Raw genomic sequence first — 115343 nt, 5'->3', positions numbered from 1 at the left:
TAGGTGTTCTAACCCCTTCTGGTTCTCTAATGGTTACAATCTTCGCAATCTCTTTTTCTTTAAAAAGGATCTTTATCCGACTACTCACCGTTTGGTTCATATCGGTATAAACTTTCTTTTCATTCTGGTTGAAAAAGATGCTTTCTGCATTCCCGTCTACAAACATATTTTGCAGTTTTCCCTCTTTAAAAAAGGCGGTAATCAGTCTTCCCTTTATCTGGTTGTACCTGGCAGAATCGGCATTTACATTAACCAGAAAAGCGTTTCGTATGACCTGAACGGCATTTAGTTTCTTGTTTTTCAATTGCAGATAAATGGTATCTCCCGTTTGCTGTGAGCCTTCCGACCAAAGGATCGGATTGCTGTACCAGCGAAGGGTCGAATCGGCACTGGTGTAAAACAAGGAATCTGCCATTGCCTGCATATTAGCCTTATACACGCGCACATTGTGATAGGCTTTAATAACCCTGGTTCGCACCGTGTCTGAGGGATTAAAAGGGACCGAATCTTTAACTGATGTTATAGCCTTTGTTTTAGGTACAAGGACTTTTCCTTTTGCCGTATCAGCTTTGGCCTTTACCACTGGTATGGCAGTCTTTAATGCCTTTGAAAGGCTATCTTTCTTTAGGAGATTATCTTTCCCCTTTTTTACAAGGGAGTCGGCTTTTGAAATTAATAAGGAATCCTTGGGTATGGGGATAGCTTTGTTATCAATACGTATGCTATCTTTTAAAAGACTGTCCTTTGCCGCTGTTATCTTATCATTCAGGATAGGTTTTTTCGTATCATCTTTTCCGTTTCTAGCATTCCTTTTATCCTGTCTGGTTTGTTTTTTTGAAACAGCGGTCTCCTTGGGTGCAACAGCAGTAGGTTTTTCGGGACCTACTTTTTTCTCTTTCCCTTTCCCTTGCTCTTCGTCTTCTGCCTCACCAAGTTCATTGTCCTTTTTTATGACAGGAGAGGAGATAAGTGTCAGTGTTTTTTTTAGTACCATCTGAGTTTCCAACGTATCTGCACCCAGCCAAAGGCTATCCGGCTGTAGCTTATTGTTCACTTTTATAGAGTCAGCCGTGCCCATTCCTACATATGGGTTTTTGGTAACCAGGGTCCTCTCGTCTTGTTTATAATAAAATCCCAGTTGTCCATACATCACCGTCTTATCGGTAGTATCATTAAAAACAATGTTTCTTACGGCTTTTCCATAGCCTGCAATCCCATCATAATACAAACTATCACCTTTAAGTGATTTGGAACCCATGGTGTACAGGTTTTTCTTTCCAAAATAGGCCTTCTGCGTTTTGGTATTGTAAGCGCCATTTTCGGTGTATAGATTATCATCCTTGCCTTTTATATTGGTAGGGCCATAAAAATAGGTCCAGTTGGTCAGGGTGTTGTATCTTAAAGTGTCTGAATTGATAGTGGATTCTGGTGTAACAACCACAACATCGTAACGGAAATAGGCATCACGACTGTTGGAAAAATAATATCCGTTTTTACTGGTTAGTGTTACATCTTTACTCACAATTTTACCGCCATTTACATAGGTTCCAATTTTACTGCCCATGTTATAGTCCAGTATATTAGTGGTAAGTGTCGATTCCCGATCTATCATCCGCACATTGTTGGTTAAATGCGCAACCTTTGTGTTTCCATTATAATTTAAGCGATCAGAATAGATATTGATGGTGTCACCCTGGTTGATGTGCACATTTCTGAAGGCATCAAAAACATTCTCATTTGGATAAAAAACAGCACTGTCACAGGTTAGCGTAGCATTATCTTGTCTGAAAACTGGTTTTTTTAAATAGGATATGTTTTTTTTTGCATCCGTATAAGTACCAGTAAAACTTTCTACAACAATCTTTGTCTTCTGTTGCGCAAGCACAGCGACAGGGAATAATAATAGGATCAGGAAATAGCGTAGTTTCTGCACAATACAAAGTTAGTTTTATAATTTGTTTTTTTAAAGGTTATGAAGCCATCCTGAGTTTTTATTCATTATTTTTGAGACCATGTTACCGCTGCAAAATTTTAAGGCTTACATTGATCAGCATTCCCTTTTCAAGGCAAAAGACAAAATCCTTCTGGCGGTTAGCGGAGGGAAGGACTCCGTTTTAATGGCGCATTTATTTAAACTCTCCGGATTTGATTTTGGTATTGCCCATTGCAATTTTAATTTACGGGCCGACGAGTCGCAAAGAGATGAAGCTTTTGTGAAAATGCTGGCGGCCACATTGGATGTCCCTTTCTATGTGACTCATTTTAAAACTAAGCAGTACGCGGCAGCGCATAAGGTGTCGACCCAAATGGCTGCAAGAACGCTTCGCTATGATTGGTTTGAGGAAATCAGGGCTCGCGAAGATTATGAGGTGATTGCATTGGCTCAACACCAGAATGATGCCATCGAAACCGTTTTGTTAAATCTGACCAGAGGCACAGGTATTGCAGGTTTGCACGGCATTTCACCAAAAAGAGATCGTTTGATCAGGCCCTTATTGTTTCTTTCCGCCAGTGATATTGCCAGCTTAATCAGGGATCATGATATAGATTATGTTGAAGATAGTTCTAATCAAAGCACCAACTATGCCCGTAACAAAATCAGATTAAATGTAATTCCATACCTCAAAGAGATCAATCCTAACCTGGAGGAAACTTTTCAGCACAACATTCAACGTTTTACTGATACGGAACTCGTTTTGCAAAATGTAGTAGCTAAACTGAGGACAGATTTTGTTGAAGAAAAGGATGGGCGATTTTATTTACCCATAAAAGGGGTTAAGAGCTTAAGTCCACAACACCTGTTGCTGTTTGAATTGCTTAGGCCATTTGATTTTTCAGAATCAGTAGTTGAAGAATTGTTAGGTGCAATGAATAAGCAAAGTGGTACGGCCTTTTTCAGTATTTCGCATCGCCTTGTAATTGATAGGGAACAGTTGATCATTAATGCCCTTGCTGATGATGCTGTTGTGAGCAATCACCTGATGATTCATTCTCATGATGAAGTTGTCGATTTTTTAGGCAGCCAGCTTACCATTGCTTCATCCGAAGAGGTTTATTTTGAAAATAACTGCAATGCGGCTTACGTAGATACAGCCAGACTGCTTTTCCCTTTAGTACTGCGCAGCTGGCAGCATGGAGATAAATTCATGCCAATGGGGATGGACAACTATAAAAAACTCAGCGATTTCTTTATTGATGAGAAGGTGCCCCTGAGCGAAAAGGATCGTGTTCCAATACTGATTAACGGGAATGGCGAGATCATCTGGGTTGCCGGATTGCGATCGGATAACCGGTATAAACTTACTGAAGCGACGGAAAATGTAACAATTTTCAAATTGCAACATCTAGATATTACAATTCCTAAACAATCTTAAATTGGGAAAGGTATAATGCAATTAAAAAACCAGTAACTTTATTGGATTGAAAACATACACATATGGGAAACCGCTACGCTTATTTTGAAAAACAATACATTGGACGTGATTATATAAGGATTTGTATCAGGTTGGTGATGGCTGCATTTTGTTTTGCTGCCTATGTTTATGAACGTGATCGCGACAATACCCAGGATCTTTTTTTGGTCGTAGGTTTCGGCATCATTGGTGTTTCTATTATACTGCTATTTTTAATTCAATATAAAATAATAATTGATCAGAAGCGCATCACTATTGATGGGCTATGGTCTGCCCGAAAGGTTGAAATAGACCTAAATTCTATTGTTAAAGTTAGAAAGGATACTTATAGTAATTATTTATTCAATAATCCCGTTTACAATCTTCACCGAAAAGGAAGCATCAGGTTTTATTCTTCAGGTAAGGATGCCATCGTGCTTACTGATACTGATGGCCTTGAATATTACATCGGCACACAAAGACCAAATGAAATGTATCTGGTAATCCAGGAAGAAATGAGGAAATAATTGCAATTGGTTAACATAAAGATCAGTTTAAGTACTGTACTTTGCATTGTTAAATAATTTCAATGAAACCGTCGTGAGCATAGCGACCGCAAGAACATGCATATGCTCATGATAGCTTCATCATCTAAAAGAAAATATGTTCTAATGAAAATAGGTATTGTTTGTTACCCTACCTTCGGTGGGAGTGGTGTTGTAGCTACTGAACTTGGAAAGGCATTAGCCGATGAAGGTCATCAGGTACATTTTATCACATATAGTCAGCCTGCGCGCCTTGATTTCTTTTCTGCCAATCTGTTCTATCACGAAGTCTCCGTAAGAGACTATCCTTTATTTGATTATGCTCCCTATGAATCTGCTTTGGCCAGTAAACTGGTAGATGTGGTGCGTTTCGAAAAATTGGATATTCTGCATGTACATTACGCTATCCCACATGCCTCAGCTGCATTTATGGCTAAGCAAATCCTTGAAACCTACGGTATCTACATCCCCTTTGTAACTACATTGCATGGTACGGATATTACGTTAGTTGGGAAAGATCCGACCTATAAGCCTGTGGTTACGTTTTCGATCAATAAATCGGATGGTGTAACTGCAGTATCAGAGAGTTTAAAGAAAGACACTGAGGAACATTTTGAAATCACAAATGAGATAAAGGTAATTCCTAATTTCATCGATTTCACAAGATTCAGTTTAAAACCTAAAGATCATTTCAAGAAAGCCATTGCACCGAATCATGAAAGGATATTAATACATACCTCTAATTTTAGAAAAGTAAAACGTACATCGGATGTAATCCGAATCTTCCAGAAGATTCAGGAGAAGATTCCGTCTAAATTATTGATGGTTGGCGATGGACCTGAACGTGCTTCAGTTGAGCAATTGTGCAGAAGCCTTGGAATTTGCGAGCATGTTCGTTTCCTTGGTAAACAGGATGCTGTTGAAGAGATTCTTTCTGTTTCCGACTTGTTCCTTATGCCTTCAGAGTCTGAAAGCTTTGGCCTGGCCGCATTAGAAGCAATGGCTTGTAAGGTTCCGGCAATAACATCTAACTCTGGTGGCTTACCGGAATTGAATATCGATGGATTCTCGGGGTATATGAGTAATGTTGGTGATGTGGAAGATATGGCCAATAAAGCCATTAGTATTTTAGAAAACGACGAAGTGCTCAAGCAATTTAAAGAGAATGCATTTAAAAGGGCGCAGGATTTCGATTTAAAGAAAATTCTCCCTGAATATGTCAATTACTATAACAAGATTATAGCCGAATCACATAAATTAAACGAAGCGTAAAGCTTATTTAATTGGCGCAAAGACTAAACAAACCGGAGCGCCCAGTTCAATTCTTTTACCGGTATCCTTTAAGGTGCCGGTTTTTTTATTGCGTTCAAAAATTACGATGTCATTGGTGTATTGGTGGCCTATCAAAAGATACTTCCCATTAGGCGTAATGGTAAAATTCCTCGGGCCTTTGCCTAGTGTACTTGCATTTGATATGAAACTGAGTTTTCCATCTGCCTTTATTGCAAATGCAGAAATGGTATTTGCATCACCACGGTTGGTCTCATATAAGAATTTGCCATCAGGTGATATATGGATATCTGCACCATCAATTCTTCCTGTAAAATCTTTGTCAGTAGTGCCAATTTCCTGAAGCTTAGTCAGGCTGCCATCTTGGTACGCAAACGCGGTAACAATGCCGTTAAATTCATGCGCCAGATAAGCGAATTTGCCATTCGGACTGAAAGTAAGGTGTCGTGGGCCGCTACCAGGTGTAGTTTTAACGATTTGCTTAACGCTCAGTACTTCTTGTCTTGCTTCAGGATTATAGTTGTAAAGGTAGACCTGGTCTTCACCAAGGTCGGTACAAATTACATACTTTTTGTCTGGGCTAAACTGAATCTGGTGTGCATGCGCACTTTCCTGTCTTTTTTTAGGATCTATGCTTTTTCCTGTATGCTGTACTAACTGTTTGATTGGAGTTAAAAAGCCATTGGTCTCAATTCCAAAAACAGAAATACTGCCGCCGCCGTAATTGGCAGAGAAAACATTTTTCTCGTCGGCCAGTACAAAGCAGGGGCCCGGACTTCCGGTAGCCTGCTTATTTAAGAAGCTTAGCTCAGGTTTTAGGCCATCAAAGGCAAAAGACGCTACCGCACTGTTGTTTGGCGCTTCGGCTACTGCGTAAACCCGCTTATTGTTTTTGCTGACCGCTAGATAGCTGGGATTGGTTATGTCTTTGGCAACGCTCTTGAATTTGAAATCAGCGTTATCGACATCAAAGTTGTAAATATAGATCCCCTCACTTTTACCCGTATTTGTGTAAGTTCCAATAATTAAATTGTACTCTTTTTTTTGTGCAAATCCTTGCAGTGTGAAAAATGAAACGAGTAAAAGAGAGAAGATCTTATTCATATTTGTTGTTATTACTTGATCAGATGTTTAATCTGGATTAGCTCATGCTCTTCCAGGTAACGCCATCTTCCACGTGGAAGATCTTTCTTCGTTAAGTTACCATAAACAACACGGTCTAATTTTACCACATCATATCCTAAATGTTCGAATATACGGCGTACAATTCTGTTTTTACCACTATGGATTTGTATACCAACCTCACGTTTAGAACCTCCGGTTACGTAAGATACTGAATCAGGTTTAATAATTCCATCTTCCAATTCTAAACCGAATTGAATTTTATTCAGGTCACCCTGACTTAAACTCTTATTCAGTTCAACATTGTATATTTTAGTGATGCCATTTTTTGGATGAGAAAGCTTGTCTGCAAGATCACCATCGTTGGTCATCAATAATAAACCTGTGGTGTTACGGTCTAATCTACCTACCGGATAAATACGCTCTCTGCTTGCTTTATCAACCAATTGCATTACTGTACGACGCTCCTGAGGATCATCAGTAGTAGTGATGTAATCTTTAGGTTTGTTTAAAAGTACGTAAATTTTCTTTTCGCGTTTTAGCAATTCACCGTTGTAGCGAACCTGATCATTTGCAGGATCAATTTTGTGTCCCAATTCAGAAACCACTTCTCCGTTTACAGAAACTACACCTGCAGCAATCAGCTCATCAGCCTTACGACGAGAGCAAATACCTGCATTGGAAATGTATCTGTTTAAGCGGATTAGGCCGTCATCTTTTTGAACAACAGGATTTTTCCTGCCGCGCATAGTAGGCGCCTTTTCAGGACCCGACCAGGTATTGTTACGCTCCTGGCGTGAACCGCGTTCTCCATGTGGTGTTGGACGGTCTGAACGATCAAAAGAACGTTCGCCACGCTCCGGACGTTGGAAAGAACGTTCGTTACGCTCTCCGCCGGCTTTTGTACCTTCATCTTCTCTTTTTCTGAAAGGTCTGCTGTCAGTGCTTCTTGAAGACTGACTTTTTTTATCGTCAAATTTGCGGAAAGGTTTATCACCTCCTGCACTAAAATGATCTTTCTTTATATAACTACGTTTGCCTTCTCCAGGAGTTTCTCTTGAGCCAGCATCTCTTGAACCCGCATCTTTATTAAAAGAACGTGGTTTAAAGTCTCTGCTGTCGTTGTCCCTGTTTCCAGGTTTGAAATCTCTTGAACCAGTGCTTCTTGAACCGTAGCCTTTATTGTCACCATCTTTCGCGGCTCTTGGTTTGAAATCACCACCGGTACTTCTTGGTCTGAATTCTTTTGAATCGTTTTCTCCTCTTGGTTTAAAGCTTCTTGAATCTCCTTCCTTACCTGCTCTAGGTCTGAAGTCTTTTCTGTCTCCCTCTCTTGGCGCTCCGAATGTTCTTGGTTTAAATTCTTTATCGCCGCTAAATTTATTGTCTCTTCCTTCTTTATCGTCAAACTTGCCTTTTCCCTTATATGAAGACTCTGCTCCACCTGGTCTTTTGCCTGTTGTGCTTCGGTTTCCCGGTTTGGACTTGTCATCCCGACTGTTCCTGTTGTTGTTTTTTATCATGATACGCTTTTATTCGCATAATTTATGCGGCGACAAATTTACGAAAAAATGCGCTGATTCCTAATTATTAGTGTCGGAGAACTGCAATTAAGATGCTGATTAGTACCGCATATCGGTCAGCTTTTTGAATGAGGCTGTAATAAGTTGGGGATAACCAGCAGTAAAGTAGCCCTAAACTAGGGGGTTCCTTTACCCTTGGGTTACCCTTCCTTTACCCTTGCCTTACCCTTGGTTTACCCCTGGGGTAAAGCAACCCTAACCCAAGGGTAAAGGAAGGGTAAAGCAACCCGCAACTCATCCGCTACTTTCCCTCTACTTATTGCCTTGTCATTATAAAGGCTGCTATAGCTTGTCTTGTCCGGATATTACTTGTTGATTTAGGCTAACTCGAACTAGCTGTTGACTCGTTATTCCTGAGTTTGTTTGTTTACCAGAAAACTCTTCCTGAAATCGTTTGATGCTTGGAATTACTTTCCTGAAAATTGATTTTTTTGTGCCTAAAATACTCCCAAATTCTCCCATTGTTTATTGTTTTTTGAATTTGTAACCGATGCAAAAGAAACCCTAAAAAGCTCCGGAATTGGTCTTTTTATAATCGCGCTTTAAACTGCTTTAAAGCGCGATTATTGCAGTTAAATTCGTAATAGCTTGATAATTAACATCATATGTCGTACATTTGCAGACGTTTTAAAATTGTTAACCAAAAAAAGGAGGAAAATGATAAAGAAACACATAATAACATGTACGGTAATAATATCATTACTGGTTATGGCAAAAGTGTTTGCTTACAACATGCCCCGAGCAGCAAAAAGTATTTCAAAAGAATCAGAAATAACAAGTACAGATACACTAACATCAAACATCACGAAGCCATTGTCTTTAATGGCTCGATTAAACTTTGCAGATGAGACATTACCGGTTGGGGATGTCAAAGTAGAGCGTAAAATGAAGAAAACGCTGGCTGCACATTACTTTAGTAATTTACAAACGAATAAGCTGCACAGAAAAGCAGCAGAATGGTTCCCAATAATCGAACCGATCCTTGCCGCTTATGGCATTCCCGAAGATTTTAAATATATGCCTTTGGTGGAATCAGGATTACATAGTGGAGTTTCTCCTAAAGGTGCTGCCGGTTTTTGGCAGTTTATGCCCGGGACAGCTCGCACGTATGGGTTAAAAGTTAATTCGAAAGTAGATGAGCGTAATAATTTACGTAAATCAACTATCGCGGCAGCCAAATACATCAAAGATCTTTATAATACCTTTGATAGCTGGACTTTAGTCGCGGCAGCTTACAATGTTGGTGATGGCCATATGAAGCGCCAGATTAACAGACAAAACCAGGATAATTATTTCAAAATGAGACTAAACTCCGAAACTGGTGGTTATGTTTACAAATTGATCTCCATGAAACAGATTGTGGAAAATCCATCGCATTATGGTTATACAGCTCCAAGGACACTGTTAGCTTTTAATGCGGGAAAAGAAGAGCATAAAAACTCAGAATAAAATAAAAAAATATGCAATGAGGAAGGCCGTTCAGTATCTACTGAACGGCTTTTGTTTTTGTTTGGAATTTGCTAATTTAAGCCCCCTATGGAATTGATGATACAAGACATGAAATTTAGTGCTGGAGAAACCCTGGTGCTTAGTTTCGAAGTGTTAAATGGCCAAAAGCCGCAGTACCTGGCTGGGCAGTTTTTAACGCTTGTGTTTAATACTCATGGACGCGAGCTCCGCAGATCTTATTCCCTTTGCAGTTCCCCTGATGTAGATGAGCCTTTGGCTATAGCTATTAAGCGGGTAGAGAATGGCGAGATTTCCAGATTCCTTCATCACAAAACAGCGGTAGGAGATGTGCTGTATGCGCTGGCACCTAACGGACAGTTCATTTATCAACCGGATCCGCAAATTAAAAGGACTGTTTTTCTTTTTGGCGCTGGCGTGGGCATTACTCCACTTTTTTCTATATTGAAAACAGCACTGCATAAAGAAGAGAACTCTAAAATAATACTGATTTACAGTCGTAGGTCGGTAGAGGAAACCCTATTTTATGAAGAATTGAATGATTTGCAGACAAAGTATCGGGAGAGGTTTAAAATTATTTATGTCTCCAGTCAGAGTAAAAACCTGCTTACTGCAAGGTTAAATGTTTTCCTGATCGAGAAGATTGTGAATGAGGAAATGGTTTACAATGGGTCTGATGCGCTATTCTATACTTGTGGGCCAATAGACTACATGGTGACTTGTCGCATCAAATTGCTGGAAATGGGATTTGATATCACTCAGATTAAAAGAGAAACCTTTGTGCTGCCCGAAGATGAGGTGGATGAAGACGATTCAACAGAAAAGAAGGTGAAGCACACCAATACCTATGCTGTTGTATTGAATTTTAAGAACAATATTTACCATTTGGATGTTCCCTATAACAAAACCATACTTGATGTCGCATTGGAAAACAACATCAACCTGCCTTATAGTTGTCACGCAGGGATATGCAGCACCTGTACGGCTAATTGCATAAAAGGGGGGGTAGAGATGGATTATAACGAAGTTTTAATGGATGATGAAATCGCAGCGGGAAGAGTATTGGTGTGTACCGGACACCCTACTGAAGACGGTACCACACTGATCTGGTAGGCTGTAAATATGGCGAACATGAGGCTAATGTAATTTTTGGTTTCGCGCCGTTATTTTGATAAAATTTTTAGCAATTTTGCAGTGTAGAGAATTGCAATCTTAAACGTATAGATTCAGTATCTTTTTTTAATATATATGAGCAAAAATACCGTTGACCTAGGCGAGCAGAAAGATGTTGAAGTGTATGGAGCCCGGGTGCATAACCTTAAAAATATTGATGTTTCCTTCCCACGGAACAAACTTGTTGTTATTACAGGTTTAAGTGGGAGTGGTAAATCCTCTTTGGCTTTCGATACCATTTATGCAGAAGGGCAGCGTAGGTATATGGAAACCTTCAGCGCCTATTCGCGCCAGTTTATGGGAGGAATGGAAAGGCCTGATGTGGATAAAGTATCCGGTTTAAGTCCTGTTATTGCCATTGAGCAGAAAACAACCAGTAAAAACCCACGCTCAACTGTAGGTACAATTACCGAGATCTATGATTTTATGCGTTTGCTATATGCACGTACCGCTGATGCTTTTTCGTACAATACCGGCGAGAAAATGGAGCGGATGAGCGAAGATCAGATCCTTGAAAATATCTTTAATAAGTTTGGCAATATGCCTGCCAATATCCTTGCCCCGGTAGTAAAAGGTCGTAAAGGACATTACAGGGAATTGTTTGAACAGATCCGCAAGCAAGGTTATGTTAAGGTGCGTATAGATGGAGAGATACAGGATATCACCGCTAAAATGCAGGTTGATCGTTACAAAATCCATGATATTGAAATTGTTGTAGATCGTCTGATCATTGATCGTACAGATATAAAACGTCTGCAGGACTCCCTGCAAACGGCTATGCGCTTAGGTAAAGGCATTATTAAAATCAGCGATAAGGACAATAATGTTGCCCATTTTAGTCGCTTTTTGATGTGCCCTACAACAGGAATTTCTTACGATGAACCACAGCCTAACAACTTTTCTTTCAATTCACCTTATGGTGCCTGTGAGAATTGTGATGGCTTAGGCTATATTTTCGTGGTAGATAAGGAATCAGTGATGCCGAACCCTAAGTTGAGCATTATGAACGGTGGTCTTGCTCCATTAGGTGAGTACCGCGATATTTGGATGTTCCAGGTGTTAAAAGCCCTGGCCAAAAAATATAATTTCTCTTTGTCTACCCCAATTGAAAAGCTGGGCGACGACATCATCAGTATTATTTTAAATGGTTCTCATGAGTTGCTTTCTGTAGCAGTAGAGTATAATAAATGGAATGTACAAAACTATCAGATTACTTTCGACGGAATCATTAAACTCCTTGAAGAACAACAGGAGCGTAAAGGTGAAGCTGCAGTGGATGATATGGAGTCTTTCCGCAAGCTGAAAACCTGTCCGGTTTGTAACGGCGCCCGTCTGAAAAAGGAAAGTCTGCATTTTAAAATAGACGGTAAGAACATTTTTGAATTGGCAGAAATGGATATCAGCAGTATCAAAGCCTGGTATGAAGGACTGGAAGGCAGACTGAATGACAGACAAAATACCATTGCCAAAGAGATTTTAAAAGAAATCCGTTCAAGGTTGGGCTTTTTGAGTGATGTAGGTTTGAACTATTTGTCGCTCGACCGGACCGCACGGACCCTTTCGGGTGGTGAGGCGCAGCGGATCAGATTGGCTACGCAGATCGGATCTCAACTGATGAATGTGATGTACATTCTGGATGAGCCTAGTATAGGACTTCACCAGCGAGATAATGAACGCTTAATCGGAGCCTTAAAAAACCTGAGAGACCTGGGTAATACGGTTTTGGTAGTAGAGCATGATAAGGATATGATTCTGGAGGCTGATCACGTAATAGACGTTGGTCCGGCAGCGGGTGTGCACGGCGGACAAATCGTCGCGCAGGGGACGCCGGCAGAGATCCTGAAATCGGATACCTTAACTGCGGCCTACCTAAATGGTAAAAAGGGCATAGAGGTACCTAAAAAGCGCAGGAAAGGGACAGGGCATAAGCTTTCCATCATTAAGGCAAACGGTCATAATTTAAAAGATGTCTCAGTAGACTTCCCTTTGGGTAAATTTATCGCTGTAACCGGTGTATCTGGTAGTGGTAAATCAAGCTTAATAACTGAAACCTTATATCCGATATTAAATCATCATTTCTTTAGGGCTAAGAAACATCCTTTGCCTTACGAGAAGATCAATGGGATAAAAGAAATAGATAAAGTAATAGAGATTGATCAGGCGCCTATTGGCCGTACACCCCGATCTAATCCTTCTACTTATACAGGCGTTTTCTCCGACATCAGGAATTTGTATGTTCAGTTGCCGGAAGCCAAAATACGTGGCTATAAACCTGGTCGCTTCTCTTTCAATGTAAAGGGGGGGCGTTGCGAAACCTGCCAAGGTGGCGGTATGAAGGTAATTGAAATGAATTTCTTACCCGATGTGCAGGTGCCATGCGAAGAATGTCAGGGTAAAAGATACAACCGCGAAACACTGGAAGTGCGCTATAGAAGTAAATCTATTAGTGATGTGTTGGATATGAGTATTGAAGAGGCATGCGACTTTTTTGAGAATATGCCATCAATTTACAGGAAAATCAAAACATTGAAAGATGTGGGATTGGGATATATCACTTTAGGACAGTCCTCCACTACCTTGTCGGGCGGTGAAGCCCAGCGTGTTAAGCTGGCTACTGAGCTTTCAAAAAAAGACACAGGGCGGACATTTTATATATTAGATGAGCCTACAACTGGCCTGCATTTTGAGGATATAAATGTATTGCTAGGTGTGCTTAATGAGCTGGTAGAAAGAGGGAATACTGTATTGGTTATTGAACACAACCTGGATGTGGTAAAAGTTGCCGATTGGGTGATAGACCTTGGTGAAGAGGGTGGTGTTGGAGGTGGAAGGATCATCTTTGAGGGAACACCCGAAGGCTTGATCCAAAACCCGATAAGCTTAACCGGCAAGTTCCTTAAAAAGGAAATGGGCCTGTAAACAAACCGTTATGGCAGTGTTTTTAAACACCTTTCTGCCCGATTCTGATGCTTCCAGCAAATTGCAGGTTGTTGACGAAGGATTGGTCAAACTGAGCGCAGAAAGCGAAAGCTCTCCTTATAAGTTAATACAAAAGGCGGATATTAAGGCTATTCTGAAGATTAGAAAGCCTTTTGCCCATAAGGGTACTTATGGGCACGCACTGATTATCGCAGGCGCATTGAAGACAATGGGGGCTGCTTTGCTATGCGCAAAGGGCTGTTTGTATGGCGGTGCAGGTTTAACAACCGTGTCTGTCCCTGAAAGTGGACTAAATGCTTTAAATACAGTATTGCCCGAAGCGATGTATTTGGGGAGAAGTAACCTGATAAAAATAAAATCATTAAAAAAATATAACGCTTTTGCTATTGGGCCAGGCTTAGGGAAACTATTCGAGTCGGTTTGTATCATTGAAGAACTCGTAGTTTTAAAAGTTCCCGTTGTTGTAGATGCTGATGCGTTAAATATCCTTTCTACCCGGGAAGATCTATTGATGCACCTCGCAAAGGATTCCATATTCACGCCGCATTTAAAAGAATTCGACAATTTGTTTGGTAAACATAAGACCTGGTGGGAAAGGTTGCAAACTGCCAGGATAATGGCGAAAAAGCTAGGGTCAGTTATTGTATTGAAAAATCAATATACTTTTATTGTCGACCAACAGGGGGATGTAATGATCAATCCTACAGGTAATCCTGCTATGGCACAAGGTGGAATGGGGGATGTGCTGACGGGCTTAATTACGGCTTATATTGCCCAGGGGTACAGTGCAAAGGCAGCAGCTATACTGGGTTGTTATTTTCACGGAAAAGCGGGTGATGAGCTTGCTGAAAGTCATTATAATATAACTGCATCGCAACTGGCAGAGCAGATACCTAAAACCGTTAAAGGCTTTTTGAAATAGTGGCTGAGATAGATACCCCAGCCATTATAATTATTTATTGATTACTAAAAATCAAACAAGTGTTTTTCAGCATGATAAGATGAACGTACCAGTGGTCCACTCTCTACATATCTTAAACCTTTAGCCAAGCCGATTTCCTTGTATTTAGCAAACTGATCCGGGTGGATCCAGTCTACTACCGGATGATGGTTACGTGTAGGTTGCAGGTATTGTCCCAGCGTTAAAATGTGTACACCATTGGCCACAAGATCATCCATTGCTTCTAAAACATCTTCTTCAGTTTCTCCAAGTCCAAGCATAATGCCTGTTTTTGTTCTTAAACCAAATTCAGAAATACGTTTCAGGGCTTCAAGGCTCCTGTCGTATTTTGCCTGGATGCGTACTTGTTTAGTTAAACGTCTTACTGTTTCTACATTATGTGACATCACTTCAGGGCGTTCTTCTAAAACGCGGTATAAGTTATCCCACTGACCTTTAAAGTCGGGTATTAACGTTTCTAATGTTGTTTCAGGACTTTCTCTTCTGATGGCTTGTAAAGTTTCGGCCCATATAATCGAACCACCATCTTTCAGGTCATCTCTGTCAACCGACGTAATTACGCAGTGTTTTACCTGCATTAATTTTACCGAATTGGCAACACGGTTAGGTTCATCAGTATCCACTGCGAGTGGTCTGCCTGTAGCAACTGCACAGAAAGAGCATGATCTGGTACAGATGTTACCAAGAATCATGAAAGTCGCAGTACCTGCGCCCCAGCATTCGCCCATATTCGGACAATTGCCGCTTTCGCAGATGGTGTGTAGTTTATGGGTATCAACCAAACTACGCACTTGTGCATATTCTTTACCTACAGGAAGCTTAACTCTAAGCCAATCTGGTTTACGTTGTACTGGGTTTTCTGAAACAACCGGAAGTGCGATCATGGCACAAAGTTAAGAATTATTTCTTTGTGAATCTCATTACGGCGATGTCATCCTGAAGTAAGGTTAGTGTTTTATCATCTACGCTGTAGGCTGTAACTTTTTTCATCATTTCCATAAATCTCATTTCACCCTCGCCTTCGCAGTGTTTCATGGTCATGGCACCAGGTTGTGAAATGGTCATTTTATTTCCGTCTACAGTTAGTTTTGTACTGAATCCATTGCAGCTTGTATTACCGCTTACTTCAGTAAATGGCGCTTTAAAATTTAAGCCTGGTTTAGCGTCAGGATATAAGCCATTGAAGGCGATTCTTACTCCGGTAATGTAGTTTAACTCCCATTCACCAGTTAGTTTTTCAGAAGATTGATTTGGTTTCATCATTTTGCAAGCTGTTAAGGCGCTAATAGTGATGAGGATAACTGAGATGATTTTTTTCATGGTAATTGATTTTATTTGCTATTAAAGTTAAATATAATTGGTAATTTTTCGGGGAATAAAAATGCTTAATTTTACACAATGGCTACTTCAAAAATAACTTACAATGGTGGTTTAAGGACTACCTCTATACATGAGCGTTCGGGAAATGAAATCATTACCGATGCACCGGTTGACAACAAAGGAAAGGGTGAGGCTTTTTCGCCGACAGACCTACTGGCTACTTCATTAGGTAACTGTATGCTGACTATCGTTGGAATTGCAGCGAATGAACATGGTTTTAATATCGATGGTACAACTTGTGCAATTACAAAAATTATGGCTGAGGACCCAAGAAGGGTAGCCGAGATTGTAGTTGATTTCCAGTTTCCTGCAAATGATTATTCCGATAAGGACAAAAAGATTATTGAGCGTTCTGCCAATACCTGTCCGGTGATTTATAGTTTACATCCGGATATCAAGAAGACCGTTACTTTTAACTATTAATCATTTCGGCAACTTCATCAGCTGAAATTTCACTGTGTGAAGCATCCAATATACAATCGCCGTTTTTAATCAATAGGATTTGCGGCGATTCATGATACACCTGAAAAGTTTCAGCTATCTGCGCAGAAATGTCGCGATAGCTGATTAAATCTAAAAAGTATAAAGCAGTGTTTTCAGGAATTACAGCCCAATCCCGCTCAAAGCGTTTCTTCGCCATTAAGCTCACAGAACAGCGTGTACTGTGTTTAAAAATAAGACTATAGCCTTCTTGTTGTTGTATTTGACCGATCTCTTCAAGATCAGTAATGTTTTTCCACTGCATTGAAATGTTGTTGTAAAATATACTGAGCGCTTAGCCTCTTCTTCTTTTGCCTTCAGGATACGAGCTGTAGGCCGGACAAATTTTGTTGGAACAAGCTTCTAAAACCGTTATTGCAAAAAATACTCCGAGCAATAGTATTGCAATTTTCTTCATCTGTATTTGTTTTCTTTAATGAAATATTAATACTAATCTACAGTTTTTAACAAAAGAATCAAACTTCGTTATACAGTAGCGGCAAGTTCTGCCATTTTTAAAGCGGTAATCGCAGCCTCGTCACCTTTATTTCCATGCTTACCTCCGGCACGGTCGATAGCCTGTTGCTGATCGTTGGTGGTTAATACACCAAAAATTACTGGTTTTGCATGCTTAATCCCAACCTGAGTAATGCCATTGGCTACAGCATCACAAATGAAATCAAAGTGCTTTGTGTCGCCCTGAATTACACAGCCCAGGCAGATTACTCCATCCAGATCTTTGTGCTTTTGCAAAAGAATTTCAGCAGCAGCAGTCAATTCAAAACTTCCCGGTACGGCTACAGACAGAATATTATCTGCAGATACACCATGTTTAAGCAAAGTTTCTAATGCGCCATTGTATAGGCTGCCAGTGATTTCGGCATTCCATTCTGCAACAGCAATTGCAAATTTGAAAGCGCCGCCATTAGGTACAGTAGTATGCGAAAAATCGGATAGGTTTTTTAATTGTGTTGCCATGCTGCAAACTTAGGGAAAATTTCAGAAATGAACTGAGGAGAAAGCACAAAAAAGGCCATCCGTTTTCCGGATAGCCTTTTTCATGGGGTAGTGGAGGTTAATTTACCGTTGAGCCCATAGTTGTTTTACCTTTTCTATCCTGACCTCTCTGATCCTTAGTAATGATGCTGTCATCAAGCTGTTGCTTTATGGCCAATAATTGCAATTGGAGTAAGCTCATTCCGTACTGTGTTGCAGGATTGGTATTGTTTAATAACAATACCGTTTGTGTATTTCCGCCATTATTGGCAAGTGGTCCAAGTATAGCAGCATCAAATACCGCATTTGGAACAAGTGCCTCATTATTGTCGTATACCTGGTCACCTATCGCAACAGCTGATTTGGTGGTGATTGTTCCAACAATTTGGCCGAAAGCTCCTTTGTTTCCGGAAACTATACTGTTGTATAGGTTCAAAACATTGGTTCCTGTAGTCGTAACATTAATACCACTTCCACCGGCAGTTGTTGCATTCACTGCACCGGAATTATTGGTGATGGTTGAGTTGATCACATCCAACTTTGCTGAGCCATACAATACGATCCCACCTCCGGCAGCATTTCCGCCAGCGGCGTTTCCGGATACGGTACAGTTCAACATTAATCCTTCTGAACGTTCACGGCCATAATACCCTGCTGCTGCACTGTTAGCGCCATAGATACCAGTAACATTATTTGAAATCGTAACATTGAACATTTGCGTTACAGATGGTCTGGTGGTATGAATGGCGTAAACACCTGCACCAACACCACCAACCCTGTTGCCATTAACGCTGGTGTTATACATATAAATGGTTGATCCATCATTCCATATACCGCCACCATTTGAAGCCGCGATATTGCCTGTATTGCCGCTGATGTTGCAATTTTTTAGGGTTAGCACAGCTCGTTCAGTAACATATAAGCCCGGTGCATGGTTGTTGGTCGTGTTGTTGATGATATTACAGTTTTCAATTTCAGCAAGGGTATTCCCAATAATCATCCCTCCACCATGGGCCCTGCTAAAGCTGGCGCCGTTGATCACAACGGATCCTGTTCCGCCAGCTTCACCTTCTTTAATGGTTAGTCCTCGAAGAACTACTTTTTTTCCGTCTGCCAAAGGAGCAGTAATGGCAACTACATGCCGTGCTTTGCTGCTTCCTAAGTTGCCGCTCAGTATGGTTGGATATAGTTGTGGATTCGGTTGATCTCCAGTTTGTGCATTCTCAGCATAACCACCACTGATTTGAACATTGGTACGGATTTCGAAAGTGTTTTCTTTCGCATCAGTTACAGTACCATTGGATAGGGTAGTACCAGGTTTGTAGGTTCCGGCAGCTACGTATATGAAATCTCCATCGTTTGCCTGGTCTAAAGCATTGTCTAAAGTTGTGGCCTGCTGCCATGACAAACCATCGGCAATACTCGAACCATTTGCTCTTACGTAAAAATGTCTGGTGAAATCGGGTGGCGCATCTCCGGCAAGTTGTGTGATTTTAAGTACTTTTTTATAACCATCAGTAACCCATGCTGAAATTTCAGCAGTTCTTGCAATTGTAGTTTTGTTTTTTGCAACACTGATTTTAAAAGTTCCGTTGCCGGTTCCGTTAGCAGAAACGAATGACAACCAATCTGCGTCACTTTTTACACGCCAGGGAAGATTTGACTTTATTTCAATCTCCAGCTCTGTAGCCTCACTTCCAACCTCCATAGTTTCTGTTTTAAAAGACAGATCAGGATCGTCAGGTGAAAAACCTTCTGCATCAACTTTTCGGCATCCAGTGATGGCGATCATTGCCAGCAATAGCAGGAATGAACAAGTTCTATTTAAATATGCTTTCATGTTAACAGGTTATTCATTAGATATAATTAATAGACCATTTGCCACTGCCCGTTCTTTGCCGCCATTGTCTGTAGGCCAGTTTCTGATTTCAAAACGGTTGGGTTCGAAGCCCGGTGTATTGCGTATGAAAAAGGTAGTTGATCCCCCGCCATCTAAATTGATGGCATTGTGGGCACCTAAGGCTTTTAATATTTTAGCCAGATCCTCGTATTTCATTCCGTTTGAGTAATGGAATTTCCTGCCATCAACAGCCAGCATGTATACTTTAAGGCCATCCGCTGACGCGCCAATAGCGGTTCGCGGTTCAACTACTGCACTTGCCTGGGTTTCAATAACACCATCTTTAATTAACGTTACCCTGCCCGAAATGGCTTCCTTTAAGGTTGTTTTTACATTCGCGTATAAGGCCTGATCGCCAACAATCGCTTTGTTGTCGCTAGTTATCCCGAAGAAAGTATTTATTGCGTCCGTAACTGTGCTTTTAATGACCAAACCTTCTTTATGCACGATCCCTTGAGGCATCCCTGTCGTCATATTGTAGAAATCACCATTTATACCTGCCCATACTTTATGCTTTTCTGCATCTTCATAAGTGGCCTGGAGGGTCATCTCCTGCATATTATACTGCGGCTGGTTAAAAGGGGTAGAGGCTTCTATGGTTAAGTTTGGTTTGGAAAGGTCGACCTCAAAGATGAATATCTTCATGGCCAGGCCTTCTTTAGACAGGTACTTAATTTCTGTCGCAGTTAAACCGTTTTTTATGGTATAGCTTGTATCAGCATGAATGGTTGCAAACAGGTCTGTTTGATTTACCAGACGTTTTCCAACTTCGGTTTTAGGAATGGCAACATAGGTAGTAGTTTGCTGGGCTTTTGTACAACTCAGTATACCCAGACTGAAAATAATTGCTGTAAACCAGTAAAATGTATGTTTCATTAGATTATGTTTTTAATGTTAGTATCCAGGATTGGGTATAAGGTTTCCATTTAGCTGTAATTCCCTGCCTGGAATTGGTAATAAAGTTTGGTGGCTTAGGATGCCCAGGTTTTTTATCGCTTTTCCCAGTCTGATTAAATCATGGTACATGAAATTCTCAGCCAACAGTTCGCGTTTTCTTTCCAGAAGAATGGCATCTATGTAGCTGTCATCATTGCTTACTGTTAAATTAACGAGCCCGCGGAAGCTGCGAAGCTGATTCAATCTGCCTATGCCATTCAATCTGCCCTGTGCTTCGGCACTAATCAGATACATTTCTGCAATCCGTGAAATGATAACCGGATCTCTGCCGGTCTGTCCACTCGGATACTTGTTGATGCATTCAGTGCCGGCAATATTGACAATAGAAATATTCTTCCTGTTGTCGTTCGCAGCATATGAATCCACCACATCACGGGCAGGCTTATAAGTTCCCTGACCTTTGTTTGGGTGGGCGTAGGTATAGAACAAGTCACTGATATTGATGCTTGATTCTTCAGAGATGTTTTCAAAGGCAAAGATCACCTCCGTGTTCCCTAATTTTCTGAAGATTTTTTCAAAAGCATCCAGCTTATATTTACCTGAGGTAATCAGACTTTCAGCATAAGTTGTTGCTTCAGTCATTTTACCCTGACTTAACATTACCCTGGCCCGAAGAGCAGTAACTGCATCTGCCGACACATAATAATAACTTTCTGAGGTGCCTAAAAGGGCAGCAGCCTGATTTAAGTTCTCTTCTACGAAGGCCCAGACTTCAGTTACCGGTTTGCGGAAAGGCTTTTCCAGTGTGTTTTTTCTTAAAATCGGAACATCGCCCCAACGGGTTACCAGGTTAAAATAAATCAGGCCCCTAAAGTAATAGGCTTCACCTAGTGTTCTGTTTCTAACTTCAGATGCCGGCAGACTCTCGCAAATGCTGATGATGTTGTTTACCTGGAACAGGGCGCTGAAGTAACCATTCCAGCTGGCAGCAACAATGGAGTTTAATGGGCTTAAAGTTGAATTGATGATGTCTAATGGGTTTCCGGAACTGCCCGTTAAATTACCGCCCAGGATATCGAAGGTGATAAAGGAATGAACCTTAGGATCATTTTGCATATTGTTATACATCCCTAATCTCAATGCAGGTAAGTCATCAGCGGTAACTGCGTCAGGTGAAATACCAGAATGAGGGAATAGGTCCAGTTGCTTACCACATGAACTAAGCATGAGGATTGCACTTATGAATAGAATTAATCTTTGTTTCATTTGATCAAAATTTATAGCGTGATGTTTACACCTAAACTGAAAGTTCGCGGCTGAGGTACTGAGAATAAATCAACACCGGTATATCGTGGATCAAGATTGTTGTTTACTTCCGGATCCCATCCTGAATACTTGGTAAATAACAAAAGGTTGTCGCCCTGAGCATAGACTCTTAAGCCCTTCAGTCCTATTTTTTGCACCTTCCCTACAGGGAAATTATACCCTAGCGTAAGCGCTCTTAACCTGATGAATGAACCGTCTTCCAAAAATCTCGTTGAGTTTCTGGTGTTATGGGTTTCACCATCAATTGCCCTTGGGTATACATTTGTACTTCCGGGACCGGTCCAGCGATTTTCAACGTACTCTACCAAATTGTTAAACCTGTAACCAATACGTGCTGAGCCACTGGCTTTCCATTGCGCATACACGTCATTTCCGTACATGTAGGTGGTTAAAATATCTAATTGAAAGCCTTTGTAGTTAAAGGAGTTGTTCCAGCCACCTGAAAAATCCGGATTCGAAGATCCTACCAGCTGTCTGTCATTGTCATTGATGATGTTATTACCATCAACATCCAGCCATTTCACATCACCGGCTCTCACGCCTAAATTGTATAGCGCCTGTGGTACTTCACCATCATACTGGTACAGACCGTTTGCTACGAAAAGATAATATGCCCCGATCTCTTTACCTACCTGTAAAGCCCTGTTTTCGCCTACAGATACCGGTGCATCGTGACCGATTAAGGAAGTCAGTTTGTTTTTATTGTGTGCAATGTTAAACTGAGATTTCCAGTTTACAGCACCAATATTGAAATTGCTATTAAGAGCAAGTTCAACACCTTTGTTTTGCATGGAGCCAATATTGCTGATAATGCTGGTCATGCCTGTAGTGGCATGGATTGGCATGCTATACAGCAGATTTTTGGTATTCTTGATGTAACCATCTATGATTAGATTCAACCTCCCGTTCATTAAGCCGAGGTCGAAACCCATATCGTATTGGTCGGCCTTTTCCCAGGTTAACTGATCATTACCAAAAGACGACACGGATATACCACTTACATTTCCGTAGTTCTGGCCACCCAGCATGAGCGCCTGGTAAGCATAATTACCAATGCCTTCCTGGTTCCCGGTCTGGCCATAGCTTGCCCGTAATTTAAGGTCGATATCTTTATCACTTAAAAAATCTTCTTTTGATGCATTCCAGCCAATAGAGGCTGATGGGAACAATCCCCATCTGTGGTTGGGATTGAATTTTGAAGAACCATCGGCACGTAATGTCCCGGTGAAGATGTATTTATCCTTATAGGCAAAAGTTGACCTTCCAAAATAAGATTCCATTGCATACTCACTCGTATTTCCACTGGCTCCATAAATCTCAGATGCTACGGAAATTACATGTAATGATGGGGTAGGGAAGCCTCTGCCATCAATGTCAGAGCTTTTAACATTTTGCTTTTGAAAGGAATGACCTGCAATTGCGTTAATGCTGAAGTCTTTAAGTTTCTTGTTGTAAGTCAGGATGTTCTCCGTTAAAATGTTTTGAATAAGTCGGTTAGACTCAACCAACCTGCCTACACCTGTTCCATAGGGGTGTTTTGCATTGTAATATTTGTAATCGTAGGTGTACCCGATATCTGTACTTATTGAAGATTTGAATGTGAAATCCTGACCCAGGTTTAGTGTGCCATAAAAGGTGCCTAAATATCTATAGGTATCCAGATAGGTTTCTTGTTCATTGATAATTTGAACGGGGTTATGGCGGGTTAATTCATCCGTTCCACCAACATAGTAATCTCCATTCGGTTTGTAAGGCCTGTCAAAAGGTCTTTGTTCAATGGCCCTGGCGATAATGGTTGAACCCAGGTTTGCACCCGGAACCTGGTAGTTTTTGATGTAATTTGCAGTGTTCTGCATGCCAAACTCCAGCCACTTCTTAAACTGGTGACTTATCTTGGTGTTGACGTTATATTTTTTTAAGGAATTGTTTTTAATAATACCTTCCTGATCGGTATAGCCTAATCCAATATAATATTTTGTGGTTTTATTACCTCCGGCAAGATTTGCATCCACATTTTTAAAATAACCGGTTTGGGTAATTAATCCCAGCCAATCGGTATCAGGCAGGTCGCCAAACGGATTAGAAATCCTGATTTTATAGGCGGCATCACCTACTTTCAGGTTGTTCTGTTTATTATAGTTATCTACTCCCTCGTTATATTGCAGGAGGTAGGATTTAGAATCCGAGAATTTTAGTTTATTGCGATCCATAAATTGGGAAAAACCGCTGGAAAGGTTAACCTTCACATCAGAACGGCCTTCTTTTCCGGACCTGGTAGTAATCACTACCACACCATTACTGGCTCTCGACCCATAAATGGCTGCTGAGGCCGCATCTTTCAGTACTTCTATAGACTCAATATCAGCATGATTAAAGGCCGCTAAGGGACTGTAGTTTTCACCAAATGAGAATAGGGAAGGGCTGGAAGTGTTAATCGGAACACCATCTATAACATATAGCGGTTCATTACCCGCGCTTATAGAAGAAATTCCGCGAATGCTGATACGCTCTGCTGATCCCAGGTTTCCTGATCCAACATTGATGTTTACTCCTGCTATCCGACCTTCCAGCAAACGTGCAGGGTTGGCTACCTGGCGAACGTCTTCCGGCTTAGGTTTAAATGTACCAATAGCATTGGTCACCAATGAGCGCCTTATTGATCCATATCCAACAACAACAGTTTCCTCCAAAATTTTATTTTGACGTACCAGGTATATAGCTATGACCTTTTTGTTTCCCAGACTGATTTTCTGTTCATTAAATCCGGTATAAGTAATAATTAATGTGGCGTCGGGCTTTATATTAGTCAGACTAAATTTTCCCTGCTCATCAGAAATGACAACTGAGGCAGTATTTAATACTTTAATAGTTGCACCTGCCAAAGGTTTTTTCTCCTCGTCATAAACCGTTCCGGTAACCATCTGTTGTTGGCTGTTTGCCGTTTTGGCCGTTTCCGTTTTGCGCTTTATAATGATGGAATTCTTGTCAATTTCATAATCAAAGGGTTGGTTTTTGAAAATGATAGCAAGTGTGTTTTCTATGTTTAGATTTTTAATCTCTACAGATAAAGGTTTGGCTTTATTTAAAAATTCGGTGTCATATAAAAAGGAAATTTTAGTCTGATCCCGAATCTCCTTGATAATGGTTTCAAAATTTTTGCCTTTGGTGGACAAGGTGATGTTTTGCGAATACACCTTGCCAGATACGTTTAAGCATAGTACTAAGGCTAGCGAAAATGTAAGTTTTAACGGTAATAAAACTCTAAGCATTATGTTTTTTTATGTTAGTTTAATTTCTGATTTGGTCGTCTTTATTGGAGGTTAGCTGATGCGGATAAATGGATTATTTTACAACATATACCTTCCTCCCTTCAATTTTAAATTGGATGCTACATGTTTTTTCGACCATTCTGAGTATGTCGTTGATAGATACGCTTCTACTTATAGCACCATTTAATTTTTTGTCTGGTAAATTATGGTAGTCAACTTCTACATCATACCACCTGCTGATGGTACGCATTACCTGTACCAGGTCCTTATTGGAGAAACTAAAATTACCCTGCTGCCAGGCGTTGGCATCCGTAGCATAGGCAACATCCCGAACGCTGACTTTATCATTTATGGTGGCTTGCTGATTTGGTTTTAACGTATAATCAGCTGCAGTTCCTACAGCATTGCTGGCATGGATTTTAACTTTACCTTCCAGGAGTGTAACCTGATCAAAATTATCTTCAGGATAGGCTGAAATGTTGAACTTTGTGCCCAATACGCTTGTGCTGTGCTTCTGACTTTTTACTAGGAATGGCCAATTCTTGTTTTTCCCATTCTTTTGGGTACCGGTAACTTCAAAATAGGCTTCCCCGATAAGTTCTACTTCCCTGGTGCTTTCATTGAACTCATTAGGGAATTTAAGCGAACTGGCTGCATTTAACCATACTTTACTACCATCAGGCAGAATGACCTTATACTGCCCTCCATTTGGTGTTCTGATCTCATGGATCTTTATAGCAGCAGGTGCTACTTTAGCCAAGGGATCATATTCCAGAAAGCCTTCCTTATTGGAAATGTGTAAAATTCCTTTGGAAATTAAATCCTCTTGTTTCTGAGCGTCGCTCAACAAGTAGGAACTGCCATCGGGTAATACTAAACTGGCGATGCTCTTGCCGGGTAATATAGGCGCTTCTGAGGCGTTGTCTTTTGTTGATGAGGATTGATAGGTATAAAGTAAAATCGCGGCCGCAGCGACAATTAAAATGATTGCTGCAGATATGTATCTGACCGCATCCTTACTTCTGTGTAGAATTAGTTTTGCAAATGATGGTTTCCGTTCTCTTTCAATACGGTTAAATATACTTTGTCCTAGCTGATCAGCGGCTTCTTCATCCAGTTGATCAGTATAATTGGATTGAACCTCAAAGTATTGGTAGCAAGCTTCTACATAAGCTTTCTCTTCCGGACTGGCCGTATTTTGATTGTATTTTTCTAAAAGGGCTAAATATTTGTCTTTGTTCCAATCCATCTTATGCTGTTATATACATATAAGACGGGTCATAAAGGAAAACGCCCAGTCGGGCGCAAATAAAAATTAAAAAAATAAAAGACTAAATATGGAGGAGCGCCAATACGTAGATTGGAAAGAAGCTGGCTCGAAGTTTTATCTTAGCTTTTCCCAAATGATTTCGAATCGTTTTTACGGATAAACCTAATTTTTCGGCGATCTCATCTGAGGAAAGGTTCTCGTGGAACTTCAGTTCGTAGATGAGTTTTTGCTGCGGGGGAAGTTCTTCTAATTGCTTTTTATATTCTTTTAGCAATTCCTTGTATATCGCCTGAAAGGCAGGGCTGCTACTCGATTGCTCAAAAAGTTCGATGTATTCTGGCAGTTCAACGTATTTCTTCTCCTTTGCGATTAAATCCAGTACCTTATTTCTAACGGAGATATACAGGAAGGACTTTAGGTTTTCAATTTTTTGAGTTTTTCTGTTGTTCCAGATGTTCAGGAAAATATCCTGCGTGATGTTTTCAGCATCCTGGCAATTCTGAAGCCTTTTGTAAGCGCTATTGTACACATATTTCCAATAGGTGGTGTACAGCACAGAAAAAGCTTTCTCATTCCCTTCGGTGATTTGAGTTAACAGATCCTCTTCACTAGAGGTATTTGATTCAGGCTTAGACATGTGTACAACGAATGTGCGCAAAAATACCGTTGTAATGTAAAGTATTTATTAATTCTATACAACATTATTGATAGGCTTAAAAAAAGAAACCCTGCATATCCTTATCGGTTATGCAGGGTTTCTGTATATGTTTTGGGCTGTTTACTTTACCTGTGCAGCTGCACGGGCAATGTACTCGTCAATCATAGCAGCTTCCTGGCTTTCAGGATACTGAGTTTTTATTTTGGTGTAAGCTTCTTCAGCACCTTTAAAATCTTTAAGGTTTTCGTAAACCAATCCTAGTTTTTTAAGAAACATTGGAGAAGTAAATTTGTTGCTCGCTTTATCAGCTGCTTTTTTATAGTAAGTAGCTGCTTGCTTAAAGTCTTTTAATTCACTGTAAGCATCACCTAGTAAGCCTAAAGCTAATGGATCTGCAACCGGACTTCCAGTTTCTGAATATTTACCTAAAACTTCAGTAGCTTTCTTGTACTCACCTTTACGTAAATAAATACCACCAAGGTATAAGTTGGCAAGGTTAGCCGATTTTGTATTGTCATACTCCTCTGCAATTTTTTCAAGACCAGGGTAGCCACCTTCGCCATTGATGGCTTTATTAGCTAATGAATCTGCAGCGCCAATGTATTGCTCTGCTTTGTACATCTTAGCAGATGCTTCTTCAGCCCTGTTTTTAAGGTATACATTCTGATACCAGAAGTAGATGCCTATTAATACTACAATTGCACCTGCAATGAACAAAAGGCTTTTCGAATTTTCTTCTAAAAAGGAACCCTTTCTTACCGGTTGATTTATTTCTTTTTCTGTTGTAGACATTTTATTTAAAAAAATTAAGGATTGCAAAAATACATTTTTACATCAAAGTATCAACCCCTTTTGAAAGTATTTAAACAAAATTAATGAACTGAGCGTTAAATAGAACCGAAGTAATCATAGAATTAACAAAGCTAAACGGTAACTTTGGCTGTTGATACTATGTGGTTAAAAAACATTACCCTTCTTAATTTTAAAAACTATACGGATGCAAATGTTAGTTTTTCAAAAACAGTAAATGCATTTGTAGGAGATAACGGGGCCGGTAAAACCAATTTACTGGACGCTATCCATTACTTGTGCCTATGTAAAGGGTATTTTAATCCAATCGATACACAGCAAATAAAAACGGGACATGACCTGTTTTTAATTCAGGGTGACTTCGACCGCCAGGAAAAAAATGAGAAGATCACCTGTGGTGTAAAAAGGAATCAGAAAAAACAATTTAAGCGGAATAAAAAGGAGTACGATAAATTAGCCAATCACATTGGCTTGTTTCCATTGGTGATGATTTCACCCTATGATACCAATATCATTATGGAAGGAAGTGAAGAGCGGCGTCGTTTTATGGATAATGTGATCTCGCAAACTGATACGCACTATCTGGACGAATTGATCATGTACAACCGTCACCTTTTAAATCGGAATGCCTTGTTAAAGCAAATTGCGGTAACGCGTAGCTATGACCCGACATTACTGGAGATTTATAATGAGCAACTGGTCGCTTCAGGGGTAAAGATCTATGCCAAGCGTCAGCAATTCATGATTGAGTTTATTCCTTTGTTTGATAAATACTACCAGTATTTAACCAATGATAAGGAGCAGGTAAGTTTGCAGTACCAAAGTCAGTTAAACGATGCCGCTTTTGAGCAGCTGCTGTTGCAATCCATAGAAAAGGATAAGGTTCTGGAAAGAACAACTACCGGTATTCACAAGGATGAACTGATCTTTACAATATCAAATATGCCCTTAAAGAAGTTTGGTTCACAGGGGCAGCAGAAATCTTTTTTAATTGCACTTAAATTGGCGCAATATGCTTATCTTCAGAAGTATAAAGGATTTAAGCCTTTGTTGTTGCTGGATGATATTTTTGATAAACTTGACGATAGCAGGATGCATAAACTGATGGAGATGGTATCCCATCATGATTTTGGGCAGATCTTTATTACAGATACAGGGAAAGACCGTGTGCTGGCAGTATTTAATAAAATCGATGTGCCGGTAACGCTATTCGACGTGACTAACGGAGCAATAAATCATGCGTAAACCTAACGATATTACACTAAAAGAAGGCATTGGCAAATTGCTGAATGTTTATAAGCTGAAAGGTAAGTTTGATGAAACATCTGTAGTGGCTTTATGGCCTGAACTGATGGGGAAGGCAATTGCCAACCGGACTACACAGATTTATGTTTCGCAAAAAAAACTGTTCATCAGGATTGAGTCATCGGTGATCAAGAATGAGTTGCTGATGGTAAGATCCGGCATCCTTCAAAAGATAAATGAACGTGCCGGATCTGAAGTGATTACTGATATTGTATTTCTTTAGTTTATCCCCCAAAGATTCTGCCTATTAACCAGATAATGAGTGCAAGTACAAGAATTACGACAATTGCACCAGTCCAAAGACCTGCTTTAAAAATACCTTTTACCAGCTCACAGCTCATAAGTGTAGTAGAAAGGAAGGCAATGATTGCTAATGGAAAATATCTTCTCGTTGTCATAGGTTGATGATTTGATGTTATCAATTAACAAACGACAATGACAATGGTTTGAGATACTATTTTCCGTTTACTTTAAGTAGCTCAATTTCAAATATTAAAGTGCTGTAAGGAGGGATATCTGCACCTGCGCCACGCTCACCATAAGCAAGATTGTAAGGGATGAAGAATTTGTATTTTGAACCAACCTGCATCAATTGAACACCTTCTGTCCAGCCAGCTATTACACCATTTAAAGGAAGTGAAAGGGGCTCATTTCTATCGTAAGAGCTGTCGAACTGTTTGCCATTAAGCAAAGTTCCTCTATAGTTTACCAATACGGTATCCGTAGCTTTAGGTCTGATTCCAGTCCCTTTGGTCATAACCAGGTACTGCAGTCCACTAGCTGTTGCCTGTACGCCTTGTTGTGTTTTGTTTCGCTCTAAAAATACTTTGCCTTCAGCGATTGCAGGGGCGTGTTTTTGTTTGCTAACCACTTTAAATAAGTTATTGATCGCAGTTTGAGATTGGTCTTTAGCGATAAGCGGAGTTTTGTTTGCGAAAGCATCTTTTAATCCTTTAATCAGCAAGTCGTAATTCAGGTTATTTAGCCCGTCGTTTTTCATGCTGGTAGCCATGGTATTACCAAAGGCATAACTGGCCGAATCTAAAGTCGTTTTAAGTACAACAGCAGGTGTAGCTTTTTTTACTACAGTAGTCACCTTTTTTTTTACTGCTGTTGGTTTTTTTGTTTGAGCATCTACCGCAAGGGTGCAAAATGGTAGCATAAGCGTAATAATAGTCTTCTTCATTAGTTCTATTTGTTGTGGTTGAAAGGTACAAACTTTATAAAAAAATAAGCACCTTTTTGGGGTGCTTATTTTATGTTGTTCGTCATGCCAGCTAAGGCCGGTATCTCGCATTGTTATTTCTCTTCGAGGTCCTGACCTGTGTCAGGATGACGTGATTGTTGTTGTCTTAGAAACGCTCAGCAGCAGTAAAGAAGAAATCTCCTTCAATTGCAGCATTCTCATCAGAATCAGAACCGTGAACCGCGTTAGCGTCGATAGATTTAGCATATTTCTGACGGATAGTACCTTCAGCAGCTTCAGCTGGGTTAGTAGCACCGATTAATTTTCTGAAATCTTCGATTGCATTGTCTTTCTCAAGGATAGCAGCAACGATAGGTCCTGAAGACATGAAGCTTACTAAGTCAGCATAAAAAGGACGTGCAGCGTGAACTTCATAAAATTTACCAGCAGTTTCTGGAGTTAATTGAGTGTATTTCAATGCAATGATTTTGAAACCAGCAGCAGTAATATCGTTGATTATAGCACCAATATGGCCATTAGCAACAGCATCCGGCTTAATCATGGTAAAAGTTCTGTTTGTAGTCATTTTGTATAATTTTTTTGCAAAATTACGTTTTATACTGATAAAATTAAAGTGTTCTTTCCGCTCCCTTAAAAATATAGCTGCGAGGCTAAAATATTATAGGCTTCAATTATCATTAAATTACTAGCTTTGCAACGAATATTATGCTATCTATTTCAGAATTAAAATCTTTGCTGGCAACGCCGCAAAAAATTGTCATAACAACCCACCATAAACCTGATGGTGATGCAATGGGTTCATCTTTGGGGCTGTACGCTTACCTGATTCAAAAAGGACATCATGTTAAGGTAATCGCTCCGACCGACTACCCTTATTTCTTGCACTGGTTACCAAATAATGCGGATGTAATTATTTACACGGAAGAACAAGAACGTTCGGCAAAGCTGGTTGAAGAGGCTGCAATTGTTTTTTGTCTTGATTTTAATGCACTTGGAAGGATCAATGAACTGGGTGAACTGGTAAGGGCGTCAGGTGCGTATAAGGTTATGATTGATCATCACCTGGATCCGGAAGATTTTGATGACTATCGCCATTGGAGTATTCATGCCTGTGCTGCGGCGCAATTGGTTTATGATTTTATTGTAAACGAATTAGAGGATGGAGTAATGCTGAATAAAGATATCGCAACTTGTCTGTATACCGGAATTATGACAGATTCGGGTTCTTTCCGTTTTAGATCTGCCGACGCTACGGTATACCGCATCGCTGCCGATTTGATCGATCTTGGTGCAGAACACTGGAGAATTCATGAGTTGGTATACGATAATGCCACAGAAAACCGTTTACGTTTCTTAGGTCACTGTTTAAGCAATAAGCTGGTTGTATTGAGAGAGTTTAATACAGCGATTATTCCGGTAACCAAAGAAGAGTTGAAAACTTACAACATCGTAACTGGTGATACAGAGGGCATAGTAAATTATGCATTGTCAATTAATGGTGTTAAATTGGCCGCGTTTATTATTGAAAGAACTGATAAAGTTAAATTATCTTTGCGCTCCACGGGAGAATTTCCTGCGAATGAAATCTGCAAAAGATATTTTAACGGAGGAGGACATAGAAATGCTGCCGGCGGGTATTCCGATAAGAATTTAGCGGATACTGTGCAGGATTTTAAAGCGCTTTTAACGGAGTATAAAGATCAGTTGTTGAGATAAGGTCGAATCCTTATAAACAGAATAGAAAATAAAATAAAAAAATAACTTAAAAAACCACATGAAGAAAGGTCTAGTAATTCTTTTCGCCGCTACACTTGGGTTAGCAGCTTGTAACAACTACAAAAAAGGTCCGGGAGGCCTGTCATATATCATCCATAAGGATGCTGGAGGCGCAAAAATTAAAGAAGGTGATATCGTTAAATTGAACTTTATTCAGAAATCTGAAAAAGATTCTGTGATGTTCAACACATGGGATATGGATCAGCCTCAGGTATTCCCTGTTGCTAAGAAAGTTTATGCTGGTGACATGAATGATGTTTTGACATTGTTTGGAGAAGGTGATAGTGCTACATTCAAATTGGATTTAGATACTATGGCTGCGCGTTCTGGTCAGCCAAAACCTCCGGGCACAAAAGATAAATACATCGTATTTACTGTTAAAATTGAAAAAGTATTAGCTAAAGGTGCTAATGAAGCAGATTCTACTTTCCAGAATAAGGCTAGAACATTCTTTGAGAATGATTACAAAGCAAGCATCGAGAAAAAGAAAGGTGCTGAAGCTGGTAAAATCAAAAAATATATTGCTGATAACAACTTGAAAACGACTACAACTGCTTCAGGCTTGCAATATGTGATTTCTAAACCGGGTGATGCTGTAAAACCAGCTTTAGGTGATACGATGATGGTTAACTACACAGGTAAATTAACGACTAAAAAATCTGACGGTAAAGATAATATCTTCGATACCAGTGATGAGAAAATTGCTAAAGAATCAGGTAAACACAATGCAATGGCTCAATATGGTCCACGTCCAATCACTTTAGGAAGAGCAATTCCAGGATTTGACGAAGGTTTACAATTGATCGGTAAAGGTGGAAAAATCACCTTAATTATCCCTTCAAACTTAGCTTATGGCGAAGGTGGTATGCCTCAAGGTGGTATCAGTCCTTTCTCTCCGCTTGTATTTGAAGTTGAGTTAAGTGACATTAAAAAACCAGCTGTTGCGCCAGTAGCTGCTCCAGGTGCAACGATTTCACCTATTACCCCTGCTCCGGCAAAATAATAAGTAATATTCCCTTATCAGGGGTAGCAATAAAATACGAACCCGGTTTGCATATGCAGACCGGGTTTTTTATTTGTCAAGCTACGCGGGATTTTATTAACTTCGCCAATGCTTTTAACAGACACCCATACACATCTGTATTACGAAACAGATGAGGAGAAGCTAGATCAGCTTATGCAGCGTTGTTTCGATAATCAAATTGAACGCCTGTTTCTACCTAATGTCGATGTGGCTTCTATCGCAAAAATTGAAGTCCTGGTAAAGAAATATCCTAAAAATTGTTTTGCAATGATCGGTTTGCATCCTTGTGATGTAAAGGAAAACTATGAAGAGGTTTTAGATGAAATCTGTCAGAGTATGGTCGACAGGGATTTTTATGCTATTGGGGAGATCGGCATAGATCTTCACTGGGATAAAAGTACGCTCCCTTTTCAACAAGCGGCCTTCCGTGAGCAGATTAAATGGGCAAAGGATCTTGATCTGCCTATTGTGATTCATTGCAGGGAAGCCTTTGATGAGATCTTCGAGATACTTGAAGAAGAGAAGGGGAAAGATTTGAGAGGTATTTTACATTGCTTTACCGGAAATCTTGAACAGGCCAATAAAGCTATTGAACTGGGTTTCTTTTTAGGTATTGGTGGTGTGGTTACCTATAAAAAGGCAGGCCTGGATGAAGTTTTGAAGCATGTGCCATTGGCCAAGCTGGTACTGGAAACGGATTCTCCATATCTGGCACCGGTTCCTCATAGAGGCAAGCCGAATGAAAGTAGCTACCTTGTGCATATCGCACAAAAACTAGCTGAAATATATGAAACTAGCGTAGAGGAAATCGCGGCTGTAACCACCGCAAATTCCATCAGCATTTTTAAAATCTAATAATGACCAAGATACTCATCATATACACGGGCGGAACTATAGGTATGGTAAATGATACCGATACCGGCACGCTGATCCCTTTTAATTTTAAACAGATTCAACAAAATGTGCCTGAGCTGGCAAGATTGAATTACGAGCTTGAAGTACATTCTTTTGATCCGATCATGGATTCATCGAATATGCATCCGGATATTTGGGCAGAGTTGGCTAAACTCATTTTTACGAGATATGATGAATTTGATGGTTTCGTGATCCTTCACGGTTCAGATACAATGGCTTATACGGCTTCGGCGTTGAGCTTTATGTTGCAGAATCTGAGCAAGCCTGTGATTCTTACCGGTTCGCAGTTGCCTATTGGCGAGATCAGAACGGATGCAAAAGAGAATCTGATTACAGCGCTCGAAATTGCAGCGATGAAAGAGAAGGGGAAAGCAAAGGTGCCTGAAGTTTGCATCTATTTCGACTCCCAGCTGTTTCGCGGCAACCGCTCTATTAAATACAATTCGGAGAAGTTTGAGGCCTTCCGCTCTCCAAACTATCCAATACTTGCAGAAGCGGGAGTACACCTGACCTTTTTTAATAATTATATATTGCCTCAGCCTGAAAAGGAATTGCAGGTGCTTTTAGATTTTAATTCTAACATTGGTGTGTTGAAAATGTACCCGGGTATTTCTAAGCTGGCGGTAATGGCTATTACTCATTCAGCAGTTGACGCTATTGTTTTAGAAACCTTTGGTTCTGGAAATACCACAACTGCCGATTGGTTTATCGATTGTTTGCAGGAGGCCATTAATAACGGTAAATTAATAGTTGATATTTCTCAGTGCCAGCGTGGATCTGTAGAGTTAGGTAAATATGAAACAAGTAAAAAGTTGCAACAAATGGGGGTTGTAAGTGGTTACGATATGACTTTCGAAGCTACGGTTACGAAGTTGATGTACCTGATGGCACAAGGGCATAACAATGGTGAGGTTGTTAAGTTGATGGAGCAATCGCTTAGAGGAGAATTAACCGCTTAAGGTAAAACTTCGGCGTTTGTTTTTTGCACAAGGATTATAATTTTAAATTTGAGCTTTAATAGAGAAAGTAATGAAGATAGAGCAAATATATACGGGGTGTTTAGCAGAGGCTGCTTATTATATAGAAAGTAATGGGGAGGCTGCAATTATTGATCCTTTGCGTGAGGTAGAGCCTTATTTGAAAAAAGCAAAGAAGGATAATGCTGTAATTAAGTATATTTTTGAGACACATTTTCATGCCGATTTTGTTTCGGGGCATGTTGATCTTGCTGAGAAATCAGGTGCTGCAATTGTTTATGGCCCTACAGCCAAAACTACTTTCAAATCGCATATTGCTGCGGATGGAGAGCAGTTTAAAATCGGTGAGCTGACCATCACCGTGTTGCATACACCAGGGCATACACCTGAATCAACGACTTATTTATTGACTGATAAAAACGGGAAGGCACATTGTATTTTTACAGGTGATACCCTGTTTATTGGTGATGTAGGCAGGCCGGATCTGGCACAGCAGGGAGACCTGACGATGGAAGATATGGCGGCGACTTTATACGATTCACTACAAAATAAGATATTAACGCTTCCTGATGATGTGCTGGTTTATCCTGCGCATGGTGCGGGTTCTGCCTGTGGCAAGAACATGAGTAAGGAGACCTTTGATACTTTGGGTCACCAGAAGGAAGTAAATTACGCGCTTAAGGCTACGTCGAAAGCGCAGTTTATAAAAGAAGTTACGGATGGTATTTTACCTCCACCACAATATTTTGCTAAAAATGCGGCCATGAATAAAAATGGTTACGAAAGTTTTGATGAGGTGACAGAAAAAGGTTTAAAGCCTTTGGCACCTCAGGAATTTGAAGCTATGGCAAACTTAACAGGTGCATTAATTCTGGATACAAGAGATCCGCAGGTGTTTGCTAAGGGATTTGTTCCATCTGCTGTAAATATTGGCTTAAACGGACAGTTTGCCCCTTGGGTAGGTGCGCTGGTTACAGATATGAAACAACCTTTGTTGTTGATCGTTGAAGAGGGTAAAGAAGAAGAAGCCATTACACGTCTGGCAAGAGTAGGGTACGATAATACTATCGGTTATCTTGCAGGTGGCGTTGCTGCATGGCAGGAAGCCGGAAAGGATGTTGATACCATTAAATCTATATCATCTGAAGAATTTGAACGTATCGTAAACGAGGATTCAGCCATCAATGTACTTGATGTAAGAAAACCTGGTGAATATGAATCAGAGCATTTAGAAATGACGATGACCCGTCCCTTGGATTATATCAATGAGTGGACCAACGAAATTGATCATGACAATACTTATTATATTCATTGTGCCGGTGGTTATCGCTCTATGGTAGCCGCTTCTATTCTTAAAGCAAGAGGAGTTGAGCATGTTGTGGATATTGCCGGTGGTTATGGTGCAATTAAAGGGACAGGTTTAAAACGTACAGACTTTGCCTGTCCATCTAAAGCCATGAAAGCCTAAAAAGATGCCGGGAATAAATCAGATAAAACTACCCATAGCAGCAGATATTGATGCTTTTGAAGAAAAGTTCAAGGCATCGATGCATAGTGATGCACCGTTGCTGGACAGGATCACCCATTATATTGTTAAACGTAAGGGGAAGCAAATCAGGCCAATGTTCGTTTTTTTTGCTGCAAAACTTTGTGGTGGAATCATCGAATCTACGCACAGAGGGGCGGCGTTAGTAGAACTGTTGCATACTGCTACACTTGTTCATGATGATGTGGTGGATAATGCTTATGAACGAAGAGGCTTTTTTTCTATCAATGCTTTATGGAAAAATAAGATTGCTGTTTTGGTAGGCGATTATCTGCTGGCTAAAGGTTTATTGCTATCTGTAAATAATTCTGAATTCCGTTTATTGCAAATTGTTTCTGAAGCGGTGAAGCAGATGAGTGAGGGAGAGTTGCTTCAAATAGAAAAAGTGAGGAGGATGGATATTAGTGAGGAGCTATATTTTGATGTTATCAGACAAAAGACCGCTTCTCTTATTGCATCCTGCTGTGCCTGTGGAGCTGCATCTGCCGGTGCGGATGAAGAAACTGTAGAGAAGATGCGTTTGTTTGGTGAAAAGGTTGGGATAGCTTTCCAGATTAAGGATGATACCTTCGATTTTGGTACTGACGATGTGGGCAAGCCTTTAGGGATAGATATTAAAGAGAAAAAAGTAACACTTCCACTAATCTATGCCCTAAACCGTGCAGAAAAATCTGAGAAAAAGAGAATCATCAACCTGGTAAAGAATCATCAGGAGGAGCCGGCAAAGATACAGGAGATCATCGATTTTGTGAACGCCAAGAATGGTGTACATTACGCTAACGAGAAAATGATCCAGTATCAGCAGGAAGCTTTTGATATTTTGCACAGCTTTGAACCCGGTGAAGCCAGAACAGGGCTTGAACAGCTAGTGCGTTATACTACTGAAAGGAAAAAGTAAAACGGGGGATAAAGCTTAAATTATCGAAACTTTAATCCCCAGGCTTTCCAATCCTTTCTTGATTTGATCAGAAATACCACTATCGGTAATGATGTGATCAACTTCTTCAATTCCACATATTCTTCCAAAACCACGTTTCCCGAATTTAGTAGAATCGGCCAGGACGATTATTTTCTGAGAGGACGAGATCATCTGTCTGTTGAGCTGGGCTTCAGAAGCACTGGTGGTTGTTAATCCGAATTCAAGATCAATCCCATCAACACCCAGGTATAATTTACTACAGAAAACGTTGCCTAGTACATTGTCTGAATAAGGCCCGGCAACAGAGGATGAGCTTTTTCTCAATAAACCACCTAGTTGAATAACTTCGATATCATTATGGTGGACAAGCTCAAGTGCTACATTTAAGGCAGAGGTGATCACTGTTAAAGTGCCTTTAGGCTTAATGCAACGGGCCATTGCCAGTACTGTTGTTCCGGAAGCAATGATGATGGAGTCATTGTCCTCGATCAATCCTGCAGCCAGCGCGCCAATCCTCATCTTTTCAGCCGACTGTAAATGTTCCTTCTCATTTACCGGTTTATCTACTGTGTATGGGTTGTTTAATGTAGCTCCGCCGTGAGTTCTGTATAGAAGATTTTTATCTTCAAGTAGTTTCAGGTCCTTCCGAATTGTAACAGACGAAACCTGTAGCTCTTTGCATAGTGATTGTACATCTATAGAACCTTCTGTTTGAACTTTATTTAAAATGTATTGATGTCTTTCTGCTATGTTGATCATTTGGTTAGGTATAAATGCGGCAGTAATATAGAGAGACGTTTTTTCGGTTCTGGAATCAACTGCTCAGCAAACTTAAGCCTAAAAAATAAAATCACCAATTAGTTTTTTATAATAAGTATCTTTTTTTAGTTTCGTTTAGTTATATTTGGTTTCACAAACGAAAGTTTGTGAAATATTAGAGTTTAAAATTGAAAAGAAACGAAATGGTGTTTAGACGCGAATCATTCATAGAGCAAGTAGAAGTACAGGAAAATTGGGATGTCATTATTATTGGAGGCGGAGCAACTGGCTTAGGTACAGCTGTGGATGCCGCAAGTAGAGGGTATAAGACGTTATTGTTGGAGCAATCTGATTTTGCAAAGGGAACTTCCAGTCGTAGTACCAAGCTGGTGCATGGCGGAGTTCGTTATCTGGCACAAGGTGATGTCGCATTGGTTTATGAAGCCTTGCATGAACGTGGACTTTTATTGAAAAATGCACCACACCTGGTTAAAGACCAGGATTTTATTATTCCTGTCTATTCCTGGTTGTCGAAATATAAATACCTGATTGGTTTAACACTTTATGATTTATTGGCAGGGAAGAGTGGTTTTAAGAAGTCTATGTTCTTGTCGGCTGAAAAGGTGTTGAAGGCAATTCCGGGATTAAAACCTGATGGGTTGATTGGCGGAGTAAGTTATAGTGATGGTCAGTTTGATGATGCCAGGCTGGCTCTGAATCTTGCGCAGACTGCTGCTGAATATGGAGGTGTGTTGCTAAACTATACGAAGGTTACCGGATTAACCAAAGAAGGTGGGAATGTAAATGGCGTAAGTTTTACGGATACCGAAACGAATAAAAACTATACGTTAAAAGCGAAAGTAGTGATTAATGCTACAGGTGTTTTTGTAGATGATATTTTAAAAATGGATGTTCCTACAGGGAAAGCTATTGTACGCCCAAGTCAGGGTGCGCACGTAGTGCTTGATGCTTCTTTTTTAAAGGGGGATAGCGCACTAATGATTCCTAAGACTTCTGACGGAAGGGTTTTATTTGCCGTGCCATGGCATGGTAAGGTATTAGTAGGGACAACCGATACGCCATTGGATGAGCATAGTTTGGAGCCGAAACCATTGGATGAAGAAATTGAATTTATATTAACCACAGCGGGTAAATACCTCACCAGAGAACCTTCAAGAAAGGATGTGCTTGCGGCCTTTGCTGGTTTAAGGCCTCTGGCTGCTCCTGGTAAGGATACAAACAGTACGAAAGAAATTTCAAGAAGTCATAAGCTGATTATTAGTACTTCGGGGTTAATTACTATAACAGGAGGTAAGTGGACTACCTACCGTAGGATGGCGATGGACGTAGTGGATAAGGCTATTGAGTTGGGAAAACTGGCTGCAAAGAAGTGTATTACACAAGATGTTAAAATACATGGGTATGTTGCTGAAATGCAGGGAGGTAACCTGGGCTTGTATGGTGCTGATGCAGCGGGCATTCGTGCTTTAATGAAAGCGGATCCGAAAATGAGTGAAGCATTGCATGCTGATTTTAAATATGTGAAAGCAGAAGTAGTTTGGATGGTACGGAATGAGATGGCGCGTACGATAGAGGATGTACTTTCCCGAAGGATGCGTTTGTTGTTCCTGGATGCAAAAGGTGCTTTGGTGCTTGCTCCGGCTGTAGCTCGTGTTATGGCAGAGGAACTTGGTAAGGATGAACGATGGATAAACGATCAGATTGATGCGTTTGCTACACTGGTAAAACAGTATTTGTTGTATACGCCGGAGACTGGAAGTGGTGACGGAACTTATGTAAAGGCGACCGCCTAACTTAATCAATACTTAACATTAATTTAAAACTGTAACCTTGATATTTGCAGCAAATTGAAAAAAGCGAAATGAAACGAAATGTTGCAAAACAAAAAAGAACTAACCAAATAATTAAATAGCATTATGATTAGAAACTTTACAAACTACATGCAATTTAAGAAACCATCACGATATCTAGCTTTTGCCTGTGCGGTGGTTTTTATGCAATTGCCGCAAGTGCTTCTGGCTGAAACGGGGCCGGTGCCCGTTTATCTGGCGAGACAAGAGACTGTTACCGTAAAAGGGACGGTTAAGGATGGTGGTGATGGACAAGGGATACCTGGTGTTACCATTTCTGACAGTCAAAGGAAAGTTTTGGGTGTAACTGATGTAAATGGTTCGTTTACTGTGAAAGCGGTAAAGGGAACTGAGCTTTCTTTTAATATGATTGGTTACACTACTGCTAAACGTATGGTTACCGGGGCAACCAATACGATGACGGTTACGTTGAACAGTTCAAGTTCTAATCTTAATGAGGTTGTAGTAACGGCCTTAGGTATTAAACGTGAGCAGAAATCTTTGGGTTTTGCTACAACCACGGTTGACAGTACGCAGTTAACTAATGCGATTTCCAGTAACTGGACCGATGCTTTGTCGGGAAAAGTTGCAGGTTTAAATATGGTGAAGAATGATGGCCCGGCTGGATCCAATAAAATTATTTTACGTGGAGAGAATAACCTTACAGGTGATAACGAAGCGCTAATTGTAATCGATGGTGTGGTGGCCTCTAGTAGCTCTAAGCGTACTGCTGCTACTGGTGGTGGCGTGTATGGTACATCTGGCGATATTATGCCTGCTGATTTCGGAAGTGGAATAAGCGATTTAAACCCTGACGATATAGAGACTGTTACAGTGCTTAAAGGTCCTGCAGCATCAGCGCTGTATGGTCAAAGAGGTGCGAATGGTGCGATTATTATTACTACTAAATCTGCCACTAAGGATAGAAAAACAATGGGAATCACCTTTACTTCGAATAGTTCATGGCAAGACATAAATCGTGGACCAGACAGACAACAGGAGTTTGGTTCAGGTACTTTTGGTGTCCCTTATTTCTCATATGGTACATCTCCAGATGGATCAAGTACAAACGGGACCAGTTCTACATGGGGACCTGCATTTAGCACTGGAAGTATGTTCTATCAATACGATCCTGTAACAAAAAAGCAAGGTATTGCGCGCACGCCTTGGGTTGCTTATAAAGATCCAATAGATGCATTTTTTGTGACTGGATTCGAATCATTGAACTCAATAAGTTTAGATGGTACCTATAAGAAAGTAGGTATGCGTTTTTCTGCAAGTCATGGTAGCAATGAATGGATTGTACCAAATACAGGCTATGAAAGAACAACTGCGACCTTTAATGCAAATACTAACCTAACTAAAAAGCTAAGCTTAAATCTAAAAGCACAATATAGTAACAGACATAGTGATAACTTACCCGCTACAGGTTATGGTAATCAATCGCTGATGTACTGGTTTATGTTTGCTCAGCCAAACGTAAATGTTGATTGGTATAGAGACTATTGGACTCCTGGTAAGGAATATCAGCAATTTATTAACCTTACAACTACTAACCCGGAAAGTCCGTACGCTATTTCAGAGCAATATATAAATGCTCAAAGAAGAAATGGGATTTTAGGTAATCTTCAGGCGAATTACAAATTTACGAAAGCCTTAAGTTTAATGGCTCGGGCGTCGATAGATTTAAACGACGAGATTCGTGAAACTCGTCGCCCTTGGGATGCATCCGGAAATAAATTTGCGCATGGTTCTTATCGTGAATCTGATATGCATTCTTATGAGATTAATGCTGATTTCTTGTTAAAATACGACAAGAAAATCAACAAAGATTTGCATGTGACTGCAAATTTTGGTGGGAGTCAGATGCGCAACGAATATGGCAGGATGGAAACTCGTGCAGACGGTTTGATAATTCCTAATGACTACAGACTGGAGAATAATGAAAACCCGTTGATTTATGTTCCAGATACGGCAAGATATAGAATCAATAGTTTGTATGCTTCAGCATCATTTGCCTATAAAAACTTTTTATACTTAGATATTACCGGTCGCCAGGATTGGAATAGTACTTTGGCAACATTAACAGGTACAGAAAATGTAGGATTTTTCTATCCATCAGCTAGTTTAGCTTTTGTAGCATCTGATTATTGGAAGCTTCCAAAAGCATTTAGCTTTGCTAAATTAAGAGGTTCAATAGCACAGGTAGGTAGTGGAAGTAATGTTCCATATAGAACGGCATATTATTATTTGAAAGCAGCGGATGGAATTTATCCGGATACTTCAATGAACAATCCAAGAGCATTGCCTAATTATGATTTGAAACCACTTAAAACAACCACAGTTGAATTGGGGTTAGAATTAAAAATGTTTAAAAATCGTTTAGGCTTAGACCTTGCGGTGTATTCAGGTAATACCAAAAACCAGATTTTAAATAGAATTGTAGATAAATCTACTGGGTACAATGTACAGGTGGTTAACATCGGTAGGGTAGATAATAGAGGTATTGAGGTAGCGCTTAATGGTACACCATTACAAAGCAAAAACTTCAAATGGACAACTTTTGCTACTTTCTCTGCCAATAAAAATGTGATTAAAGAATTGGCAGATAGTTCTGTGGTACTTCGTACAGGAGCATTGGGGGGTGGCCAGGTTGTGGCAAATGTTGGTGGTAGCATGGGCGATTTATATGGAAGAGGTTACCTACGCTCACCAGATGGTCAGATCGTGTTTAATCCAGAGACAGGTGTGGCTTTAGAAAATCCTGACTTATTATATCTTGGTAATACCATGCCTGATATGAGGTTTAGTCTTGGTACAGGAGTTAGCTACAAACAATTTAACATGAATGTTTTATTTGATGCTCAGGTTGGAGGAGTTGGTCATTCACTTACTTTCTCAAGAATGGCGTCTTTGGGTAAGCATGCAGTTACATTACCAGGAAGATATAATGGTGTAATTGGAGATGGTGTTTTACAGAACCCTGATGGTAGTTTCCGTAAAAATGATGTAATCGCTACTGACCTTGCTGCTTTTTATGAATCGGTTTATGGAAGTGGGCAAGCTGAAGGAAGTATTTTTAGGACAGACTATATTAAATTCAGAGAAGCTAGTATTGGTTACGCTCTTGATAAAAGGATGTTGAAAAAAATAGGCGTTTTTAATAAGGCAAGCATAAGTGTTTATGGACGTGACCTGTTCATCTGGTCGCCATGGCCAGCATTCGACCCTGAGTTCGGTACATTGGCAGGTTCGGATATTGTTCAAGGATTTGAGACAGGCCAATTGCCATCTACCAGAACATTTGGTGTACGTTTAGTTGTGGGCCTTTAATTTATAGAATTATGAAAAAGATTAAAAATACTATAGTATATACACTCTTATCGGTTTTGGGTTTATCAACCCTTTCCTGTACAAAAGATTTCACCACGGTAAATATTGATCCTATTGGTGAGAGAGAGGTAGAGGCCCGCAGATTGCTACAGCCTGCTCTAGTGAATGTTTTATATGCTAATATGATTCGTAACTGGAATTTCAATAATCAATTGATGCAGGTTTCAGTAGAAATTAGTGATGCAGAAGGTAAAATCTTTCGCTATGATGTGAGAAGAACCTGGGCTGATTATACCTGGAATGCCTGGTATACAAATATGACAGATCTTAAAGACATCTATACTGTTGCAAGTAAACCTGAAAGCTTTAATAAATCTTATCAGGGGATATCGTTGATTACTCAAACATGGGTATCTTCATTATTAACAGATACTTACGGTGATGTTCCTTATTCTGAGGCAAACATGGGGAAAACCGGTAATATGCAACCTGTGTTTGATAAACAACAAGATATCTATGCAGATATGTTTAAAAAACTGGAAGAAGCAAATGACTTATTAAAAGAAGGTACTGCCATAGAAGCCGCAAGTGATCCAGTTTATAAGGGGGATATCTCAAAATGGAGAAGATTTGGTAATTCACTTTATTTAAGGTTATTACTTCGTGCTTCTGGAAAAGCAGAAGTTGCAAGCACAGTCATTGCAAAGATTAAAGAGATTGTAGATACTAATCCTGCTGAATATCCAATTATAGAAAATAATACACAGACTGCTAAAATTTTATGGAACGGAACCAATAGCAGTACAGCTGTTTATTCTTCTCCATATATGATAGGTATACGTGCGGTTGATTTCAGGAATATGCCTATTTGTGATTTCTTCCTGGGTAAATTGGTTTCATGGGAAGATCCAAGAGTAGATCCGGCATTGGGTATTAAGGGGGTATCGCGCTTTGGCATTGATAAAGGAATTGATGGATATGTAGGCGTGCCAAGCGGTTATGAACCGGGTACTGGTGTGATCATACAAGCGCATTTTAATTCAGATGCAGAAACGGATAAATTCACTTTACAAACGGATCCCAACACAGGTATCATTATGAACAGTGCAGAGGTGAGCTTTATACTAGCGGAGGCAGCTGCAAAAGGATGGATCAATGGTTCTGCTGAGAATTACTATTATAAAGGTATGGTTGATGCGATCACTTATTGGATGCCGACACAATATACAGGTCCAACAGATGCTAAATTTGTTAAATACATCACTGATGGGGTAAATCTAAAATGGAATCCTGCTCTACCATTGGAGGATCTATCAGGAGGAAATAGTAAAATGGAAATGATACATATTCAAAAGTATTATGCTATGTTCCTGGTTGACTTTCAACAGTGGTTTGAATATAGACGTACTGGCCATCCTTTTTTACCAAGAGGAGCTGGCTTAGGGGATCGTAAAATGCCGGCAAGGTTAAATTACCCGCTTGTAACGCAATCGACAAATCCAACCAATTATAAGAAGGCTGTAGCGACTCAAGGTGCAGATGATATCAATACATTGGTGTGGTGGCAAAAACCCTAATTCTTAATATTTAGAAAAATAGTCATGAGAAAGATATTAAATAAACATATACTGATAATAGGGGCATTTGTAGTTGCACTGGCTGCATGTAAAAGGGATAGTGATTATATGATCGTTACGCCCAGTCCATTTATTTCCAATTTGGATTTAAAAAAGCTTTATAAAGGTGCTGATGTTACCCTGACTAAAGAATTAACCAGGGAGGCAATAAGTGTACAAGGTCAGGTTACTTCTGATCATTCTGGCCATAATTTACCTGAAGGTTTATTGTTTATCCAGAATTTAAGACAAGTATCTAGTGGGATCGACTCATTAAGGGGGATTGCAATAAACGTAGGTGCAGCAGCAGCCAATTATGTCCCAGGAGATTCTGTACAGATAAAAATAGAAGGTGGTGTACTAAGGCGTGTAAACGGAATTTTGCAAATTACGGGAGTTTCTGCTACTGATATAGTAAAGGTAAAGTCTGGTGTAAAATTATTATATATGCCAGTTTCAGCTATCACTTTGCTTGCTAAACCTGATAATTTCGAAGGATGCTTAGTAAAGATCAACAATTGTAATTTCGAACCAAATATTGGCGTTGAAACACTTGAAGGAGTGAAAACCCTGAATGAGGGTTCAGGAGATATGCAAATGCATGTAAATGCTACAGCAAATTTTAAAAATGAACTATTGCCTTATTCTGCTAATGTGACTGGATTATTAATCCCTTCTTCAACAGGTGGTGTTCCACAGATTTGGCCACGAATAAAGGAAGATTTTGAAGCAACAAGTATCGTTGTTGATCCGTCAATTCCATTAGGACCGCATCCCGCAATTATAACTGGTTACCTGGCTGATCCGACTAGTACAGATGGCAACTATGAGTACATACAATTCATGGCTACTCAGGATTTGGATTTCAGACAAAAGAATTTTAGTGTGTATACAACTAATAATGCTGGAACTTCTACTCCTACTGGTTTTCCACTTGCTGGCTGGAATACTGGTGATTTACGTACTTATAAATTTGTAATTACCCGTGGTACTGTAGCAAAAGGAAAATTCTTTTATGTAGGTGGTTATAAACAAATAAATGGTATAGGATCAAGAGATATTAGTCAGACCAATTGGGTAGTAAGTAAGCTATATGCTAGTAACGGGGGAGACGATGGAATTGGTACTAAAACAAGTAATTTACTTGGTAACTCTGGGAATCCCGCCGGTATTGCAATCTTCCCTTTTACCAACGTTGAATTAAAGTCAGTGCCATCAGATGTAATATTCTACGGAGGTGCTGGAGGATCCATGTATGGGAATGGTGTCGGATACTCTATTTGCAGCAACGATTTTTACAACTTAAAAGATGGTAATACTGATCAACCATTTTTCAGACAAGGTAAAAACACGGCTATACTTCAGCTTCCGGGGATCAATGCTTTCAGTTATCTTGGAGGTGTGTATGATGCTAAGGCTAAGAAATGGATAACTAAGCGGGCCCATAATTCTGTTGCACTTGGTACAACTTCGCCTTTGACTCTAATTGAAGAGCCATTAGAAAATAAACCAGCAATGACAAAACTTATAAATTAATATTTTCCATTAAACAGGAGCTATCATTGATAGCTCCTGTTTAATAAAGGGGGCATTGACGACTTTGCAGTCTATCAAAATTAGTATAACAGGATGCTCTTATAGTCCTTATTACACTAATTCTATCCTTAATTTTTAATTTTTTTAATACATAATTGTGAACAGAAGATCCTTTATTCAATCGATGGGCCTCATTACCGGAGGCGCGTTTATCAGCTTACAATCTAATGCCTTCTCTAAATTAAAAAGAGATAAAACCATCAGAGGAACAGTAACCGATGGTAGAAGAGGTGTTGCAAATGTGGTGATTTCCGATGGTTATAGCGTTGTGGTAACAGATGCCAAAGGAAACTACACCATTACTACCGATGACAGGGCTACTAATATATTTATGAGTACGCCTGCAGGTTATGAGTTTAAAACGGATTACCATATAACAAGACAATACGAAACCCTGGGAAGCCGTAACGAATATAACTTTAAGCTTAAAGCTTTAAAAGGGAACGATAAAAAGCACAGTTTCATCATCTGGGCTGATCCACAGGTAAAAAGTAAAAAGGATGTAAAGGAAATGATGGATACAGCTGTGCCGGATGTAAAGCAACTTGTGAAATCAATGGGACCTGATGCCTTGGTTCATGGTATTTGCGTTGGAGATATTGTATGGGATAACCATGCTTTGTTCCCTGATTACAACCAGGCGGTAGCGGAAATGGGCATTCCGTTTTTCCAGGCCTTGGGTAACCACGATATGGATTATAGAATGGGTGACGATGAAACATCCGATAAGACTTTTAAAGAAGTATTTGGCCCAACTTACTATTCATTTAACCGTGGTAAAGCGCATTATGTAGTGTTAGATGATGTCCGTTATCTGGGCAGTGAACGTTTGTATGATGGTTATATCAGCGAAAACCAATTATCATGGTTAGCCAAAGACCTTAAATACGTAGCTAAAGATCAATTACTGGTTATTAGTGTACATATCCCTATACACAATTCGGTTAAAAATAATGCAGAGCTTTATGCATTATTAGAGGGGTATAAAAATGTCCATATCATGTCGGGCCATACCCATTACAACCTCAATAAAATGACCAATGGTATATATGAGCACAACCATGGTACCGTATGTGGTGCGTGGTGGACAGGGCCAATCTGTGAAGATGGAACCCCACGAGGCTATGGTGTTTACGAGGTAAATGGAACCGACTTGAGTTGGTATTACAAATCAACAGGCTTTGATCAGACAAAACAGGTTAGTCTGTTTGTGGAGGAATTGACCAACCAAAAGAGATTAATTGCCAATGTCTGGAATTGGGATCCGGAATGGAAAGTAGAATACTTTTTAGACGAGAAACCAATGGGCGGTCTGGAACAACAAAAGGGATTTGATCCATTAGCGGTACAATTGTATAGAGGTGATAAAATGCCGGTTACAAGATCGTTCGCAGAACCTAAAAAAATGGACCATTTATTCATGGCACACTTTAACCCATCTGTAAAAAACATTAAGGTAATCGCAACGGATCGCTTTGGCAAAAAATATACAGTTAGCCTTGATGCTTAAAGAAAACTAAATAATCAATATACGAATCGATCATGAGGGCATAACTCATGATCGATTTATTTTTATTAACAACTAAAATATAAACTAATGAAGAATGTAATTTGTGTAGCCGCTGTGGCTTTGTTAAGTTTTTCGGGCTGTAAAACCATGAAAAACTCCAATTCAACTGCCAGCACAGAATTTCCGGCGTTCAGTACAGAAGGACACAGGGGCGCCAGAGGCTTAATGCCTGAAAACACGATCATCGGTATGCGTCATACCATTGATCTGGGTGTTACCACCCTGGAAATGGATACCCACATTACTAAAGATGGCAAAGTGGTTGTTACCCACGACGATTACCTGAGCCCGGGATTTATGCTGACTCCGGATGGTAAAGAAATCCCAAAATCTGATGCTAAAAAATATCCGGTATATCAGATGAACTATAGCGAATTGAAGCAATTTGATTTGGGTACAAAGTTTCATGCAGGATTCCCTGACCAGAAAAAGATCAAAACTTATATCCCATTGTTGTCTGATCTGATTGATGATGTACAACAATACACAAAAGGCAAAAAGCAGATGTTCTATAACATCGAAACTAAGTGTAGCCCCAAAGGTGATGGTATTGTAAATCCAGGTCCTGAAGAATTTGTAAAGCTGTTGATGGATGTGATTGAGGAAAAGGGAATTACTCCATATGTGGTAATCCAGTCTTTCGACAAAAGAACATTACAAATTCTGAATAAAAAATACCCTAAAGTACGTACCTCTTACCTTATTGATGATAAAAATAAAAAGACTGTAGCACAAAATATTGATGACCTCGGTTTTACTCCTTTTATTTTAAGCCCGGCTTTTAAAATGGTAACCGCTGATCTGGTTAAACAATGCCATGAGCGTAAGATTAAAGTAATTCCATGGACACCAAATACCAAGGAAGATATTGCCAAATTAAAGCAATTGAACGTAGACGGTATCATTTCCGATTATCCTAACCTTTTTTAAGTTAATCAGAGAGTTTCCCTGATTAATTACTTTTCAACGCTATCAACTAACCAAGCACTACAATAAGAATACCCACTAACCAAAACAAATGAGTAAATTATTTTCACCGGCACCACATAAAGAACTGCTGCCTTTAAACAGAATAGACCCAGAATACAAAAAGCAACGTTTTAAAGTATTTCTTGGTATATTTCTGGGCTATGCAGGTTACTACCTGGTACGTAAAAACTTTTCATTAGCAATGCCCGATCTTGTTGATCAGGGCTTCACTAAAGCACAGTTAGGCTTTGCATTGTCGGGCGTATCTATCGCCTATGGTTTAAGTAAGTTTTTAATGGGAAATGTGTCGGACCGAAGCAATGCACGTAATTTTCTGACTACTGGATTGGTGCTCTCGGCTTTCACCATGATTTTTATGGGGATTTTTCCTTTTGCTACTTCATCCATCACTGTCATGTTCGTTCTGTTATTCATTAACGGATGGTTCCAGGGGATGGGATGGCCTCCATGCGGTAGGGTAGTCGTGCACTGGTATTCCATAAAGGAACGCGGTACCATGATGTCCATCTGGAATGTAGCACATAATGTGGGCGGGGGACTGGTTGGTCCGATCGCTATTTTGGCTATTGAGATCTTCGCCGACTGGCACAGTAAGTTTTATTTTCCGGGACTGATCGCCTTGGGCTTTGCTGTTATTGCCTATATTCTGGTTAGAGATACCCCACAATCATGCGGATTACCACCTATTGAGGAATATAAAAATGACTATCCGAAAAATTATTCGGTAGATCACGAGAAAGAATTAACAGCCAAAGAGATTTTCTTTAAATATGTATTTAACAACCGGATATTGTGGTATATCGCTTTTGCAAATGCATTTGTTTACCTGGTTAGGTATGGTATTTTGGATTGGGCGCCTACTTTCCTTGAAGAGGCGAAAGGCTTTTCTTTAAAGGAATCGGGCTGGGCATATTTCTTTTATGAGTATGCTGGAATTCCGGGAACATTGTTATGCGGATTGATCAGTGATAAAGTATTTAAAGGACGCAGGGCTCCGGCAACTATTATATATATGGTACTGGTGCTATTTGCTGTATTGGTATACTGGAAAAACCCACCGGGAAACATCTGGATTGATAATGCTGCATTAATTGCCATCGGCTTCCTGATCTATGGTCCTGTGATGCTGATTGGCGTGCAGGCGCTTGATCTGGTACCTAAGAAAGCTGCGGGTACTGCTGCAGGCTTAACTGGTCTTTTTGGCTATATGGGCGGTGCTTTATTCGCCAATATAGCTATCGGTATTGTGGTTGATAAATGGGGATGGGACGGTGGTTTCGAGGTAATTGTAGCTGCTTGTGTACTGTCCATTTTCTTTACTGCATTAACCTGGAACAGAGAGAAACGCAATTTAGCCGCGCAATAAATTTCATATAATTGGATAGCTATATAATTTAATATGTTGATGAACCATTCATTTAAAAAGATTATAGCAGGATTAAGTTTAGTCTTGCTATTTGCCTCTATAAACACAAAGGCCCAGGTGCTAAACTGGGACAGCACTTACAGGCCGGCAGCATACCTTAAAAAGGTAGAGACATTTAAAACGGAAGGCATCTCTAAAAAGGACTTTGTGTTTTTAGGGAATAGTATCACAGCAGGTACCGACTGGGGAAAGGTTCTGGACTTACCTAATGCTAAAAACAGGGGTATTTCAGGAGATATAACCTTTGGTGTTCTGGAACGTTTGGATCAGGTTATTTGCGACAAACCTTCAAAAGTATTTGTGTTGATAGGTATCAACGATATCTCTCGAAATGTACCTGATAGCATCATCCTAAGGAATTATAAAACGATCATTAGCAGAATAAGATCAGGTTCAAAAAGATCGAAGATCTATTTTTATACGCTGTTGCCTGTAAATAGTTCGTTTAATAAGTTCAAAAATCATTATGGTAAAGATGAGCATATTTTATGGCTCAATTCGGAGATCAGAAAACTGGCTGCGAAAAAGGTAACTATTATCGATTTGTATCCACACTTCTTAGACTCAGAAAATCATTTAAAAGCAAATCTAACACACGATGGATTGCACCTGAAGCCGGAAGGCTATAAGGTTTGGGCAGAGGTGCTCAAAAAGGGAGGCTATTTATAGTAGCCAACCTTTACTAAACATTATTTTTTTACAAAAGCCATTGCGGGCCTGTTCAGATATTGATCAGGCCTGTTTATGTAAGGGGTGTTGTGATAGGTTTCCTTACCCAGCCTTTTAAGCGTTTTATAGTGAGAAACCAAGGCTGTACCGAAGGTTGGGCTCTCGTTATAATCCAGGTTAAATTCCGCTGCTGTTTGCTTTACAATTGCTCCAATAGCAGGGTAGTGGATGTGACATATTTTAGGGAAAAGATGATGCTCCACCTGCCTGTTTAATCCACCACATAAAAAGCTGGTTAGTTTACAATCCACAGCAAAGTTGGCTGTGGTCTGTAGTTGATGCACCGCCCAGGCCTCTTCAATATTACCCTCTTCATTAGGGAAAGGAAATTCTGTGCCCTCAACAACATGCGCCAGCTGGAATACCAAACCCAGTACCAGCCCTTGCGAAAACTGCATCACCAGGAAGCCGATAACAAACTGCCACCAAGTGATGTTCATCACCAGCAATGGGAGTACAATGAACAGGAAATAGTAGATTCCTTTGTAAAAAAAGAGCTTGAAGTATTCGATTTTAGGGTGTACACACACATGTTCTCCGATTTTTTTCTGGAAGAATTTCTTATAATCTTTTCTAAATACCCAGGAAAGCATAGCGAAACTGTACAATAGAAAAGCGTAATAGTGTTGATAGCTTTGTACCTTATTTACGGTTTCAGCTTCTGAAAAACGGATCAGACCTGGCGCAACATCAATGTCTTCATCATGCCCCGCAATATTGGTATAGGTATGGTGGACAATATTATGGCAGATGTTCCAAACATAGGGACTGGCACCAATCAGGTTAAAGACAAAGCTAAAAACCTTATTAATGTTAGCATTTGATGAATAAGCTTTATGGATGGCATCATGACAGACATTAAAGCCTACAAAAGCACCAAACATGCCCAACAGTGCGCAAAGCAGGAGTGTTACTGTCGCGTTGAATGCACCGAGCAGAATCATCAGATAAATGGCCGTCAGACCTATCAGGAAAAAGATGGTTTTAAACCACATCGCCCCGTTTGCATGTATTGAAATATTATTGTCAGTAAAATAGGCATCTACCCTTTTCCGCACAGTCACATAGAATGTCGAGTTATTGACATTTGTGAACTTAACCTTTTTTCTCATAAATTGTTCCCCGATGGGTAGTGTGTTTCGCTCCGCAGTTAATTCAGCTAATGTAACATAATTAAAACGTACATCGCATTATCATATTACTAATGTGTGTGTTGATATGATTATATTTAGGTACGAAACATCAATCAGTTTGGATTTTCATTTATATTTACCGTTAAATTAATGGTACTCTAAGAATCATTATAAGAATATAGATGGAAAACATCAACATCAAGCAGTTGGCAAAAGCCCTGAACCTGTCTACCTCTACAGTTTCCAGAGCTTTTAGGGATAATAGTGATATCAGTAAGGAAACCAAGGAAAGAATACTGGCTAAGGCAAAGGAATTCAATTATCAACCTAATCATTACGCAAGTAATCTTAGAGAGCAGCGGAGTAAAACGATTGCTGTAATTGTACCTGAGCTGGCCAATAACTTTTTCTCGCAGGCTATACACGGTATCGAGAAGATTGCCCGTGATAAGGGATATCATATTTTGATCTATGCCACGGACGATGTGTTTGAGAAGGAAGTCTCTTTTATCAGACACTTGCACAATGGCAGAGCTGATGGAATTATTATGTCGGTAAGCGGTGAAGCAAATGATCATACTTATCTGAATGAACTTACACAGAAACGCTTGCCACTGGTTTTCTTTGATAGGGTTTATGAGGATATTATTACTCCAAGAGTAATTACAAATGATTATGATAGTAGTTTCTCTGCAACACAGCACTTGATTAAACAAGGTTGTAAGCATATTGCTTACCTCGTGATCAATAAAAACCTATCGATTGGTAAGTTCCGGATGCAGGGATATATAGACGCTTTACAGAAATATAATATTCCTTATGATGACAGGTATGTTGTTGATTGCACAAATAGTTATACCAAAAATAATGCGATCTTAAAGAGAATGCTAACGGAGTTAAAGCCTGATGGCGTTTTCACTTCTGTGGAAAGGCTTGCATTTGCTACCTATTATGCTTGCTATGACTTGAATATTTCGGTCCCGGAGCAGCTAAAGGTGATTGGATTTTCAAGTCTGGAGATCGCCCCTTTACTGAATCCTTCTTTAACTACGATTACACAACCCGCCACAAAGATTGGAACGGAAGCAGCAAATCTTTTATTCAGAATGTTGGAAAATCCAGAATCCGTAGACCCAAACGAAAAGATTGTCCTGAACTCAAAACTTATAAAAAGACGGTCGACCGAAAAAGGCTAAACTAAGTCATTTTTTGGAGTCGCTCAAGCTGCAATTTTAGCTTAGAAAAGGAACGCTAAAATAGTCGGAATTTCAGGCCAGAAAAGGGCGTTTTTTGAGCGCTTAAAATGACCGTTTTTGAAAAAAAAATCTGACACTTTTCCCGTTTTACGCAGAATTTTTCCTGTCCGCTATGAACACACCTCTTAAAACTGTTGAAAAGTTCGGGATCGTTCCCGGGAACGATCCCGAAAAAGACGAAAAAAAAGGCTGATTGGTGTTTTATGAGATTTTGTTTTTAATTAATTGATTTTTAGTGTGTTGATGTTTTTTATAGGCGTTTTTTCTAATCAATCTTGCAAATTTTTTTGCTTGTTTTTGGTGATTTGGAATATAAAATATGGTGTTAAAAAAAAATATGATATAAAATTTTGAATTGTCGTTGCCGACTGTAAATTTACCATAAGTGTTACATACACTTAACGTTAACCAAATATTACATCCTAAAAACGAGTTTAAATATGAAAGTATTTTACCTAAAAAAGCATTTCTTTTTGGTGCTTTTGGTTTTAACAGCACTAGGGGCAAACGCCCAAACGGGTGCTCTCCTTGGAAAGGTACTGGACGAGACCGGGCTTCCTCTTCCAGGAGCATCTGTCCAGATCAAAAGCCTCAACAAAAACACACTTACTAATGCAGATGGAACTTACAAAATTTCAGGCTTAAGTAATGGGACTGTATCGTTATTGATAAGTTATGTAGGCTATCAGTCAAAGCAGGAATCTGTAAAGATAAATGGCAACACTGTTGCTAACTTTAGTCTGAAGCCCGATGCCCAAAGCTTAAATGAAGTTGTTGTGGTAGGTTACGGAACGCAAACACGCAGGGAAGTAACAGGATCTATCTCTAAAGTAACCGGTGATAAACTTACCGCCATCCCTACGCCTAGCTTTGAAGCCAGCTTACAAGGGCAGGCACCAGGTGTGCAGGTAACACAAGGTAGTGGATTGGCAGGAAGCGGTTCCATCATCAGAATTCGTGGTATTGGCTCTATATCTGCCGGTGGTGATCCACTTTATGTGGTAGATGGTATTCCAATTACTTCCGATCCATTTATTGGTGATAACCGTGGCGGGATGAATCAAAATCCATTAGCAACTATCAATCCTAATGATATAGAATCTGTTGAGGTGTTGAAAGATGCGGGTGCTGCCGGGATTTACGGCTCACGTGGGGCAAATGGGGTAATCCTGATTACTACCAAACGTGGTAAATTGGGTAAGCCTGTGATTTCATTGTCTTCCAAATATGGCTTCACAACGTATGCCAATCGCCCGGAATTTGTAAGCGGACCAGAATGGTTGCAATTGCGCCAGGAAGCATGGGCTAACGATGGTAATACTGGGTTGGCAACTTTGCCCAATGGCCTAAGTTGGGAAGTTGCAGAACAGAACAATACCGATTGGTGGGGGCTATTAACAAAAACGGGACATACCAACGACCAAAGTGTTTCTTACAGTCAGGGAACAGAACGCATCAAAGCTTTTGTGTCTGCCAACTATAGCAATAACGAGAGCTTTCTGAAAGGAAATGCTTATCAACGTTATGGTATGAGAACTAATATTGATGTAAAAGCTACTTCTTATTTTAATGCAAGCGTTAATGTGGCTTACGACAGGGGAACCAATACCAGAGTTAATGCTGCCTGGGGTGGAGGTTTGGGAGATGCGATGTCGACCGCCCTACCAATTTACCCCGTATTTAATGCCGATGGTACCTATTTCAACAAGGGAGCGAATCCGGTAAGGAATGTAGATCTTTTAGATTGGAAATCTGTTACAGACCGTGTAATTGCCGGTGCTACATTAGAGTTTAAGCCTGTTAAGGATTTAAGCATTAAGGCCATCGCTAATATTGATAACATGGACGTAGAGGAAAATCAATTCCAGCCAGCAGCACTTAGGGATCAAACAAGGGGCTATGCCAACTCATGGCCGGTAAAAATATTTAACAATACTTTCACAGGAACAGCAAATTACGACCTGCATTTGGGAGAGAAGAGTAAAATCTCTTTTTTGGCTGGTGTAGAAACACAGTTGTCTTACCGTAACAGATATCCTGGTGGTATTTATGGTGAGGCTGATGGCCCTTTTAACAAAGACCTTAAAAGCTATAACGATGCGGTTACCTTACTAGGTGCCGGAACATTATTCTATGTGGCACGCGATGAAAAAGATACCTTCGAGTCGTTGTTCGCAAGGATCAATTATTCTTTTGACAATAAATATTACTTGCAGGTACTGGCCAGAAGAGACGGCTCATCTAAATTTGGTCCCGATAATAAATACGGCTATTTCCCTGCTGCATCAGCATCATGGTACATCAGCGAGGAAAACTTCCTAAAAGGAAATAAAGTGTTATCTAATTTAAAACTAAGAACTAGTTATGGTTTAGTGGGTAGCTCGCAGTTTAGATCTGGACAATATGCCGCCTTTTTTAACCCTGGCTCCATATACAATGGGACTAATTCGGTATACCCCGACAACATTGCAAATCCTGGGCTTAAGTGGGAAGAGGCTCGTAACTTCGACCTGGGCTTAGATTTCGGCTTTTTCAACAACAGGATTAGCGGCGAATTCGCTTATTACCATAAAAAAACAACAGGAGCATTACTTAATGGTGCAATATCGCCCTCTACCGGTTTCTTAACAGGTTGGGTAAATGTGGGAACCATCTCTAACGAAGGTTTGGAATTGAGTTTAAATACGATCAACATCCAGTCTGATAGTTTTAAATGGGTTACACGTTTAAATGTTTCCCAGAATAAAAATAAAGTACTCGATTTAGGAGGGTTCTCTCCTGATGCCGTTTCGGGTGGTACCAACGATACCAGGATAGCTATCGGTTATCCCCTTGGTGTAAATTTCCTGGTAAGGTATAAAGGCGTAGATCCTGCGGATGGACTACCTATCTGGTTAAACAAGGATGGCTATGAGACCAAAACTTTTTCTTTGGATGACCGTGTAATTACTGGTCAGGTATTGCCGGATTATGTAGGTGGTTTAACCAATACATTTACTTACAAAGGGTTTGAGCTGAATACGATGTTCACTTTCGCCATTGGTGGAAATCTTTATGATGGTTCAGCCAAACGCCAGTTGGGTGTGGTAACAGACTGGAATATGCGTACGGATATTGCAGACCGCTGGCAAAAGCCTGGAGATATTGCCAGATTCCCAAGATTGACATTAAATACCAATACTTATCCGGGACTGGCCAGTGAATGGCAATACAATTCCACCATGTTTTTGTATGATGCAACATTTGTAAGACTAAGGGAGGTTACGCTTTCTTACGCAGTTCCAGTAACCTTTGCCAACAAACTTCGGTTGAATAATTTGAAAATGTTTGCCTCAGGAATGAACCTGCTGACTTTCTCTAAATACCCGGGCGGTGATCCGGAAATTGCCAGAGACTTTGTCAATGCGCAGGATAGGAATATGAGTCCCAATGTTACTTATCTGACCACTCCTCAGCAAAAGAGTTTAACATTTGGATTGTCTACCTCATTTTAATTATTGACCCATTAGAACTACGAAGATGAAATTCAATTATAAAAACATTATAAAAGTGGTGGTTGTACTTGCTGTACTTGCCGGTACAGGAACAGGATGTAAAAAGTTCCTGGATTCCCCACCGGCATCGAAGCTGCCCGAAGAAGAAGCCCTTGCTGATGAAGCAGGCGTAAGAACAATTCTTACCGGCGCCTATCAGATTGTAGGTGGAGATTTTATGTTTGGTGGCAGAACAAAAATCATGAGCGAACTGGTAGCCGATCAGCTTGATGGAACCCAGTTGTCAGGAGATTTTGGAGAGACTTTCCAGCGTAAATCATCCATTTTCGGAGAATACAAAAGAGATTTGTATACGCAGTCGTACCAGGGTATTTATCGTGCCAATACGGTATTAAAATATCTGGATAAGGTTAGCCCGGCTAATCGCGATAATGTGGAGGGGCAAGCACTGTTCATCAGAGCCCTGATTCATTTCGAACTGGTAAAGCTTTTTGGGCAGCCTTATGGTTTCAATGCGGATAATTCACAGTTTGGTATCCCAATCAGATTGACGGCTACAGCTGAATCCAAAGTCAGATCTACTGTAAAACAGGTGTATGATCAGATTATAGCCGACCTGAAATTAGCCGAAACTAAAATGCTGGACAATAATGCCGGATTTGCTGATAAATGGGCGGCCAAAGGGTTATTGGCTAAGGTGTATTTTCAGATGAATGATTTTCCTAATGCTTACAACTACGCCAATCAGGTTATTTCTACTAATAAGTACCTTTTGGATGCTACCTATGAAACACGATTTTCTGAGGGCTTATCTAAGGAAAGTGTTTTTCAGATTATCTCTACCAGAGGTGTTTATGAAGCAGGAGGACATTTGAGAGACAACATGCGCTCGACCTTTACTGTTCCAACAATCAGATTTACAAAGGCCACTTTTGATCTTGTTAATACACCTAATGATATTAGAAAAGCTTTTATAGATGGGGTTAAATATCCAGGTCTTTATGCCCTTACAAAATACAATAAGGACAGGTTCAATATTCCTGTGGTTTACCTTACAGAATTAAAACTGATCAGGGCCGAATCTGCTGCGGAAAGTAACACCAATCTGGATGTGGCTATTAAGGATGTGAACGATATTATGAACCGTGCTTATGCTGGTGCTAAAACTATTCCGCTGAACTCAAGCGCGGCGTTTATCATTACGAATGCAAGACTGGAGCGCAACCTGGAATTTATAGGTGAGGGCGTCAGACTTTCGGAAATAAAACGTATAGGCGCAAGAGGTGGAGAGAATGTAGATAAACGCGGATCAGTTTGGAACTGCCCGGGTTTCATTTTACAGTTTCCACAAGAAGAAATGGCTACAAATCTGAATTTTCAGCGCAACCCGGAAGGCAACTGTTTTTAATTCTACACTTTAAGATATAAACGTATGAAACATATTCAACATACCCTATTCGCCATCTGTATCCTTTTGATATGGAGCTGCAAGCCTGAAGATTTTGGGCCGATTGGTGAACCACAAAATATTGTAAAGTCAATTCAGGGGAACTGGGGTTTAACAAAAGTTACGCAAATTGATCAGGATGCCAGTACAAAAGGCTTCCCTTATAAGCAGCTCGACATTACAGCGGTTTACCCATATACTGATTTAGCTGTTGCTTTTTTGGGTGACGCTCAAGGGAATCCCACCACATTTACCATCACTTCAGGTAATTCACCTAAAATTACAGACCTCACTTCTGGAAATTGGACGGTAGATAATGTAAAAGCCCCAACTGCCATCTCATTAAAAAATGGGACAGTAGTTAATATCCTCAGTATAGGCTCTTATATAAGTTTGAAATCGGGCAAACTGATCATCAAAAAAGATAAAAAATTAAACGGAAAGGTCATTCTTTCTTATCAGTATGAATTCACTAAAAAGTAGACCGGTCATGAAAAAGATATTGTTATTAATCATATGCAGTTTTGGTGCCATATGGGCATCCGGACAAGGGAAGGTTACTTTAAGCCCGGCAGCATTTACTTCAGAAGATGAGGTAACTATTACACTGGATGTAACAGGTACGCCATTGGCTGGAGCCAATGATGTTTATGTATGGGCTTTTTCAAATGATGGTGTAGGTGGAGGCAAGGATGCAAGTACCAATGGACAGTGGGCTGCTTCATCTGAAGATGCTAAAATGACCAAAACGGCAACCAATATATTCACCTTTAAATTTACTGCTACAACATTGTTTGGGCAGAGTCCGGCTGAGCTGATCAACTTCGGTTTCCTGGCCAAATCCAAAGATGGATCTAAACAAACACCGGATTATAAACCGTTTAAATTTGATCCATTGGTGTTCACTGCATCTCAATTTAGACTGTTCCCAGCAAAATTGGATTATACAGATATGGCTACGGTGTATTTTCACCAGAACCTGGCTACAGATGTTAACCTCCAAAGAATGACCAATATAAAAGTGAGTTTAAGCTTTTACAACGAGGCAGGAGATCCAGTTGGTTCAAAACAGAACATTGTAACGGTAAAGGAATCAGCTATTCTGTTCTCTTATTCTTTTATTCCTGAAAGGGTAATCACTTTTCCGGCGGCGACAAAGCTAGGCAAGTTTAGCTACCAGTTTACCGGTACGGTAAAAGATGCAAATGGACTTGATGTAACAACGAACGGTCCTGTAACTGAAGTGGTTTACACAGTATTCAATTAATCTTAAGGTGATGAAATACAAAATATTATACACGCTTCTTGCATTTGTAGCAATTGCTTTTGGATGTAAGAAAACAACTTTTGACGATGCATCAAAGGGAGAGGCATTAGGCGCTTTTACTGCAACTGCACCAGCTAACAATACAATGTTGGCACTCAACTCGGCCACACCAGGTAAAACTATAGTGATTAGTTGGACTGCGGCCAAGCCAGGGGTAAGCACCACACCTGTTTATAAATGGGTAGTTGCTTTAAAAACAGGGTCAATTGATCAACCGATTCTCGAATTTGCATCAGATAATGGTGGTAAAGCCACAACACTTACTTTGACGCAGAAACAACTTGACGATGCATTGAAAGCAAAAGGTATTGCCGATGGTGCAAAAGCAGAGTTAGTATGGCGCATTGTTGCTGATAATGGTACGGTAAAAGTGAATGGCGATACCTTTAACATCTCAGTAACCAGATTTGGCGATGGGGTATCAAACTTTATATTATACGGCCCTGTTTCCAGTGCTAATGTGATCACCATCAACCCAATATTAACGGAACAAACACTTAATTTTAAATGGCAAAAATCTTTTGCTGGAAAGGCCGGTGCAAATGTGACTTACAAAGTTAAATTTATCAAACCTGGTGGGAGCTTTGAAACTCCATTATTTGAGTTAACTTCAAACAATAGCGGACTGGATTCTAACCTAAATGTAACTTATAAAAATTTTGATGCTGCTTTGACCACTGCAGGTTTAGCTGATCAGTCGACCATTGCTACCTTAAAATGGAGCGTTGAGGCAACTTCTGGCACATTTATCAAGTTCTCTGACTATACCAATGATGTTTCTATCCTTAGGGATGTAAACCTGTTTATGGTAGGTAGTGCTTCTGAATTTGCCTGGGACAATGGTAATCCAACTTATATGTATCGTGATGAAACAAATAGAGGTAGTTACATTTATACCGGTTACTTAAATGCAGGTGAGTTTAAATTTATTACCGTTGTTGGCAGTTGGGAAACACAATACGGCAACGATGGTAGTAACGGTGTTAAGCTGAAAGCTAAAGGATCTGATCCTGATCCAGACACCTATAAAGTAGCTCAATCAGGCTACTATACGGTAAAAATCAATATCAATGCACTGACTTTCTCCATCACTCCATATGATGCCACAGCAGCAACGAGCTATAATTCAATTGGAATTATTGGGGACTTTAACGGATGGGGCGATATTACTGCTATGAGTAAAACGACCTTTAATCCACACATTTGGACAATTACGCAAACCATCGCAGCAAATACCGGAATGAAATTTAGGATTGCTACCGGCTGGGATGTGAATTGGGGTCCGGTGTTAGCCAATGTAAATGGAAAATATGGAAAGGCTGTAATGAACGGCGAAAATCTTAGCGTAAAACCCGGTACTTATAAGATACAGTTCAACGATTTGACTGGAGATTTTATTTTCTATAATAAATAAACGGATAAAACTAATGTAATGCCGGCCTGGAATATTCTGGGTCAGCATTACTGTTCCTGATGCTGCATGGACATTGTTCAAATAAAAAGCGCGTAACCCCATTTAACATGAGAAAACTATTTATTGTATTATTTTTTACCCTTTTAAGTGGCTTGGTAAATGCCCAAAAACTGGAACGTATAGAACCGATGTTTTGGTGGGCAGGGATGAGTAACCCCAAACTACAGTTATTGGTGCATGGCGCCAATATTGCATCAACGGATGTGCAGTTAAGCTATCCAGGTGTTAAGCTGATAAAGGTAAATAAAGTAGAAAGTCCAAATTACCTTTTCCTCGACCTTGAAATTGCTGCGGATGCAAAGGCAGGAAAATTTCCAATTGAGTTTGTGCAGGGTGGAAAAAGAAAACTACAGTATACCTATGAACTGAAAAACAGGGAGAGCAGTCCAACACGTATACAAGGTGTAACAAATAAAGACCTGATTTATCTGTTGATGCCAGACCGTTTTGCAAACGGCGATCCTAAAAATGACGTGGTAAAAGGAATGCGTGAAACCAAGCTAAATCGCGATTCGATGTATTACCGCCATGGTGGGGATATTCAGGGCCTCATAAATAAATTAGATTATCTCAAAGATCTTGGTGTAACATCCATTTGGATAACACCTGAAATTGAAAATGATATGCCGCTTGTTTCGTATCACGGCTATGCAGCAACAGATCATTATAAGATAGATCCTCGTTATGGCACACTGGCGCTTTATAAGACTTATGTAGATAAAGCACATGAAAAAGGTTTAAAGATTGTAAAGGATATTGTGCACAACCACATGGGGACGGGACATTGGTTTTATACGGATTTGCCTATGAAAGATTGGGTAAACCAATGGCCCGCGTATACACAAACCAGCTATAGAGATGAACCTGTTATGGATCCTCATACTTCAGAAGCTGATAAGAAGAAAATGCTGGATGGATGGTTTGTACCAAGTATGCCCGATTTTAATCATAGAAATCCTTTTGTACAGAACTACATTACTCAAAACCACATCTGGTGGGTGGAGTATGCGGGTATTGATGGCTTAAGACTGGATACTTACCCATATAACGATCCTGATTATATGAAGGATTGGGCGCAAAAGATAAAGGCTGAGTTTCCTACACTGTCTATTTTCGGAGAAACACTGGTGCATACTGCAGCTGCACAGGCTTACTTTACTGGTGGCAATACTGTAAGTCGTGGTTTTGATACTGAACTACCGGGAATTACCGATGCCGTTATTAAGAATGCTATTTATGAAGCATTGAATGGTAAGTCGGGCTGGACAGATGGAATTTTCAGATTGTACGCTACCGTAGCGCAGGACTTCCTTTATCAGGATGCAAACCGCAACGTTATTTTTATGGATAACCATGATATGAGTCGTTTTTATTCCATGGTAAACGAGGATATAGATAAATATAAATCAGGTATGGCTTTGCTGTTAACGATGCGCGGTATACCCCAATTGTATTATGGTACGGAGATTCTGATGAAGAACTACTCTAATCCTGATGGTTTGGTGCGTTCCGATTTTTCTGGTGGCTGGCCGGCAGACAAATCGGATAAGTTTACGGCTGCAGGACGTACCCCAAAAGAGAATGAAGCTTTCAATTTCGTTAAAACACTAGCCAATTACCGTAAGAATAATCCGGCTTTGCAAACTGGTAAGCTGATGCAGTTTGTTCCTGAAAATGACATGTATACTTATTTTAGGTATCAACCTGAAGGTACCGTGGATAGTGATCGTGGTAAAACCGTAATGGTTATCGTAAATGCTGATGATACAGCAAAAAATCTGGAGACATCAAGGTTTGCTGAGCGTATGGTAAATGTATCATCGGCAACCAATGTTATCAGTGGCGAAAAACTAAATACAATAAAAACTATTGCTGTACCTGCAAAAACAACATTAGTACTTGAACTCAATTAAATGAACAATAAAACACAACATATAGCCTGCATATTTGACCTTGATGGAGTTTTGGTTGATACAGCTGTATACCATTACCAGGCTTGGAAGCAACTGGCTAATTCATTAGGTTTTGATTTTACATATGCACAAAATGAACAGCTGAAAGGTGTGAGCCGTATGCGTTCATTGGATATGATTTTGAAGTGGGGTGGTATAGAAAAGTCTGAAGCAGAAAGAGAAGCACTCGCTTCGCTTAAAAACTCCTGGTATGTGGCGATGATCAGTAAAATGACTACTGACGAATTGTTACCGGGATCTTTAAAAATATTAGAGAATTTAAAGGCAATAGGAGCTAAAATAGCGCTTGGCTCTGCAAGTAAAAATTCGGCACTTATTTTAAAGCGAACCGGCCTGACTCATTTTTTTGATGCTATTGTAGATGGAAATGAAGTAACTACCTCTAAGCCGGATCCGGAAGTATTTGTGAAAGCGGCCGAACTGCTTGGTGCAACAAATAAGGATTGCGTAGTTTTTGAAGATGCCCTGGCAGGTGTACAGGCAGCAATTGCCGCAGGAATGTATGTTGTAGGGGTTGGTGAAACCGAAAATTTGCCAGGTGCGCAGCTCGTAATTAAAGATCTCTCAGAAATCACAATTGCCGAACTCTTGGCATTAAAAAATCAGGAAACAGAAAAAGGATAATGTACACGAACTGGTTAGCCGGTAAGTATACTAGAGCAGAATAAAGATGAAGAATTACATAAAAGCAGACGAGTGGAATATTATTGAGGAAGATTTTGATCCTCATTTGAATAAAATATCGGAAAGTTTGTTCAGTATTGGCAATGGTCGTATGGGGCAACGGGCTAATTTTGAAGAAACTTATTCTGGTGAAACTCTCCAGGGGAATTATGTTGCCGGAGTGTATTATCCCGACAAAACCCGTGTGGGATGGTGGAAGAATGGATACCCGGAATATTTTGCCAAAGTGCTGAATGCGGCTAACTGGATAGGTCTGGAAATCGATATTGAGGGGGGATTACTGGATCTTTTTACTTGTAAAGTAAGCAATTTTAAACGGGTATTAAACATGAAGGAGGGCACGTTGAGCCGGATTTTCACTGCCGAATTAAAAAGTGGTAAGATTATCCAGGTCGAGGCCATTCGTTTCTGCAGCATTGCTGAAGATGAGTTGGCAGCTTTACACTATAAAATAACCGCGGTTAATTTTGATGGGAATATCAATATAACCTCATTTATCGACGGGGATGTTAGGAATCAGGATGCCAATTATGAGGAGAAATTCTGGACTGAAATAAAAAAGGAACAGGGAGAGGATACGGATTACCTGGTATTACGTACTAAAAAGACGGAATTTGATGTTTGTACAGCAAGCCATACTACGATAATTTATAATGATATAAAACAGAATTTGAAACCTGTTTCCAAAGAAAAGTATGTTGGGAAAAGTGCTGTAATTCATGCAAAACAAGGTAGTGCTGTTCATATTTATAAAATTGCTGCAAATCTTTCCTCTCAGAATTATGACAAGGAAGAGTTACTATTTACTGCTAAAGTAAAAGTAGAAAGGGCCGTCGTACAAGGCTTTGATCAATTGCTAAAAGCACAAACGGAGGCCTGGGCAATGAAATGGAAGGAAAGTGATATCATTATAGAAGGTGACGTTAAGGCGCAACAGGCCATTCGCTTCAATATTTTCCAACTTAATCAAACTTATACAGGTAAGGATGCCCGTTTGAATATTGGACCAAAAGGCTTTACCGGTGAGAAGTACGGAGGCTCTACTTATTGGGATACCGAGGCTTATTGTATACCTTTTTATCTATCAACAGCTCCGGAAATAGTAGCGAAAAACTTACTGGTATATCGTTATAAACAGCTGGATAAGGCTATTGAAAATGCAGAGAAATTAGGCTTTAAAACGGGCGCAGCTTTATACCCAATGGTAACCATGAATGGTGAAGAATGTCATAATGAATGGGAAATCACTTTTGAGGAGATCCATAGAAATGGTGCCATCGCTTTTGCTATATACAATTACACCCGTTATACAGGTGATGAAAATTACCTGGCGCAATATGGCTTAGAAGTACTTATTGGTATTGCACGTTTCTGGAAACAAAGGGTGAACTGGAGCGCAGACAAACAAAAATATGTCATGTTGGGCGTAACCGGTCCTAACGAGTACGAGAATAACATTAACAACAACTGGTATACCAATAAGCTTGCCGCATGGTGTTTAAAATATACTATCGAAGCAGCCTCTGTTGTTAAACTACAGGAGCCGGAAAAGTATAATGCAATACTGGAAAAGACAAAGCTTAGAGAACAATCAGAGTTTGAAGATTGGACAGCTATTGTTAACCAAATGTATTATCCATATGATGAAAAGGAGGGCGTGTTTTTACAGCAGGACGGCTTTATGGATAAAGAACAGATTTTGGTTAAAGATCTGCCTGCCCAGGATAGACCTTTAAATCAGAAATGGAGTTGGGACAGGATTCTTCGCTCTTGCTTTATTAAACAAGCAGACGTGTTACAGGGGATGTATTTTTTTGAGGATGAATATGATCTGGAAACGCTTAGAAAGAACTTTGTTTTTTATGAAAGCAGAACTGTTCATGAAAGTTCTTTATCGCCCTGCGTACACAGCATCCTGGCAGCTAAGCTAAGTGATGAAGAGAAGGCTTATGAGTTTTACCTGCGTACTGCCCGCCTGGATCTGGATGATTACAATAATGATACAGAAGATGGACTGCACATTACGTCTATGGCAGGTACATGGATGAGTATCGTTGAAGGATTTGCAGGTATGAGGGTTCGTAACCATCAGCTTAGTTTTAGTCCTTTCTTGCCTAAAGCCTGGAACGCCTTCTCGTTTAGTATCGGGTTCAGGGGTGTTCAGCTCAAAGTGAAAATTACCGCTACCCAGGTTTGGATATTAAATAATTCTGCTGGCGCACTGGAAATAAGTATATTTAATCAGCTTTATAATGTGCCTCCCGGGGAAAAGGTGATTGATTATAAAAAGCAATTGGCATGATAACGCGCTTAAGAAATATCACTTTGATTGTATTGACTATTATTTGTAGCCAGGATACAATTCTGGCGCAAAAGAAACCAGTTATTTATCAGTTGTTGCCACGATTGTTTGGCAACAAGCAAGCTAATAATATCACCTATGGCACCATTGAACAGAACGGAAGCGGTAAGTTTAATGATATTAGTCTGAAAGCATTGGATGGGATTAAGGAACTTGGGGTAACGTATGTTTGGTATACCGGGATTATTGCGCATGCAAGTCTGACAGATTATAGTGCTTTTGGAATTAAACCCGATGATGCCGATGTAGTAAAAGGACGGGCGGGGTCGCCTTATGCCATCAGGGATTATTATGATGTTGACCCCGATCTGGCTGTAGATGTTAGTCGCAGAATGGACGAATTCGAGGCTTTGCTTGCAAGAACCCATGAAAAGGGAATGAAAGTAATTATTGATTTTGTACCGAATCATGTAGCTAGAAATTATCATTCCCGTTTTAAGCCAGAGGGGCTGGAAGATTTTGGTTTGAAAGATGATGCAACAAAAGGCTTTAGTGCAAGCAATGATTATTATTATATCCCTGATCAACAATTTGTAGTTCCAGGAAAGCCAGGCAAAAATGATCCTTTGTCTGATTTGAGAGATTTAAAATTTGCTGAATTCCCGGCAAAGGCTACGGGTAACAATGTTTTCTCCAAAAGTCCATCAGAAAATGACTGGTATGAAACTGTAAAGCTAAACTATGGGGTGGACTATGCAAATGGAGAGAAAAATCACTTTGACCCTAAACCGCCGGTATGGTTAAAAATGCGTGATATTTTACTTTACTGGGCTTCAAAAGGAATAGATGGTTTCCGCTGTGATATGGCAGAAATGGTTCCTGTGGAGTTCTGGGAATGGGTAATTCCTGAAATAAAATCAAAATACCCTTCATTGATATTTATTGGCGAAGCTTACAATTCTGCGGCTTATGCTACTTACTTGAACAGGGGACATTTTGATTATTTATATGACAAAGTGGGTTTATATGATGGTTTAAAAAGGTTGATTAGAAATGAATCCAATGCGAATGTAAAAGAAATCAGTAAAGTATGGCAGCAAGAAACAGCGGGATTTGGAGATCGCATGTTACGTTTCCTTGAGAATCATGATGAGGAACGGATTGCCTCTGCGGGTTTTGCCGGTGACCCTTTGTATTCGATTCCAGCTATGGTGGTTTCCGCTACTTTATCTGGCGGCCCTGTGATGTTGTATTTTGGTCAGGAGGTTGGTGAACCCGGAAAAGGAGTAGAAGGGTTCGGGGGAGAGGATAACCGGACCACGATATTTGATTACTGGGGTGTACCTGAGCACCAAAAATGGATGAATAATGGAGCTTTTGATGGTACTTTATTAAGTAAAGGGCAGAAAAGCCTCCGTGATTTTTATATAAAACTGATGCGTATTGCGACAAGTTCTGATGCCATAAAAGACGGAAGGATTTACGAAATTCCAGTGTCGGGTAATATGAACAACAGGATGTATGGTTATATCCGGTATACGGCGAAGCAACGCTTGCTGATCATCGTAAATTTTGACCGCGCACAAACCTTAGAAGCCAGCATTAGCCTTCCTGAGGAGGTGGTAAAAATAAAAGCATCAGTGCCGGCTACTGAATTGCTGACCGATAAAAAGTTAAATATCTCTGCCGGTATTAGTATTCCCGTAAAAGTAGCACCCATTTCTGCACAGATTATAGAATTTTAGAATAAATGAGCTTAAAAACATTAACCGAAAATCCAAAGCTAAGTTTAGTCCAGATCATCAACATGAGCGTCGGTTTTTTCGGCATTCAGTTTGGTTGGGATTTACAACGTGCCAATATGGGACGTATTTATGAAAACCTGGGTGCTAATCCTGATCAGGTTCCCTTATTGTTTTTAGCTGCTCCTTTAACTGGTTTGCTTGTTCAGCCAATAATTGGTTATCTGAGCGATCGTACATGGCACCCAAGGTGGGGTAGAAGAAGGCCTTACTTTATGATTGGTGCCATTATCAGCTCAATCGCTCTTCTATTTATGCCACATAGCAGTGCATTGTGGATGGCTGCTGGCCTTCTATGGATATTAGACGTTGCTGGTAATGTAGCTATGGAGCCTTTCAGAGCCTTTGTGACTGATAAATTACCAGATTCGCAGGTAAACAGGGGCTTCATTATGCAGAGTATGATGATCGGACTTGGAGGAAGTATTGCATCCGCCCTGCCCTGGTTGATGAACAATGTTTTTCACTTAAGTAATACCGCTGCCCAGGGAAGTATTCCTGAAAATGTTAAGTACTCTTTTTATATAGGCGCATTCTTTTTCCTGGCTGCGGTTTTGTATACTGTTTTTACAACCAAAGAATATCCCCCTTCCGATGTAGATTTTAAAGAAAAGGTGCTGGAAAGCAATAGAGGTTTTGGTGCCGGTGCTAAAGAAATCTGGCATTCGCTTATGAATATGCCCAAAAGAATGCAGATTGTTTCGTTGGTTCAGTTCTTTACCTGGCCGGGCTTATTTTTAATGTGGTTCTATTATACTACTGCAGTTGCCGTTAACGTATTTGGAGGTAAAGATGCCAGCGATCCTGTATATGCTCATGGCGCTGATTTTGGTAGTTTAACGCTGGCTTATTACAGTGTTGTTACCTTTTTGTTTGCATTGGTTTTACCTAAAATAGCTGATAGACTCGGCCGTAAAACAACGCATGCATTGTGTTTGTTATGTGGTGCTTTTGGCCTAATCAGTGTTGCATGGGTACAGGATAAAAATATGCTTTATTTATGTATGACCGGAGTAGGGGTAGCATGGGCAAGTATCCTATCTATGCCTTATGCCATGTTGAGTGGTTCCTTGCCTAAGGCCAAAATTGGTATTTACATGGGCATATTTAACTTCTTTATTGTATTGCCAGAAATCATTGCCTCACTAGGCTTTGGTTGGCTGATGCGGGAAGTATTGAATAATGACAGACTTTTAGCTGTGCAGTTGGGTGGGGGATTAATGATAATTGCGGCAGTCATTTGTTATGTTTTTATAAAGGAACCACGAAAGACAGATCAGGTTTTAGCGGATAGACTTGCTATAGAAGGACGAGATCAGTAGAATTTAAACGATAAGCTAATGAAAAGGATTTACCTGGTGGTACTGATTTTATCGGTATTGGCCACCGCATGCAAAAAAGGAAAGGTTAGTCCAGAGTCTGCGGGCCCGGTTACACCCGTGACACCGGTAATTCCGGTTGACGCGATACCATCCTTGCCCGCTGCTGCAAAAGATGGTGTTGTGTTTATAAATAATGGGGCCTCGGCAATTGTTACCCTATATGCACCATACAAAAAATCGGTAGCCTTAATTGGTGAATTTAATGACTGGCAGCCTACTGCTATGAAAAATACCGCAGATGGAAATATATGGTGGGTTCAGATTGATAATTTAAACCCCAGCATAGCATATGCTTACCAGTTTTTGGTGGATGACAATCTCAAAGTTGCTGATCCATATTGCGAAAAGATCCTGGATCAGCTTAATGATAGTTATATTGATCAGACAACTTATCCGGGGTTGAAGGCTTATCCGACAGGTAAAACTACGGGAATAGTAAGTGTAATGCAGGCTAACCAGCCTACTTATACCTGGAAGAGCACGAGTGGGTTTACAAGACCGGCAAAAAACAACCTGGTAATTTATGAGTTGCTGATCAGGGATTTCACAGTCGAGCATAATTATTCCTCTACTTTACAAAAGCTGGATTACCTGGTTGGTTTGGGCGTCAATGCCATTGAATTAATGCCTGTAAATGAATTTGAAGGAAACCTAAGTTGGGGCTATAATCCTTCCTTCTATTTTGCGCCAGATAAATATTACGGTACGAAAACGGCACTACAGAATTTTATTGATGAGTGTCATGGCAAAGGGCTTGCTGTTATTTTGGATATGGTATTGAATCACTCTTTTGGTCAGTCGCCTCTGGTACAGCTCTATTTCGATCAGCCTTCGGGTAAACCTTTAGCCATCAGTCCGTGGTTTAACACAAATTCGAATATTCATCCTTATAATGTAGGTTATGATTTTAATCATGAAAGTGCAGCAACAAAAGTCTTTGCCAAAAATGTGATGAAATTTTGGATGCAAGAATATAAAATTGACGGATTCCGTTTCGATCTTTCTAAGGGATTTACACAAAAAGGATCCAGCGATGATGCTTCTTTTAGTGCCTATGATGCAAGTCGTGTGGCTATATGGAAGGATTACAATAATTATATTAAAAGTATTGATGCCAATAATTTCTATTTAATTCTGGAGCATTTTGCTGATGCCGCAGAAGAAAAGGTGTTGGCGGATGAAGGTATGATGCTTTGGAATGGCTTGAATGTAAATATGAATGAGGCTACGATGGGCTGGTCTGCTAACTCAGATTTTTCATGGGCCTTTTTCACCCGGCATGGTTTTACCAGGTCCGAAAACCTGATTAATTTTATTGAGAGCCATGATGAGGAACGTACGATGTATAAAAACCTTAATTACGGAAATGCAACGGGTTCATATAGCGTGAAAGATCTGGCTGTAGCTTTGAAACGGGAAGAAATGGCTGCGGCCTTTCTTTTTGCAGTACCGGGACCAAAAATGATCTGGCAGTTTGAAGAACTTGGTTATGATGTTAGCATAAACTATAACGGGAGGACTGGCAATAAGCCTATACACTGGGAGTATTTTCAGCAGACAGAACGTAAGGCATTGTATGATGCGTATGCAAAATTCATCAATATGAAAAAGAAGAACAGCATTTTTAATGCTACTGATGCAATATATAATCTGACAGCTGGCATTAAGTACATCAAACTAACTGAAGGGACGAACACAGTAGTCGTGATCGGTAATTTCGATGTAAGCAGTAAGGATACCAATGTAGATTTTGGTGCATCAGGAATTTGGTATGATGCTTCAACAGGAAGTCAGATGACCTTGAATAGTACGATGTACACCAAAACACTGGCGGCTGGTGAATACCACATCTACAGTCGTATGCCACTTAACGGCGGATGAAATAAATAACGTTTTTAAAATAAAATGTCTATTTTTACAGCCCGATTATGGAACAGATAAAAACATCATTTGATTTTGAAAAGCCTATTGCTGAGCTAGCCCAGCAAATTGAGAAGGTTAAACAGGTTGCCGATAAAACCAAAGTAGATATGTCTGCTACCTTAACTGAGCTTGAACAAAAGCTGGAGACTACCCAGCAGTCACTATATAACAACCTTACAGGTTGGCAAAAAGTTCAAATGTCTCGTCATGCCGAGCGTCCACAAACTCTGGACTACATCAGCATGATCTGCGATGATTTCATCGAGATGCACGGCGACAGAACAGTTAAAGACGATAAAGCAATCATTGGTGGTTTTGCTACGATAAATGGCGAGACTGTAATGATCATTGGTCATCAAAAAGGTAAAAATACTAAAGAGAGACAATACCGTAATTTCGGTATGGCCAATCCTGAAGGTTATAGAAAAGCCCTGCGTTTAATGCGTCTGGCTGAGAAATTCAATAAGCCGGTTATTTCTTTTATTGATACCATGGGTGCTTACCCTGGTCTTGAAGCTGAAGAACGTGGACAAGGAGAGGCTATTGCCCGCAATTTGCTGGAAATGTCAGTACTAAAAGTTCCTATTGTTTGCTTTGTAGTGGGCGAAGGTGCATCAGGTGGTGCATTAGGAATTGGTATTGGTGATAAAGTATATATGCTGGAGCATACCTGGTACTCTGTAATTTCTCCTGAGTCGTGCTCGTCTATTTTATGGCGCAGCTGGGACTACAAAGAGCGTGCAGCGGAATGCTTAAAGCTGACTTCTGATGATATGTTTAAAAACAAACTTATCGATGGAATCATTAAAGAGCCACTAGGCGGTGCACATCAAAATCCTGAATTGATGGCGCAGACTGTTAAAGAGCAGATCATAAAGGATCTTAAAGAATTAAAGAAACAGAATACTGAGAAGATGATCGCCACCAGAATTGATAAGTTCTGTGCGATGGGGGTTGTCAACGAAGGTTAAAGTTCGCATTCTATTCTCCGGCGGCATTAATTCTCGCTGAAGAAGCTCGAAAGAATGCTAAGCCGGTTCATCGAACACTCGCTTTATACTCAAAGTACTGCAATATATAGAAGGCCTGTAATTTCAAGTTACAGGCCTTTCTTTTTTTGTAATAATGGGTAAGAGTATTCTAATCTCCAGGTTCATAGCATACTCGCTTTATTTCAGTTAAGGCATGCTCTTTACATAGTTTACACATTCTAAATGTTTCTTCGCAAAAGGTATCTGTTTGTGCTCAAGGAAGAGTGAGCAGAGCGTGAAGAATTGCTTATCATGTGAAGAGCCACTCTAGAAACGGTATAGTATCTCGTTCGGTACGGGTTATACACAATAATGGACTACATTATAAAAAAAGCCTGCAAGTTCAACTTGCAGGCTTGTATTTTTTAAGGGGAAAGCGAGTGTTCTATGAACCGGCTTAGCGTTCATTTGGCTCTTTTTCTGAGCCAACTTAATGCCGCCGGAGAATAGAATGCGAGCTTTCCTATTCTTGAGCAAAGTACATAGAGAACCTTCCTTCCAGTCCCTGGAACTGTTGATTTAAGCGCTCACTCAGTTTTGTTTGCTGATGCTGTTCTGCAGTCTTAGACATTTGGTTAAGGAAAGATAAACCTAACTGAACGTTTTGTCCACCAATAAACCTACGCTTGCTCTCAGAAACATCTGCCAGGTAAGTAAGTTCCTTTTGTATATAAGCAGCAGATTTCTCAATTAAAGCATTTGCCCTTTGGATATCACCAAGTGCATAAAGATTCTCTGCCATGAAATAGGTTCCCATCATTGAACGCATTCCGTAGAATTTCTCAGGCATTACTTCGTAATACTTGTTTACAGCTTTCTTTGCGTCTTCGATTTTTCCGGCTTTGATTAAGCCTGAAATGGTATTGTTAAATACATTGGTGAAGATAGAAATGTCATCTGATGATTGAGGATCAAGATATTTTGCATTTTTGATATTACCCCAAACAAACTTGTCCATTACGTTTTTGTAAAGAGCAGGCGTATTGATCAGTTCAGGTTTGTTTGCAGAAGTATCTGCTTTTAAAGGGAGTAACCGTAAAGCCAGACCTTCGTTATACAGGTAGTTATCTAAACCATTATATTGATCGGAAGGTACGGTGCTCGCAAAATAAATAGGTCTTTTCCAGTCGTTATGTACCAGGATATCAAAGAAGGCCAATGTACCTTTGGTTACATAGTTTTTGTTAAAAGTCCATTCCAGAGACGGAGCAATTTTGCTTGAATCAGCAACACTTACCACACCATTTTTAATTACATCAGCTTTATTTACTGTTAGCTTAAAGTTCTTGGTAGGAATAAAGTTCTCCCTTGTTCCATCTTGTAATGGTAGTTTGTCCTCTTCGTTTTCAGATAGCAGGATAGCAAGTATATTACTTAATTCTACGGAACCAGCAATTTTATAATCCTGGTAATACATTACATCTCTAACGCCTTGCACATATTGAGAAGGTTTCATCGATATAGGTAGGGGGGCTGATTGGTTGGTTACACGCTTCAATCCATTGATGTACCAGTCTGTATCAAATAAACTTAAGTTAACCAACTTAATATCTGGTCTGATATTTTCTACTTCCTGAGCGTACCATAATGGGTAGGTATCGTTATCACCATAGGTAAAGAGAATGGCGTTAGGTGCGCAAGACTGCAGGTAATCTACCGCAATGTCATGTGCAACCATTTTGCTTGAACGATCGTGATCATCCCATCCCTGTGCAGCCATGATCACCGGAGCAGCAAATAAACCTGTTACAGTGGCTAAAACAGCGCCTGTTGCAGGTGTAATCTTTTTAAACAACCACTCGCGGATTGCCAATACACCTAGGCCTATCCAAATGGCAAAGGCATAGAAAGAGCCTGCATAAGCATAATCCCTTTCACGAGGCTCCATTGGCTTCTGGTTAAGGTAAAGCACGATAGCCAGACCGGTAAAGAAAAACAATAAAGCTACAATACCTGCATCCTTTTGATTACGTTTGAAATGCCAGATCGCACCCATTAAACCAAGGATAAGCGGAAGGAAGAAGAAACGATTATAAGCATTGCTGTCTACGATCGAAGGCGGAAGGTTCTTTTGGTCGCCGAGCATGATTGCGTCGATAGGTTTAACACCACTTAGCCACTGCCCTTCATATAAGCTTCCTTGTCCCTGATCATCATTCTGACGTCCCACAAAGTTCCACATGAAGTAACGCATGTACATCTGTCCTACCTGATATCTGAATAGGAAGCCGATATTGTCAAATAAACCAGGGAAATGCCCTTCATCAAAACCCATGATATCTTTATAGTAACCTACGTGTCGTGCATCATCACTATACATCCTTGGGAAAGGAGTAGTTCTGTCGTACTCATAGTCCGTTTTTTTACCGGCAACCTCATATTTCTCTTCGCCTTTTCTGTATAAAGTCTTTCCTTGTGTAAGGTTAACTTTTTGTGAGTTATAGTTAGGACCAAACAATAGAGGTCTGTCGCCATATTGCTCCCTGTTCAGGTAGCTAAGGAATGAAAAAGCATTTTCAGGATCACTGTTGTTTAGGTTTGGGTTTGCTTTTGCACGGATAATGATCATAGCAAATGAGCAATAACCGAATATGATGAGTACGGTTGATAGCAATGCGAGGTTTAAAATTTTCTTCTGGTGTTGGATAGAATAACGGATTCCCCATACAAAGGCACCTATTAATAATATGGCAAAGAATAAAACACCCGAGCCAAAACCTAGTCCTAATGTATTAACGAAGAATAAATCGAAATAGGCACCAAATGAAACCAGGTATTGAATGATACCGTATTGGATGATAGCAAGAATAAGAACACCTATAGCACCCGTTTTAATAATACCGGCAGTAGTTGGTTTTTGAGTTTTTTTGAAGTAATAAACAAAAGCGATGGCTGGAATGGTTAGTAGGTTCAATAAGTGGATACCTATTGATAAACCCATGATGTAAGCGATGAAAAGTAACCATCTGTCGGCACCTGGCTCATTTGCTTTCGCTTCCCATTTTAAAATAGCCCAAAATACGATGGCAGTAAACAGAGAAGATAAAGCATATACTTCAGATTCGACTGCAGAGAACCAGAAACTATCAGAAAAAGTATAGGCTAATGCACCAACAGCACCCGCACCCATAATAGAGATCAGATTAGATTTTGATACTTCTTCGTTTTCTTTAACCAGGATTTTCTTAGCTAAGGCAGTGATGGTCCAGAATAAGAATAATATAGTGGCTGCACTGGCAATCGCCGATCCTACGTTCATGAAGTAAGCAATCTTGTCCGTATCGCCTAAGGCAAAAATAGAGAAGAAGCGTTGGATCATTAAGAATAAAGGAGCGCCCGGTTGGTGTACAACCTGCATTTTAAAAGCTGAGGCGATGAACTCACCACAATCCCAAAAACTTACTGATGGCTCTAATGTTAAAATATAAGTTACAGTGGCAATAAGAAAGCAAAGCCATCCGGTAAGATTATTAATTTTTGAATAATTCATTTTTTATTGAATAGTTAATGTGTTATAGAGGCGATTAAAATGCAGCCGAAAATAAAGAATAAGATTGATAATAGCGCAAAGTTAAGTTGAGTTTAACATTTTTTAAGATTAGGGTGCTGGTATCTATTAGTTGGTGCTGGATTTGCCATGCACTTTGAGCAGTACTATAAAAGGATTTTGTGGAGCGATTGTGGCTTTTTTGAAATGCAGGCGTTTGCGGAGATTTTTTTTATTTTTTTGATGACTGTAATTGCTTAATTTTCTGAAAGTTTCAACGAGGTCAAATAAAAAAGCTAAAATTATTTTGATTTTTTTTGCGCTAGTATTTGCAAAGTTGAAAAATGTGCTTACATTTGCATTCCCAATCAGAGAGACATTATTTAGTTTCTTTAAAAGGGAAAGATTGCCCGATAGTATAAAGGTAGTACAACGGTTTTTGGTACCGTTTGTCTAGGTTCGAATCCTGGTCGGGCAACTAATAATATTCGGATTGTGGTTAATTCACAATCCGATTTTTTTTAACCAGCATTGATACACTTCAATCATGCCATTGCAATTTAACCCAGTTAAACTTTTTGCCGGAACAGGTACAAAAGAATTAGCAAAAAGAATTGCCGAACAATACGGCAAACCACTTGGCGATGTAACTTTAAATAGGTTTAGCGACGGTGAGTTTCAGCCTTCATATGACGAAACAGTACGTGGTTGTGATGTTTTCCTGATACAATCTACTTACCAGCCTTCAGATAATTTAATGGAATTGTTGTTAATGGTTGATGCCGCTAAGCGTGCTTCAGCGCATTACATTACTGCAGTTGTTCCTTATTATGGTTTGGCAAGACAAGACAGAAAAGATAAACCTAGGGTAGCCATTGGTGCTAAACTGGTAGCTAATCTGTTGAAATCGGCTGGTATACACCGTATCATGACTATGGATCTTCATGCAGCGCAGATACAAGGATTTTTTGATATTCCTGTTGATCACCTGGATGGTTCAGTGATTTTTGTTCCTTACATTAAAAGTTTAGGACTGGAAAATCTGATTATTGCTTCGCCTGATATGGGAGGTTCTTATCGTGCACGTACTTTTGCTAAGTTCTTTAATGCAGAGGTTGTGATTTGCGATAAACGTCGTAAACGCGCAAATGAAATTGAATCCATGTCTATCATCGGTGATGTAGTAGGGCAGGATGTTGTTTTGATGGACGATATTTGTGATACAGCAGGTACGTTGGCTAAAGCTGCTGCCTTGATTATGGAAAAAGGCGCGAACAGTGTAAGAGCCGTTTGTACGCATCCTGTGTTGTCTGGAAAAGCTTATGAAACCATTGAGAATTCAATGCTTACTGAGTTGATCGTTACTGATACGATTCCTTTAAAACAGGAAAGCTCGAAAATCAGGGTGTTGAGTACAGCGCCATTGTTTGCAAAAGCAATTGCTAATGTAAACGAACATGGTTCTATCAGCGACCTGTTTAATGTTTAAGAATTTTAATAAATAAAATAAATATAAAATGAAAACAATCGCAATTAGCGGTTCTCCAAGAGAGAACGTAGGGAAACGCGATGCTAAAGAGCTTCGCTATGAAGGTAAAGTTCCTGCAGTATTGTATGGTGGTAAAGAGCAAGTTCACTTTGCATTATTAATCACCGATTTAAAGGATGCTATTTACACTCCAGAAGCAAACTTTGTTGAAATTGAAGTTAACGGTAGCAAAGTAAAAGCTATCATTAAAGAATTACAATTTCATCCATTAACAGATGTATTGTTACACGTAGATTTTCTTCAGTTATTTGATGACAAAGAAATCTTAATGGAAATCCCTGTTAAATTAACCGGTACTTCTCCAGGTGTTAAAATGGGTGGTAAATTGGTTCAAAAATTACGTAAACTTCGTGTTAGAGCATTCCCTAAAGATATGCCTCAAACAGTTGAAGTTAGCATTGCTAAATTAGAAGTTGGTAACTTATTCCGTGTACGTGATCTTGCAAAAGGTAGCTACACCATCACTAACACTGGTGAAGATACTATCGTTTCTGTTGGTATGTCAAGAGCTTTAAAACAAGCAGAACAAGCAGCTGGTAAAAAATAATTTTTGCTTAGCAGATGAATACAAAAAGCAGCACCTAACCGGTGCTGCTTTTTTTGTGCTGCAACGGTTTAAAAATTAAATTATATTTGTGACAAGATGAAGTACTTAATTGTTGGTTTAGGGAACATTGGCCCTGAATATGCGTATACCCGCCATAACATTGGTTTTATGATTGCAGACGAGCTGGTAAAGCACCAGGAGGGAACGTTTACTAATACCCGCCTCGCTTATTATGCTGAGGTTGGTTATAAGGGTAGGAAACTACATGTTATTAAGCCCACCACTTATATGAACTTAAGTGGGAAAGCTGTGAATTACTACATGCAGGAGCTACGCATTCCGCTTGAAAATGTCCTTGTGATTGTAGACGACCTGGCTTTACCATTAGGTAAACTGCGACTTAAATTACAGGGGAGCAGTGCAGGCCATAATGGGTTGAAGAGCATAGAAGGCCTTTGTGGCGGACAAGGTTATCCGCGCTTACGTTTCGGCATCAGTGATAATTTTGGCAGAGGCGGGCAGGCAGATTACGTGCTGTCCCCTTTTGATAAAGATGAACTGCCGGAATTGCCTGCATTAATCGATAGAAGTACTGAACTGATTAAAAGCTTTGTTACGATTGGCCCGGCCAAAACGATGACTGCGTTTAACCAGTAGTGAATTCCTGTATTTTCTTGTGAAGTGTAGCTGGATCGAAAGGCTTACTGATGACATCATTAGCTCCAGCTGCCATCGCTGTTTCTTTATCTGTATCCATAACTGCAGCAGAGAAGGTGATGATAGGTGTATTTTCCTTTCCGCTAGCATAACCCTCGCGAATGAGTTTGATGGCCTCGAGGCCATTCATAACAGGCATGAAGGTATCCATTAAGATCAGGTCATAATCGTTTTCTCTCAATTTATCTATCGCCTCTTTTCCATTTTCTACAACATCCATTTCAATATGCCAGCTTTGCAGGATTTTAGTGATGAGGAATTTGTTGATCGGGTTATCTTCAGCAACAAGGATCTTTAAATTGTTAAACGGCATCAGAACCTCTTCTGTAGGTTTTTTTAATACTTCAACCTCCTTGATGATTTCGTACCAGTTGCTAAAGGAAAAAGTACTCCCCTTAGATTCTTCACTCTGAACTTCCAATGTGCCACCTTTGAGCTTTGCGAGATTTTTGACGATAGATAAGCCTAGTCCGGTTCCCCCAAACTTAATAGTTGTTTGCTCGTCTGCTTGTTCAAAAGTTTCAAAAATCTTATCAAGATTTTCTTTTGCTACCCCTATTCCGGAATCAATAACAGCAAATCTAATCTGAACATTATTGCCCTTTCTGTCGAGGATTTCTACTTTTAAAATTACGCTGCCTTCATGGGTAAACTTAATCGCATTTCCAATCAGGTTCATTAAAATCTGATTTAAACGAAGCGAGTCGGAAAGGATCATAGCAGGCAATTCAGGATCAAGATCTATGTCGAGTTTAAGCTCTTTTTCAACTGCAGGGATGCGCAATAGGTCGACTACCGACTTACATAATTTAGTAATGTCGGTTGGTGCTCTGTTAATTTTGAATTTGCCTGATTCTATTTTTGAAAGGTCCAGGACATCGTTAATCACACCTAGTAATGAATTTGAAGAAACCTCCAGCAGGTTAAGCATTTCATGCTGCTCTTCGTTTAGCCCGGTTTTCTTTAAAAGCTGTGCAATTCCGATAATCCCGTTAATCGGAGTACGAATTTCATGGCTCATATTAGCCAGAAAGTTTTCTTTAATCCTTTTGCCTTGTTCGGCCAGTTCCTTCGCTTTAATCAGTTCTTTCTGGTAAGCTTCAAGCTCTTTATTCTTTTTCTTTATTTCCCTTTGGTTTCTTACAAATTGGATAAATGAATCAACCTTTGCGGAGGTAACGAAAGGATCTAAAGGTTTATAGAGGTAATCGACAGCACCGGTACTTAATCCTTTAACCGCGTACTTGGTTTCTTTGGATATGGCTGTAACAAATATGATCAGTATATCTTTGGTTCTTGGATTACTTTTTAGAATTTCAACCAGCTCAAAGCCGTCCATTTCGGGCATTTGAACATCTATCATCGCAATGGCAATATCCATTTCCCATGCTAACCTTAAGGCTTCATTAGGATTGGTGGTACTGATTATATTGATATCTTTTCTTTGCAGCAGCGCTTCAAGGGCAATAATGTTTTCAGGTCTGTCATCAACAATTAATATGTTAATTTTTTCCATGCTTTTTAATCTTAATTTAAGTGGGGAGTGAGCGCGCTATGCTATTTTTTGGTAAATGTTATTTTTTTTGTCTATTACTTTGAAGCGCCCGAGCTCTGTACTTCTTAATGTTTCTTTTGACCCTAGACATAAGAAGCCGAAATTAGCTAAACTATTATAAAATAATTCTATGACTTTTTTTTGTAATTCTGTATTAAAATATATCAGCACATTACGACAAGATATAACCTGAAATTCATTAAAAACACCATCTGAAGCCAAATTGTGTACCGAGAAAAGAATATTCTTTTTTAAGGAGTAGTTAATGGATGCAGCATCGTATTTGGCCGTGTAATAGTTGGATAATGTATTGCTGGAGCCTATTTTCTGAAAGTTTTCTGAGTATTGCTTCATCTTTTGCAAATTATAGATTCCATTTTTAGCTTGTTCTAATACATCTGTATTAATATCCGTGCCATAAAAAAAGCAGCGCTCGTATAAATTTTCTTCCGAAAATAAAATAGCAAAAGAATAGAGTTCTTCGCCCGTAGAACAACCTGCGTTCCATACTTTAATCCGTTGATAGGATTTTAGGTAGGGGATGATATTGCTTGCTACGGATTTGTAAAATGAGGGATCTCTGAACATCTCAGTAACATTAACGGTTATTTCAATCAAAAATGATTCAAAGTAATCCTGATCGTTGGTTAATAAGGTGCGGAGATCGAACAGGCTTAGCTTTTGCAGTTGCATAATCCTGGTAACTCTTCTTTTTAATGAAGCAGCAGAATAATCGCTAAAATCGAAGCCCTGAACGTTTTTTATGAAGATGATGAGGTTTTCAAGCTCTTCATAGCTGATGGTATCCGTGTCTTTATCCATTTTAGCTTAGCCAGACTCTTAACATAGAAAGTAATTTGTCCATATCAACCGGTTTGGAGATATAATCATTTGCCCCTGCTTCGATACATTTTTCTCTATCGTTTTTCATCGCTTTGGCAGTTAAGGCGATGAGGGGCAATTTGGCAAAGTTCTTTTTGCCACGAATAGCGCGCATAGCTTCATAGCCGTCCATTTCGGGCATCATGATGTCCATTAATACCAGATCAATCTCTTCATGGGCATTCAGCTTTTCTATGGCTTCTCTCCCATTGTTTGCAATAACAATTTTCAGGTCATATGCCTGTAGTGCACTTGAAAGGGCAAAGATATTACGCATGTCATCATCTGTGATCAGAATGGTCTTGTCTCTTAAAACCTTTTCCATGGTTGATGAAGCTTTGCCTGTACTCATATTATTTATAGAGCGGGAAGAAATTGGGGCATCCTGTTTTAATTTATTCATAAACAGACTCACCTCATCGATCAACCTATCATTGGATTTATTGGATTTCAATACCATGGCTTCTGTGTGCTTCATGATATGAGCCATTTTCTCCTGATCCAATTCCATGGCTGTATTGATGATTACGGGAATATGCGCCAAGCCGGGTTGTGCCTTGATGGTATCCAGCAGATCAAAGCCGGAAATATCCGGGAGCTTCAAGTCAAGGATGATGCAGTCAAAAGTATATTCCTTTAACAGCGACAATGCTTCTTTACCCGTGAATGCTTGTTTTACTTCAACTCATTTATCTGTTAATTGCTGGGTAAGTACAGTACTGTGTAATTCCTGATCTTCAATAACAAGTACAGTATTGAGGTTGTACTTTAAGTGGGCAGCACTTAACAGATCAAAGGCTTCATCCAGTTGTTCTTTTTCAATTGGTTTTTTCAAAAAGCCTATAGCGCCTTCTTTTTTCGCTTTTCCTATTTTTTCATTTCCTGCCGACATCATATGTACGGGGATATGTTTGGTCCGTGGATCTGCTTTAAGTTTTTTCAGGATGGTCCAACCATCAACAACGGGTAACATAATGTCCAGGACAATGGCATCAGGGAGTTCCGAAAAAGCCATTTCAAGGGCAATGTCGCCGCTATGGGCAAGGATTGGCTTAAAGCCTTTTTCTATGGCGTAATCGTTAAGTACATCGGCAAAAACCAAATCATCTTCAACGATCAGTAATTTTTGGTTTTTATTGTTGTTAGCCGGAATTGGTAGGGGGTCAGGGATGACTACTGTAATAATGGGTTCTTTAACCTCAGTTATATCCTGATGGGGCTGATTGTTTAAAGTGTGATTTTTAGGAATGAAGAAGGTGAATTTACTTCCTGCTCCTTGTTTGCTTCTAACCTGAATTTCTCCACCCAGAATATGCGCCAATTCTTTGCTGATTGAAAGCCCTAATCCCGTGCCTCCATATTTTCTACTGGTGGATCCATCGGCCTGCTGGAAGGCTTCGAATATAAGTTTCTGCTTGTCTGCCGGGATTCCGATTCCGGAGTCTTTTACCGAGATGGCAATAATGTCTTCTGGAGTCGTTTTTAACTGGCTGGAGTAAAACGTTGTGCCTGGTTTTGCGTTGCTGATTTCCAGTGTGATCTCTCCATGTTCGGGTGTAAATTTGAAGGCGTTTGAAAGGAGGTTTTTAACGATCTGTTCTAATCTTGCTTGATCAGTAAATAGTTCTTTTGGCAATTCATTGTCCAATATTGTATTGAAGGTGATTTTTTTGCTTCTGGCCAATTCACTGAATAAGGCCTCCATATCTTGCTTAATAGTTACAGGTTTTACTGGCAGAATTGTCAGATCAAGTTTACCTGATTCAATTTTAGATAAATCGAGGATATCATTGATTAATGTGAGGAGGTCAGTTCCGGCATTGTGAATTACACCTGCGTATTTGATCTGATCTTCATTAAGGTTTTCCGGACGATTTTCTTTTAGTATTCGGGCAAGGATTAAGATACTGTTTAATGGTGTTCTTAATTCATGGCTCATATTTGCCAGGAACTCCGATTTATATTTACTTGAAATTTCCAGTTCTTCAGCTTTCAGACTCATTGCTTCTTTTGCCTGGTTTACGGCAATGTTGCGTTCTTCTAATTGCTGAGCTTTTTCTTCCAGCTCTGAATTGGTTTGACGTAATTCTTCCTGTTGTACCCTTAATTCTTCTTCTGAAGCCTGTAACTGCTCTGATTTGTAAACAAGTTCTTCGTTGGTGGTACGTAATTCTTCCTGCTGACTTTCCAGCTCTTCCGCCTGCTGTTGGGTTTGTTCAAATAATGCCCTTAGTTTTATGCGTGCCACAGCACTATTAACACCTACACCAATGCTCTCTGAAATGGTATTGAGGAATAAGGAAACGGTATCACCTGGCTTTTTACTTAAACCTAGTTCTATTACGGCAATGGTTTCATCTTCGAATACGATTGGCATTAGGTAAATGCAGTTAGGAGATGTGTCTCCTAATCCGGAGTTGATTTTGATATAGTCGGATGGGATTTTGTCAAAAATTTTACTTTTCTTTTCGGCAGCAGTTTGCCCTACAAAACCTTCACCAAAGTGATACTCAGTTCTTATATTTCTGGTGTGCTGATAGGCATACCCTCCTTCAAACTTGAGTGTTTTTTTTGATGGATTAACAAGGAAGAAGGCACCGATTGGTGCTTCTATATAATTACAAATGCCGGTAGTAATATTGGCTGCCAGTTCTTCGATTTCCTGTTCGCCGCGCATGGCTTCATTGATTGCTGTAGCGCCTGAAAGTAACCAGTTTTTTTGCTTGTTCTCTGTCGATATTTTTTCCAGTTCCATATTGGAATCCAGGATATGAGCTTCGGTTTCCTTTTGCTGATCAAATGTTTTTCTGATGTAAGATAAAAGAAAGAGGATCAGACAAAATATGATAAAAGCGCTAAGTACCACAACTGCTTCACTTTGCAGACTGCTCTTTGTGATGGATTCCTTTCTTTCGAGTAACAAGTGCTTTTCAGATTCAATGAGCTTTCCACTAAATTCCAGTATTTTATTTTTGAATAACTGGCCTTTTCCGTTCATTACTCTTAATGTTGCAGCCGCTTTTCCATCCATTTCATTGGTACGTAGCACCATTTTCATCTCATCTACCTTCTGGTGTGCATAGAAGTCGATAGAATCGACCATAGCAGTCCGGATGGTGTTTTTATGGATGATTTTCTTCAATTCCTGACTTGTAACCAGAATTTTATGTGCGTTATTATTATAAGAGAGCAGATATTGTGGATCCTGTGCCAAAATAAATCCTCTTAGTCCGGTTTCCGAATTCAGCACCTGGGTCTCAATGTCTTTAACAAGGTTCATGACATCGTAGGTATGTGCTTGCCATTTGGTGTCATTATTTAGTTTATCAATGCTGAAATAAGATGTTATTGCAGAAACAAGGACAAACAACAAAGAAACAGTAAAGCCTGTTAATACTTGTTGTTTAAAAGTCAGTTTAAACATGTTATGGGGTTGATTTTTAAAGTCAATATCCTTTGGGATCAACAATATTAACGATAATATTTAATTCGTGGATTATTGAGGCCTAATTTGTGCTTAAATTTAACCTAATTCCTGCAAACATTGGATGTAAGTAGCCCCAACAGGGAGTGATTTGTTTCCAATCCAGATCTGACTGCGATCGAATTTAGTAATCTTTTCTCTGGCGATAATGAAGGCCCTGTGAATTCGGATAAATTTTTTTGGTGGGAGGAGGGATAACATTTCGTTAAGGGGAACCCGTGTGCTAATCAGGACGTCGTTAAGCAGATGTACTTGCGTATAGTTACCCGAAGCTTCAATGTAGAGGATGTCGCTGATGAGTACTTTTATTTGCTCGTAACCATCTTTAATAAAGATGGAAAGTGGTTGTTCATCATTTTCAGCGTTATTTCTTAAGGTATAGAGTTCCTGAGCCTTGTTACAGGCCTTTAAGAAGCGGGAAAGGGAAAAAGGTTTTAACAGGTAATCGATGGCATCTAACTCAAAACTCTTTACTGCATGTTCGGAGTAGGCGGTAGTGAAAATAACCATTGGTGGGTTACTTAAGCTGTTCAGGAAATCGATACCGCTGATATCCGGCATTTTGATGTCTAGAAAAATAAGGTCTACTTTGTTTTTCTGCAGAAATGTAATGGCATCAAAAGCATTTGTAAAACTGGCAACCAATTCAACAAAGGGGACTTTGGATGCGTGGGATTCCACTACATCCAAAGCTATAGGTTCGTCATCTATCGCGATTGCAATCATGCTTTAAAATTAGTCATTTCCTGAAAGCTGAAGTGTAAGGTGGATGAAAAATTCTTTTGCATTTTCTCTAATGATCAGTTCATGTTGGCTAGGGTAGAGTAAGGCGAGTCGTTGTTTTACATTTTGCAGACCAATTCCACTTTGTAACTTTTCAGGATCATTGTCTTTTTTCGAGTGAAGGCTATTGTGGACATCAAAATAGAGGGTATTGCCGCTTGTTTGCAAGGTAATCTTAATGTGAGAGGGGGATTGCAGACTAATTCCGTGTTTAAAGGCATTTTCTACAAAAGGGATCAACAGCATTGGGGCTATTTGTAGCGTGTTTGTTTGCTCTTCAATTTGTGTGTCAATAACTATATCTGATGAAATTGAAGTCCTTAATTTTTGAAGGGCGATATAGTTGTTTAGATAATCCACATCTTTCGATAGCAAGATTTTGTCTGCAACGTTTTCTTCTAGCATAAAGCGCATCATGTCGCCCAGTTTTTGAATACCCTCTCCGGTACGTTCAGCTTTTTCCTGTAAGGCGGTTCCGTATAATGTGTTTAAAGCATTAAATAGAAAATGTGGATTGATCTGAGATTTCAGGAAATTGAGGTTGGCATCGGATTTACCAAGTTCGGTTTTCAGTGTAATGATTTCTTCGGCTTTTAAATCGTTTCGTTCTTTATAGATATTCCAGGAGATGGGGACAATTAAAAACAAGTGTGTTAAGGCAGTGCCAAAAGCAATTGTCATGGTCAGTTCTTCTGATCGTCCCATGGCATAGAGTAGTCGAAGGGAAATTGCACTAAAATTTGATTGTATGTTAGCGGTATTGTTATAAAAATTATTTGAAAAGATGAAAAGACCGAAAATACCTCCAAGTGCCAGAGATATGACAAAGGAGATTAAGAACACTTTGAAGAAGTAATTGGTGAGCTTCCATTTTTTATGGTAAATCTTTGGGATCAGGAAGTAGACTGAATATAGATACATGACAATAGCAATAGGGATGACCACCAGGAAATATACTTTTATCGCATAATGAAAGGATAAAAGAAATACTGCGGATAGTGCGAGGATCCATGTACTGGTTAGAAACCCCGCTTCAATGTAAAGTGCGTTTTCTTTGTTAGCCTTGTTACACGTAAATAAAATGAATAATAATTTGAGTGCAAGAAGAATGGCCCAGTAGGCGCTGATAGTATCAATCATGAGCGCTGCAACAATAAGTAAAAATACTAATGCTACACTCCTGGCTGGGCGACCTTCTTTTTTGTTAAGTTCAGGACTTACATGAAAAACAAGAAAGAGATAACAGATGTAAATGATCAGGTAATTGAAAAGTATGGGAATAAAGTTTTCACCAATGATTGAAATGGTGAATTTAGAAATTCCATTTAATGACCTGTCGATAAGAGAGAATATGAATGCAACGATAATGCAGCCTGTCACTATCCATAATTCGAGTTTTGCTAATTCTTTTTGATTCATCTTTTTTAAGGTTGGTTCTTTTCAGATTTTTATCAGTGTATATTTTGTTTTTTAAAGCTTGTGAGCTTATTTTTTATCTTGTATTTATTCTTTCTAGACTTGTGCGGGTTTCAATTGATTATGCAATAGTACAAACCTTGGTGCTTTCAAATTTTAAAATGTGATGAAACCCTGAAAAAAAGTGCTGAATTAAATTCTAATTTTGTGAACATGATCGTTTACGGAATCCCAAATTGCAATACTGTTAAAAAAGCTAGAGTATGGCTGGATGAAAATGGCTTTAGCCCTGAGTTTCATGATTTCAAAAAAAAGGGCATTACTGCCGAAAAGCTGAGTGAATGGTGTGAGGTTTTTGGATGGGAAGTTGTTTTAAACAAAAAAGGAACAACCTGGAAGAAATTGAGCCCTGAAGTACAGCAAAATGTAATCGACCAAAAGACGGCTGTTGAGGTTTTACTTCAAAATAATAGCGCCATAAAACGTCCGGTAGTTGAAGTTGATGGTAGGGCTGTGCTGATCAGTTTTTCAGAGGAACAATACAGCGCTGCTCTTAAATAGCATTCCAGCTTGTTCTGTGCGTTTGTAATGTAGGTGCTGTAAAACTTTTCCTGTTAAAGATTGTTAAATTATATATTTACCTGGAAAACAGACCTACATTTGATTATGCTTAAAAATCTACTCTTGTTCCTTGTTCTTGTTGTTCCGGTCGAACTAATGGCACAACTAACTGTGTCAGGTTCTGTGTATGATTATGATAACAGAACGTTCCCATTACAGCATGTTAAGGTTAGGAATTTGAACAATAGCAGGGTAGAGTTAACCAAAGCAGCCGGACAGTTTACAATTGCTGCCAGGGTAGGTGATTTGCTGGAGTTTTCATTTGCGGGCTATCATACCGATACACTTTATTTAATTAACCTTACTCCTAAAATTGTATTTCTTCCCGGAAATTCAACTACTTTAAGAGAGGTTGAAATTGTGAGCACAAAAGTTAACCCATCTATTTTAGCTCCGGATCCTTTGGCAAGGCCGTATACACGTGTGGCTACCGACGGCCTGCAGGGTAAGGGTAATAATGACAGAGCTGGGGGATTACTTTTTAACCTGGGTTATGGTAAATATAGACGGCAGCAGGAGAAGATCAGGTTGCTGGAAGAGCGTGACCGTTATCAGGCTGAGATCAATGCTATTTTTACGGAGGAGTATGTTTCTGATCTGGTAAAACTCAAAGGCGATGAGCTTCGAAATTTTATGTCCCTTTACAGACCACCTGAGGAATTGGTGAAAAGTGAAAGACCTTTTAATTATGCTTATTATACCGTTAAGGCTTATCATGCCTGGTTAAAGTTGTCTCCGGAGGAAAGAAGGCTATCCTCAATGCCTAAACTAAAGACAGATTAATAAAACCGTTACAATCTGGGCGGATATGATTTCATTTTATACCTTTATTAAATTGTAACTAACAATTTAATATGATTCATAAAAAAACTCTGTTATGGGCTTTGCTATGCATATGGTGTTTAACCGGTTTTGCACAACAAGGAGACCTCCCTGTAAGTAATTACGATCCTCACGCGGCTTTCGGCCCATTATTTTACACACAAAATGGAAATGAATATCGCTCTGCAAATGGTAGTCCGGGACCGAAGTACTGGCAAAACCGTGCTGATTATAGCATAGTTGCTAATCTGGATGAGTTAAAGAATACGGTATCCGGAAAGGTTACTATAACCTATAAAAATAACAGCCCTGATCGTTTGCATTTTTTATGGTTGCAATTAGACCAGAATTTGTTTTCGAATGATTCTCGGGGTAATACCTTGATCGCTTCCGGAAGTCGTTATGGTTCGAGAGGGGAACAGTTGCAAGGTGGTTATAAAATAGATGGTATTGGTGTGTCGCAAAAGTTGAAGCCGGTAAAGTTCAGTACACTGATCGAAGATACCCGTATGCAGATTCGACTGGATGTACCAATGGAAGGCAATGGAGATGTGATTACGATGAAGATGAACTTCTCTTTTGTAATACCTGTTAATGGTTCGGATAGAATGGGGCACATGACTACTAAGAATGGTGAAATTTTTAGCATCGCACAGTGGTTCCCAAGAATGAGTGTTTATGATGATGTACTTGGTTGGAATACTTTACCTTATTGGGGGGCAGGAGAGTTCTACTGCGAATATGGTGACGTAGATTTTGCGATCACTGCACCTGCAAGTCATATAGTAATGGGTTCAGGTGAGTTGCTGAATCCGCAGGAAGTATTTACAGCACAGCAATTGCAACGTTGGAATGCAGCAAAATCAAGCGATAAAAAGGTGGTTATCCGATCAGAGGCAGAAGTAACCGATGCGAAATCGCGTCCGGCAAAAGATAAGCTGACATGGAAGTTTAAGATGAAGAGTACCCGTGATGTGGCCTGGGCTTCGTCGAAGGCCTTTGTGCTTGATGCGGCCCGTATCAATTTGCCTAGCGGTAAAAAAGCGATGGCAGTTTCTGCACATCCTGTTGAAAGCAATGGGAATGATAGTTATGGCAGAGGAGCGGAATATGTGAAGGCTTCAGTGGAGCATTATTCTAATAAATGGTTTGAATATCCATACCCGATGGCGGTGAATATAGCTTGTAATGTTTCTGGTATGGAATATCCAGGTATCGTATTTTGTGGCTGGACTGCTAAAGGCCCCAGCGCATGGGGAGTTATAGATCATGAATTTGGTCATACCTGGTTTCCTATGATTGTAGGAAGCAATGAGCGTAAGTACGGTTGGATGGATGAAGGATTTAATACTTTTATCAATGGTTTATCGACTGCCGCCTTTAATAATGGGGAGTATCAGGATCCGCGAACGGATATGCATACTGCGGCCATGCGTATGGGCTCGCTGAGGGTTGAGCAAATCATGCTGACTCCTGATGCAATGGTAGAAAATAATATTGGATTGAATCTGTATTATAAACCGGGTTGGGGTCTGGAAATTTTAAGAAATGAAATACTGGGCGCTGATCGTTTTGATTATGCCTTTAGGAAATATATTGAGGCCTGGGCCTTTAAGCATCCAACACCTTCTGATTTCTTTCGTTCTATGGAGAATGGGGCAGGAGAGGATCTTGCCTGGTTCTGGAGAGGCTGGTTTGTAGAAAACTGGAAAATGGATCAGGCTATTGCCAGTGTTGATGAAGTGAAAAAGAATGGTGCTGTTGAAGGTTATAACATTGTAGTAGCGAATCAGGAAAAGATGCCAATGCCTATCATTTTGGAAGTTAAAACGAAAAGTGGTAAAACTGATCTGATTAAGATTTCTGTAGATGTATGGATGAGGAATAAAAAATGGACTGTTTATTATCCGGCAAATGAAGAGGTTATTAGTGTTGTTTTAGATCCTAAGCACGTTTTGCCGGATATGAATGCTGAGAATAATACCTGGCGGGTAAAAGTAGAATAAAAACTAGGGAAGAAAATAAGCCATTCTATTCTGAGGCTGCATTAACTCGGGAGAGTTTATTGTTGTAATTGTCTCGTTGAGCTCCTTTCAGTCGGTTCATTTTCGCTGAAGAAGCGAAAATGAACGCTATGCCTTCTATGAGGAGGCATTTTTTCTTTTAAAATAGAGTTGCAAAGCATAGTTTTATATAAGCATCATGCTATTCAAGCAAAATATACCTTCTACGAAAAGGCATAGGAATAATTTGCGCTTTTTCAGCGCAACTTGTTCCAGCCTTAGAGTAGAATGGTTTATTTTGACGGTTATTTAAAAAAGCTGGCCTTTAATTTATCCGCATCTATAATGGGGGCAGGCTCTTCAAGTGTTATCCGCCAGCCTTTTTGTTTAAGGAGGGCGATTTCCTCTTTGGCAACCGAAAGGTCTTTTCCTTTAATGTTTTTATTAAAGATTATCGGCTCTTTGGGGGTAAAGTTTGCAGTAGTGTTGGTTAATATCTCCAGTCTGAATTTAGGCCAGATCTGAATATCGCCTAGTTGGGCTGAATAGATCTTTTTGGTGGAGTTTGGCGGAATGACACCAGCGAATTCTCCTTTAAAAGTATCCTGTCTTTCTGTAGTCAGGCTGGCCAGGAGCTGGTAAGATGTTTCATTGATGAGGTGGAAATGTGCTACGGAGCTGCTGTGCTGATCGGCAACCAGAGCCAGGTAAATTCCCTCCTTTATGAATTCGGCTTCCGGAACAACAATGTTTGGTTTGTTGGTCACGATGTCGTTATCCGGCATGTCGCCGTGTACCAATGTAACTTTGCTGGCCAGGACAGGTATTTCGAAGTCATTGGAATCTGTTACCCCAATGGTGTCCTTGTCAATAATTCTGGTTATGTAACCTTCTATGTTTTCGTCTACAAAACGAACAAAATCACCTAGTTTTAAATGCATATCTGTTGTGTTTGTTTATTGTAATAATGATGTGATGCTGATTTGGATTGTTAACTATCTTTTTCCGAATCGGCAGAGCGGGTATACAAATCTAGTTATTCTTATTATTTTTGCACTATGGCAGTAACAGAACAGGCAAACAATCCGCTACATGGTAAAACGCTGGAATTTATATTGAAGCAGTTGGTATGGCACTATGGCTGGGAGGAGTTAGGACAGTTGGTGCGTATTGCCTGTTTTAATAATAATCCGACGATGAACTCAAGTTTAAAGTTTTTACGTAAAACAGATTGGGCGAGAAAAAAAGTGGAAAAATTATATCTGAATACCTTTCATTAGAAGGAAAACTGAGGGATCTTGATTATTCCTTTGTTTTTTAGGGGATTAAATTTCTGTTAACCCCTTGATTTATAAAATGTATTGTCTTACCTTTGCAGTCCCTTATTATAGGGGTAAAGTTTTTAAACATTAATAGAAAAACAAAAAAGGAACAATGCCAACCATTCAACAATTAGTTAGAAAAGGTAGAGTAGCACTGGAGTTCAAGAGTAAGTCTCCGGCGTTGGACAGCTGTCCACAGCGAAGAGGTGTATGTACACGTGTATATACCACTACCCCTAAAAAACCAAACTCAGCAATGCGTAAAGTTGCGCGTGTACGTTTAACCAATGGTAAAGAGGTTAACGCATACATCCCTGGAGAAGGTCACAACCTACAGGAGCACTCGATCGTATTGATCCGTGGTGGTCGTGTTAAAGATTTGCCAGGTGTACGTTATCACATCATCCGTGGAGCATTAGATACTTCAGGTGTTGCTGGTCGTAACCAACGTCGTTCGAAATACGGAACAAAACGTCCTAAGCCAGGACAAGTAGCTGCGGCACCAACAAAAGGTAAAAAGAAATAATTAGGAGGAAAACACAATGAGAAAGTCAAAACCAAAAAAGAGAATCATTCTTCCTGATCCAAAATTTAACGATGTTCAGGTGACCCGTTTCGTAAACAACATGATGTTTGACGGAAAGAAATCTATCGCTTATTCAATTTTTTACGATGCTGTAGAATTAGCAGAAAAAAAATCTGGCGAGAATGGATTAGAAGTATGGAAACGTGCTTTAACTAATGTAATGCCTGCAGTAGAAGTAAAATCACGCCGTGTTGGTGGTGCTAACTTCCAGGTACCTACAGAGGTTAGACCTGACCGTAAGATTGCTTTAGGTATGAAATGGTTAATTTCATATGCACGTAAGCGCGGTGAAAAAACAATGAAAGAGAAATTAGCAGGTGAAATCGTTTCAGCGGCTAAAGGTGAAGGTGCAGCAGTGAAGAAAAAAGAAGATACGCATAAGATGGCTGAAGCCAACAAAGCGTTCTCTCATTTCCGTTTCTAATTATTAGAAAATCATAAAATGTCAAGAGATTTAAAATTTACAAGAAATATCGGAATCGCGGCTCACATTGATGCGGGTAAAACCACAACTACTGAGCGTATCCTTTATTACGCTGGGGTAAACCACAAGATTGGTGAGGTTCACGAAGGTGCATCTACCATGGACTGGATGGTACAGGAAGCTGAACGTGGGATAACAATCACGTCTGCAGCAACTACTGTATTCTGGCCTTACCGCGGTAACAAATATCAGGTAAACGTTATCGATACTCCTGGACACGTGGATTTTACCGTAGAGGTAAACCGTTCATTACGTGTTTTGGATGGATTGGTATTTTTATTTTCAGCAGTTGATGGTGTTGAGCCTCAATCTGAAACTAACTGGCGTTTAGCTAACAACTATGCAGTTCCACGTATTGGTTTCGTTAACAAAATGGACCGTTCAGGAGCTGACTTCTTAAAAGTTGTTAAACAAGTAAAAGATATGCTGGGTAGCCATGCAGTTCCTTTACAATTACCAATCGGTGCTGAAGATAACTTTACAGGTGTTGTTGATTTGATCAATAACCGTGGTATCGTTTGGAATGAGCATGATAAAGGTATGACCTTTACTGAAGTGCCTATTCCTGATGATATGATTGAGGAAGTTGCACAGTGGAGAGAGAACTTATTAGAAGCTGTAGCTGATTATGATGAGTCATTAATGGAGAAATTCTTTGAAGACCCTAATTCAATCACTGAGCGTGAGATTCTTGATGCATTGCGTAAAGCAACTTTAGATGCGAAAATCGTTCCTATGGTTTGTGGTTCATCTTTCAAAAACAAAGGTGTTCAAACTATGTTGGATCTGGTTATGGAATTATTGCCTTCGCCAATGGATGTTGATGGTATCACTGGTACCAACCCAGAAACTGGTGAAGAAGTAACTCGTCAACCGGATATTAAAGAGCCTTTCGCAGCTTTAGCGTTTAAAATTGCAACGGATCCTTTCGTAGGCCGTTTATGTTTTATCCGTGTTTATTCAGGTAACTTAGAGGCAGGTTCTTACGTTTATAACGCACGTTCTGAGAACAAAGAGCGTATCTCTCGTATCTTCCAAATGCACGCTAACAAGCAAAACCCAATTCCTAACGTAGGTGCTGGTGATATTGCTGCTGTTGTTGGATTTAAAGATATCAAAACGGGTGATACACTTTGCGATGAGAAACATCCAATTGTATTAGAATCAATGGATTTCCCAGAGCCGGTTATCGGTTTAGCAATTGAGCCAAAAACTCAGGCTGACGTTGATAAATTAGGTATTGGTCTTGGTAAATTAGCTGAAGAGGATCCTACATTTAGGGTTCAGACAGATCAGGAAACTGGTCAGACTGTAATCTCTGGTATGGGTGAGCTTCACTTAGATATTTTGATCGACCGTTTAAAACGTGAGTTTAAAGTAGAGGTTAATCAAGGTGCGCCACAAGTTGCTTACAAAGAAGCAATCCATGGTACCGTTCAACACCGTGAGACTTATAAAAAACAATCAGGTGGTCGTGGTAAATTCGCGGATATCCAGGTTGTTATCTCTCCAATTGATGCGGATTACGAAAAAGGTGGTTTACAATTTGTGAATGAAATCACAGGTGGTTCAATCCCTCGTGAGTTTATCCCTTCTGTTGAAAAAGGATTTGCAGCATCTATGGCTAACGGAGTATTGGCTGGTTATCCACTACCAGACATGAAAGTTCGCTTAATTGATGGTTCATTCCACGCGGTCGATTCAGATGCTTTATCATTTGAGCTTGCTGCTAAAATGGCGTACCGTGAGGCGTTACCTAAGTGTAACCCTGTATTGATGGAGCCAATCATGAAAATCGAGATCCTTACTCCTGAAGAAAACATGGGTGATGTAATCGGTGACATGAACCGTCGTCGTGGTCAGCTTTTAGGAATGGACACTCGTAATGGTGCTCAGGTAATTAAAGCAACTGTGCCTCTTTCTGAGATGTTTGGTTATGTAACTCAGTTACGTACCATTACTTCTGGTCGTGCAACTTCTACAATGGAGTTTGATCACTACGAACCAGCTCCTAAGAACGTACAGGATGAAGTAATTGCTAAATCAAAAGGCAGAATTAAATCTGTAGATTAATAAATTGGTAGCCGGTTATTAATAGCTCTAACCGGCTGCTTTAATATATATATAACATGAGCCAAAGAATCAGAATCAAATTAAAATCTTACGATTATAACTTGGTAGATAAATCTGCTGAGAAAATTGTAAAGACTGTTAAGCCTACGGGTGCAGTAGTTAGCGGACCAATTCCGTTGCCTACAGAAAAGAAAATTTTCACTGTTTTGCGTTCACCACACGTGAACAAAAAAGCACGTGAGCAGTTTCAATTATGTGCTTACAAGCGTTTGTTAGATATTTATAGCTCTAACTCAAAAACAGTTGATGCTTTAATGAAACTTGAATTACCTAGCGGTGTTGAAGTAGAAATTAAAGTTTAATTATACTGACATTAAAAAGGCCTTCCCGATTATTTCAGGAAGGCCTTTTTTTTATACCGGATTTATTTATCTGACCCGGTTTGTTAATTCATCTATTTTGTTGCGTTCATCCTGAAGCTCGCGGGCAAGTTTTTTCTCTTTTTCATTTGCCTTTGTTTTGTAGGTCTGGTATTCCTGGGCAACTTCTTCATAAAGTGAGGAACGGTATTTTGCCTCATGTATATGTTTGGCGGAGCGGAGTATTATGACGGTAAGGGCTGCGGCCAGGCCAATTATCAAACTCCACACCATTGTAGTATAGGTGGACTTGGTAAATGATATGCCCAGAAAACTGATCTCATTCATTTTTGCGTTAGTGCTGGCCAGGGAATTTTCCTGTCCAGTGATTTGTGCTTTTAAATCAGCTATTGCTTTTTCATGTTCTTTGATTTTTCGACTGGTGCTGGCAAGCTGTTTGCGCTCAGTTGTGAGTGAGTCATTAAGATTTCTCCAGAAGGCGTTCATCCTTGCCGGATTTACCAGCTTGTATCCGCTTATGGTTTTAGCTTTTGCAAGCATCAGTTGGTACTGTCCTTTCAATGTTGGATCGAGCTTGGTGGTGTCTTGTGCTAGCTGTCCTTGAGCGCTAAGGCTAAGGATGAATGCCGAAATAATAGGGAGTATTGCTTTTCTCATAATATAAGGGATGTTTGTATGCTAATTTAACAATGATATTTAAATTTTATTGTGTTCGGACTGGAGATAGTATATTTGCAGCAATGTCGGTATTGCTGTTTACAGTTATAGTTTTAGTCGGAGCTTTCTTAGCTGGGTTTGTTGGCTCACTTACAGGCTTAGGTGGGGGAGTGATCATTATCCCATTGTTAACCCTTGGACTTGGGGTTGATATTCATTATGCGATTGGTGCGTCAATCATCTCTGTAATTGCCACTTCTTCAGGCTCTGCTGCCGCTTATGTAAAGGAAGGTATTACTAATATCCGGATAGGTATGTTTTTAGAGGTCGCTACGACCATAAGTGCAATCATCGGCGCCATTGTTACTGTTTATATTAACCCAGGCTACATCGCAGTTATTTTTGGTTTGATTTTATTATTTTCTGCGGCCATGATGGTTCGGAAAAAGATAGATCGGTCTGATAATGATACTTCGGGTAAGTTGGCTGTCTTTTTTAAACTGAATGGCACTTATCCTACGGCGCATGGGGCAAAGGATTATGCGGTTCATAATGTTGTTGGGGGGTTCGTGATGATGTTTGTTGCTGGTATTATATCTGGTTTACTTGGTATTGGTTCTGGGGCCTTAAAGGTTATTGCTATGGACAATATCATGCGGATACCTTTTAAGGTGTCTACTACAACGAGTAATTTCATGATGGGGGTAACTGCAGCTGCGAGTGCGGTTGTTTATTTTCATCGGGGGCAGATTGATCCGGGAATAGCGATGCCGGTAGCTGTTGGTGTATTGCTTGGGGCGACTATAGGTTCAAAAATATTGGTAAGAACACAAACTGATAAGTTGAAAGTTGTATTTGCTATTGTGGTTACTTTTTTGGCGATTCAAATGATTTATAATGGGTTATCCGGTAAGTTATGAGTAAGGAAATCAGAAACTTTTTTGCAGATAAGGATATACAGGTAATTCTGGGTACTTTGTTGCGGGTGGGGGTGATTACATCGATGAGTGTTGTGCTTGTTGGGGGGCTTATTTACTTGTTTTCCAACCATGCAAATGCGGTGGATTATGTGAAATTTGACTCTGGGAAGTCAGGCTTCTCTTCGATATCCGCGATTTTTGAAGGATTAAAGGCGCTGGATGGCGCTGCAATTATTCAATTTGGCACCTTATTATTGATTTTTACGCCGATAGCACGGGTTGTTTTTTCTATTTTTAGCTTCCTGATAGAGCGTGATTACCTGTATGTTTTGATTGGTTTAATCGTTTTGTCTATCATCTTATATAGTTTAAGCGATAAGTTAGTTGGCTAAAGCCTGATTTAATTGGGTGCTATCCAATTAAATCAAAATTTTAGCAGATATATGAAAAAATATTTAGCTAACTATTTGAAAATTAAGATTTCTTTCTTATTTTTGCCCTCCCTTAATAGGGATGTGTATCCACCTTGAACGAAGCCCTACTGCTTCGATGGGTGTTAAATTAAAAAAAGAAAATGTCAGGTATTATTGGAAAAAAAGTAGGAATGACCAGCATTTTCGACGCCGATGGAAGGAATATTCCATGTACGGTGATCGAAGCTGGGCCTTGTGTAGTTACACAGGTAAAGACCGCAGAGAAAGACGGTTACGTTTCAGTTCAGTTAGGTTTCGACGAAGCCAAAGAAAAGAACACTACCATGCCTCTTAAAGGCCATTTTGCGAAAGCAAACACTACCCCAAAACGTAAATTGGTTGAATTTGATCCGTTTGAGGAGTCGTTAAATTTAGGCGACACTGTAACGGTTAACATTTTTAACGAAGGTGACTTTGTGGATGTTGTTGGTACTTCAAAAGGTAAAGGTTTCCAGGGTGTTGTAAAACGTCATGGTTTCGGTGGTGTTGGTGGACAAACTCACGGACAGCATAACAGAATGCGTGCGCCGGGTTCATTAGGTGCTGCTTCGTATCCTTCTCGTGTATTCAAAGGTATGCGTATGGCGGGTAGAATGGGTGGTGACAGAGTAAAAGTTCAGAACTTACAAGTTTTGAAAGTTTATGCTGATCAAAACCTTGTTGTAGTTAGTGGTTCCATTCCAGGAGCTAAGGGTTCTTACGTAATCTTAGATAAGTAAGCAGATGGAAGTTAAAGTATTAAACATTTCAGGAAAAGAGACAGGTGCCAAGGTGCAACTTCCTGAGTCGGTTTTTGGCATAACGCCTGTTGACCACGCAATTTATTTAGATGTTAAGCAGTATTTGGCTAATCAACGTCAAGGTACGCACAAATCTAAGCAACGTAATGAGATTGCAGGTTCAACCCGTAAACTATACAAGCAAAAAGGTACTGGTGGTGCTCGTGCCGGAAGTATTAAATCTCCATTGTTTAATGGTGGTGGTCGCGTGTTTGGTCCTCAACCACGTGATTATAGTTTCAAATTGAACAAAAAGTTAAAATCATTGGCTCGTAAGTCTGCATTGACTTATAAAGCTCAGGACAACAACGTTGTTGTTTTGGAAGATTTCACTTTTGATTCAATCAAAACTAAAAACTACCTTAATTTAGTTAGTGCATTAAACTTGACTAACGAAAAGACATTGTTGGTTTTACCTTCACAAAATAACAATATCTATTTATCAAGCAGAAACATTCAGAAAGTGAAAGTAATTACTGCAGATCAGTTAAATACATATGATGTATTGAACTGTGGCAAGCTTTTGTTAACTGCTGATTCTGTTAAAACAATTGAGGAGGCATTTGCCAAGTAATATGGAATTTTTAAAGAAACCAATATTAACAGAGAAAGCTTCTGCATTAACAGAAAAGTCTAACCGCTTTACTTTTAAAGTAGAACACAAAGCAAATAAATTGCAAATTAAGCAAGCCATAGAGAAGATGTACGGCGTTAACATTTTAACCATCAATACAATGGTTGTAAATGGTAAAGTTAAGTCTAGAAACACTAAAGGCGGATTAGTTACGGGTCGTACCCCGAAATACAAGAAAGCTATTGTTAGCCTGGCAGCAGGAGAAACAATTGATTATTACTCGAATATTTAATAAGAATTGAATAATTTATAACTATGGGCTTAAGAAAATTTAAACCAGTCACTCCGGGAACCCGCTTTAGAGTAGGTGCCAGTTTTACGGAGATTACAGCAACCAAGCCCGAAAAATCATTGGTTGTATCTTCTAAGAAATCGGGAGGACGTAACAATACAGGAAAGATGACTATGCGCTACATGGGTGGTGGTCACAAAAAATCTTACCGTTTAATTGACTTTAAACGTGAGAAATTTGATATTCCTGCAACAGTAGCAACTGTTGAATACGATCCAAACCGTACCGCACGTATTGCATTATTACATTATGCAGATGGTGAGAAGCGTTATATTATTGCACCGGAAGGATTGCAAGTAGGGCAAAAAGTAGTGTCGGGTGATACTGCTGCTCCAGAAGTAGGAAATACTTTAAAATTGAGCAATATTCCTTTGGGATCTATTGTACACAACGTGGAGATTCGTCCAGGTCGTGGTGCTCAGTTGGCACGTAGCGCTGGTGCTTATGCACAATTAGCTGCTCGTGATGGTAAATATGCAACATTGAAAATGCCTTCAGGTGAAGTAAGATCAATCTTAGTTACTTGTTTAGCAACAATAGGAGCTGTTTCAAACTCTGATCATGCAAATGAAGTTTTAGGTAAGGCAGGTCGTAACCGTTGGTTAGGTCGTCGTCCGAGAACACGTCCGGTAGCGATGAACCCGGTAGATCACCCTATGGGTGGTGGTGAGGGTCGCTCATCAGGAGGTCAGCCTCGTTCAAGGAATGGTGTTTATTCTAAAGGATTTAAAACACGTTCACTTAAAAAATACTCAAATCGTTTCATCATAGAGAAAAGGAAGAAATAATGGCTCGTTCGATTAAAAAAGGACCTTATATTGACCATAACGTAGAGAAGAAAGTAGTCTCTATGAATGATTCAGGCAAGAAGTCTGTAATTAAAACTTGGTCTCGCAGATCAATGATCTCACCAGATTTTGTGGGACATACATTTGCAGTACATAACGGTAATAAGTTTATACCGGTATACGTAACAGAAAACATGGTTGGTCACAAGCTGGGAGAGTTTGCTCCAACCAGAACATTTAGGGGTCACTCTGAAAAGAAAAAATAATTAAGAGATGGAAGCAGTAGCGAAATTAAACAATTGTCCAACCTCACCACGTAAAATGCGTTTGGTTGTAGATCTTATCAGAGGTGAGCGTGTTGAGAAAGCTTTACATATTTTGAAGTTTACCAATAAAGAAGCAGCAATAAGAGTTGAGAAACTTTTATTATCAGCTATCAAAAACTGGGAAACTAAGAATGAAGGTTCTCGCCCTGAAGAAAGCCAGTTATTCGTAAAAACGATAATGGTAGGCGGTGGTCGTCAGTTAAAAAGACTTAGACCAGCACCACAAGGACGTGGTTACAGAATACGTAAGCGTTCAAACCATGTAACTTTGGTAGTAGATAGTAAAAACGTTGAAACTCAAACTAATTAACAGAAATGGGACAAAAAGCACATCCAATAGGTAACAGGTTAGGAATCATCAAAGGTTGGGATTCTAACTGGTTCGGTGGCAACAACTATGCTGATAAATTAGTTGAGGACGAAAAAATAAGAAAATACCTTTCTGTACGTATCGCAAAAGGCGGTGTAGCGAAAGTTGTAATTGAGCGTACGTTAAAGCGTATCACCGTTACAATCCACACTGCACGTCCAGGTATCGTAATTGGTAAAGCAGGTCAGGAAGTTGACAAGATCAAAGAAGAGTTGAAGAAATTGACTAAAAAGGAAATTCAAATCAACATTTTTGAGATCAAACGTCCTGAGCTTGATGCACAATTAGTAGCAGAAGGTGTTGCAAAACAATTAGAAGCAAGGATCTCATTCCGTAGAGCAATGAAATCTACTATCGCATCAACAATGCGTATGGGTGCTGAAGGTATCAAAATTATGACCTCTGGTCGTTTAGGTGGTGCTGAGATGGCTCGTAGCGAACAGTATAAAGAAGGAAGAATTCCTTTGCATACTTTCCGTGCAGACATTGACTATGCATTAGCTGAAGCTTTGACTACTTATGGTAAAATAGGTGTTAAAGTATGGATCTGTAAAGGTGAGGTTTACGGTAAACGTGATCTTTCTCCAAACATCGGTGCAACGAGCAATGCTCCAGGCAAAGGTGGCAGACCAGAAGGTGCTTTTGGTGGTAGAGACAGAGATAACCGTGGCGGTGGCGACAGAAGAAACGATAACCGCGGTGGTGGTAATCGTGGCGGAAGAGGCCCTGGTCAAGGAGGTCCTGGTGCAGGAAGAGATAATAGAGGCGGAAATACTCAAAACAGAGGTCCTCGTAAATAATTAGTTAACAGATCGTTTAACGATAATATTAGAATAAAATGTTACAGCCAAAAAGAACGAAGTTCAGAAAGATGCAGAAGGGCAGAATGAAAGGTTTAGCAACTCGTGGTGCTGAATTATCATTCGGGTCTTTCGGGATCAAATCTTTAGAGTCGACCTGGATTACCAGTCGTCAGATAGAGGCAGCCCGTATCGCCGTAACTCGTTTCATGAAACGTGAAGGCCAGGTATGGATTAGAATATTCCCGGACAAACCGGTGACTAAGAAACCAGCTGAGGTACGTATGGGTAAAGGTAAAGGTGCTCCTGAATACTGGGTAGCCGTAGTTAGACCTGGACGCATCATTTTTGAAGCAGAAGGTGTTCCTTTAGAAGTTGCTAAAGAAGCAATGCGTTTAGCAGCTCAGAAATTACCGATCCAAACAAAATTTGTAGTACGTAGAGATTACGTAGAGGCATAATTAGTGTAGGGTTGAATGTTGTAAGTAACTTGTTATTACAACCTCTGGACCCGCCAAATAAAAATTAATAAAATGAAGAACTCAGAAATTACAGGGCTTTCACAAGAAGAGCTAGTAGCCAGGATTGCAGAAGAGACAGAAAACTTAGTTAAGTTAAAGTTTGCTCATACAATTTCGGCTATAGAAAATCCAAGCCGTATCAATAAGGTTAGGAAAAATATTGCCCGATTAAATACTGAAGTGACTAAGCGTAAAGCTGAGTCTGCTACTGAAACTAAATAACTTTAGAGTCGAAATGGAAAGACAATTAAGAAAAACAAGAACCGGGTTGGTGGTAAGCAACAAGATGGATAAATCTATTGTTGTAGCGGTAGAACGTAAAGTGAAACACCCGATCTATGGTAAGTTTGTTAAGAAAACTACCAAATTTATGGCTCATGACGAGAAAAACGATTGCGGTATTGGTGATACAGTACTGATCATGGAGACTCGTCCGCTGAGTAAAAACAAGAACTGGAGATTAGTGGAAATTTTAGAAAGGGCTAAATAACATGGTACAACAGGAATCAAGATTAAACGTAGCCGACAATAGCGGCGCAAAAGAAGTATTGGTTATCCGTGTACTTGGTGGTACTGGAAAGCGTTATGCTTCTATTGGTGACAAAATCGTTGTTACCGTTAAAAGTGCATTGCCTTCTGGAAACATCAAGAAAGGAACAGTTTCTAAAGCAGTTGTTGTAAGAACAAAGAAAGAGATCAGACGTAAGGATGGTTCTTACATCCGTTTCGACGACAATGCAGCAGTATTATTAAATGCACAAGATGAGCCGCGCGGTACACGTATTTTTGGCCCGGTAGCGAGAGAACTGCGTGAAAAACAATTCATGAAAATTGTATCATTAGCACCGGAGGTATTATAAAATGAAAAATAAAGTAACTACACCAAAAATAAAAATCCGTAAGGGTGATTTAGTAAAGGTTATTGCCGGCGATTCTAGAGGTCAGCAAGGAACTGTGCTTTCAGTATTAATTACTAAAAGCAGAATTCTTGTAGAAGGTGTTAACCTTGTATCAAAACATACAAAACCAAATGCTGCTAACCCTAATGGCGGTATCATTAAAAAAGAGGCTGCTCTTCATATTTCTAACGTGGCGCTGATTGATCCTAAAACAGGTGCAACAACACGCGTTGGCAGAAAGCTTAATGCTGATGGGAAATTAGTTAGGGTATCTAAAAAATCAGGAGAGGAGATCAAATAATGACTTACGTACCAAGATTAAAAAGTAAATACAAAGAGGAAATTGTAACTGCGCTTAAAGATAAGTTCAATTACAAAAGCGTTATGCAGGTTCCTAAGTTAGAGAAAATCTCTATCAACCAAGGTGTTGGTCGTTTCTCTGTAACTGACAAGAAGATCATGGACAGTTCTATTTTAGAAATGTCTACTATCGCAGGTCAGCAAGCAGTTGGAGCGAAATCGAAAAAAGATATCTCAAACTTTAAATTGCGTAAAGGTATGCCAGTAGGTGTACGTGTAACTTTACGTGATAACAACATGTATGAGTTCTTAGATCGTTTAATTTCCGTAGCTTTGCCACGTATCCGTGATTTCAAAGGTATCAATGATAAAGGTTTTGATGGAAAAGGCAATTACACTTTAGGTGTGACTGAGCAAATCATCTTCCCTGAGATTAACATCGATAAAATCAGTAAGATTTTAGGTATGGATATTACATTCGTAACATCTGCTGCTACTGATGTTGAGGCATTGGAACTTTTAAAACAATTTGGCTTACCATTTAAAAATCAAAAAACAGAGCAATAATGGCAAAAGAAGGTGTAAAAGCTCGCGAAATTAAGCGCCAAAAATTGGTTGCTAAGTATGCTGAAAAGCGTGCAGAACTTAAAGCTGCAGGTGATTACGAAGGATTAGATAAGTTACCAAAAAACTCATCGGCTGTACGTTTGCACAACCGTTGTAAGTTAACTGGTCGTCCTCGTGGATATATGCGTACTTTCGGTATATCAAGGGTATTATTCCGCGATATGGCTTTAGCAGGAAAAATTCCTGGAGTAAGAAAAGCAAGCTGGTAATCCCAGCTTACTTGTATTTAGGGTTCAATTCCTTAAATCGTAAACAAAAACATTAACCGATGGCAGGTCGTCCCGAATAGGTAGGAAGGAAACCACTATCACAATTATATAAAAATGAATACAGATCCAATAGCAGATTATCTTACAAGAGTAAGAAATGCCATCAAGGCAAATCACAGAATTGTAGAGATTCCTGCATCGAACCTTAAAAAGGAAATTACTAAAGTACTTTTTGACAAAGGTTACATTGCTAACTACAAGTTTGAAGACACTACGGTTCAAGGAACAATCAAAATCGCTTTGAAATACAATGCGATTACGAAAATCCCTGCAATCCGCACGTTAACACGTATTAGCAAACCAGGTTTAAGGCAGTATGCCGGCGTAGATAATATGCCAAGAGTATTAAATGGTTTAGGTATTGCAATTTTATCTACATCTAAGGGTGTTATGACTGATAAAGAGGCTGCTAAACTAAACATTGGTGGCGAAGTTTTGTGTCACGTTTATTAATTAAAGGAGGATAGCAAAATGTCAAGAGTAGGAAAAGCCCCAATTAATGTACCTGCAGGTGTAACAATTACTGTTTCTAAGGATAACGTAGTAACTGTTAAAGGTCCTAAAGGAGAATTAGTTCAAGCAGTTGATTCAGATATCACTGTAAGTCAGGAAGACGGCGTATTAACCATACAACGTCCATCAGAACAAAAAAGACACAAAGCATTACATGGTTTATACCGTGCTTTGATCAATAATATGGTTGTTGGTGTAACAGAAGGTTATAAAATTTCTCAGGAACTAGTAGGTGTTGGTTACCGTGCTACAAACACAGGCAACACTTTAGACTTAGTTTTAGGTTATTCTCACCATTATGTTTTCCAATTACCGGAAGAGATTAAGGTGACTACAACCTCAGAAAAAGGTCAGACTCCTAAGATCATTTTAGAAAGTATTGACAAACAATTGATAGGACAGGTAGCAGCGAAAATCCGTTCGTTACGTGCACCAGAGCCATATAAAGGTAAAGGTATCAAGTTTGTAGGCGAAGTGTTAAGAAGAAAAGCAGGTAAATCAGCTTCTAAAAAATAATCATCATGGCAGGGAAAAAATTATCTCGTAGAGATCGTATAAAAAAAGGAATCAGAAAAAGAATTACAGGTTCTGATAGCCGTCCACGTTTGTCGGTATATAGAAGCAATAAAGGAATTTATGCTCAAATCATTAATGACGTAACCGGCAATACAATTGCTTCAGCTTCATCTTTATCAAAAGACTTTTCTGGAACTGGAAACAAATCTGAACAATCAGTAGCTGTAGGCAAATTAGTAGCTGAAAAAGCTCTTGCAGCTGGTGTTAAAGAAGTTGTTTTCGATAGAAACGGTTATTTGTACCACGGACGTATTAAATCGTTGGCGGAAGGTGCGCGTGAAGCTGGTTTAGTATTTTAATCTGAAAATAGGATAAGAATGTCAACTATCAATATAAAAAGAGTTAAGACTAGCGAGATCGAATTGAAAGATCGTTTAGTTAGCATACAACGCGTTGCCAAAGTAACCAAAGGTGGTCGTACTTTCAGCTTCTCAGCCATCGTGGTTGTTGGAGATGAGAACGGAATCGTAGGTTACGGATTAGGTAAAGCGAAAGAGGTTACAGAAGCAATTGCAAAAGGCGTTGATGATGCTAAAAAGAACTTGGTTAAAGTTCCTTTGTTGAATGGTACTGTACCTCACGAGCAAATCGGTAAATTTTCAGGAGGTTTTGTTTTAATTAAGCCTGCTGCAGTTGGTACCGGAGTTATTGCTGGTGGTGCGATGCGTGCTGTATTAGAGAGTGCTGGTGTACATAACGTACTAGCAAAATCAAAAGGTTCATCAAATCCTCACAACGTGGTAAAAGCAACTGTAGATGCTTTAACAAAAATGCGTGATGCTTACACTGTTGCACAGCAACGTGGTGTTGATTTAAATAAAGTTTTTAACGGATAATATTATGGCTAAGATCAAAATAACCCAGATAAAAAGCATTATCGACAGAAGCGAACGTCAAAAAAGAACGATGCAAGCTTTAGGTTTAAGAAAAATGAACCAAAGCGTAGAAGTTGAAGCCACTGCTGCCATTATTGGAATGGTTAGAAAAGTGAATCACTTAATAGCAATAGAGAGTATATAATTATTTAAAGGTTGTTAATGTAGTTAATATAATTACATTTGCAACCTTTATATATTGTTTAACCGTTGCCCTGATTAGTGAAAGCGAAGGGCAGCACAATAAGTTTCAAAAATGAACTTAAGTAATTTAAAACCTGCAGCAGGTTCTACTAAAAATTGTAAGAGAATTGGTCGTGGTACCGGATCTGGTCGTGGTGGAACTTCCACTCGCGGTCATAAAGGTGCTGGATCACGTTCTGGTCACAAAACCAAAATTGGATTTGAAGGTGGTCAGATGCCATTACAACGCCGTGTGCCTAAGGTAGGTTTCAAACCTATCAACCGTGTTGAATACGTAGGTGTAAACTTAGACGTATTACAAGGTTTGGCTGAAAAGTTTAACTTAACAAGCATCGATTTTGCTACCTTGCAAGAGCACGGTTTAGCATCTAAAAACGACTTGGTTAAAGTTTTAGGTCGTGGTGAAGTTAAATCTAAGATAGAAGTTAAAGCACATGCTTTTTCTGCAACCGCACAAAAAGCTATTGAGGCTGTTGGAGGCTCAATCGAAAAATTGTAATTAATGAAGAAGCTGTTTACTACTCTAAGTAATATTTGGAAAATTCAAGAATTGAAAGAGCGTATTGTTTATACGCTCATGATTCTTTTAGTTTATAGGTTTGTTTCCCATGCGGTTTTACCGGGTGTGGATGCAACACTTTTAGGCGATAATACAAAGTCAGGCATTTTAGGTCTCCTTGATATGTTTGCCGGGGGATCATTTTCCCGGGTATCGATATTGGCCTTAGGTGTTATGCCTTATATTTCTGCCTCTATTGTAGTTCAGCTATTAGGTATCGCCGTTCCATCTTTTCAGAAAATGCAAAAGGAAGGGGAGAGCGGAAGAAAGAAACTCAATCAGATTACACGCTATTTAACTGTAGCTATTACCGCTGTTCAAGCGATAGGTTACGTTAAAACACAGGTTCCTGCGGAAGCAATCATTATTGATCATACGCTGTTCTTTGTACTTGCAACATTTGTTTTGTCAGCCGGTACATTGTTCGTGATGTGGTTAGGTGAAAAAATTACCGATAAAGGTATTGGTAATGGTATTTCATTGATCATTATGGTTGGTATCATTGCACGTCTACCTATTGCCTTATCTCAGGAAGTAAGTTCCAGAGTTGTTGGTGAAGGTGGTGGATTGATTGCATTGGTATTGGAAATTGTTGCGCTTTTTGCTGTTGTGATGTTTACCATCATGATCGTTCAGGGTGTACGTAAAGTTCCTGTGCAGTATGCTAAAAGAATTGTTGGTAACAGACAATTTGGTGGCGTAAGGCAGTATATTCCTTTAAAGGTTAATGCTGCTGGTGTAATGCCGATTATTTTCGCTCAGGCGTTGATGTTTATCCCGGCTACTTTAACCGGATTTTTCCCATCATTGCAGAATACCTGGTTGATCCAGTTCAGTGATTATACATCATTGGCATATAGTTTAACCTTCGCATTTTTAATCATCGCATTTACGTTCTTCTATACAGCTATTACTGTTAACCCGACTCAAATGTCGGATGACATGAAGAAGAATGGCGGATTTATCCCTGGAATTAAACCTGGTTTGTCGACTTCATCATTTATTGATGATGTGATTTCCAAGATTACTTTCCCTGGTGCAATCTTCCTTGCTATTATAGCAATTCTTCCTTCTATAGCGGTTAAGTTTGGAATTAAATCTGAGTTTGCTCATTTTTATGGTGGTACATCTTTATTGATTCTTGTAGGTGTTGTTTTGGATACATTACAACAAATTGAGAGTTATTTATTGATGCGTCATTATGATGGGTTAATGAAGACTGGTAGAGTTACCGGCCGTACAGGAATTCCTGCTGCGAGTGGTAGTAACGCTGTGATTTAGTAATTAGAATGTCTAAGATCTATTATAAGTCAAAAGAAGAAGTCGAACTAATAAGAGAGAGTTCTTTACTGGTATCAAAGACTTTGGCTGAAGTAGCCAAAGTCATTGGTCCCGGGATCACTACAAAAAAATTAAATGATCTAGCCGAAACATTTATCAGGGATCATGGCGCAATTCCAGCATTTTTAAATTATAATGGGTTTCCTTATTCATTATGTATATCGCCAAATGAGCAGGTTGTTCATGGTTTTCCAGGCGATTACGTTATTCAAGAAGGAGATTTGATTTCAGTTGATTGTGGGGTAATTAAAAACAATTTCTTCGGAGATTCAGCTTATACCTTTTCGATTGGTGAGATTGATGCAGAAAAGCAGAAACTGGTAGATGTGACGCAAGAGTGCTTAAAGCTTGCAATAGAGAAAGCAGTCGTTGGATCAAGAATAGGGGACGTTGGGTTTGCGGTGCAGGCTTATGCAGAGGCAAATGGATTTGGAGTAGTAAGAGAATTAGTTGGTCATGGTGTTGGAGTTAAATTGCACGAAAAACCTGAGGTGCCAAATTATGGCAGAAGGGGCAGTGGAATTAAGCTGGAAGAGGGGATGGTGATTGCTATCGAGCCTATGATCAACGCGGGTACAGCAGGTGTTAAATTCTGGTCAGATGGCTGGACAGTTACCAGTAAGGATAACAAGCCGTCAGCTCATTTTGAACACACTGTTGCAGTTAAAAAGGGTAATGCAGATGTTTTATCAACCTTTTCATTTATTGAAGAAGTTTTAAATAAAAAAAAGTAAATAATTAAATTTTTTTATTTAATTTTGCATCCCTGTTGAATAGCAGCTAATTAAGTAAAAATCAATATAATATGGCTAAACAAGCCTCGATTGAACAAGACGGTGTAATAAGAGAAGCATTATCAAATGCTATGTTTCGGGTAGAACTCGAAAATGGTCATGAAATTATCGCTCATATCTCTGGAAAAATGAGGATGCATTATATCAAAATTTTACCAGGGGACAAAGTCAAATTAGAGATGTCGCCTTACGATTTATCAAAAGGCAGGATTACTTATAGATATAAATAAAATGAAAGTTAGGTCATCAATTAAAAAACGCAGTGCTGATTGCAAGGTTATTCGCCGTAAAGGTAAACTTTATGTGATAAACAAGAAAAACCCTAAATTTAAGCAACGTCAAGGTTAAGACATTATTGAAGTATGATATGGATTGGATGTACAGGTTACTCAATCTGTTATACAATCAAATAATCAAACATTAGTATAAAATATGGCAAGGATATCAGGTATTGATTTACCAAGAAACAAAAGAGGCGAAATTGGATTAACCTATATCTTCGGAGTAGGCAGATCAACTGCACAACGTATATTAACGGAAGCAGGTATCGATTTAAATAAGAAAGTACAGGACTGGTCTGATGATGAGTTATCAGCAATTCGTACAATTATCAACGACGGCGTTAAAGTAGAAGGTGCTTTACGTTCAGAGGTTCAGTTAAACATCAAACGTTTAATGGATATCGGTTGTTACCGTGGTTTACGTCACAGAAAAGGTTTGCCAGTGCGTGGTCAACGTACTAAGAACAACTCTCGTACACGTAAAGGCAAGAGAAAAACAGTTGCAAACAAGAAAAAAGCTACTAAATAAAATTAGTACTGAATAATAATTATGGCTAAGAGTAAAAAAGTTACCAAAAAGCGTATTGTTGTTATTGAGCCTGTTGGTCAGGCGCACATCAATGCTACTTTTAACAATATCATTGTTACCCTAACAAACAACAATGGTCAAACTATTTCGTGGTCTTCTGCAGGTAAAATGGGCTTTAAAGGTTCTAAAAAGAACACTCCATATGCAGCTGGTCAAGCTGCATCAGATTGCGGTAAGGTAGCGTTTGATTTGGGGTTACGTAAGGTAGATGTATTTGTTAAAGGTCCAGGTTCTGGTCGTGAATCTGCAATTAGAACATTGCAGGTATCAGGTATCGAAGTAACCTCAATCAAAGATATTACACCGCTTCCACACAATGGATGTCGTCCTCCTAAGAAGAGAAGAGTTTAATTTATTAATTTTTAAAGCTAAGAGTCTGCAGCGTAAGGTTGCATGATACTTTAAAACGAAAAGCAATGGCAAGATATACAGGACCAAAGTCCAAAATCGCCCGTAAGTTCAGAGAACCAATTTTTGGTCCTGATAAAGTACTAGACAGAAAAAACTACCCTCCTGGGCAACATGGTGCTTCAAAAAGAAGAGGTAAGCAGTCTGAGTACGCGGTACAGTTAATGGAAAAACAAAAAGTTAAATATACTTATGGTGTATTAGAGCGTCAATTCCGTAACTTATTTACTAAAGCGTCTGCACGTGGTGGTATTACAGGTGATAACTTATTACAATTATTAGAAGCTCGTTTAGATAACACAGTTTACAGATTAGGTATTGCTACAACACGTTCAGCTGCTCGTCAGTTAGTTAGCCATAAACACGTAACAGTTAACGGTGAAGTAGTTAATATTCCTTCATATCAATTGAAAGCTGGTGATGTTATCGCAGTGCGCGAAAAGTCTAAAACTTTAGAAGCTATTACCAATTCAGTAGCTGGAAGAATGATCAATAAATTCAATTGGTTAGACTGGAACGCAAGCGAATTATCAGGAAAGTTCTTAACTTATCCTAATCGCGACGAGATACCAGAAAATATCAAAGAAAACCTTATAGTAGAGTTATACTCTAAGTAATATATTTAATTAATTGCCTACGGGCAATTAATTTTTTTACGTTACATAAATTTAATAACGATCTAAAAACATTATAAATGGCAATTTTAGCATTTCAGAAGCCCGATAAAGTAATCATGCAGAAATCAACTGATTTCGATGGTACATTTGAGTTCCGCCCTTTAGAGCCCGGTTTCGGTGTAACAATTGGTAATGCCTTAAGAAGAATATTGCTTTCTTCTTTAGAAGGTTATGCCATTACAAGTATTCGTTTTTCAGGCGTATCTCATGAGTTCTCTACAATGAAAGGTGTTGTAGAAGATTTAACAGAAATTATTCTTAATTTAAAACAAGTACGTTTTAAAAAATCAGGAGATGCTGGCGATTCAGAGAAAGTTTTTATTTTAGTTAATGGTCAAGAGCAATTCCTTGCTGGTGACATCACTAAATTCTCTAATAACTTTGAGGTGCTTAACCCTGATTTCGTTATTTGTAACATGGAGAAATCTGTTACTTTAGAAGTGGAATTGACCATTAATAAAGGACGTGGTTATGTACCTGCTGAAGAGAATAAAATCAATGATGCTGTTGTTGGCGTGATCGCGATCGATTCGATCTTTACTCCGATGAAAAATGTAAAATACACGATTGAAAACTATCGTGTTGAGCAAAAGACAGATTATGAAAAATTAATATTAGATATCTCTACAGATGGTTCAATCCATCCTGAAGAAGCACTTAAAGAAGCTGCGAAAATTTTAATCCAGCACTTTATGTTGTTCTCTGATGAGAATTTAGTATTAGAGTCTCAAGCGAAAGAAGAAACTAAAGAAGTTGATGAGGAAATCTTGCATATGCGTAAGATCTTAAAAACTGAATTAGTTGATTTAGATCTTTCAGTTCGTGCATTAAACTGCTTAAAAGCAGCTGATATACGCACTTTAGCTGATCTGGTTTCTTATGATGTAGCTGATATGTTAAAATTCAGAAACTTCGGTAAAAAATCTTTAACAGAGATACAAGAACTTGTTAAGTCTAAAAGTTTATCATTCGGCATGAACTTGTCTAAGTTCAAACTTGACGAAGAATAACGAGTATAAAATATAAATAACAATATTGTTAATAGTGTATAATTCCCTCAGAATAATTTCATAGAGACGGTATACACTGAATAAAATCAAAAATGAGACACGGTAAAAAGAACAACCACTTAGGAAGAACAGATTCACATCGTAAAGCGATGTTGGCTAACATGGCTTCATCGTTAATTAAACACAAAAGGATCTCAACTACTTTAGCTAAAGCAAAAGCTTTACGTATGTATGTTGAGCCTATCATTACAAAATCTAAAACTGATACTACACACTCACGTCGTATTGTATTTAGCTATTTGCAAGATAAAGAAACTGTTACTGAATTATTCCGTGATATCGCAGCGAAAGTTGCTAACCGTCCGGGTGGTTATACCAGAATCATTAAATTGAATAATCGTTTAGGTGATAATGCTGAAATGGCATTAATCGAACTAGTTGATTACAATGAGGTTTATGGTAAAGAATCAGAAGCTGCTGAGAAGAAAACTACTCGTCGTGGTAGAAGCAAAGCTAAAGCTGCTGATGCTCCAGCTGCGAAAGCAGAGGTTGCTGTTGAAGAAGCTACTGAAGCTCCTGCAACTGAAGAAAAAAAAGAAGATAAAGGAGAATAATTATTCCCTGATTCAAAATAATAGGAAGCCCTGTCCGACATTCGGACAGGGCTTCTTGTTTATATATTCAATTCCGATTGCTGGTCACCTGGTTTGGCCACGTAATCTCTGAGTATATTCCAGCGGATGCGGTCGTGCTTTAGTAAGGTAAAATGATCTACCGGAAAGCTGGCTTCAAAGCTTTTGTTTTTATATTCCGTATAAATTTGAGGAAACTGATCTTTAAGATCTCTGTAGGCAATGGTGATATGTGGAGTGATCTGGCTTCTGGGTTCTTTTGCTGCATCGCCAAGTATCTTTTTAATATTCCTGTATAGTGTTGTGATCTCCTTGTTAATAATGGCTTTGATAAATACTACCTCATTGCGAACGAATGCGTCGTAGTTTTCTAGTTCCTGAGTAAATGGGCTGAAATTTCTCGCGGCCTCTAGGCTGTTGATTAATTGTGGCTCGAAAGTATCATCCAAATTTTTAAGGAATAGCAGGGTAATGTGAACCGGTGGTCGTAACGCTTTATAGATTTTATATTTTTCTGAGCAAGCTTTTCTAATTTCATCAATTTGTTGACTTAATTCCGGGGGGGGTAAGATGGCAATTAAGTAGTTGTGCTTCATAAAGTCAATTTACTATTAATTTCAAAAGGTTATCTTTGTTGAGTAATTTAATTTCATGTCCAATCAACTTCTTTTTCAGCAATTTCAAAATCAGTTAGCTGATAGCATTTCTTCTAATGTATTTTTAAAAGTTTCACTTGGTAATTACCAGGGTAATGAAAAGGAACTAAAGAATATTTATGTACGTAAGGTGAAGATTAAGCGTGCAGATATGCTTTCTTTTACTTATCGTTATAAAACAAGGGACATCTTTAAGAATTTTCCAATAGCTGAGGGTATAGCGCTCATTTGTCACTTTGTGAGTAATGACTTTAAAATATGCACACTGTTTACCACAGAGAAGGAAACCATATTGGAGCATGGGAAGAAGGAACAGATCTCTTTAAGAGAGAAATTGGTGAGTACTGTTGTGCAACCTACACTTGCTCATAATAAGGAGAAGAAACGGTTAATTCAGCCTGTAGGTAAATCTTATTTACAGGAGTTAAGAATTACAGATCAGGATGGACAGGTGTTTAAAAACGCACAAGATAAATACCGTCAGATTAATCAATATGTAGAGATACTTAGCTCGCTAATTAAGGAGTTACCGGAGGCGCGGATAAAGAGCGTAGTTGATATGGGCTCGGGTAAAGGCTATCTGACTTTCGCGCTATATGATTATTTGCATAATGTATTAAAACTGGATACCAAAGTAACCGGTGTAGAGTTCAGAGAAGATCTCGTAAAGCTATGCAATGGCATTGCCAGCAGTTCGAGCTTTAAAAAACTTGATTTTGTTGAAGGAACTATTGAAGCATACACAGTTGATCATATTGATTTGTTGATTGCGCTTCATGCGTGTGATACGGCTACAGATGATGCCATTTATAAGGGAATAAAAGCTAACGCTGGATTGATTGTTGTGGCCCCTTGTTGCCATAAACAAATCAGAAGAGAGATCGAGAAGAGTAAAGTGAAGAACGAACTTACCTTCTTAACTAAGTACGGGATTTTTCTGGAACGTCAGGCGGAGATGGTAACTGATGGAATCAGGGCTTTGATTTTGGAATACTATGGTTATAAAACAAAAGTGTTTGAATTTATCTCAGATGCACATACACCAAAGAATGTGCTGGTTGTAGGTATTAAAACTTCAACAGGCGGTGCTTTAACCAAGGCACAAGAATTAAAGCGTTTGGAGATTAAAGAAAAAATTGCTGAGACTAAGGCCTATTTTGGCATTGGTTATCATCATTTAGAACGATTATTGGACCTTGACAAGTAGAATAGCTGGCAATTCTGTCATAGTGTCATATTTTCATCATGGCTTTCGGCCATAATTTTCTGCAATTATAAGAAATAGGAAAGATTTTCTGCCAAATACCGATTGGCACATTGCTTGTTAAACAGATATTAATAGTAAAGATTTCATAACATAAACAGAGATAAATAACATGTCAAAAATTATTGGTATAGACTTAGGAACAACAAACTCTTGCGTAGCCGTAATGGAAGGTAACGAACCTGTAGTTATAGCCAACAGTGAGGGTAAACGTACTACACCATCCATTGTTGCATTTGCAGAGAATGGTGAGCGTAAAGTTGGTGAGCCGGCGAAACGTCAGGCCATAACTAACCCAACAAAAACAATTTATTCGATTAAGCGCTTTATGGGCAGCAGCTTTGCTGAGGTTACTAAAGAAGCTGGTCGTGTACCTTATAAGGTAGTTAAAGGTGACAACAATACACCACGTGTAGAAATTGACGACCGTAAATATACTCCTCAGGAGCTTTCTGCGATGATATTGCAGAAAATGAAGAAAACTGCTGAAGACTTTTTGGGTCATGAAGTGACTGAAGCCGTTATTACGGTTCCTGCGTACTTTAATGATGCTCAACGTCAAGCGACTAAAGAAGCTGGTGAAATTGCTGGTTTAACAGTTAAACGTATCATCAACGAGCCAACTGCTGCTGCATTAGCTTACGGTTTGGATAAAGCACATAAAGACATGAAAATTGTTGTGTTTGACTGTGGTGGTGGTACTCATGATGTATCTGTATTAGAATTAGGTGATGGTGTATTTGAAGTGAAATCTACTGATGGCGATACTCACCTTGGTGGAGATGACTTTGACCATATCATTATTGAGTGGTTAGCTGTTGAATTTAAGAACGAGAACGGCATGGACTTACATCAAGATCCAATGGCTTTGCAACGTTTGAAAGAAGCTGCTGAGAAAGCTAAAATTGAACTTTCAAGCACTACTTCTACAGAGATCAACCTTCCTTACATCACAGCTGATGCAACAGGACCTAAACACTTAGTTAGAACTTTAAGCCGTGCTAAATTTGAGCAATTGGCCGCTGATTTGATTAAACGTACTATCGATCCTTGTAAATCAGCGTTGAAAAATGCAGGTTTAAAAACTAGCGATATCGATGAGATCATCTTAGTTGGTGGTTCTACTCGTATGCCTGCTATTCAGGAAGCAGTTAAAGCTTTCTTTGGTAAAGAGCCTTCTAAAGGTGTAAACCCTGATGAGGTAGTAGCTATTGGTGCTGCAATCCAAGGTGGTGTATTAACTGGTGAGGTTAAAGATGTATTGTTACTAGATGTTACTCCTCTATCTTTAGGTATTGAGACAATGGGTGGTGTAATGACTAAATTAATTGAAGCAAATACAACTATTCCTT

General features: G+C 39.5%; 110 protein-coding genes, 1 tRNA gene and 1 pseudogene (2 of these 112 cut by a window edge). 82 read left to right on the top strand and 30 right to left on the bottom strand.

All coding sequences use genetic code 11. The features are described from left to right. A protein-coding gene (locus B9A18_RS05120) for an OstA-like protein (RefSeq protein WP_084287739.1) crosses the window boundary here: on the bottom strand, positions 1–1933 show its 5' portion. Its footprint begins 371 nt before the window's first position; only the first 1933 of its 2304 coding nucleotides appear in the window; it begins with the start codon at positions 1931–1933; its stop codon lies beyond the left edge, outside the window. A 79-nt stretch (positions 1934–2012) separates the two neighbouring features. Here B9A18_RS05120 and tilS point away from each other — a divergent pair, with 79 nt between their 5' ends. From tilS to bshA, 3 genes are all read left to right on the top strand, one after another. Next, complete coding sequence (tilS, locus tag B9A18_RS05115) at positions 2013–3374, top strand: tRNA lysidine(34) synthetase TilS (RefSeq protein ID WP_084287736.1); 1362 nt, start codon at positions 2013–2015, stop codon at positions 3372–3374. A gap of 62 nt (positions 3375–3436) precedes the next feature. Next, positions 3437–3919, top strand: a complete 483-nt coding sequence (locus tag B9A18_RS05110; protein ID WP_084287733.1) for a hypothetical protein — start codon at positions 3437–3439, stop codon at positions 3917–3919. A 144-nt stretch (positions 3920–4063) separates the two neighbouring features. Continuing rightward, a complete protein-coding gene (gene bshA / locus B9A18_RS05105) occupies positions 4064–5209 on the top strand; it encodes an N-acetyl-alpha-D-glucosaminyl L-malate synthase BshA (RefSeq protein ID WP_084288753.1) in 1146 nt (381 codons plus the stop codon). A gap of 3 nt (positions 5210–5212) precedes the next feature. Here the strand turns inward: bshA and B9A18_RS05100 are convergent, their stop codons facing one another. Both B9A18_RS05100 and B9A18_RS05095 read right to left on the bottom strand, forming a co-directional pair. After that, on the bottom strand, positions 5213–6331 hold the full coding sequence (locus B9A18_RS05100) for a lactonase family protein (protein ID WP_084287730.1): 1119 nt from the start codon (positions 6329–6331) through the stop codon (positions 5213–5215). 11 nt (positions 6332–6342) lie between these two features. Then, a complete protein-coding gene (locus B9A18_RS05095) occupies positions 6343–7872 on the bottom strand; it encodes a pseudouridine synthase (protein ID WP_084287728.1) in 1530 nt (509 codons plus the stop codon). A 768-nt stretch (positions 7873–8640) separates the two neighbouring features. On the opposite strand from B9A18_RS05095, the gene B9A18_RS05085 reads away from it, so the two are divergent. The 4 genes from B9A18_RS05085 to B9A18_RS05070 all read left to right on the top strand — a co-directional run bounded on the left by B9A18_RS05085 (position 8641) and on the right by B9A18_RS05070 (position 14434). Further along, positions 8641–9381, top strand: a complete 741-nt coding sequence (locus tag B9A18_RS05085; protein WP_317048217.1) for a lytic transglycosylase domain-containing protein — start codon at positions 8641–8643, stop codon at positions 9379–9381. An 87-nt stretch (positions 9382–9468) separates the two neighbouring features. Further along, the gene (locus B9A18_RS05080; protein WP_084287719.1) at positions 9469–10512 is read left to right on the top strand and encodes a ferredoxin--NADP reductase; all 1044 of its coding nucleotides are present in this window, start codon (positions 9469–9471) and stop codon (positions 10510–10512) included. Positions 10513–10647: 135 nt separating this feature from the next. Then, the gene (gene uvrA, locus B9A18_RS05075) at positions 10648–13491 is read left to right on the top strand and encodes an excinuclease ABC subunit UvrA (RefSeq protein ID WP_084287717.1); all 2844 of its coding nucleotides are present in this window, start codon (positions 10648–10650) and stop codon (positions 13489–13491) included. A 10-nt stretch (positions 13492–13501) separates the two neighbouring features. Beyond that, positions 13502–14434, top strand: coding sequence for an NAD(P)H-hydrate dehydratase (locus B9A18_RS05070; protein WP_084287714.1), 933 nt, complete (start codon positions 13502–13504; stop codon positions 14432–14434). A 44-nt stretch (positions 14435–14478) separates the two neighbouring features. On the opposite strand, the gene lipA is transcribed toward B9A18_RS05070, so the two are convergent. Next, the gene (lipA, locus tag B9A18_RS05065) at positions 14479–15357 is read right to left on the bottom strand and encodes a lipoyl synthase (RefSeq protein ID WP_084287711.1); all 879 of its coding nucleotides are present in this window, start codon (positions 15355–15357) and stop codon (positions 14479–14481) included. Between the two features lie 16 nt (positions 15358–15373). Beyond that, entirely contained in the window at positions 15374–15793 is a 420-nt protein-coding gene (locus B9A18_RS05060) for an META domain-containing protein (RefSeq protein WP_084287709.1), read from the bottom strand. A 78-nt stretch (positions 15794–15871) separates the two neighbouring features. On the opposite strand from B9A18_RS05060, the gene B9A18_RS05055 reads away from it, so the two are divergent. Then, positions 15872–16276 (top strand): OsmC family protein, encoded by a 405-nt coding sequence (locus B9A18_RS05055; protein ID WP_084287706.1) that lies wholly within the window; start codon positions 15872–15874, stop codon positions 16274–16276. Here the strand turns inward: B9A18_RS05055 and ytxJ are convergent. The 9 genes from ytxJ to B9A18_RS05010 form a co-directional block, all read right to left on the bottom strand. Continuing rightward, positions 16266–16598, bottom strand: coding sequence for a bacillithiol system redox-active protein YtxJ (gene ytxJ / locus B9A18_RS05050; RefSeq protein WP_084287703.1), 333 nt, complete (start codon positions 16596–16598; stop codon positions 16266–16268). The two genes, B9A18_RS05055 and ytxJ, sit on opposite strands and share 11 nt — an antisense overlap. A 221-nt stretch (positions 16599–16819) precedes the next feature. Further along, positions 16820–17311: a 6,7-dimethyl-8-ribityllumazine synthase gene (ribH, locus tag B9A18_RS05045; protein ID WP_084287700.1), complete on the bottom strand. Its 492-nt coding sequence runs from the start codon at positions 17309–17311 to the stop codon at positions 16820–16822. Between the two features lie 97 nt (positions 17312–17408). After that, positions 17409–19169, bottom strand: coding sequence for a BACON domain-containing protein (locus B9A18_RS05040; protein ID WP_084287696.1), 1761 nt, complete (start codon positions 19167–19169; stop codon positions 17409–17411). 9 nt (positions 19170–19178) lie between these two features. Beyond that, a complete protein-coding gene (locus B9A18_RS05035) occupies positions 19179–20105 on the bottom strand; it encodes a phosphodiester glycosidase family protein (RefSeq protein WP_084287693.1) in 927 nt (308 codons plus the stop codon). An 18-nt stretch (positions 20106–20123) separates the two neighbouring features. Beyond that, positions 20124–21392 carry a RagB/SusD family nutrient uptake outer membrane protein gene (locus tag B9A18_RS05030; protein ID WP_084287690.1) on the bottom strand — a complete coding sequence of 423 codons (1269 nt, stop codon included), beginning with the start codon at positions 21390–21392 and terminating at the stop codon, positions 20124–20126. A gap of 11 nt (positions 21393–21403) precedes the next feature. After that, positions 21404–24721, bottom strand: coding sequence for a TonB-dependent receptor (locus B9A18_RS05025; RefSeq protein ID WP_084287688.1), 3318 nt, complete (start codon positions 24719–24721; stop codon positions 21404–21406). A gap of 73 nt (positions 24722–24794) precedes the next feature. Continuing rightward, a complete protein-coding gene (locus B9A18_RS05020) occupies positions 24795–25970 on the bottom strand; it encodes a FecR family protein (RefSeq protein WP_084287686.1) in 1176 nt (391 codons plus the stop codon). 82 nt (positions 25971–26052) lie between these two features. Then, positions 26053–26628 carry an RNA polymerase sigma factor gene (locus B9A18_RS05015; protein ID WP_084287684.1) on the bottom strand — a complete coding sequence of 192 codons (576 nt, stop codon included), beginning with the start codon at positions 26626–26628 and terminating at the stop codon, positions 26053–26055. 141 nt (positions 26629–26769) lie between these two features. Next, positions 26770–27441, bottom strand: a complete 672-nt coding sequence (locus B9A18_RS05010) for a tetratricopeptide repeat protein (RefSeq protein WP_084287682.1) — start codon at positions 27439–27441, stop codon at positions 26770–26772. Positions 27442–27600: 159 nt separating this feature from the next. Between B9A18_RS05010 and recF the strand changes: the two genes are divergently transcribed. Next, positions 27601–28704 carry a DNA replication/repair protein RecF gene (recF, locus tag B9A18_RS05005; RefSeq protein WP_084287680.1) on the top strand — a complete coding sequence of 368 codons (1104 nt, stop codon included), beginning with the start codon at positions 27601–27603 and terminating at the stop codon, positions 28702–28704. After that, entirely contained in the window at positions 28697–28987 is a 291-nt protein-coding gene (locus tag B9A18_RS05000) for a DciA family protein (RefSeq protein ID WP_084287677.1), read from the top strand. Before recF ends, B9A18_RS05000 begins: the two co-directional genes overlap by 8 nt. Position 28988: 1 nt before the next feature. Here B9A18_RS05000 and B9A18_RS25295 read toward each other — a convergent pair whose 3' ends face one another. The 3 genes from B9A18_RS25295 to B9A18_RS04990 all read right to left on the bottom strand — a co-directional run bounded on the left by B9A18_RS25295 (position 28989) and on the right by B9A18_RS04990 (position 30536). Beyond that, positions 28989–29162, bottom strand: a complete 174-nt coding sequence (locus B9A18_RS25295; protein ID WP_200816312.1) for a hypothetical protein — start codon at positions 29160–29162, stop codon at positions 28989–28991. A gap of 56 nt (positions 29163–29218) precedes the next feature. Then, positions 29219–29950: a BamJ family beta-barrel-assembly machinery protein gene (locus B9A18_RS04995; RefSeq protein ID WP_084287674.1), complete on the bottom strand. Its 732-nt coding sequence runs from the start codon at positions 29948–29950 to the stop codon at positions 29219–29221. A 166-nt stretch (positions 29951–30116) separates the two neighbouring features. Then, the gene (locus B9A18_RS04990; protein WP_084287671.1) at positions 30117–30536 is read right to left on the bottom strand and encodes a nucleoside-diphosphate kinase; all 420 of its coding nucleotides are present in this window, start codon (positions 30534–30536) and stop codon (positions 30117–30119) included. Positions 30537–30676: 140 nt separating this feature from the next. Between B9A18_RS04990 and B9A18_RS04985 the strand changes: the two genes are divergently transcribed. From B9A18_RS04985 to B9A18_RS04960, 6 genes are all read left to right on the top strand, one after another. Further along, positions 30677–31687, top strand: coding sequence for a DHH family phosphoesterase (locus B9A18_RS04985; RefSeq protein WP_084287668.1), 1011 nt, complete (start codon positions 30677–30679; stop codon positions 31685–31687). A gap of 58 nt (positions 31688–31745) precedes the next feature. Continuing rightward, a complete protein-coding gene (locus B9A18_RS04980) occupies positions 31746–32750 on the top strand; it encodes an FKBP-type peptidyl-prolyl cis-trans isomerase (protein ID WP_084287665.1) in 1005 nt (334 codons plus the stop codon). Positions 32751–32858: 108 nt separating this feature from the next. Further along, a complete protein-coding gene (locus B9A18_RS04975) occupies positions 32859–33626 on the top strand; it encodes a TatD family hydrolase (RefSeq protein ID WP_084287662.1) in 768 nt (255 codons plus the stop codon). A gap of 2 nt (positions 33627–33628) precedes the next feature. Next, complete coding sequence (locus tag B9A18_RS04970; RefSeq protein WP_084287659.1) at positions 33629–34645, top strand: asparaginase; 1017 nt, start codon at positions 33629–33631, stop codon at positions 34643–34645. 70 nt (positions 34646–34715) lie between these two features. Next, the gene (locus B9A18_RS04965; RefSeq protein WP_084287656.1) at positions 34716–36131 is read left to right on the top strand and encodes an MBL fold metallo-hydrolase; all 1416 of its coding nucleotides are present in this window, start codon (positions 34716–34718) and stop codon (positions 36129–36131) included. 4 nt (positions 36132–36135) lie between these two features. Continuing rightward, positions 36136–37107: a polyprenyl synthetase family protein gene (locus B9A18_RS04960; protein ID WP_084287653.1), complete on the top strand. Its 972-nt coding sequence runs from the start codon at positions 36136–36138 to the stop codon at positions 37105–37107. A 15-nt stretch (positions 37108–37122) separates the two neighbouring features. Here the strand turns inward: B9A18_RS04960 and B9A18_RS04955 are convergent, their stop codons facing one another. Next, positions 37123–37887, bottom strand: coding sequence for a DeoR/GlpR family DNA-binding transcription regulator (locus B9A18_RS04955; protein ID WP_084287651.1), 765 nt, complete (start codon positions 37885–37887; stop codon positions 37123–37125). Positions 37888–38090: 203 nt separating this feature from the next. Here B9A18_RS04955 and B9A18_RS04950 point away from each other — a divergent pair, with 203 nt between their 5' ends. From B9A18_RS04950 to B9A18_RS04915, 8 genes are all read left to right on the top strand, one after another. Continuing rightward, entirely contained in the window at positions 38091–39701 is a 1611-nt protein-coding gene (locus B9A18_RS04950) for a glycerol-3-phosphate dehydrogenase/oxidase (RefSeq protein WP_084287648.1), read from the top strand. Between the two features lie 123 nt (positions 39702–39824). Next, a complete protein-coding gene (locus B9A18_RS04945) occupies positions 39825–43091 on the top strand; it encodes a SusC/RagA family TonB-linked outer membrane protein (RefSeq protein WP_084287646.1) in 3267 nt (1088 codons plus the stop codon). Between the two features lie 11 nt (positions 43092–43102). Further along, entirely contained in the window at positions 43103–44668 is a 1566-nt protein-coding gene (locus B9A18_RS04940; RefSeq protein WP_084287643.1) for a SusD/RagB family nutrient-binding outer membrane lipoprotein, read from the top strand. Positions 44669–44692: 24 nt separating this feature from the next. Beyond that, a complete protein-coding gene (locus tag B9A18_RS04935; RefSeq protein ID WP_084287640.1) occupies positions 44693–46243 on the top strand; it encodes a DUF5689 domain-containing protein in 1551 nt (516 codons plus the stop codon). A 157-nt stretch (positions 46244–46400) separates the two neighbouring features. Continuing rightward, entirely contained in the window at positions 46401–47813 is a 1413-nt protein-coding gene (locus B9A18_RS04930) for a calcineurin-like phosphoesterase C-terminal domain-containing protein (protein WP_084287637.1), read from the top strand. Between the two features lie 87 nt (positions 47814–47900). Beyond that, a complete protein-coding gene (locus tag B9A18_RS04925; RefSeq protein ID WP_084287634.1) occupies positions 47901–48803 on the top strand; it encodes a glycerophosphodiester phosphodiesterase in 903 nt (300 codons plus the stop codon). 88 nt (positions 48804–48891) lie between these two features. Continuing rightward, entirely contained in the window at positions 48892–50229 is a 1338-nt protein-coding gene (gene glpT / locus B9A18_RS04920) for a glycerol-3-phosphate transporter (protein WP_084287631.1), read from the top strand. Between the two features lie 39 nt (positions 50230–50268). Continuing rightward, positions 50269–50958, top strand: a complete 690-nt coding sequence (locus B9A18_RS04915; protein WP_084288752.1) for a GDSL-type esterase/lipase family protein — start codon at positions 50269–50271, stop codon at positions 50956–50958. Between the two features lie 20 nt (positions 50959–50978). On the opposite strand, the gene B9A18_RS04910 is transcribed toward B9A18_RS04915, so the two are convergent. After that, positions 50979–52130, bottom strand: coding sequence for a fatty acid desaturase family protein (locus B9A18_RS04910; RefSeq protein ID WP_084287628.1), 1152 nt, complete (start codon positions 52128–52130; stop codon positions 50979–50981). 203 nt (positions 52131–52333) lie between these two features. On the opposite strand from B9A18_RS04910, the gene B9A18_RS04905 reads away from it, so the two are divergent. The 13 genes from B9A18_RS04905 to B9A18_RS04845 all read left to right on the top strand — a co-directional run bounded on the left by B9A18_RS04905 (position 52334) and on the right by B9A18_RS04845 (position 72186). Then, positions 52334–53347 carry a LacI family DNA-binding transcriptional regulator gene (locus B9A18_RS04905; RefSeq protein ID WP_084287625.1) on the top strand — a complete coding sequence of 338 codons (1014 nt, stop codon included), beginning with the start codon at positions 52334–52336 and terminating at the stop codon, positions 53345–53347. A 500-nt stretch (positions 53348–53847) separates the two neighbouring features. Next, positions 53848–56901 (top strand): SusC/RagA family TonB-linked outer membrane protein, encoded by a 3054-nt coding sequence (locus B9A18_RS04900; protein ID WP_084287622.1) that lies wholly within the window; start codon positions 53848–53850, stop codon positions 56899–56901. A 25-nt stretch (positions 56902–56926) separates the two neighbouring features. Beyond that, complete coding sequence (locus tag B9A18_RS04895; RefSeq protein ID WP_084287619.1) at positions 56927–58309, top strand: RagB/SusD family nutrient uptake outer membrane protein; 1383 nt, start codon at positions 56927–56929, stop codon at positions 58307–58309. A 24-nt stretch (positions 58310–58333) separates the two neighbouring features. After that, positions 58334–58831 carry a DUF5004 domain-containing protein gene (locus B9A18_RS04890; RefSeq protein ID WP_084287616.1) on the top strand — a complete coding sequence of 166 codons (498 nt, stop codon included), beginning with the start codon at positions 58334–58336 and terminating at the stop codon, positions 58829–58831. Between the two features lie 7 nt (positions 58832–58838). Next, positions 58839–59615, top strand: coding sequence for a hypothetical protein (locus tag B9A18_RS04885; RefSeq protein WP_144009405.1), 777 nt, complete (start codon positions 58839–58841; stop codon positions 59613–59615). A 10-nt stretch (positions 59616–59625) separates the two neighbouring features. Then, on the top strand, positions 59626–61089 hold the full coding sequence (locus B9A18_RS04880) for a SusE domain-containing protein (protein ID WP_084287610.1): 1464 nt from the start codon (positions 59626–59628) through the stop codon (positions 61087–61089). A 107-nt stretch (positions 61090–61196) separates the two neighbouring features. Then, positions 61197–63062: a glycoside hydrolase family 13 protein gene (locus B9A18_RS04875; RefSeq protein ID WP_084287607.1), complete on the top strand. Its 1866-nt coding sequence runs from the start codon at positions 61197–61199 to the stop codon at positions 63060–63062. Next, entirely contained in the window at positions 63063–63746 is a 684-nt protein-coding gene (gene pgmB, locus B9A18_RS04870) for a beta-phosphoglucomutase (protein ID WP_084287604.1), read from the top strand. It abuts the gene before it with no gap. Positions 63747–63792: 46 nt separating this feature from the next. Next, positions 63793–66108: a glycoside hydrolase family 65 protein gene (locus B9A18_RS04865; protein ID WP_084287601.1), complete on the top strand. Its 2316-nt coding sequence runs from the start codon at positions 63793–63795 to the stop codon at positions 66106–66108. Then, positions 66105–67853 (top strand): alpha-amylase family protein, encoded by a 1749-nt coding sequence (locus B9A18_RS04860; RefSeq protein WP_084287598.1) that lies wholly within the window; start codon positions 66105–66107, stop codon positions 67851–67853. Before B9A18_RS04865 ends, B9A18_RS04860 begins: the two co-directional genes overlap by 4 nt. 5 nt (positions 67854–67858) lie before the next feature. Continuing rightward, positions 67859–69232: an MFS transporter gene (locus B9A18_RS04855; protein ID WP_084287595.1), complete on the top strand. Its 1374-nt coding sequence runs from the start codon at positions 67859–67861 to the stop codon at positions 69230–69232. Positions 69233–69250: 18 nt separating this feature from the next. Beyond that, the gene (locus B9A18_RS04850) at positions 69251–71173 is read left to right on the top strand and encodes an alpha-amylase family glycosyl hydrolase (RefSeq protein ID WP_084287592.1); all 1923 of its coding nucleotides are present in this window, start codon (positions 69251–69253) and stop codon (positions 71171–71173) included. Positions 71174–71220: 47 nt separating this feature from the next. Further along, the gene (locus B9A18_RS04845) at positions 71221–72186 is read left to right on the top strand and encodes an acetyl-CoA carboxylase carboxyltransferase subunit alpha (RefSeq protein WP_084287581.1); all 966 of its coding nucleotides are present in this window, start codon (positions 71221–71223) and stop codon (positions 72184–72186) included. A 523-nt stretch (positions 72187–72709) separates the two neighbouring features. Here the strand turns inward: B9A18_RS04845 and B9A18_RS04840 are convergent. Next, a complete protein-coding gene (locus B9A18_RS04840; protein WP_084287580.1) occupies positions 72710–75736 on the bottom strand; it encodes a glycosyltransferase family 117 protein in 3027 nt (1008 codons plus the stop codon). A gap of 404 nt (positions 75737–76140) precedes the next feature. On the opposite strand from B9A18_RS04840, the gene B9A18_RS04835 reads away from it, so the two are divergent. From B9A18_RS04835 to pth, 4 genes are all read left to right on the top strand, one after another. Continuing rightward, positions 76141–76211 (top strand) — tRNA-Gln (locus B9A18_RS04835). A 69-nt stretch (positions 76212–76280) separates the two neighbouring features. Then, positions 76281–77222, top strand: a complete 942-nt coding sequence (locus tag B9A18_RS04830) for a ribose-phosphate pyrophosphokinase (RefSeq protein WP_084287579.1) — start codon at positions 76281–76283, stop codon at positions 77220–77222. Positions 77223–77250: 28 nt separating this feature from the next. Further along, a complete protein-coding gene (locus tag B9A18_RS04825) occupies positions 77251–77829 on the top strand; it encodes a 50S ribosomal protein L25/general stress protein Ctc (RefSeq protein ID WP_084287578.1) in 579 nt (192 codons plus the stop codon). A 96-nt stretch (positions 77830–77925) separates the two neighbouring features. Further along, positions 77926–78486 (top strand): aminoacyl-tRNA hydrolase, encoded by a 561-nt coding sequence (pth, locus tag B9A18_RS04820; protein ID WP_084287573.1) that lies wholly within the window; start codon positions 77926–77928, stop codon positions 78484–78486. On the opposite strand, the gene B9A18_RS04815 is transcribed toward pth, so the two are convergent. The 7 genes and pseudogenes from B9A18_RS04815 to B9A18_RS04795 form a co-directional block, all read right to left on the bottom strand. Continuing rightward, a complete protein-coding gene (locus B9A18_RS04815; RefSeq protein ID WP_084287571.1) occupies positions 78476–80062 on the bottom strand; it encodes a response regulator in 1587 nt (528 codons plus the stop codon). The genes pth and B9A18_RS04815 overlap by 11 nt on opposite strands. Positions 80063–80098: 36 nt before the next feature. Beyond that, entirely contained in the window at positions 80099–80923 is an 825-nt protein-coding gene (locus B9A18_RS04810; protein WP_084287569.1) for a CheR family methyltransferase, read from the bottom strand. Position 80924: 1 nt separating this feature from the next. Then, entirely contained in the window at positions 80925–81443 is a 519-nt protein-coding gene (locus B9A18_RS25535; protein ID WP_394335619.1) for a response regulator, read from the bottom strand. Next, positions 81420–81653: pseudogene (locus B9A18_RS25530) on the bottom strand (response regulator); the annotation flags it as partial. The gene B9A18_RS25535 and the pseudogene B9A18_RS25530, both read right to left, overlap by 24 nt. 15 nt (positions 81654–81668) lie before the next feature. After that, on the bottom strand, positions 81669–84407 hold the full coding sequence (locus tag B9A18_RS04805) for an ATP-binding protein (RefSeq protein WP_235005233.1): 2739 nt from the start codon (positions 84405–84407) through the stop codon (positions 81669–81671). Between the two features lie 99 nt (positions 84408–84506). After that, positions 84507–85193: a LytR/AlgR family response regulator transcription factor gene (locus B9A18_RS04800; RefSeq protein ID WP_084287563.1), complete on the bottom strand. Its 687-nt coding sequence runs from the start codon at positions 85191–85193 to the stop codon at positions 84507–84509. A 9-nt stretch (positions 85194–85202) separates the two neighbouring features. Next, the gene (locus tag B9A18_RS04795; RefSeq protein WP_084287561.1) at positions 85203–86669 is read right to left on the bottom strand and encodes a sensor histidine kinase; all 1467 of its coding nucleotides are present in this window, start codon (positions 86667–86669) and stop codon (positions 85203–85205) included. 210 nt (positions 86670–86879) lie between these two features. Between B9A18_RS04795 and B9A18_RS04790 the strand changes: the two genes are divergently transcribed. The 3 genes from B9A18_RS04790 (at position 86880) to B9A18_RS04780 (ending at position 90115) form a co-directional block, all read left to right on the top strand. Continuing rightward, positions 86880–87227 carry an arsenate reductase gene (locus tag B9A18_RS04790; protein WP_084287553.1) on the top strand — a complete coding sequence of 116 codons (348 nt, stop codon included), beginning with the start codon at positions 86880–86882 and terminating at the stop codon, positions 87225–87227. Between the two features lie 105 nt (positions 87228–87332). Then, positions 87333–88070, top strand: coding sequence for a carboxypeptidase-like regulatory domain-containing protein (locus B9A18_RS04785; RefSeq protein WP_159452605.1), 738 nt, complete (start codon positions 87333–87335; stop codon positions 88068–88070). A gap of 71 nt (positions 88071–88141) precedes the next feature. Then, positions 88142–90115 (top strand): M1 family metallopeptidase, encoded by a 1974-nt coding sequence (locus tag B9A18_RS04780; protein WP_144009403.1) that lies wholly within the window; start codon positions 88142–88144, stop codon positions 90113–90115. A gap of 302 nt (positions 90116–90417) precedes the next feature. Here B9A18_RS04780 and B9A18_RS04775 read toward each other — a convergent pair whose 3' ends face one another. Continuing rightward, the gene (locus tag B9A18_RS04775; protein ID WP_084287548.1) at positions 90418–91053 is read right to left on the bottom strand and encodes a hypothetical protein; all 636 of its coding nucleotides are present in this window, start codon (positions 91051–91053) and stop codon (positions 90418–90420) included. A gap of 117 nt (positions 91054–91170) precedes the next feature. Between B9A18_RS04775 and B9A18_RS04770 the strand changes: the two genes are divergently transcribed. From B9A18_RS04770 to rpsJ, 5 genes are all read left to right on the top strand, one after another. Further along, positions 91171–91392: a VF530 family protein gene (locus tag B9A18_RS04770; protein WP_084287546.1), complete on the top strand. Its 222-nt coding sequence runs from the start codon at positions 91171–91173 to the stop codon at positions 91390–91392. A 154-nt stretch (positions 91393–91546) separates the two neighbouring features. Next, a complete protein-coding gene (gene rpsL / locus B9A18_RS04765) occupies positions 91547–91960 on the top strand; it encodes a 30S ribosomal protein S12 (RefSeq protein WP_008244597.1) in 414 nt (137 codons plus the stop codon). A gap of 16 nt (positions 91961–91976) precedes the next feature. Next, positions 91977–92444 (top strand): 30S ribosomal protein S7, encoded by a 468-nt coding sequence (gene rpsG, locus B9A18_RS04760; protein ID WP_084287544.1) that lies wholly within the window; start codon positions 91977–91979, stop codon positions 92442–92444. Between the two features lie 18 nt (positions 92445–92462). Beyond that, a complete protein-coding gene (gene fusA, locus B9A18_RS04755; RefSeq protein ID WP_084287542.1) occupies positions 92463–94577 on the top strand; it encodes an elongation factor G in 2115 nt (704 codons plus the stop codon). 56 nt (positions 94578–94633) lie between these two features. Continuing rightward, positions 94634–94939 (top strand): 30S ribosomal protein S10, encoded by a 306-nt coding sequence (gene rpsJ / locus B9A18_RS04750; protein ID WP_008244591.1) that lies wholly within the window; start codon positions 94634–94636, stop codon positions 94937–94939. A 66-nt stretch (positions 94940–95005) separates the two neighbouring features. On the opposite strand, the gene B9A18_RS04745 is transcribed toward rpsJ, so the two are convergent. Further along, positions 95006–95614 (bottom strand): hypothetical protein, encoded by a 609-nt coding sequence (locus B9A18_RS04745; RefSeq protein WP_084287540.1) that lies wholly within the window; start codon positions 95612–95614, stop codon positions 95006–95008. A gap of 83 nt (positions 95615–95697) precedes the next feature. Between B9A18_RS04745 and B9A18_RS04740 the strand changes: the two genes are divergently transcribed. The 31 genes from B9A18_RS04740 to rplQ all read left to right on the top strand — a co-directional run bounded on the left by B9A18_RS04740 (position 95698) and on the right by rplQ (position 112053). Next, entirely contained in the window at positions 95698–96534 is an 837-nt protein-coding gene (locus B9A18_RS04740; protein WP_084287538.1) for a sulfite exporter TauE/SafE family protein, read from the top strand. After that, positions 96531–96926 carry a DUF1634 domain-containing protein gene (locus B9A18_RS04735; RefSeq protein ID WP_084287536.1) on the top strand — a complete coding sequence of 132 codons (396 nt, stop codon included), beginning with the start codon at positions 96531–96533 and terminating at the stop codon, positions 96924–96926. The genes B9A18_RS04740 and B9A18_RS04735 overlap by 4 nt, the downstream gene beginning before the upstream one ends. Before the next feature lie 182 nt (positions 96927–97108). Beyond that, entirely contained in the window at positions 97109–97726 is a 618-nt protein-coding gene (gene rplC, locus B9A18_RS04730) for a 50S ribosomal protein L3 (RefSeq protein WP_084287534.1), read from the top strand. A 4-nt stretch (positions 97727–97730) separates the two neighbouring features. Then, the gene (gene rplD, locus B9A18_RS04725; protein WP_084287532.1) at positions 97731–98360 is read left to right on the top strand and encodes a 50S ribosomal protein L4; all 630 of its coding nucleotides are present in this window, start codon (positions 97731–97733) and stop codon (positions 98358–98360) included. 1 nt (position 98361) lies between these two features. After that, complete coding sequence (rplW, locus tag B9A18_RS04720; RefSeq protein WP_084287531.1) at positions 98362–98652, top strand: 50S ribosomal protein L23; 291 nt, start codon at positions 98362–98364, stop codon at positions 98650–98652. A gap of 23 nt (positions 98653–98675) precedes the next feature. Then, on the top strand, positions 98676–99500 hold the full coding sequence (rplB, locus tag B9A18_RS04715; protein WP_084287530.1) for a 50S ribosomal protein L2: 825 nt from the start codon (positions 98676–98678) through the stop codon (positions 99498–99500). Beyond that, on the top strand, positions 99500–99766 hold the full coding sequence (rpsS, locus tag B9A18_RS04710) for a 30S ribosomal protein S19 (protein WP_008244581.1): 267 nt from the start codon (positions 99500–99502) through the stop codon (positions 99764–99766). Before rplB ends, rpsS begins: the two co-directional genes overlap by 1 nt. 7 nt (positions 99767–99773) lie before the next feature. Further along, complete coding sequence (rplV, locus tag B9A18_RS04705; RefSeq protein ID WP_084287529.1) at positions 99774–100136, top strand: 50S ribosomal protein L22; 363 nt, start codon at positions 99774–99776, stop codon at positions 100134–100136. Positions 100137–100141: 5 nt separating this feature from the next. Beyond that, positions 100142–100996, top strand: coding sequence for a 30S ribosomal protein S3 (gene rpsC, locus B9A18_RS04700; protein WP_084287528.1), 855 nt, complete (start codon positions 100142–100144; stop codon positions 100994–100996). Positions 100997–101034: 38 nt separating this feature from the next. Then, positions 101035–101457: a 50S ribosomal protein L16 gene (rplP, locus tag B9A18_RS04695; protein ID WP_048907441.1), complete on the top strand. Its 423-nt coding sequence runs from the start codon at positions 101035–101037 to the stop codon at positions 101455–101457. Positions 101458–101529: 72 nt separating this feature from the next. Next, positions 101530–101739 carry a 50S ribosomal protein L29 gene (gene rpmC, locus B9A18_RS04690; protein ID WP_084287527.1) on the top strand — a complete coding sequence of 70 codons (210 nt, stop codon included), beginning with the start codon at positions 101530–101532 and terminating at the stop codon, positions 101737–101739. A gap of 13 nt (positions 101740–101752) precedes the next feature. Next, on the top strand, positions 101753–102007 hold the full coding sequence (gene rpsQ, locus B9A18_RS04685; RefSeq protein WP_048907439.1) for a 30S ribosomal protein S17: 255 nt from the start codon (positions 101753–101755) through the stop codon (positions 102005–102007). A gap of 1 nt (position 102008) precedes the next feature. Continuing rightward, on the top strand, positions 102009–102377 hold the full coding sequence (gene rplN, locus B9A18_RS04680) for a 50S ribosomal protein L14 (protein ID WP_008244575.1): 369 nt from the start codon (positions 102009–102011) through the stop codon (positions 102375–102377). 1 nt (position 102378) lies between these two features. Continuing rightward, complete coding sequence (gene rplX, locus B9A18_RS04675) at positions 102379–102717, top strand: 50S ribosomal protein L24 (protein ID WP_084287526.1); 339 nt, start codon at positions 102379–102381, stop codon at positions 102715–102717. Continuing rightward, positions 102717–103283, top strand: a complete 567-nt coding sequence (gene rplE, locus B9A18_RS04670) for a 50S ribosomal protein L5 (protein ID WP_084287525.1) — start codon at positions 102717–102719, stop codon at positions 103281–103283. Before rplX ends, rplE begins: the two co-directional genes overlap by 1 nt. Continuing rightward, on the top strand, positions 103283–103552 hold the full coding sequence (gene rpsN, locus B9A18_RS04665; protein WP_012780786.1) for a 30S ribosomal protein S14: 270 nt from the start codon (positions 103283–103285) through the stop codon (positions 103550–103552). The genes rplE and rpsN overlap by 1 nt, the downstream gene beginning before the upstream one ends. 114 nt (positions 103553–103666) lie before the next feature. After that, complete coding sequence (rpsH, locus tag B9A18_RS04660) at positions 103667–104065, top strand: 30S ribosomal protein S8 (RefSeq protein ID WP_084287524.1); 399 nt, start codon at positions 103667–103669, stop codon at positions 104063–104065. An 18-nt stretch (positions 104066–104083) separates the two neighbouring features. Beyond that, positions 104084–104641: a 50S ribosomal protein L6 gene (rplF, locus tag B9A18_RS04655; protein ID WP_084287523.1), complete on the top strand. Its 558-nt coding sequence runs from the start codon at positions 104084–104086 to the stop codon at positions 104639–104641. A 5-nt stretch (positions 104642–104646) separates the two neighbouring features. After that, positions 104647–105000, top strand: a complete 354-nt coding sequence (gene rplR, locus B9A18_RS04650; protein WP_084287522.1) for a 50S ribosomal protein L18 — start codon at positions 104647–104649, stop codon at positions 104998–105000. 18 nt (positions 105001–105018) lie between these two features. Further along, positions 105019–105537: a 30S ribosomal protein S5 gene (gene rpsE, locus B9A18_RS04645; RefSeq protein WP_084237681.1), complete on the top strand. Its 519-nt coding sequence runs from the start codon at positions 105019–105021 to the stop codon at positions 105535–105537. A gap of 4 nt (positions 105538–105541) precedes the next feature. Continuing rightward, positions 105542–105721: a 50S ribosomal protein L30 gene (rpmD, locus tag B9A18_RS04640; RefSeq protein WP_084287521.1), complete on the top strand. Its 180-nt coding sequence runs from the start codon at positions 105542–105544 to the stop codon at positions 105719–105721. Between the two features lie 111 nt (positions 105722–105832). Continuing rightward, positions 105833–106279: a 50S ribosomal protein L15 gene (gene rplO / locus B9A18_RS04635; RefSeq protein WP_084287520.1), complete on the top strand. Its 447-nt coding sequence runs from the start codon at positions 105833–105835 to the stop codon at positions 106277–106279. Positions 106280–106282: 3 nt separating this feature from the next. Further along, positions 106283–107620, top strand: a complete 1338-nt coding sequence (gene secY / locus B9A18_RS04630) for a preprotein translocase subunit SecY (RefSeq protein ID WP_084287519.1) — start codon at positions 106283–106285, stop codon at positions 107618–107620. A gap of 8 nt (positions 107621–107628) precedes the next feature. Beyond that, positions 107629–108414, top strand: coding sequence for a type I methionyl aminopeptidase (map, locus tag B9A18_RS04625; protein WP_084287518.1), 786 nt, complete (start codon positions 107629–107631; stop codon positions 108412–108414). 71 nt (positions 108415–108485) lie between these two features. Beyond that, the gene (gene infA, locus B9A18_RS04620) at positions 108486–108704 is read left to right on the top strand and encodes a translation initiation factor IF-1 (RefSeq protein ID WP_008244555.1); all 219 of its coding nucleotides are present in this window, start codon (positions 108486–108488) and stop codon (positions 108702–108704) included. A 1-nt stretch (position 108705) separates the two neighbouring features. Continuing rightward, entirely contained in the window at positions 108706–108822 is a 117-nt protein-coding gene (gene ykgO, locus B9A18_RS04615) for a type B 50S ribosomal protein L36 (RefSeq protein WP_008244551.1), read from the top strand. Between the two features lie 84 nt (positions 108823–108906). Then, on the top strand, positions 108907–109284 hold the full coding sequence (rpsM, locus tag B9A18_RS04610) for a 30S ribosomal protein S13 (protein ID WP_084287517.1): 378 nt from the start codon (positions 108907–108909) through the stop codon (positions 109282–109284). Positions 109285–109305: 21 nt separating this feature from the next. Beyond that, positions 109306–109695 carry a 30S ribosomal protein S11 gene (gene rpsK, locus B9A18_RS04605; RefSeq protein WP_012780795.1) on the top strand — a complete coding sequence of 130 codons (390 nt, stop codon included), beginning with the start codon at positions 109306–109308 and terminating at the stop codon, positions 109693–109695. Positions 109696–109760: 65 nt separating this feature from the next. Further along, entirely contained in the window at positions 109761–110369 is a 609-nt protein-coding gene (gene rpsD / locus B9A18_RS04600; protein WP_084287516.1) for a 30S ribosomal protein S4, read from the top strand. Positions 110370–110446: 77 nt separating this feature from the next. Continuing rightward, positions 110447–111439: a DNA-directed RNA polymerase subunit alpha gene (locus B9A18_RS04595; RefSeq protein ID WP_084287515.1), complete on the top strand. Its 993-nt coding sequence runs from the start codon at positions 110447–110449 to the stop codon at positions 111437–111439. A 92-nt stretch (positions 111440–111531) separates the two neighbouring features. Next, the gene (gene rplQ, locus B9A18_RS04590) at positions 111532–112053 is read left to right on the top strand and encodes a 50S ribosomal protein L17 (RefSeq protein WP_084287514.1); all 522 of its coding nucleotides are present in this window, start codon (positions 111532–111534) and stop codon (positions 112051–112053) included. A 59-nt stretch (positions 112054–112112) separates the two neighbouring features. Here rplQ and thpR read toward each other — a convergent pair whose 3' ends face one another. Beyond that, positions 112113–112667: an RNA 2',3'-cyclic phosphodiesterase gene (thpR, locus tag B9A18_RS04585; protein ID WP_084287513.1), complete on the bottom strand. Its 555-nt coding sequence runs from the start codon at positions 112665–112667 to the stop codon at positions 112113–112115. A 55-nt stretch (positions 112668–112722) separates the two neighbouring features. On the opposite strand from thpR, the gene B9A18_RS04580 reads away from it, so the two are divergent. Next, positions 112723–113934: a class I SAM-dependent methyltransferase gene (locus tag B9A18_RS04580; RefSeq protein ID WP_084287512.1), complete on the top strand. Its 1212-nt coding sequence runs from the start codon at positions 112723–112725 to the stop codon at positions 113932–113934. Positions 113935–114103: 169 nt separating this feature from the next. Beyond that, on the top strand, positions 114104–115343 hold the 5' portion of the coding sequence (dnaK, locus tag B9A18_RS04575; protein ID WP_084287511.1) for a molecular chaperone DnaK. It continues 677 nt past the right edge of the window; 1240 of the gene's 1917 nt are visible here — the first part of the coding sequence; its start codon is at positions 114104–114106; its stop codon lies off the right edge, out of view.

It is taken from the genome of Pedobacter nyackensis (genome assembly GCF_900176505.1).
Taxonomy (GTDB): Bacteria; Bacteroidota; Bacteroidia; order Sphingobacteriales; family Sphingobacteriaceae; genus Pedobacter; species Pedobacter nyackensis.
This window is presented reverse-complemented; position numbering and strand designations above follow the sequence as displayed.

Bases quoted from the DNA above. Each gene is read 5' to 3' on its own strand.
- tilS (WP_084287736.1), top strand. From the start codon at position 2,013: ATGTTACCGCTGCAAAATTTTAAGGCTTACATTGATCAGCATTCCCTT.
- B9A18_RS05110 (WP_084287733.1), top strand. From the start codon at position 3,437: ATGGGAAACCGCTACGCTTATTTTGAAAAACAATACATTGGACGTGAT.
- bshA (WP_084288753.1), top strand. From the start codon at position 4,064: ATGAAAATAGGTATTGTTTGTTACCCTACCTTCGGTGGGAGTGGTGTT.
- B9A18_RS05100 (WP_084287730.1), bottom strand. From the start codon at position 6,331: ATGAATAAGATCTTCTCTCTTTTACTCGTTTCATTTTTCACACTGCAA.
- B9A18_RS05095 (WP_084287728.1), bottom strand. From the start codon at position 7,872: ATGATAAAAAACAACAACAGGAACAGTCGGGATGACAAGTCCAAACCG.
- B9A18_RS05085 (WP_317048217.1), top strand. From the start codon at position 8,641: ATGGCAAAAGTGTTTGCTTACAACATGCCCCGAGCAGCAAAAAGTATT.
- B9A18_RS05080 (WP_084287719.1), top strand. From the start codon at position 9,469: ATGGAATTGATGATACAAGACATGAAATTTAGTGCTGGAGAAACCCTG.
- uvrA (WP_084287717.1), top strand. From the start codon at position 10,648: ATGAGCAAAAATACCGTTGACCTAGGCGAGCAGAAAGATGTTGAAGTG.
- B9A18_RS05070 (WP_084287714.1), top strand. From the start codon at position 13,502: ATGGCAGTGTTTTTAAACACCTTTCTGCCCGATTCTGATGCTTCCAGC.
- lipA (WP_084287711.1), bottom strand. From the start codon at position 15,357: ATGATCGCACTTCCGGTTGTTTCAGAAAACCCAGTACAACGTAAACCA.
- B9A18_RS05060 (WP_084287709.1), bottom strand. From the start codon at position 15,793: ATGAAAAAAATCATCTCAGTTATCCTCATCACTATTAGCGCCTTAACA.
- B9A18_RS05055 (WP_084287706.1), top strand. From the start codon at position 15,872: ATGGCTACTTCAAAAATAACTTACAATGGTGGTTTAAGGACTACCTCT.
- ytxJ (WP_084287703.1), bottom strand. From the start codon at position 16,598: ATGCAGTGGAAAAACATTACTGATCTTGAAGAGATCGGTCAAATACAA.
- ribH (WP_084287700.1), bottom strand. From the start codon at position 17,311: ATGGCAACACAATTAAAAAACCTATCCGATTTTTCGCATACTACTGTA.
- B9A18_RS05040 (WP_084287696.1), bottom strand. From the start codon at position 19,169: ATGAAAGCATATTTAAATAGAACTTGTTCATTCCTGCTATTGCTGGCA.
- B9A18_RS05035 (WP_084287693.1), bottom strand. From the start codon at position 20,105: ATGAAACATACATTTTACTGGTTTACAGCAATTATTTTCAGTCTGGGT.
- B9A18_RS05030 (WP_084287690.1), bottom strand. From the start codon at position 21,392: ATGAAACAAAGATTAATTCTATTCATAAGTGCAATCCTCATGCTTAGT.
- B9A18_RS05025 (WP_084287688.1), bottom strand. From the start codon at position 24,721: ATGCTTAGAGTTTTATTACCGTTAAAACTTACATTTTCGCTAGCCTTA.
- B9A18_RS05020 (WP_084287686.1), bottom strand. From the start codon at position 25,970: ATGGATTGGAACAAAGACAAATATTTAGCCCTTTTAGAAAAATACAAT.
- B9A18_RS05015 (WP_084287684.1), bottom strand. From the start codon at position 26,628: ATGTCTAAGCCTGAATCAAATACCTCTAGTGAAGAGGATCTGTTAACT.
- B9A18_RS05010 (WP_084287682.1), bottom strand. From the start codon at position 27,441: ATGTCTACAACAGAAAAAGAAATAAATCAACCGGTAAGAAAGGGTTCC.
- recF (WP_084287680.1), top strand. From the start codon at position 27,601: ATGTGGTTAAAAAACATTACCCTTCTTAATTTTAAAAACTATACGGAT.
- B9A18_RS05000 (WP_084287677.1), top strand. From the start codon at position 28,697: ATGCGTAAACCTAACGATATTACACTAAAAGAAGGCATTGGCAAATTG.
- B9A18_RS25295 (WP_200816312.1), bottom strand. From the start codon at position 29,162: ATGACAACGAGAAGATATTTTCCATTAGCAATCATTGCCTTCCTTTCT.
- B9A18_RS04995 (WP_084287674.1), bottom strand. From the start codon at position 29,950: ATGAAGAAGACTATTATTACGCTTATGCTACCATTTTGCACCCTTGCG.
- B9A18_RS04990 (WP_084287671.1), bottom strand. From the start codon at position 30,536: ATGACTACAAACAGAACTTTTACCATGATTAAGCCGGATGCTGTTGCT.
- B9A18_RS04985 (WP_084287668.1), top strand. From the start codon at position 30,677: ATGCTATCTATTTCAGAATTAAAATCTTTGCTGGCAACGCCGCAAAAA.
- B9A18_RS04980 (WP_084287665.1), top strand. From the start codon at position 31,746: ATGAAGAAAGGTCTAGTAATTCTTTTCGCCGCTACACTTGGGTTAGCA.
- B9A18_RS04975 (WP_084287662.1), top strand. From the start codon at position 32,859: ATGCTTTTAACAGACACCCATACACATCTGTATTACGAAACAGATGAG.
- B9A18_RS04970 (WP_084287659.1), top strand. From the start codon at position 33,629: ATGACCAAGATACTCATCATATACACGGGCGGAACTATAGGTATGGTA.
- B9A18_RS04965 (WP_084287656.1), top strand. From the start codon at position 34,716: ATGAAGATAGAGCAAATATATACGGGGTGTTTAGCAGAGGCTGCTTAT.
- B9A18_RS04960 (WP_084287653.1), top strand. From the start codon at position 36,136: ATGCCGGGAATAAATCAGATAAAACTACCCATAGCAGCAGATATTGAT.
- B9A18_RS04955 (WP_084287651.1), bottom strand. From the start codon at position 37,887: ATGATCAACATAGCAGAAAGACATCAATACATTTTAAATAAAGTTCAA.
- B9A18_RS04950 (WP_084287648.1), top strand. From the start codon at position 38,091: ATGGTGTTTAGACGCGAATCATTCATAGAGCAAGTAGAAGTACAGGAA.
- B9A18_RS04945 (WP_084287646.1), top strand. From the start codon at position 39,825: ATGATTAGAAACTTTACAAACTACATGCAATTTAAGAAACCATCACGA.
- B9A18_RS04940 (WP_084287643.1), top strand. From the start codon at position 43,103: ATGAAAAAGATTAAAAATACTATAGTATATACACTCTTATCGGTTTTG.
- B9A18_RS04935 (WP_084287640.1), top strand. From the start codon at position 44,693: ATGAGAAAGATATTAAATAAACATATACTGATAATAGGGGCATTTGTA.
- B9A18_RS04925 (WP_084287634.1), top strand. From the start codon at position 47,901: ATGAAGAATGTAATTTGTGTAGCCGCTGTGGCTTTGTTAAGTTTTTCG.
- glpT (WP_084287631.1), top strand. From the start codon at position 48,892: ATGAGTAAATTATTTTCACCGGCACCACATAAAGAACTGCTGCCTTTA.
- B9A18_RS04915 (WP_084288752.1), top strand. From the start codon at position 50,269: ATGAACCATTCATTTAAAAAGATTATAGCAGGATTAAGTTTAGTCTTG.
- B9A18_RS04910 (WP_084287628.1), bottom strand. From the start codon at position 52,130: ATGAGAAAAAAGGTTAAGTTCACAAATGTCAATAACTCGACATTCTAT.
- B9A18_RS04905 (WP_084287625.1), top strand. From the start codon at position 52,334: ATGGAAAACATCAACATCAAGCAGTTGGCAAAAGCCCTGAACCTGTCT.
- B9A18_RS04900 (WP_084287622.1), top strand. From the start codon at position 53,848: ATGAAAGTATTTTACCTAAAAAAGCATTTCTTTTTGGTGCTTTTGGTT.
- B9A18_RS04895 (WP_084287619.1), top strand. From the start codon at position 56,927: ATGAAATTCAATTATAAAAACATTATAAAAGTGGTGGTTGTACTTGCT.
- B9A18_RS04890 (WP_084287616.1), top strand. From the start codon at position 58,334: ATGAAACATATTCAACATACCCTATTCGCCATCTGTATCCTTTTGATA.
- B9A18_RS04885 (WP_144009405.1), top strand. From the start codon at position 58,839: ATGAAAAAGATATTGTTATTAATCATATGCAGTTTTGGTGCCATATGG.
- B9A18_RS04880 (WP_084287610.1), top strand. From the start codon at position 59,626: ATGAAATACAAAATATTATACACGCTTCTTGCATTTGTAGCAATTGCT.
- B9A18_RS04875 (WP_084287607.1), top strand. From the start codon at position 61,197: ATGAGAAAACTATTTATTGTATTATTTTTTACCCTTTTAAGTGGCTTG.
- pgmB (WP_084287604.1), top strand. From the start codon at position 63,063: ATGAACAATAAAACACAACATATAGCCTGCATATTTGACCTTGATGGA.
- B9A18_RS04865 (WP_084287601.1), top strand. From the start codon at position 63,793: ATGAAGAATTACATAAAAGCAGACGAGTGGAATATTATTGAGGAAGAT.
- B9A18_RS04860 (WP_084287598.1), top strand. From the start codon at position 66,105: ATGATAACGCGCTTAAGAAATATCACTTTGATTGTATTGACTATTATT.
- B9A18_RS04855 (WP_084287595.1), top strand. From the start codon at position 67,859: ATGAGCTTAAAAACATTAACCGAAAATCCAAAGCTAAGTTTAGTCCAG.
- B9A18_RS04850 (WP_084287592.1), top strand. From the start codon at position 69,251: ATGAAAAGGATTTACCTGGTGGTACTGATTTTATCGGTATTGGCCACC.
- B9A18_RS04845 (WP_084287581.1), top strand. From the start codon at position 71,221: ATGGAACAGATAAAAACATCATTTGATTTTGAAAAGCCTATTGCTGAG.
- B9A18_RS04840 (WP_084287580.1), bottom strand. From the start codon at position 75,736: ATGAATTATTCAAAAATTAATAATCTTACCGGATGGCTTTGCTTTCTT.
- B9A18_RS04830 (WP_084287579.1), top strand. From the start codon at position 76,281: ATGCCATTGCAATTTAACCCAGTTAAACTTTTTGCCGGAACAGGTACA.
- B9A18_RS04825 (WP_084287578.1), top strand. From the start codon at position 77,251: ATGAAAACAATCGCAATTAGCGGTTCTCCAAGAGAGAACGTAGGGAAA.
- pth (WP_084287573.1), top strand. From the start codon at position 77,926: ATGAAGTACTTAATTGTTGGTTTAGGGAACATTGGCCCTGAATATGCG.
- B9A18_RS04815 (WP_084287571.1), bottom strand. From the start codon at position 80,062: ATGGAAAAAATTAACATATTAATTGTTGATGACAGACCTGAAAACATT.
- B9A18_RS04810 (WP_084287569.1), bottom strand. From the start codon at position 80,923: ATGGATAAAGACACGGATACCATCAGCTATGAAGAGCTTGAAAACCTC.
- B9A18_RS25535 (WP_394335619.1), bottom strand. From the start codon at position 81,443: ATGGTATTGAAATCCAATAAATCCAATGATAGGTTGATCGATGAGGTG.
- B9A18_RS04805 (WP_235005233.1), bottom strand. From the start codon at position 84,407: ATGTTTAAACTGACTTTTAAACAACAAGTATTAACAGGCTTTACTGTT.
- B9A18_RS04800 (WP_084287563.1), bottom strand. From the start codon at position 85,193: ATGATTGCAATCGCGATAGATGACGAACCTATAGCTTTGGATGTAGTG.
- B9A18_RS04795 (WP_084287561.1), bottom strand. From the start codon at position 86,669: ATGAATCAAAAAGAATTAGCAAAACTCGAATTATGGATAGTGACAGGC.
- B9A18_RS04790 (WP_084287553.1), top strand. From the start codon at position 86,880: ATGATCGTTTACGGAATCCCAAATTGCAATACTGTTAAAAAAGCTAGA.
- B9A18_RS04785 (WP_159452605.1), top strand. From the start codon at position 87,333: ATGCTTAAAAATCTACTCTTGTTCCTTGTTCTTGTTGTTCCGGTCGAA.
- B9A18_RS04780 (WP_144009403.1), top strand. From the start codon at position 88,142: ATGATTCATAAAAAAACTCTGTTATGGGCTTTGCTATGCATATGGTGT.
- B9A18_RS04775 (WP_084287548.1), bottom strand. From the start codon at position 91,053: ATGCATTTAAAACTAGGTGATTTTGTTCGTTTTGTAGACGAAAACATA.
- B9A18_RS04770 (WP_084287546.1), top strand. From the start codon at position 91,171: ATGGCAGTAACAGAACAGGCAAACAATCCGCTACATGGTAAAACGCTG.
- rpsL (WP_008244597.1), top strand. From the start codon at position 91,547: ATGCCAACCATTCAACAATTAGTTAGAAAAGGTAGAGTAGCACTGGAG.
- rpsG (WP_084287544.1), top strand. From the start codon at position 91,977: ATGAGAAAGTCAAAACCAAAAAAGAGAATCATTCTTCCTGATCCAAAA.
- fusA (WP_084287542.1), top strand. From the start codon at position 92,463: ATGTCAAGAGATTTAAAATTTACAAGAAATATCGGAATCGCGGCTCAC.
- rpsJ (WP_008244591.1), top strand. From the start codon at position 94,634: ATGAGCCAAAGAATCAGAATCAAATTAAAATCTTACGATTATAACTTG.
- B9A18_RS04745 (WP_084287540.1), bottom strand. From the start codon at position 95,614: ATGAGAAAAGCAATACTCCCTATTATTTCGGCATTCATCCTTAGCCTT.
- B9A18_RS04740 (WP_084287538.1), top strand. From the start codon at position 95,698: ATGTCGGTATTGCTGTTTACAGTTATAGTTTTAGTCGGAGCTTTCTTA.
- B9A18_RS04735 (WP_084287536.1), top strand. From the start codon at position 96,531: ATGAGTAAGGAAATCAGAAACTTTTTTGCAGATAAGGATATACAGGTA.
- rplC (WP_084287534.1), top strand. From the start codon at position 97,109: ATGTCAGGTATTATTGGAAAAAAAGTAGGAATGACCAGCATTTTCGAC.
- rplD (WP_084287532.1), top strand. From the start codon at position 97,731: ATGGAAGTTAAAGTATTAAACATTTCAGGAAAAGAGACAGGTGCCAAG.
- rplW (WP_084287531.1), top strand. From the start codon at position 98,362: ATGGAATTTTTAAAGAAACCAATATTAACAGAGAAAGCTTCTGCATTA.
- rplB (WP_084287530.1), top strand. From the start codon at position 98,676: ATGGGCTTAAGAAAATTTAAACCAGTCACTCCGGGAACCCGCTTTAGA.
- rpsS (WP_008244581.1), top strand. From the start codon at position 99,500: ATGGCTCGTTCGATTAAAAAAGGACCTTATATTGACCATAACGTAGAG.
- rplV (WP_084287529.1), top strand. From the start codon at position 99,774: ATGGAAGCAGTAGCGAAATTAAACAATTGTCCAACCTCACCACGTAAA.
- rpsC (WP_084287528.1), top strand. From the start codon at position 100,142: ATGGGACAAAAAGCACATCCAATAGGTAACAGGTTAGGAATCATCAAA.
- rplP (WP_048907441.1), top strand. From the start codon at position 101,035: ATGTTACAGCCAAAAAGAACGAAGTTCAGAAAGATGCAGAAGGGCAGA.
- rpmC (WP_084287527.1), top strand. From the start codon at position 101,530: ATGAAGAACTCAGAAATTACAGGGCTTTCACAAGAAGAGCTAGTAGCC.
- rpsQ (WP_048907439.1), top strand. From the start codon at position 101,753: ATGGAAAGACAATTAAGAAAAACAAGAACCGGGTTGGTGGTAAGCAAC.
- rplN (WP_008244575.1), top strand. From the start codon at position 102,009: ATGGTACAACAGGAATCAAGATTAAACGTAGCCGACAATAGCGGCGCA.
- rplX (WP_084287526.1), top strand. From the start codon at position 102,379: ATGAAAAATAAAGTAACTACACCAAAAATAAAAATCCGTAAGGGTGAT.
- rplE (WP_084287525.1), top strand. From the start codon at position 102,717: ATGACTTACGTACCAAGATTAAAAAGTAAATACAAAGAGGAAATTGTA.
- rpsN (WP_012780786.1), top strand. From the start codon at position 103,283: ATGGCAAAAGAAGGTGTAAAAGCTCGCGAAATTAAGCGCCAAAAATTG.
- rpsH (WP_084287524.1), top strand. From the start codon at position 103,667: ATGAATACAGATCCAATAGCAGATTATCTTACAAGAGTAAGAAATGCC.
- rplF (WP_084287523.1), top strand. From the start codon at position 104,084: ATGTCAAGAGTAGGAAAAGCCCCAATTAATGTACCTGCAGGTGTAACA.
- rplR (WP_084287522.1), top strand. From the start codon at position 104,647: ATGGCAGGGAAAAAATTATCTCGTAGAGATCGTATAAAAAAAGGAATC.
- rpsE (WP_084237681.1), top strand. From the start codon at position 105,019: ATGTCAACTATCAATATAAAAAGAGTTAAGACTAGCGAGATCGAATTG.
- rpmD (WP_084287521.1), top strand. From the start codon at position 105,542: ATGGCTAAGATCAAAATAACCCAGATAAAAAGCATTATCGACAGAAGC.
- rplO (WP_084287520.1), top strand. From the start codon at position 105,833: ATGAACTTAAGTAATTTAAAACCTGCAGCAGGTTCTACTAAAAATTGT.
- secY (WP_084287519.1), top strand. From the start codon at position 106,283: ATGAAGAAGCTGTTTACTACTCTAAGTAATATTTGGAAAATTCAAGAA.
- map (WP_084287518.1), top strand. From the start codon at position 107,629: ATGTCTAAGATCTATTATAAGTCAAAAGAAGAAGTCGAACTAATAAGA.
- infA (WP_008244555.1), top strand. From the start codon at position 108,486: ATGGCTAAACAAGCCTCGATTGAACAAGACGGTGTAATAAGAGAAGCA.
- ykgO (WP_008244551.1), top strand. From the start codon at position 108,706: ATGAAAGTTAGGTCATCAATTAAAAAACGCAGTGCTGATTGCAAGGTT.
- rpsM (WP_084287517.1), top strand. From the start codon at position 108,907: ATGGCAAGGATATCAGGTATTGATTTACCAAGAAACAAAAGAGGCGAA.
- rpsK (WP_012780795.1), top strand. From the start codon at position 109,306: ATGGCTAAGAGTAAAAAAGTTACCAAAAAGCGTATTGTTGTTATTGAG.
- rpsD (WP_084287516.1), top strand. From the start codon at position 109,761: ATGGCAAGATATACAGGACCAAAGTCCAAAATCGCCCGTAAGTTCAGA.
- B9A18_RS04595 (WP_084287515.1), top strand. From the start codon at position 110,447: ATGGCAATTTTAGCATTTCAGAAGCCCGATAAAGTAATCATGCAGAAA.
- rplQ (WP_084287514.1), top strand. From the start codon at position 111,532: ATGAGACACGGTAAAAAGAACAACCACTTAGGAAGAACAGATTCACAT.
- thpR (WP_084287513.1), bottom strand. From the start codon at position 112,667: ATGAAGCACAACTACTTAATTGCCATCTTACCCCCCCCGGAATTAAGT.
- B9A18_RS04580 (WP_084287512.1), top strand. From the start codon at position 112,723: ATGTCCAATCAACTTCTTTTTCAGCAATTTCAAAATCAGTTAGCTGAT.